Annotated in this window: 106 protein-coding genes and 1 pseudogene (1 of these 107 only partly in view); 56 read left to right on the top strand and 51 right to left on the bottom strand. The window is 71.9% G+C overall.

Features of this window, described 5'->3' with window-relative positions; translation table 11 throughout:
* The 4 genes from ACZ7PG_RS36080 to ACZ7PG_RS36065 all read right to left on the bottom strand — a co-directional run.
* Positions 1-637 carry the start of a glycosyl hydrolase family 18 protein gene (locus ACZ7PG_RS36080; protein WP_470243635.1) on the bottom strand. Its footprint begins 1,058 nt before the window's first position, so the window shows 637 of its 1,695 coding nt (coding positions 1-637); the start codon lies at positions 635-637; the stop codon falls past the left edge of the window.
* Between the two features lie 205 nt (positions 638-842).
* Positions 843-2,105, bottom strand: coding sequence for an alginate lyase family protein (locus ACZ7PG_RS36075; protein WP_470243634.1), 1,263 nt, complete (start codon positions 2,103-2,105; stop codon positions 843-845).
* A 91-nt stretch (positions 2,106-2,196) separates the two neighbouring features.
* Positions 2,197-2,904: an aspartate/glutamate racemase family protein gene (locus ACZ7PG_RS36070; RefSeq protein ID WP_372665596.1), complete on the bottom strand. Its 708-nt coding sequence runs from the start codon at positions 2,902-2,904 to the stop codon at positions 2,197-2,199.
* Complete coding sequence (locus ACZ7PG_RS36065) at positions 2,901-4,322, bottom strand: NCS1 family nucleobase:cation symporter-1 (protein ID WP_470243633.1); 1,422 nt, start codon at positions 4,320-4,322, stop codon at positions 2,901-2,903. The genes ACZ7PG_RS36070 and ACZ7PG_RS36065 overlap by 4 nt, the downstream gene beginning before the upstream one ends.
* 139 nt (positions 4,323-4,461) lie before the next feature.
* Between ACZ7PG_RS36065 and ACZ7PG_RS36060 the strand changes: the two genes are divergently transcribed.
* Positions 4,462-5,151: a GntR family transcriptional regulator gene (locus ACZ7PG_RS36060; protein WP_470243632.1), complete on the top strand. Its 690-nt coding sequence runs from the start codon at positions 4,462-4,464 to the stop codon at positions 5,149-5,151.
* Here the strand turns inward: ACZ7PG_RS36060 and ACZ7PG_RS36055 are convergent.
* Positions 5,121-5,735 carry a DJ-1/PfpI family protein gene (locus ACZ7PG_RS36055; RefSeq protein ID WP_470243631.1) on the bottom strand — a complete coding sequence of 205 codons (615 nt, stop codon included), beginning with the start codon at positions 5,733-5,735 and terminating at the stop codon, positions 5,121-5,123. The genes ACZ7PG_RS36060 and ACZ7PG_RS36055 overlap by 31 nt on opposite strands.
* A 62-nt stretch (positions 5,736-5,797) precedes the next feature.
* Between ACZ7PG_RS36055 and ACZ7PG_RS36050 the strand changes: the two genes are divergently transcribed.
* From ACZ7PG_RS36050 to ACZ7PG_RS36035, 4 genes are all read left to right on the top strand, one after another.
* Positions 5,798-7,129 carry an aminotransferase-like domain-containing protein gene (locus ACZ7PG_RS36050; RefSeq protein ID WP_470243630.1) on the top strand — a complete coding sequence of 444 codons (1,332 nt, stop codon included), beginning with the start codon at positions 5,798-5,800 and terminating at the stop codon, positions 7,127-7,129.
* A 216-nt stretch (positions 7,130-7,345) separates the two neighbouring features.
* On the top strand, positions 7,346-8,506 hold the full coding sequence (locus tag ACZ7PG_RS36045) for an acyltransferase (RefSeq protein ID WP_470243629.1): 1,161 nt from the start codon (positions 7,346-7,348) through the stop codon (positions 8,504-8,506).
* An 89-nt stretch (positions 8,507-8,595) separates the two neighbouring features.
* A complete protein-coding gene (locus ACZ7PG_RS36040) occupies positions 8,596-10,296 on the top strand; it encodes a CTP synthase (RefSeq protein WP_470243628.1) in 1,701 nt (566 codons plus the stop codon).
* Complete coding sequence (locus ACZ7PG_RS36035) at positions 10,293-10,922, top strand: NUDIX domain-containing protein (protein WP_470243627.1); 630 nt, start codon at positions 10,293-10,295, stop codon at positions 10,920-10,922. The genes ACZ7PG_RS36040 and ACZ7PG_RS36035 overlap by 4 nt, the downstream gene beginning before the upstream one ends.
* A 21-nt stretch (positions 10,923-10,943) precedes the next feature.
* On the opposite strand, the gene ACZ7PG_RS36030 is transcribed toward ACZ7PG_RS36035, so the two are convergent.
* Complete coding sequence (locus tag ACZ7PG_RS36030) at positions 10,944-11,450, bottom strand: DUF1707 domain-containing protein (protein ID WP_470243626.1); 507 nt, start codon at positions 11,448-11,450, stop codon at positions 10,944-10,946.
* A gap of 109 nt (positions 11,451-11,559) precedes the next feature.
* Here ACZ7PG_RS36030 and xerD point away from each other — a divergent pair, with 109 nt between their 5' ends.
* From xerD to ACZ7PG_RS35995, 7 genes are all read left to right on the top strand, one after another.
* Positions 11,560-12,462, top strand: coding sequence for a site-specific tyrosine recombinase XerD (gene xerD / locus ACZ7PG_RS36025; RefSeq protein ID WP_470243669.1), 903 nt, complete (start codon positions 11,560-11,562; stop codon positions 12,460-12,462).
* Positions 12,463-12,608: 146 nt separating this feature from the next.
* Positions 12,609-13,580 (top strand): ParA family protein, encoded by a 972-nt coding sequence (locus ACZ7PG_RS36020; RefSeq protein ID WP_470243625.1) that lies wholly within the window; start codon positions 12,609-12,611, stop codon positions 13,578-13,580.
* Entirely contained in the window at positions 13,577-13,987 is a 411-nt protein-coding gene (locus ACZ7PG_RS36015; protein WP_470243624.1) for a cobyrinic acid a,c-diamide synthase, read from the top strand. The genes ACZ7PG_RS36020 and ACZ7PG_RS36015 overlap by 4 nt, the downstream gene beginning before the upstream one ends.
* On the top strand, positions 13,987-14,901 hold the full coding sequence (locus ACZ7PG_RS36010; RefSeq protein WP_470243623.1) for a segregation and condensation protein A: 915 nt from the start codon (positions 13,987-13,989) through the stop codon (positions 14,899-14,901). Before ACZ7PG_RS36015 ends, ACZ7PG_RS36010 begins: the two co-directional genes overlap by 1 nt.
* Positions 14,902-15,218: 317 nt before the next feature.
* Complete coding sequence (gene scpB, locus ACZ7PG_RS36005; protein WP_470243668.1) at positions 15,219-16,025, top strand: SMC-Scp complex subunit ScpB; 807 nt, start codon at positions 15,219-15,221, stop codon at positions 16,023-16,025.
* Positions 16,012-16,764, top strand: a complete 753-nt coding sequence (locus tag ACZ7PG_RS36000; protein WP_470243622.1) for a pseudouridine synthase — start codon at positions 16,012-16,014, stop codon at positions 16,762-16,764. The genes scpB and ACZ7PG_RS36000 overlap by 14 nt, the downstream gene beginning before the upstream one ends.
* A 75-nt stretch (positions 16,765-16,839) precedes the next feature.
* Positions 16,840-18,681 carry a Xaa-Pro dipeptidyl-peptidase gene (locus tag ACZ7PG_RS35995; protein WP_470243621.1) on the top strand — a complete coding sequence of 614 codons (1,842 nt, stop codon included), beginning with the start codon at positions 16,840-16,842 and terminating at the stop codon, positions 18,679-18,681.
* Here ACZ7PG_RS35995 and ACZ7PG_RS35990 read toward each other — a convergent pair.
* Genes ACZ7PG_RS35990 through ACZ7PG_RS35975 form a run of 4 tightly spaced genes read right to left on the bottom strand, consistent with a single transcriptional unit; the run spans position 18,678 to position 21,499 of the window.
* A complete protein-coding gene (locus tag ACZ7PG_RS35990; protein ID WP_470243620.1) occupies positions 18,678-19,406 on the bottom strand; it encodes a hypothetical protein in 729 nt (242 codons plus the stop codon). The two genes, ACZ7PG_RS35995 and ACZ7PG_RS35990, sit on opposite strands and share 4 nt — an antisense overlap.
* Before the next feature lie 4 nt (positions 19,407-19,410).
* Complete coding sequence (locus tag ACZ7PG_RS35985) at positions 19,411-20,604, bottom strand: cation:proton antiporter (RefSeq protein WP_470243619.1); 1,194 nt, start codon at positions 20,602-20,604, stop codon at positions 19,411-19,413.
* A 7-nt stretch (positions 20,605-20,611) separates the two neighbouring features.
* Positions 20,612-21,094: a cation:proton antiporter regulatory subunit gene (locus ACZ7PG_RS35980; RefSeq protein ID WP_364464715.1), complete on the bottom strand. Its 483-nt coding sequence runs from the start codon at positions 21,092-21,094 to the stop codon at positions 20,612-20,614.
* Between the two features lie 36 nt (positions 21,095-21,130).
* Positions 21,131-21,499, bottom strand: a complete 369-nt coding sequence (locus ACZ7PG_RS35975) for a DUF4267 domain-containing protein (RefSeq protein ID WP_470243618.1) — start codon at positions 21,497-21,499, stop codon at positions 21,131-21,133.
* A 90-nt stretch (positions 21,500-21,589) separates the two neighbouring features.
* Here ACZ7PG_RS35975 and ACZ7PG_RS35970 point away from each other — a divergent pair, with 90 nt between their 5' ends.
* From ACZ7PG_RS35970 to ACZ7PG_RS35945, 6 genes are all read left to right on the top strand, one after another.
* A complete protein-coding gene (locus tag ACZ7PG_RS35970) occupies positions 21,590-22,156 on the top strand; it encodes a TetR/AcrR family transcriptional regulator (RefSeq protein WP_470243617.1) in 567 nt (188 codons plus the stop codon).
* A gap of 91 nt (positions 22,157-22,247) precedes the next feature.
* Entirely contained in the window at positions 22,248-22,952 is a 705-nt protein-coding gene (cmk, locus tag ACZ7PG_RS35965; protein WP_470243667.1) for a (d)CMP kinase, read from the top strand.
* Positions 22,949-23,617 carry a lysophospholipid acyltransferase family protein gene (locus tag ACZ7PG_RS35960; RefSeq protein ID WP_470243616.1) on the top strand — a complete coding sequence of 223 codons (669 nt, stop codon included), beginning with the start codon at positions 22,949-22,951 and terminating at the stop codon, positions 23,615-23,617. Before cmk ends, ACZ7PG_RS35960 begins: the two co-directional genes overlap by 4 nt.
* 16 nt (positions 23,618-23,633) lie before the next feature.
* On the top strand, positions 23,634-25,103 hold the full coding sequence (der, locus tag ACZ7PG_RS35955; RefSeq protein WP_470243615.1) for a ribosome biogenesis GTPase Der: 1,470 nt from the start codon (positions 23,634-23,636) through the stop codon (positions 25,101-25,103).
* A gap of 268 nt (positions 25,104-25,371) precedes the next feature.
* The gene (locus tag ACZ7PG_RS35950) at positions 25,372-29,313 is read left to right on the top strand and encodes a Pls/PosA family non-ribosomal peptide synthetase (protein ID WP_470243614.1); all 3,942 of its coding nucleotides are present in this window, start codon (positions 25,372-25,374) and stop codon (positions 29,311-29,313) included.
* 90 nt (positions 29,314-29,403) lie between these two features.
* Complete coding sequence (locus ACZ7PG_RS35945) at positions 29,404-30,819, top strand: M1 family metallopeptidase (protein ID WP_470243613.1); 1,416 nt, start codon at positions 29,404-29,406, stop codon at positions 30,817-30,819.
* Here the strand turns inward: ACZ7PG_RS35945 and ACZ7PG_RS35940 are convergent.
* Entirely contained in the window at positions 30,816-31,658 is an 843-nt protein-coding gene (locus ACZ7PG_RS35940) for a class I SAM-dependent methyltransferase (protein WP_470243612.1), read from the bottom strand. The genes ACZ7PG_RS35945 and ACZ7PG_RS35940 overlap by 4 nt on opposite strands.
* Before the next feature lie 50 nt (positions 31,659-31,708).
* On the opposite strand from ACZ7PG_RS35940, the gene ACZ7PG_RS35935 reads away from it, so the two are divergent.
* From ACZ7PG_RS35935 to ACZ7PG_RS35920, 4 genes are all read left to right on the top strand, one after another.
* On the top strand, positions 31,709-32,335 hold the full coding sequence (locus ACZ7PG_RS35935; protein WP_470243611.1) for a TetR/AcrR family transcriptional regulator: 627 nt from the start codon (positions 31,709-31,711) through the stop codon (positions 32,333-32,335).
* A gap of 150 nt (positions 32,336-32,485) precedes the next feature.
* Positions 32,486-34,777, top strand: a complete 2,292-nt coding sequence (locus ACZ7PG_RS35930; RefSeq protein ID WP_470243610.1) for a glycosyl hydrolase family 95 catalytic domain-containing protein — start codon at positions 32,486-32,488, stop codon at positions 34,775-34,777.
* Between the two features lie 26 nt (positions 34,778-34,803).
* Positions 34,804-37,077, top strand: coding sequence for a glycosyl hydrolase family 95 catalytic domain-containing protein (locus ACZ7PG_RS35925; protein WP_470243609.1), 2,274 nt, complete (start codon positions 34,804-34,806; stop codon positions 37,075-37,077).
* A 235-nt stretch (positions 37,078-37,312) separates the two neighbouring features.
* Positions 37,313-38,365, top strand: a complete 1,053-nt coding sequence (locus ACZ7PG_RS35920; protein ID WP_470243608.1) for a peptidylprolyl isomerase — start codon at positions 37,313-37,315, stop codon at positions 38,363-38,365.
* A gap of 112 nt (positions 38,366-38,477) precedes the next feature.
* Here ACZ7PG_RS35920 and ACZ7PG_RS35915 read toward each other — a convergent pair whose 3' ends face one another.
* The 3 genes from ACZ7PG_RS35915 to ACZ7PG_RS35905 all read right to left on the bottom strand — a co-directional run bounded on the left by ACZ7PG_RS35915 (position 38,478) and on the right by ACZ7PG_RS35905 (position 42,921).
* Entirely contained in the window at positions 38,478-40,220 is a 1,743-nt protein-coding gene (locus tag ACZ7PG_RS35915; RefSeq protein ID WP_470243607.1) for an FAD-dependent oxidoreductase, read from the bottom strand.
* A complete protein-coding gene (locus ACZ7PG_RS35910) occupies positions 40,217-41,968 on the bottom strand; it encodes a maleylacetate reductase and hydroxyquinol 1,2-dioxygenase domain-containing protein (protein ID WP_470243606.1) in 1,752 nt (583 codons plus the stop codon). Before ACZ7PG_RS35910 ends, ACZ7PG_RS35915 begins: the two co-directional genes overlap by 4 nt.
* A 77-nt stretch (positions 41,969-42,045) precedes the next feature.
* Positions 42,046-42,921: a helix-turn-helix domain-containing protein gene (locus ACZ7PG_RS35905; RefSeq protein WP_470243605.1), complete on the bottom strand. Its 876-nt coding sequence runs from the start codon at positions 42,919-42,921 to the stop codon at positions 42,046-42,048.
* 128 nt (positions 42,922-43,049) lie between these two features.
* Here ACZ7PG_RS35905 and ACZ7PG_RS35900 point away from each other — a divergent pair.
* Positions 43,050-43,813: pseudogene (locus ACZ7PG_RS35900) on the top strand (DUF4184 family protein).
* Here ACZ7PG_RS35900 and ACZ7PG_RS35895 read toward each other — a convergent pair.
* Genes ACZ7PG_RS35895 through ACZ7PG_RS35885 form a run of 3 tightly spaced genes read right to left on the bottom strand, consistent with a single transcriptional unit; the run spans position 43,780 to position 46,096 of the window.
* Positions 43,780-44,574: a siderophore-interacting protein gene (locus ACZ7PG_RS35895; protein ID WP_470243604.1), complete on the bottom strand. Its 795-nt coding sequence runs from the start codon at positions 44,572-44,574 to the stop codon at positions 43,780-43,782. The pseudogene ACZ7PG_RS35900 and the gene ACZ7PG_RS35895 overlap by 34 nt on opposite strands.
* Positions 44,571-45,455: a PDR/VanB family oxidoreductase gene (locus tag ACZ7PG_RS35890; RefSeq protein ID WP_470243603.1), complete on the bottom strand. Its 885-nt coding sequence runs from the start codon at positions 45,453-45,455 to the stop codon at positions 44,571-44,573. Before ACZ7PG_RS35890 ends, ACZ7PG_RS35895 begins: the two co-directional genes overlap by 4 nt.
* Positions 45,456-45,457: 2 nt before the next feature.
* Positions 45,458-46,096, bottom strand: a complete 639-nt coding sequence (locus ACZ7PG_RS35885) for an MSMEG_1061 family FMN-dependent PPOX-type flavoprotein (RefSeq protein WP_470243602.1) — start codon at positions 46,094-46,096, stop codon at positions 45,458-45,460.
* 68 nt (positions 46,097-46,164) lie between these two features.
* On the opposite strand from ACZ7PG_RS35885, the gene ACZ7PG_RS35880 reads away from it, so the two are divergent.
* The gene (locus ACZ7PG_RS35880; RefSeq protein WP_470243601.1) at positions 46,165-46,782 is read left to right on the top strand and encodes a TetR/AcrR family transcriptional regulator; all 618 of its coding nucleotides are present in this window, start codon (positions 46,165-46,167) and stop codon (positions 46,780-46,782) included.
* Here ACZ7PG_RS35880 and ACZ7PG_RS35875 read toward each other — a convergent pair.
* Both ACZ7PG_RS35875 and ACZ7PG_RS35870 read right to left on the bottom strand, forming a co-directional pair.
* Positions 46,772-48,037, bottom strand: coding sequence for a right-handed parallel beta-helix repeat-containing protein (locus ACZ7PG_RS35875; RefSeq protein WP_470243600.1), 1,266 nt, complete (start codon positions 48,035-48,037; stop codon positions 46,772-46,774). The genes ACZ7PG_RS35880 and ACZ7PG_RS35875 overlap by 11 nt on opposite strands.
* A gap of 170 nt (positions 48,038-48,207) precedes the next feature.
* Positions 48,208-48,786, bottom strand: coding sequence for a LuxR C-terminal-related transcriptional regulator (locus ACZ7PG_RS35870; RefSeq protein WP_470243599.1), 579 nt, complete (start codon positions 48,784-48,786; stop codon positions 48,208-48,210).
* A gap of 113 nt (positions 48,787-48,899) precedes the next feature.
* On the opposite strand from ACZ7PG_RS35870, the gene ACZ7PG_RS35865 reads away from it, so the two are divergent.
* Positions 48,900-49,889, top strand: a complete 990-nt coding sequence (locus ACZ7PG_RS35865; protein WP_470243598.1) for a histidine kinase — start codon at positions 48,900-48,902, stop codon at positions 49,887-49,889.
* On the opposite strand, the gene ACZ7PG_RS35860 is transcribed toward ACZ7PG_RS35865, so the two are convergent.
* From ACZ7PG_RS35860 to ACZ7PG_RS35850, 3 genes are all read right to left on the bottom strand, one after another.
* The gene (locus tag ACZ7PG_RS35860) at positions 49,831-50,562 is read right to left on the bottom strand and encodes a polysaccharide deacetylase family protein (RefSeq protein ID WP_470243597.1); all 732 of its coding nucleotides are present in this window, start codon (positions 50,560-50,562) and stop codon (positions 49,831-49,833) included. The two genes, ACZ7PG_RS35865 and ACZ7PG_RS35860, sit on opposite strands and share 59 nt — an antisense overlap.
* A 76-nt stretch (positions 50,563-50,638) precedes the next feature.
* Entirely contained in the window at positions 50,639-51,445 is an 807-nt protein-coding gene (locus tag ACZ7PG_RS35855; protein ID WP_470243596.1) for an NAD-dependent epimerase/dehydratase family protein, read from the bottom strand.
* Positions 51,446-51,471: 26 nt separating this feature from the next.
* Complete coding sequence (locus ACZ7PG_RS35850) at positions 51,472-52,284, bottom strand: IclR family transcriptional regulator (protein ID WP_470243595.1); 813 nt, start codon at positions 52,282-52,284, stop codon at positions 51,472-51,474.
* Positions 52,285-52,443: 159 nt separating this feature from the next.
* On the opposite strand from ACZ7PG_RS35850, the gene ACZ7PG_RS35845 reads away from it, so the two are divergent.
* The 7 genes from ACZ7PG_RS35845 (at position 52,444) to ACZ7PG_RS35815 (ending at position 62,868) form a co-directional block, all read left to right on the top strand.
* Positions 52,444-53,949, top strand: coding sequence for a sodium:solute symporter family protein (locus ACZ7PG_RS35845; protein WP_470243594.1), 1,506 nt, complete (start codon positions 52,444-52,446; stop codon positions 53,947-53,949).
* 51 nt (positions 53,950-54,000) lie between these two features.
* The gene (locus ACZ7PG_RS35840) at positions 54,001-54,936 is read left to right on the top strand and encodes a 5-dehydro-4-deoxyglucarate dehydratase (protein ID WP_470243593.1); all 936 of its coding nucleotides are present in this window, start codon (positions 54,001-54,003) and stop codon (positions 54,934-54,936) included.
* Positions 54,936-56,192, top strand: coding sequence for a glucarate dehydratase family protein (locus tag ACZ7PG_RS35835; protein ID WP_470243592.1), 1,257 nt, complete (start codon positions 54,936-54,938; stop codon positions 56,190-56,192). The genes ACZ7PG_RS35840 and ACZ7PG_RS35835 overlap by 1 nt, the downstream gene beginning before the upstream one ends.
* A gap of 4 nt (positions 56,193-56,196) precedes the next feature.
* The gene (locus ACZ7PG_RS35830; RefSeq protein ID WP_470243591.1) at positions 56,197-57,333 is read left to right on the top strand and encodes a hypothetical protein; all 1,137 of its coding nucleotides are present in this window, start codon (positions 56,197-56,199) and stop codon (positions 57,331-57,333) included.
* 15 nt (positions 57,334-57,348) lie between these two features.
* Complete coding sequence (locus tag ACZ7PG_RS35825; RefSeq protein ID WP_470243590.1) at positions 57,349-58,803, top strand: aldehyde dehydrogenase (NADP(+)); 1,455 nt, start codon at positions 57,349-57,351, stop codon at positions 58,801-58,803.
* A gap of 155 nt (positions 58,804-58,958) precedes the next feature.
* Positions 58,959-61,316, top strand: coding sequence for a polysaccharide lyase 8 family protein (locus tag ACZ7PG_RS35820; RefSeq protein WP_470243589.1), 2,358 nt, complete (start codon positions 58,959-58,961; stop codon positions 61,314-61,316).
* Positions 61,317-61,386: 70 nt separating this feature from the next.
* The gene (locus tag ACZ7PG_RS35815) at positions 61,387-62,868 is read left to right on the top strand and encodes a flavin-containing monooxygenase (RefSeq protein ID WP_470243588.1); all 1,482 of its coding nucleotides are present in this window, start codon (positions 61,387-61,389) and stop codon (positions 62,866-62,868) included.
* On the opposite strand, the gene rpmJ is transcribed toward ACZ7PG_RS35815, so the two are convergent.
* The 6 genes from rpmJ to ACZ7PG_RS35785 form a co-directional block, all read right to left on the bottom strand.
* The gene (rpmJ, locus tag ACZ7PG_RS35810; protein ID WP_470243666.1) at positions 62,859-62,981 is read right to left on the bottom strand and encodes a 50S ribosomal protein L36; all 123 of its coding nucleotides are present in this window, start codon (positions 62,979-62,981) and stop codon (positions 62,859-62,861) included. The genes ACZ7PG_RS35815 and rpmJ overlap by 10 nt on opposite strands.
* Before the next feature lie 76 nt (positions 62,982-63,057).
* On the bottom strand, positions 63,058-64,227 hold the full coding sequence (locus tag ACZ7PG_RS35805) for a VWA domain-containing protein (protein WP_470243587.1): 1,170 nt from the start codon (positions 64,225-64,227) through the stop codon (positions 63,058-63,060).
* Positions 64,224-66,407, bottom strand: a complete 2,184-nt coding sequence (locus ACZ7PG_RS35800; RefSeq protein ID WP_470243586.1) for a DUF5682 family protein — start codon at positions 66,405-66,407, stop codon at positions 64,224-64,226. The genes ACZ7PG_RS35805 and ACZ7PG_RS35800 overlap by 4 nt, the downstream gene beginning before the upstream one ends.
* Positions 66,404-67,489, bottom strand: coding sequence for an ATP-binding protein (locus ACZ7PG_RS35795; protein ID WP_470243585.1), 1,086 nt, complete (start codon positions 67,487-67,489; stop codon positions 66,404-66,406). The genes ACZ7PG_RS35800 and ACZ7PG_RS35795 overlap by 4 nt, the downstream gene beginning before the upstream one ends.
* Complete coding sequence (locus ACZ7PG_RS35790; RefSeq protein ID WP_470243584.1) at positions 67,486-68,871, bottom strand: DUF5691 domain-containing protein; 1,386 nt, start codon at positions 68,869-68,871, stop codon at positions 67,486-67,488. Before ACZ7PG_RS35790 ends, ACZ7PG_RS35795 begins: the two co-directional genes overlap by 4 nt.
* Positions 68,872-68,911: 40 nt before the next feature.
* Complete coding sequence (locus tag ACZ7PG_RS35785) at positions 68,912-70,231, bottom strand: SWIM zinc finger family protein (protein ID WP_470243583.1); 1,320 nt, start codon at positions 70,229-70,231, stop codon at positions 68,912-68,914.
* Between the two features lie 125 nt (positions 70,232-70,356).
* Here ACZ7PG_RS35785 and ACZ7PG_RS35780 point away from each other — a divergent pair, with 125 nt between their 5' ends.
* Both ACZ7PG_RS35780 and ACZ7PG_RS35775 read left to right on the top strand, forming a co-directional pair.
* Positions 70,357-70,860: a PadR family transcriptional regulator gene (locus ACZ7PG_RS35780; protein ID WP_470243582.1), complete on the top strand. Its 504-nt coding sequence runs from the start codon at positions 70,357-70,359 to the stop codon at positions 70,858-70,860.
* Complete coding sequence (locus tag ACZ7PG_RS35775) at positions 70,860-71,459, top strand: GyrI-like domain-containing protein (protein WP_470243581.1); 600 nt, start codon at positions 70,860-70,862, stop codon at positions 71,457-71,459. The genes ACZ7PG_RS35780 and ACZ7PG_RS35775 overlap by 1 nt, the downstream gene beginning before the upstream one ends.
* Here the strand turns inward: ACZ7PG_RS35775 and ACZ7PG_RS35770 are convergent.
* The 3 genes from ACZ7PG_RS35770 to ACZ7PG_RS35760 all read right to left on the bottom strand — a co-directional run bounded on the left by ACZ7PG_RS35770 (position 71,444) and on the right by ACZ7PG_RS35760 (position 75,037).
* Positions 71,444-71,707, bottom strand: a complete 264-nt coding sequence (locus ACZ7PG_RS35770) for a hypothetical protein (protein WP_470243580.1) — start codon at positions 71,705-71,707, stop codon at positions 71,444-71,446. The two genes, ACZ7PG_RS35775 and ACZ7PG_RS35770, sit on opposite strands and share 16 nt — an antisense overlap.
* A complete protein-coding gene (locus ACZ7PG_RS35765; RefSeq protein ID WP_470243579.1) occupies positions 71,707-73,773 on the bottom strand; it encodes an AMP-binding protein in 2,067 nt (688 codons plus the stop codon). The genes ACZ7PG_RS35770 and ACZ7PG_RS35765 overlap by 1 nt, the downstream gene beginning before the upstream one ends.
* Positions 73,774-74,086: 313 nt before the next feature.
* On the bottom strand, positions 74,087-75,037 hold the full coding sequence (locus ACZ7PG_RS35760) for a helix-turn-helix transcriptional regulator (protein WP_470243578.1): 951 nt from the start codon (positions 75,035-75,037) through the stop codon (positions 74,087-74,089).
* An 86-nt stretch (positions 75,038-75,123) separates the two neighbouring features.
* Between ACZ7PG_RS35760 and ACZ7PG_RS35755 the strand changes: the two genes are divergently transcribed.
* From ACZ7PG_RS35755 to ACZ7PG_RS35740, 4 genes are all read left to right on the top strand, one after another.
* The gene (locus tag ACZ7PG_RS35755) at positions 75,124-75,519 is read left to right on the top strand and encodes a VOC family protein (protein WP_470243577.1); all 396 of its coding nucleotides are present in this window, start codon (positions 75,124-75,126) and stop codon (positions 75,517-75,519) included.
* 73 nt (positions 75,520-75,592) lie between these two features.
* Positions 75,593-76,342, top strand: a complete 750-nt coding sequence (locus ACZ7PG_RS35750; RefSeq protein WP_470243576.1) for a 3-hydroxybutyrate dehydrogenase — start codon at positions 75,593-75,595, stop codon at positions 76,340-76,342.
* Between the two features lie 42 nt (positions 76,343-76,384).
* Complete coding sequence (locus ACZ7PG_RS35745; RefSeq protein ID WP_470243575.1) at positions 76,385-77,713, top strand: MFS transporter; 1,329 nt, start codon at positions 76,385-76,387, stop codon at positions 77,711-77,713.
* A gap of 1 nt (position 77,714) precedes the next feature.
* On the top strand, positions 77,715-79,583 hold the full coding sequence (locus ACZ7PG_RS35740) for a helix-turn-helix domain-containing protein (protein ID WP_470243574.1): 1,869 nt from the start codon (positions 77,715-77,717) through the stop codon (positions 79,581-79,583).
* Positions 79,584-79,629: 46 nt separating this feature from the next.
* On the opposite strand, the gene ACZ7PG_RS35735 is transcribed toward ACZ7PG_RS35740, so the two are convergent.
* The gene (locus ACZ7PG_RS35735; RefSeq protein WP_470243573.1) at positions 79,630-80,529 is read right to left on the bottom strand and encodes an NADP-dependent oxidoreductase; all 900 of its coding nucleotides are present in this window, start codon (positions 80,527-80,529) and stop codon (positions 79,630-79,632) included.
* Between the two features lie 79 nt (positions 80,530-80,608).
* Here ACZ7PG_RS35735 and ACZ7PG_RS35730 point away from each other — a divergent pair, with 79 nt between their 5' ends.
* On the top strand, positions 80,609-81,145 hold the full coding sequence (locus ACZ7PG_RS35730; RefSeq protein ID WP_470243572.1) for a TetR/AcrR family transcriptional regulator: 537 nt from the start codon (positions 80,609-80,611) through the stop codon (positions 81,143-81,145).
* Positions 81,146-81,173: 28 nt separating this feature from the next.
* Here ACZ7PG_RS35730 and ACZ7PG_RS35725 read toward each other — a convergent pair whose 3' ends face one another.
* Positions 81,174-82,379, bottom strand: coding sequence for an extracellular catalytic domain type 1 short-chain-length polyhydroxyalkanoate depolymerase (locus ACZ7PG_RS35725; RefSeq protein WP_470243571.1), 1,206 nt, complete (start codon positions 82,377-82,379; stop codon positions 81,174-81,176).
* Between the two features lie 187 nt (positions 82,380-82,566).
* On the opposite strand from ACZ7PG_RS35725, the gene ACZ7PG_RS35720 reads away from it, so the two are divergent.
* Entirely contained in the window at positions 82,567-83,895 is a 1,329-nt protein-coding gene (locus ACZ7PG_RS35720) for a 3-hydroxybutyrate oligomer hydrolase family protein (protein WP_470243665.1), read from the top strand.
* A gap of 22 nt (positions 83,896-83,917) precedes the next feature.
* Here ACZ7PG_RS35720 and ACZ7PG_RS35715 read toward each other — a convergent pair whose 3' ends face one another.
* On the bottom strand, positions 83,918-84,868 hold the full coding sequence (locus tag ACZ7PG_RS35715; RefSeq protein ID WP_470243570.1) for a glycoside hydrolase family 6 protein: 951 nt from the start codon (positions 84,866-84,868) through the stop codon (positions 83,918-83,920).
* A gap of 245 nt (positions 84,869-85,113) precedes the next feature.
* On the opposite strand from ACZ7PG_RS35715, the gene ACZ7PG_RS35710 reads away from it, so the two are divergent.
* Positions 85,114-85,587 carry a hypothetical protein gene (locus ACZ7PG_RS35710; protein WP_470243569.1) on the top strand — a complete coding sequence of 158 codons (474 nt, stop codon included), beginning with the start codon at positions 85,114-85,116 and terminating at the stop codon, positions 85,585-85,587.
* A 70-nt stretch (positions 85,588-85,657) separates the two neighbouring features.
* On the top strand, positions 85,658-86,242 hold the full coding sequence (locus ACZ7PG_RS35705) for a dihydrofolate reductase family protein (protein WP_470243568.1): 585 nt from the start codon (positions 85,658-85,660) through the stop codon (positions 86,240-86,242).
* On the opposite strand, the gene ACZ7PG_RS35700 is transcribed toward ACZ7PG_RS35705, so the two are convergent.
* Genes ACZ7PG_RS35700 through ACZ7PG_RS35690 form a run of 3 tightly spaced genes read right to left on the bottom strand, consistent with a single transcriptional unit; the run spans position 86,217 to position 89,331 of the window.
* Positions 86,217-87,212, bottom strand: coding sequence for a hypothetical protein (locus ACZ7PG_RS35700; protein ID WP_470243567.1), 996 nt, complete (start codon positions 87,210-87,212; stop codon positions 86,217-86,219). The genes ACZ7PG_RS35705 and ACZ7PG_RS35700 overlap by 26 nt on opposite strands.
* Complete coding sequence (locus tag ACZ7PG_RS35695; protein ID WP_470243566.1) at positions 87,209-88,453, bottom strand: MFS transporter; 1,245 nt, start codon at positions 88,451-88,453, stop codon at positions 87,209-87,211. Before ACZ7PG_RS35695 ends, ACZ7PG_RS35700 begins: the two co-directional genes overlap by 4 nt.
* 5 nt (positions 88,454-88,458) lie before the next feature.
* Positions 88,459-89,331, bottom strand: coding sequence for an alkaline phosphatase family protein (locus tag ACZ7PG_RS35690; protein ID WP_470243565.1), 873 nt, complete (start codon positions 89,329-89,331; stop codon positions 88,459-88,461).
* Between the two features lie 236 nt (positions 89,332-89,567).
* Here ACZ7PG_RS35690 and ACZ7PG_RS35685 point away from each other — a divergent pair, with 236 nt between their 5' ends.
* Genes ACZ7PG_RS35685 through ACZ7PG_RS35650 form a run of 8 tightly spaced genes read left to right on the top strand, consistent with a single transcriptional unit; the run spans position 89,568 to position 94,543 of the window.
* The gene (locus ACZ7PG_RS35685; protein WP_470243564.1) at positions 89,568-89,846 is read left to right on the top strand and encodes a hypothetical protein; all 279 of its coding nucleotides are present in this window, start codon (positions 89,568-89,570) and stop codon (positions 89,844-89,846) included.
* The gene (locus tag ACZ7PG_RS35680; protein WP_470243563.1) at positions 89,843-90,820 is read left to right on the top strand and encodes an FAD:protein FMN transferase; all 978 of its coding nucleotides are present in this window, start codon (positions 89,843-89,845) and stop codon (positions 90,818-90,820) included. The genes ACZ7PG_RS35685 and ACZ7PG_RS35680 overlap by 4 nt, the downstream gene beginning before the upstream one ends.
* A complete protein-coding gene (locus ACZ7PG_RS35675) occupies positions 90,817-91,386 on the top strand; it encodes a ferric reductase-like transmembrane domain-containing protein (protein ID WP_470243562.1) in 570 nt (189 codons plus the stop codon). Before ACZ7PG_RS35680 ends, ACZ7PG_RS35675 begins: the two co-directional genes overlap by 4 nt.
* A complete protein-coding gene (locus ACZ7PG_RS35670; RefSeq protein ID WP_470243561.1) occupies positions 91,383-92,513 on the top strand; it encodes an NADH-ubiquinone oxidoreductase-F iron-sulfur binding region domain-containing protein in 1,131 nt (376 codons plus the stop codon). The genes ACZ7PG_RS35675 and ACZ7PG_RS35670 overlap by 4 nt, the downstream gene beginning before the upstream one ends.
* A complete protein-coding gene (locus ACZ7PG_RS35665) occupies positions 92,510-92,704 on the top strand; it encodes a ferredoxin (RefSeq protein ID WP_470243560.1) in 195 nt (64 codons plus the stop codon). The genes ACZ7PG_RS35670 and ACZ7PG_RS35665 overlap by 4 nt, the downstream gene beginning before the upstream one ends.
* 43 nt (positions 92,705-92,747) lie before the next feature.
* Complete coding sequence (locus tag ACZ7PG_RS35660; protein WP_470243559.1) at positions 92,748-93,485, top strand: SIR2 family NAD-dependent protein deacylase; 738 nt, start codon at positions 92,748-92,750, stop codon at positions 93,483-93,485.
* Entirely contained in the window at positions 93,482-93,967 is a 486-nt protein-coding gene (locus ACZ7PG_RS35655) for a GNAT family N-acetyltransferase (RefSeq protein ID WP_470243558.1), read from the top strand. Before ACZ7PG_RS35660 ends, ACZ7PG_RS35655 begins: the two co-directional genes overlap by 4 nt.
* Positions 93,968-94,000: 33 nt before the next feature.
* Entirely contained in the window at positions 94,001-94,543 is a 543-nt protein-coding gene (locus ACZ7PG_RS35650; RefSeq protein ID WP_470243557.1) for a hypothetical protein, read from the top strand.
* Here ACZ7PG_RS35650 and ACZ7PG_RS35645 read toward each other — a convergent pair.
* Entirely contained in the window at positions 94,536-94,916 is a 381-nt protein-coding gene (locus tag ACZ7PG_RS35645) for a MerR family transcriptional regulator (protein WP_470243556.1), read from the bottom strand. The genes ACZ7PG_RS35650 and ACZ7PG_RS35645 overlap by 8 nt on opposite strands.
* A gap of 74 nt (positions 94,917-94,990) precedes the next feature.
* Here ACZ7PG_RS35645 and ACZ7PG_RS35640 point away from each other — a divergent pair, with 74 nt between their 5' ends.
* A complete protein-coding gene (locus tag ACZ7PG_RS35640) occupies positions 94,991-95,320 on the top strand; it encodes a hypothetical protein (protein ID WP_470243555.1) in 330 nt (109 codons plus the stop codon).
* On the opposite strand, the gene ACZ7PG_RS35635 is transcribed toward ACZ7PG_RS35640, so the two are convergent.
* On the bottom strand, positions 95,321-95,890 hold the full coding sequence (locus tag ACZ7PG_RS35635; protein ID WP_470243554.1) for a TetR/AcrR family transcriptional regulator: 570 nt from the start codon (positions 95,888-95,890) through the stop codon (positions 95,321-95,323).
* Positions 95,891-95,967: 77 nt separating this feature from the next.
* On the opposite strand from ACZ7PG_RS35635, the gene ACZ7PG_RS35630 reads away from it, so the two are divergent.
* A complete protein-coding gene (locus ACZ7PG_RS35630) occupies positions 95,968-96,801 on the top strand; it encodes an SDR family oxidoreductase (protein ID WP_470243553.1) in 834 nt (277 codons plus the stop codon).
* Position 96,802: 1 nt separating this feature from the next.
* Here ACZ7PG_RS35630 and ACZ7PG_RS35625 read toward each other — a convergent pair whose 3' ends face one another.
* Positions 96,803-98,014, bottom strand: a complete 1,212-nt coding sequence (locus ACZ7PG_RS35625) for a glycosyltransferase (RefSeq protein WP_470243552.1) — start codon at positions 98,012-98,014, stop codon at positions 96,803-96,805.
* Positions 98,015-98,118: 104 nt separating this feature from the next.
* Complete coding sequence (locus ACZ7PG_RS35620; RefSeq protein WP_470243551.1) at positions 98,119-99,591, bottom strand: aldehyde dehydrogenase; 1,473 nt, start codon at positions 99,589-99,591, stop codon at positions 98,119-98,121.
* A gap of 87 nt (positions 99,592-99,678) precedes the next feature.
* Between ACZ7PG_RS35620 and ACZ7PG_RS35615 the strand changes: the two genes are divergently transcribed.
* On the top strand, positions 99,679-100,002 hold the full coding sequence (locus ACZ7PG_RS35615; RefSeq protein WP_470243550.1) for an STAS domain-containing protein: 324 nt from the start codon (positions 99,679-99,681) through the stop codon (positions 100,000-100,002).
* Here the strand turns inward: ACZ7PG_RS35615 and ACZ7PG_RS35610 are convergent.
* The 6 genes from ACZ7PG_RS35610 to ACZ7PG_RS35585 all read right to left on the bottom strand — a co-directional run bounded on the left by ACZ7PG_RS35610 (position 99,999) and on the right by ACZ7PG_RS35585 (position 105,041).
* The gene (locus ACZ7PG_RS35610; RefSeq protein WP_470243549.1) at positions 99,999-100,307 is read right to left on the bottom strand and encodes a protease inhibitor I42 family protein; all 309 of its coding nucleotides are present in this window, start codon (positions 100,305-100,307) and stop codon (positions 99,999-100,001) included. The two genes, ACZ7PG_RS35615 and ACZ7PG_RS35610, sit on opposite strands and share 4 nt — an antisense overlap.
* Positions 100,304-100,717, bottom strand: a complete 414-nt coding sequence (locus ACZ7PG_RS35605) for a hypothetical protein (protein ID WP_470243548.1) — start codon at positions 100,715-100,717, stop codon at positions 100,304-100,306. The genes ACZ7PG_RS35610 and ACZ7PG_RS35605 overlap by 4 nt, the downstream gene beginning before the upstream one ends.
* A gap of 10 nt (positions 100,718-100,727) precedes the next feature.
* Positions 100,728-101,858, bottom strand: a complete 1,131-nt coding sequence (locus ACZ7PG_RS35600; protein WP_470243547.1) for a C1 family peptidase — start codon at positions 101,856-101,858, stop codon at positions 100,728-100,730.
* Positions 101,859-101,989: 131 nt separating this feature from the next.
* Positions 101,990-102,184, bottom strand: coding sequence for a hypothetical protein (locus ACZ7PG_RS35595; RefSeq protein ID WP_470243546.1), 195 nt, complete (start codon positions 102,182-102,184; stop codon positions 101,990-101,992).
* 335 nt (positions 102,185-102,519) lie between these two features.
* On the bottom strand, positions 102,520-104,070 hold the full coding sequence (locus tag ACZ7PG_RS35590) for a serine/threonine-protein kinase (protein ID WP_470243545.1): 1,551 nt from the start codon (positions 104,068-104,070) through the stop codon (positions 102,520-102,522).
* 11 nt (positions 104,071-104,081) lie between these two features.
* Positions 104,082-105,041 (bottom strand): SDR family NAD(P)-dependent oxidoreductase, encoded by a 960-nt coding sequence (locus ACZ7PG_RS35585; protein WP_470243544.1) that lies wholly within the window; start codon positions 105,039-105,041, stop codon positions 104,082-104,084.
* Between the two features lie 107 nt (positions 105,042-105,148).
* Between ACZ7PG_RS35585 and ACZ7PG_RS35580 the strand changes: the two genes are divergently transcribed.
* From ACZ7PG_RS35580 to ACZ7PG_RS35570, 3 genes are all read left to right on the top strand, one after another.
* Positions 105,149-105,673 (top strand): DUF6069 family protein, encoded by a 525-nt coding sequence (locus tag ACZ7PG_RS35580; RefSeq protein ID WP_470243543.1) that lies wholly within the window; start codon positions 105,149-105,151, stop codon positions 105,671-105,673.
* Complete coding sequence (locus ACZ7PG_RS35575) at positions 105,670-106,101, top strand: nitroreductase/quinone reductase family protein (RefSeq protein WP_470243542.1); 432 nt, start codon at positions 105,670-105,672, stop codon at positions 106,099-106,101. The genes ACZ7PG_RS35580 and ACZ7PG_RS35575 overlap by 4 nt, the downstream gene beginning before the upstream one ends.
* A gap of 319 nt (positions 106,102-106,420) precedes the next feature.
* Positions 106,421-107,515 (top strand): hypothetical protein, encoded by a 1,095-nt coding sequence (locus ACZ7PG_RS35570; RefSeq protein WP_470243541.1) that lies wholly within the window; start codon positions 106,421-106,423, stop codon positions 107,513-107,515.
* A gap of 11 nt (positions 107,516-107,526) precedes the next feature.
* On the opposite strand, the gene ACZ7PG_RS35565 is transcribed toward ACZ7PG_RS35570, so the two are convergent.
* The 4 genes from ACZ7PG_RS35565 to ACZ7PG_RS35550 all read right to left on the bottom strand — a co-directional run bounded on the left by ACZ7PG_RS35565 (position 107,527) and on the right by ACZ7PG_RS35550 (position 112,262).
* Positions 107,527-108,330 (bottom strand): ABC transporter permease, encoded by an 804-nt coding sequence (locus ACZ7PG_RS35565; RefSeq protein ID WP_470243540.1) that lies wholly within the window; start codon positions 108,328-108,330, stop codon positions 107,527-107,529.
* Entirely contained in the window at positions 108,327-109,295 is a 969-nt protein-coding gene (locus tag ACZ7PG_RS35560) for an ATP-binding cassette domain-containing protein (protein WP_470243539.1), read from the bottom strand. Before ACZ7PG_RS35560 ends, ACZ7PG_RS35565 begins: the two co-directional genes overlap by 4 nt.
* Before the next feature lie 77 nt (positions 109,296-109,372).
* Positions 109,373-109,882 carry an OsmC family protein gene (locus ACZ7PG_RS35555; protein WP_470243538.1) on the bottom strand — a complete coding sequence of 170 codons (510 nt, stop codon included), beginning with the start codon at positions 109,880-109,882 and terminating at the stop codon, positions 109,373-109,375.
* 94 nt (positions 109,883-109,976) lie between these two features.
* Entirely contained in the window at positions 109,977-112,262 is a 2,286-nt protein-coding gene (locus ACZ7PG_RS35550) for a M4 family metallopeptidase (RefSeq protein WP_470243537.1), read from the bottom strand.
* Positions 112,263-112,295 lie beyond the last annotated feature (33 nt).

The following is a 112,295-nucleotide window of genomic DNA, read 5'->3' as shown; positions in this document are numbered from 1 at the left end:
CGATGTCGATGCCGTCGAAGATCCCCGCCGCGGTACCCGGGCCGCCGTAACCGCCGGATGCCGGGATGTTGCCCTTGATGAACATGTCGAGGCACGAGCTGACGAGCTTCTTGCGCGACGCGTCGGTCGCGGCGGCGTCGGAGAAGTACTTCGAGTACGTCCAGCCGCCGATCGACAGCAGCACCTTGAGGTTCGGGTGCCGCGCCTTGAGCTCCTGCAGCTGGTGGAAGTTGCCGGCGACCGGCTGGTTCCAGACGTCGGCGGTGCCGTCGACGCTGATGTCGGAGCCGAACGACTTCTGGTAGTCGGCGAACTGGTCCCCGCCGCCGTCGCCGGCGTTCGGGTCGGTTTCGCCGCCCGGGTCCGGGGTCGTCGCCTTCGTGGCTTCGAAGCAGGTGAGGTTGTTCGGGTCGATGTTCTCGAAGTCGTAGAGCAGGTAGTCGAGGTTGCCGGCGATGGCGTCGACGTTCTTGAGGTAGTAGGCGTTCTGGTAGATGGACCACTGGTCGAAGTAGGCGATCCGGACCCCGCCGGAGGTCGCGGCGGCCGCGTTCGGGGTCGCCGGGCCGGCGACGGTCAGCGCGCCGACCACGACGGCGGCCGCGGCTGCGGCGACCAGGGCGAATCTTCGCTGCATGGGCGTCTCCTCGCGCAGGCGGACGGCCCTCTCCCGGCCGCGACGGCGCGGGAGAGGGCGTACGCGATGGCTGCTTCACGAGCGGGTCCGGCCCCGGTCATGAATGTGCGCGCGGAGACACCGAGAGTCAATACTTTGGACTAGACCAATCATGGACAGCGTGCGCTATGGGACGTGGTGTCCGGATTTCCCGGCGTTCGTAGGGTTATTTGAGCGGCGGGTCGAGCGGGAAGCACGACACGCGCACCGGCCACGTGTCACCGCCGGCCGGCAGCGGCATCTTCTTCAACGCCGCCGCGGCGTCGGAGTCGTGCGCCTCTTCGGCCGCGGCGTGGAAGATGTCCGCCGCGATCGACTGGTCGAACACGCCGATCTGCTGGTGCGGCCAGCCCGCCGCGCCCTGCAGCGCACCCGGGATCAGCTGGTCGACGACCTTCCGCAGCGTCACGCCGTTCGGCGCGCGGTACTTCCAGACGTCGATGCCGAGGTTCTTCCCGACCTCCGCCATCCGGCCCCACGCGGTGAGGTTGAAGTTGACGTAGTGCCACGACATCGTCCGCGACAGCTCGAGCGGCTGGCTGCCGTCGGCGGCGAACTGCACCGGGAACCGCTTCTGCTCCGCGTCGAGCACGATCTTCCGTGCCGCGTCCCGCTGGCCCAGGTACGCCGCGATCGTCGCGTTCTGCATGTCGAGGAACGTGCCGTGGTTGTTGGTGGCGGCCAGTTCCAGCTTCGCCTGCGGGCTGGTCTGCATCCAGTTCAGGTACTGCGTCAGCCACGCCTTGATGCCCGAGCGGTCCTTGCCGGTCCAGCCCGGCGCGCCGGTGTCGAGGAGGGCGAACACGTCGAGCACCTGGCTGAACGACTGGGTCGAGTCGATGATCCCGGTGCCGCTGATCGTGGTCTTGCACGGGATGATCTGCGAGTAGGTCATGTTCGGGTTCATCTTGGTGGCCGGGTCGAGGAACCACGTCCGGATGTCCAGCGCCGCGCGTTTCGCGTACTTCGCGTCGCCGGTGTAGTACCAGGCGAGCGAGAGGTAGTACATCGCGTCCCAGGCCACCATCCGGTAGGTGTGGTCGGTGATCGCGTCGGCCTCCGGGTTGCGCTGGCCGTCCCGGTTGACGTACGGGCAGCCCTGCGGGTTCTCGGGGGTCTTCTCGCTCGCCCACCAGTAGGGCGCCTGGCTCATGTAGTCGTGCTTGTCGCCGCTCGGCGGCGCGGCCGGCTTGTCCATGACCGACCACGGCCCGGCGGTCAGCGCCGTGTTCGCCTTGGCCAGCACGGCTTTCAGCGCGTCCCGCTGGGCCTTGGACGCGTGCCCGCCGCGCAGTGCCTGCTTGGTCCCGGCCAGCTTCGCCCCGTCGGTGACGACGGTGTGCGGTGGCGACGCGGCCACCGCCGTCCCGCTGACCGGGACCAGGATCATGCTCGCGGAAACCGCGAGCGCGCCTAGGACTTTTCGCACGTCGACCGCCTTCCGGGGACGGCAAAATCCCCACGTCGTCACCGGGCGGCGGTACGGCTGCAGGGATTCTGACCGGGCGACGCGGCCGGTGTCAATCGGGCCAGGTGCGCCGCTTGTCCAACGGGCGCGCGTACGACCCCGCGCGGCTCGTCTTCAGTCCCAGCGCCACCAGCGACTCGGCGAGCCGGACCGCCGCCGCGACGCCGTCGATGACCGGGATGTCCAGCATCGTCGCGATCTTCCGGTCGAGTCCGGTCATCCCGGCGCAGCCGAGCACCAGGACCTCCGCGCCGGCGTCCCGCGCGCGACGGCCCGCGGTGAGCAACGCCGACTCCGTGCGACGCTCGTCCGTCAGCTCCAGCACGCCGAGCCCGGCGCCGGTGACCGTGACGCAGTTCTGCGCCACTCCGGCCGCGTGGAGGCTGTCCTCGATCAGCCCGCACGTCCGGTCCAATGTGGTCACCACGCCGTAGCGGCGGCCGAGCAGGCAGGCCAGGTGCGCGGCCGCTTCGGTGATGTCGACGACCGGGACGTCCAGCAGCTCGCGCGCGCCCTCCCGGCCGTGCTCGCCGAAGCCGGCGAGCACGACCGCGTCGAACGGTTCTTCGAGGCCCCGCAACAGATCCAGCACCGCCGCGGCGGACAGGAAGCTGTCCAACCAGCCTTCCGCGGATTCCGGTCCCCAGCGAGGGGTCCTCGCCAGGATCTCGGTGCCGGGACTCGCGGCCGCGCGGGCCCCGGCTTCGATCTCCTTCGTCATCGCCTCGGTGGTGTTGCAGTTGGTGACGACGATCCTCATCGGTGCTTCCTCGAAACCGCGAAGTACAGCAGCGCCGACGATCCCGTGCCGATGAACCAGGAGTACGGCGCGGCCGGGGCGAAGAACGGCACCAGCGCGATCACCGCGGCGAGGGCGGCGGTCGGGAAGAACGTCACCAGCGCACGCGGGTTCACCCGCGGGTAGATCCCGCCGTCGACGAACAGCTGCGCGACGTCGACCTTGCCGCGCCGGATCAGGTAGTAGTCGACGATCATGATCCCGAACAGCGGCCCGAGGAACGCGCCGAGCCCGCCGAGGAAGTAGTTGACCACGGTCGGCGAGGAGTACAGCTTCCACGGCAGCACGCACAGCGCGGCGACCGCGCTGATCAGCCCGCCGACGGTGAACGAGATCCGCTTCGGCCAGATGTTGGCGAGGTCGTAGGCGGGGGAGACGAAGTTCGCGACGATGTTGACGCCCATGGTGGCGACGGCGAACGTCAGCGCGCCGATGATCAGCACCGGTGTGTTGTGCACCTTGGCCAGCAGCTCGGCCGGGTCGGTGATCGCCTCGCCGAACACCTGCATGCTGCCCGCGGTGACGATCACCGACAGCAGCGCGAACGCCGTCGAGTTGATCGGCAGGCCCCAGAAGTTGCCGCGGCGCACGGTCTTCTGGTCCGGGGCGTTGCGGGAGAAGTCGCAGAAGTTCAGCATCAGCGTGCCGTAGGTGGCCAGGATCAGCCCGGCCGCGCCGAACCACTGGCGGATCTGTTCGCCGGTCGACAGCTGCTTCGGGCTGCTGGTGAACGAGATGTTCCAGTGCCCGGCGGCGAGGATCCACACCGCGAGCGCGATCATCACGACCCAGATCGCCGGGCCGCACCAGTCCTGGAACTTGCGGATCGACTCCATGCCGCGGGTGAGGATGAGCGCCTGGACCGCCCACAGCGCGATGAAGCAGATCCAGCCGAGCGCGTGCAGGCCGAGGAAACCGTGTTCGGTCAACGGTTTCAGGCCCGGGTCGATGGTGAGCACGAGCAGCGTGATGGCCACGCTCGCGAGGTAGGTCTGGATGCCGTACCAGAAGATCGCGATGATCGCGCGGATCAGCGCGGGCAGGTTGGCGCCGAACGTGCCGAAGCTGATCCGCGCCACGACCGGGAACGGGACGCCGGTGCGCTGGCCGATCCGGCCCATCAGGTTCATGCCGAAGTAGATGATCACGAAGCCGAACAGCAGGGCGGTGAAGACCTGCCAGGCGGACAGGCCGAGCACGAACAGCCCGGCCGCGAAGGTGTAGTTGCCGAGGTTGTGCACGTCCGACATCCACAACGCGAAGATGTCGTAGACCTTCCAGCGGCGGTCTTTCGCCGGGGCGAGGTCTTCGTTCCAGAGCCGGGGGTCGGGCGGCGCGGTCGTCTCTTGCTGGGACTCGGTGAGCGGGGCGGCGGTCAAGGCGGGCCTCCGATCGACGTGCAGCGACGGCGATTTGGGATACCAAAATTTGGCATCCCAAATATCACCCCCAAGTCCGCCGCCGTCAACCCTCCGGTCCGTAAACTCGTGTTACGAGCGTGTTGAAGAGAGGGGACCGGTGACGACGGCGAGCGAGCGGCAGCCCCTCGCGGCCACCCGGCAGCGGGTGCGCGACGAGCTGCGCGAACGGATCTTGACCGGCCGTCTCCGCCCCGGCGACCGGCTGGTCGAGCGCGAGCTGGCCGAGGACCTCGGCGTGTCCAGGGTGCCCGTGCGCGAGGCCATCCGCAGCCTCGAGGCCGAAGGCTTCCTCGTCGAGCAGTCGGCCCGGCGGATCGTCGTCCGGCAGCTCGCCCGCGTCGACGTCGAGGAGCTGTTCGACGTCCGTGAGGCGCTGGAAGGGCTCGCGGCCGGGCGGGCCGCCGAGCGGGCGGGCGCGCCGGAGCTGAAGCGGCTCGAGCGGATGCTCGCCGACGCCGCCCGCGCGACGGCCCGCGACGACGCGGCCCGGATCACCGTGCTCAACTCGCAGTTCCACGACGAGATCGTGGCCATCGCGGGCAACACCCTGCTCACCACGATGCTGCAGCCCCTGCAGGGCCGGCTCCGCTGGCTCACGAGCCAGAACGAGCACTGGGCCGAGCTGCTCGACGAGCACCGCCGGCTCTACGAGGCGATCGCGTCGGGGGACGCGGGCCGGGCGCACGCCGAAGCCGTCGAGCACGTGCGGGTCAACCGCGAGGTGACGCTGAAGTCCCTCTTCGGCACCGAGCCGGATCAGGCGGAGATCGCGGCCGGCTCGAGGTAGGGCGTCACGTTCCGCAGTGCCCGCTCGACGTACTCGTCCTTCTCGCCGACGGGCGCGACGTAGTGCATCGCGTGCTCGGCGGCTTCGAGGCCGTGCAGCCGGGCGAGGACCCAGGTGGCGAGGTAGGTCGAGGCCAGGCAGCCGCCCGCGGTGGCGAGCGTGCCGCGGGCGAAGAACGGCTGGTTCAGCACCTCGACGCCGGCCGCGAGGACCCACGGCTTCGTCGTCAGGTCGGTGCAGGCGGGTACGTCGGCGAGCAGCCCGAGCTTCGCCAGGACGAGCGTGCCGGAGCACTGGGCGCCCAGGAGCTGCCGGCCGGGGTCGAGGCCGCGCAGCACGCTCGTGATCGCCGGGTCCTCGACGACCTCACGGGTCTTCACGCCGCTGCCGACGATCACGGCGTCGGCCGTGCAGGCCTCCTCGAGCCCGATCGCCGCGTCGATCGTGACGCCGTTCATCGACGTCACCCGCGGCGTGGGGCTCGCGATGGACACCCGCGAACCGGGCGTCCGGTTCAGGACGCCGAGGGCGATGAGCGAGTCGAGTTCGTTGTAGCCGTCGAAGGTCAGGATCGCGGTGTGCATGACCGCACGCTAGGACGGCCGATCCAGGACAGTCCACAAATTGTCCTGCCTACAATCGCGGCGTGCGGGTGCCGAAGTACAAGGGCGTCGTGGACGCGTTCGCGGCGAGGATCCGGGGCGGGCAGTGGCCGGCCGGGACGCGGCTGCCCACCCACCGCCGGCTGGCCGCCGACGAGGGCATCGCCGTCGTGACGGCGTCCCGCGTCTACTCCGAGCTCGAAGCGATGGGGCTGGTCAGCTGCGAGCAGGGCCGGGGCACGTTCGTCCGGGACCAGGCCGCGGGCGACGGCGTCGACGAGCGGTCGGTCGCCGCGGACGCGGTCGACCTCAGCTTCAACTCGCCGTCGATCCCCGGGCAGGCCGGCCTGCTGCGCGAGGCGCTGCGGGACCTCGCCACGGCCGGCGACCTCGACGCGCTGCTGCGCTACCAGCCGCACCGCGGGCGCGCCGAGGACCGGGCCGCCGTCGCCCGCCACCTGCGCCGGCGCGGGCTGGACGCCGGCCGCGAACGCGTGCTGATCGTCGACGGCGCGCAGCATGGCCTGGCCGTGACGGCGATGGCGCTGCTGCGGGCCGGGGACGTCGTAGCGGTGGACGCGCTCACGTATCCGGGCTTCCGGGTGCTCGCGCGCACGCTCGGACTCGACCTCGCGCCGCTGCCGGTGACCGCCGACGGCCCCGACCTCGAGGCCTTCGACCGGCTCTGCCGCCGGCGCCGGGTCCGCGCGGTCTACGCGATGCCGACCCTGCACAACCCGCTGGGCTGGGTGCTCTCCGCCGGGCAGCGCGCGCGGCTCGTCGAGGTCGCCCGGCAGCACGGCGTGACGATCATCGAGGACGCGTCATACGCCTACCTCGTCGAGGACGCGCCGCCGCCGCTGGCGATGCTCGCGCCGGAAGCCACCGTCTACGTGTCAGGGCTGTCCAAGAGCGTCGCGACCGGGTTGCGGGTCGGGTTCGCCGTCGCGCCCCTCGAGTCGGTGCCGGCGCTCGAGAGCGCGATCCGGGCTACGACGTGGAACACACCCGCCCTGACGGCGGCCATCGCGCGCCGCTGGCTCGAGGACGGTACCGTCGAACGCTTGGAGGCCCGCAAGCGCGAAGACGCGCGAGGGCGCCAGGCGCTCGCTTCGGAGGTGCTGGCCGGGCTTCCGTGGATCGGGCACCCGTCGTCGTACTTCCGGTGGCTGCCGCTCGCCCGCGACTCCCGGCCGGACCGCGTCGTGGCGGCGCTCGCCCGGCGGCGGGTGGCGGTCGCCACCGCGGAGCCGTTCGCGACGACGCCGGCGGTGCCGCAGGCGCTCCGGCTGGCGCTGGGCTCGGTGGGACACGCCGAACTCCGCGAAGCGCTCGCGGCGGTCCGTGACGAGGTCGAGCGGGATGTTTTCCGCTGATCACGGCTTGATGACGAAGGTCACGCTCGGTACCGGAGAGCTTACGTATTAACATGATCCACGGGTCCCCGCTCCGTGAGCGGAAGTGGCATATCCAACAGCCCCAGGGACCTCTGCCAACAGGCGCTTCCCAGTGCCTTCATGGGAAATTCACAGAATGGGTGGCAAGTCTGACAACGTGAACCACGCCGACGACGGTGCCGGAACGGCGGCACGATGACGACTGCCCAGGCCACTCTCGAAGCGCCCTCCCGGATCGCGAGACCGGGTGGGAAAGCGCCGTACCTGCACCAGATCGACCTGTTCCGGTTGGTCACCTTCGCGTGCGTGATCCTCATCCACGTGGTCGGCGCCACGAACTTCGCGCAGGACGTCGGCGCCAACGCCGTCGAGACGCCGCTGCACTTCACGCGGGAGGCGTTCTTCGCGCTCACCGGGTTCGTGCTGGTGTTCCAGAACCGCGGCCGCGAGATCACGCCGTCCGGCTTCTGGCGCAAGCGGCTCCCGCTGGTCGCGACGCCGTACCTGGCGTGGTCGATGTTCTTCTGGGCGTTTTCGCTGGTCACCGGCACGCAGCAGCCGGACTCGCTCGAGGCGTCGATGCGCCTGCTGCTCAAGGACCTCGTCACCGGCGGCGCCTGGTACCACCTGTACTTCCTGCTCGTGACGATGCAGGTGTACCTGCTGTTCCCGTGGATCATGAAGCTGCTGCGGGCGACCGAGGGCAAGCACAAGTGGCTGCTGCTGGGCAGCGGCGCGCTGCAGGTCGGCGTGACGCTGTTCATGACCTACCAGCCGTTCGGCGTCGGCTACGAGACGATCACCCACCTGTACGCCACGCTGCTGCCGTACCAGTTCTACACACTGTTCGGCGCCGTGGTGGCCATGCACTTCGAGGCCGTGCACGCGTGGGTCGGCCGGCACCGGCTGCTGCTCGGCGGCGCCCTCGTGGCGGTGCTGGCCGGCACCGAGTGGTACTACCTCCGGACTGTCCACAGTGGAACGTTCCCGCAGGTGGCCAGCGACCCGTTCCAGCCGTACCTGATCCCGTGGTTCCTCGCGGTCATCGCGGCGATCTACGCGTTCAGCACGTGGTGGTCGGGTCGCCGTCGCGAAGGCAGTGGCGGGGCCCGGCTCGTCTCCTGGGCGGCGAACCGGTCGTTCAGCATCTTCCTGGTCCACCCGCTCGCGCTGGCGTTCCTCGGGCCGCTGATCCCGCACGTGGCCGAGCGCTTCGGGGCGCCCTGGCTGAGCGTGATCATCTACTTCGCCACGATCGCGCTGACGATCGTGATGGTCGAGGTGCTGCGGCGGCTGCCGGGCAGCCAGGCGCTCACCGGACGGCCGCGGCTGCGGCTCGCGAAGGCCGCCGCGTAGGTCACCCCGTCGGGTGGTCAACGGCACAAAAGAGAGTTCGGGCATGTCCCGGCGCGCGGATCCGCGGTCTTCGGATATGCTGGCGGCCCGTGGGACTTCAGTCACGGGCTACCAAGTACGTTTTTGTCACCGGAGGCGTCGCCTCCTCTCTGGGTAAAGGACTCACGGCTTCCAGCCTGGGACAACTCCTTACCGCGCGCGGGCTTCGCGTCACGATGCAGAAGCTCGATCCGTACCTCAACGTCGACCCCGGGACGATGAACCCGTTCCAGCACGGTGAGGTGTTCGTCACCGACGACGGTGCGGAGACCGACCTCGACATCGGGCACTACGAGCGCTTCCTCGACCGCGACCTCGACGGCAAGGCCAACGTCACGACCGGCCAGGTCTACTCCGAGGTGATCGCCAAGGAGCGCCGCGGCGAGTACCTCGGCGACACCGTCCAGGTCATTCCGCACATCACCGACGAGATCAAGTCCCGGATCACCGCGGCCGGCCAGCCGGACGAGGCCGGCCAGACGCCGGACGTCGTCATCACCGAGGTCGGCGGCACGGTCGGCGACATCGAGTCGCTGCCGTTCCTGGAGGCCTGCCGCCAGGTCCGCCACGACGTCGGCCGCGACCACTGCTTCTTCCTGCACGTCTCGCTGGTGCCGTACCTGGCGCCGTCGGGCGAGCTCAAGACGAAGCCGACCCAGCACTCGGTGGCCGCGCTGCGCAACATCGGCATCCAGCCCGACGCGCTGGTCTGCCGGGCCGACCGGGAGATCCCGGAGGACCTCAAGCGCAAGATCGGCTTGATGTGCGACGTCGACAACGAGGCCGTCATCGCCTGCCCGGACGCGCGGTCCATCTACGACATCCCGAAGGTGCTGCACCGCGAGGCGCTCGACGCCTACGTCGTCCGCCGCCTCGGGCTGCCGTTCCGCGACGTCGACTGGACGGTGTGGGGCGACCTGCTGGACCGCGTGCACAACCCGAGCGAGGTCGTGCGGATCGCGGTCGTCGGGAAGTACATCGACCTGCCCGACGCCTACCTGTCGGTCACCGAGGCCCTGCGTGCGGGCGGGTTCGCCCACCGCGCCAAGGTCGAGATCGTCTGGGTCGCCTCCGACGACGCGCAGACCGCGTCCGGCGCGGCGTCGGTGCTGTCCGATGTGGACGGTGTGCTGATCCCGGGCGGGTTCGGCATCCGCGGCATCGAGGGCAAGGTCGGCGCGATCGAGTACGCCCGCACCCGCGGTGTCCCGCTGCTCGGGCTGTGCCTCGGCCTGCAGTGCATGGTCATCGAGGGCGCCCGGCACCTGGCCGGCATCGCCGACGCCGGGTCGTCGGAGTTCGACGAGAACACCAAGCACCCGGTGATCTCGACGATGGCCGACCAGCGCGACGTCGTCGCGGGGGAGCGGGACATGGGCGGCACCATGCGCCTGGGCGCCTACCCGGCGAAGCTCAAGCCGGGTTCGCAGGTCGCGAAGGCGTACGGCACCACGGAGGTGTCCGAACGGCACCGGCACCGCTACGAGGTGAACAACGCCTACCGCAAGCAGCTCTCGGACGCGGGCCTGGTGTTCTCCGGCACGTCGCCGGACGACCGCCTGGTCGAGTTCGTGGAGCTGCCGGCCGACAAGCACCCGTTCTTCGTCGGCACGCAGGCGCACCCGGAGCTCAAGAGCCGCCCGACCCGGCCGCACCCGCTGTTCAGCGCGTTCGTCAAGGCCGTGGTGGACCGCAAGGTCGCCGAGCGGCTGCCGGTCGAGCTGCCCGAGGCCCCCGTGGCGGCCCGGTGACCGCGCCGGGCGAGCACGAGTTCAGCGTCGCGTCCAGCCGGGACGTCCACATCGGACGCGTCGTCGGCCTGCGGATCGACGACGTCGTGATGCCGGGCGGCGACACCGCGGTCCGCGAGGTCATCGAGCACCTCGGCGCGGTGGCGATCGTCGCGCTGGACGAAGACCAGCAGGTCACGCTGATCCACCAGTACCGGCACCCGATCGGGCACCGGCTGTGGGAGCTGCCGGCGGGGCTGATCGACCACCTCGGCGAGGACCCGGTCGGCACGGCCGAGCGGGAGCTCGTCGAAGAGGTCGGCCTGGCGGCGTCGGACTGGGTGACGCTGGTCGACGTCGCGGCGTCGCCCGGCTTCACCGACGAGGTCGTGCGGATCTTCCTGGCCCGCGGACTGTCCGATGTGGAGCGTGACGTGCTCGGCGAGGAGGAGGCGGACCTGGTCATCCGCAAGTTCCCGCTCGCCGAGGCGGTGCGGATGGCCCTGGCGGGCGAGCTGATCAACGGCGCCACGGTGTCCGGCGTCCTGGCCACGCACGCGGTGGTCACGGGCGCGGCGTCGGCCCGCCCGGCGGACGCCCCGTGGGAGGACCGTCCCACGGCGTTCGCCAAGCGCAAGGAAGCCTGAGGAGGTCCGCTGCGCCTCGGTTCAGGGGCGCAGCGGGCGGCCTTCGGCGTCCAGGCCGCCGTTGGCGAGCAGCAGGATGCCGTCGACCAACGGCCAGATCGCGCCGACGCCGAACGTGATCAGGCAGACGAACAGCTGCAGCAGGCCGAGCCCGACCTGGCCGGTGTAGAACCGCCCCACGCCGAACGGCAGCACGATCTGCAGCACGCCGGCCACCGTCTTCGACCGGTAGGAGTACGGCACCGGCTGCGCGTACGGCATGGGCTGCGGATACGGCATCGGCTGCGGGGTCGTCGGGGGCGCGTACAGCGGCATCGGCGCCTGCGGCGGCCCGAAGAACCCCGGGTGCGGCTGCGGCAGGTCGCGGAACAGCGGCCGCAGGTTGCCCACCGTCGCCGCCGCGTACGCGTCCGTCACGCGGGTCTCGTACTCGTCGGGCGTGATGCGGCCCATGCCGAAGTGGTCGGCGAGCAGCCTCGCCGCTTCCTCCCGCTCGGCCGTGCCGATGCGGAGCTCGTCCGACTCCATGGAATCCAAGGTAACCGCGTCCGGCTGGGAACGGGGTTTCTGCCGGGTCACGGACCCCGGGCGGCCTAAGGTGTCCCGCGTGGCCTCCAGCCCGCACAGCACGGCCGACGTGATCGCCGCGTACCTCGACCACCTGGTCGTCGAACGCGGGACCGCGCGCAACACCCTGGACAGCTACGCCCGTGACCTGCGCCGGTACGCCGCGCACCTGGACCTCGCGGGCATCGGCAAGATCGCCGACGTCGTCTCCGCGCACGTCACGTCCTTCGGCGCCGCTCTCCGGGAAGGCGACGACGAGCACCGGCCGCTCGCCGCGTCTTCGGCCGCGCGGGCGCTGGTCGCCGTGCGGGGCTTGCACAAGTTCGCCAACGCCGAGGGCCTCACCGAGCACAACCCGGCCCGCGAGGTCCGGCCGCCGACCCCGGCGAAGCGGCTGCCCAAGGCGTTGCCGGTCGACGACGTCCTGCGGCTGCTCGAGACCCCGCCGCCGGACGGCGAACGCCCGCTGCGCGACCGGGCCCTGCTGGAGGTGCTCTACTCGACCGGCGCCCGGATCTCCGAGGCGGTCGGGCTGGACGTCGACGACGTCGACGACACCGAACGCACCGTCCTGCTCGACGGCAAGGGCGGCAAGCAGCGGATCGTCCCGATCGGGCGGCCCGCGCTCGCCGCACTGCACGCCTACACCGTCCGCGCCCGGCCCGCGCTCGCCGCCCACGGCCGCGGCACCGCCGCGCTGTTCCTCAACGCCCGCGGCAGCAGGCTTTCGCGCCAGAGCGCGTGGCAGGTCCTCAAGGACACCGCCGAACGGGCGGGGATCACCGCCGTCGTCTCGCCGCACACGCTCCGCCACTCCTTCGCCACGCACCTGCTCGAAGGCGGCGCGGACGTCCGGGTGGTGCAGGAACTGCTCGGCCACGCCTCGGTGACGACGACCCAGGTGTACACGCTGGTCACGGTCAACACCCTGCGCGAGGTGTACGCGACGGCGCACCCCCGGGCACTGGGCTAGACGGCCGAACGGGGCGCCTACAGCCTTCGTACGCTGGACTGACGGTCGAGTGACATTGCCCCCTCGGGTCCGGCGCGTTGCTTTGCCGGGGCTCCGACTCCGCGCATAGGCTGCGGCGGACGCGACGAACAAGGAGCTTTCCCGCCATGTCGACACCGAACCAGCCGGCCCACCCGGCCGAGTCCGCCGGGTCGGCGGCGGCGAACCTCAACGACGTCAAGATCGCGACCCCGGCGGTCCACGACGGCGACGAACCGCAGGAGCGCAACGGCAAGAAGGTCAAGCTCGAGGGCATCGGGCCGACCGGCCGCCCGATCCGCGAGCACGCCGATCCGGCGCCACTGGACCGCCACGGCCCGGCCAAGATCATGGCCATGTGCAACCAGAAGGGCGGCGTCGGCAAGACGACGTCGACCATCAACCTGGGTGCCGCCCTCGCCGAGTACGGCCGCAAGGTGCTGCTCGTCGACTTCGACCCGCAGGGCGCGCTCGCCGTCGGTCTCGGCATCCAGCCGCACGAACTGGACCAGACGGTCTACAACGCCATCATGGAGCGGTCGGTCAGTGCCACCGACGTGCTGATGAAAACCCGCGTCGACGGCGTTGACCTGCTGCCGAGCAACATCGACCTGTCCGCGGCGGAGGTCCAGCTCGTCGCTGAGGTAGGGCGCGAGCACACGTTGTTACGGGTCCTTCGTCCGGTCATGAACGACTACGACTATGTTCTTGTCGACTGCCAGCCCTCACTCGGCTTGCTCACGGTGAACGCGCTGACCGCCGCGGACGGCGTGATCATCCCGCTCGAGTGCGAGTTCTTCAGTCTGCGAGGCGTCGCGCTCCTGATCGACACGATCGAGAAGGTGCAGGAACGCCTCAACCCCAAACTGGACATAGTCGGGATTCTCGCCACCATGTACGACCCGAGAACCCTGCACTCGAAGGAGGTCATGGCTCGCGTGGTGGAGGCATTCGGCGAGACCGTGTTCGACACGGTCATCAACCGCACGGTGCGGTTCCCCGAGACGACGGTCGCGGGTGAGCCGATCACGACCTGGGCGCCCAAGTCCGCCGGCGCGGCGGCGTACCGTCAGCTGGCCCGCGAGGTGATCGCTCGGTGAGCAGGCGCGCCTCCCTGCCCGGAGCGTCGGAACTCTTCCGCCTCACCTCCAGTCCCCAGCTCGACCGCCCGCCCCAGGCGCCGCCCGCGCCCGTCGAGCCCGTCGAGCCGAAGCCCTCGGGCAACGGCCGGTCGGAACAGCTCGCCCGCGGCGTGGCCCCGCACGGCTCCGGCCGGACCAAGCACGACGCGAAGATCACCGTGTACGTCTCCGGCGACGAGCTCGTCGCCATGGAGCAGGCCCGGCTGACGTTGCGCGCGAAGCACGACCTGGTCGTCGACCGCGGCCGGCTGGTCCGTGAGGCGGTCGCCGTGCTGCTGGCCGACTTCGACCTGAACGGCGAGGAGTCGGTGCTGGTGCAGCGGCTGCGGGTGGTCGGCTCAGACGGCGGCGAAACCGAGGGCTGATGGACGAGCCGGAACCGGCCCCGGCATCGGCTCCGGAGGAACAGGTCCCCGAAGAGCACCAGACGGTGCACGGCGGGATGATCCCCGAAGGCGTCAACACCGAAGAGCTGAGCACGTCGAAGTTCAAGGTGCGGCTGGCCAACTTCGAGGGGCCGTTCGACCTGCTGCTGCAGCTGATTTCGCAGCACCAGCTCGACGTCACCGAGGTGGCGCTGCACCGGGTCACCGACGACTTCATCGCGTACACGCGCGCGCTGGGCACCGAGTGGAACCTCGACGAGACCACGGAGTTCCTGGTCATCGCGGCGACGCTCCTGGACTTGAAGGCGGCGCGGCTGCTGCCGTCGGCCGAGGTGGAGAACGAGGACGACCTCGCCCTGCTCGAAGCCCGTGACCTGCTGTTCGCGCGGATCCTGCAGTACCGCGCGTACAAGCAGGTGGCGGCGCTGTTCGGTGAGCTGGAGCAGAACGCGCTACGGCGGTACCCGCGATCGGTGGCGCTGGAGGAGCGGTTCATCGGGCTGCTGCCCGAGGTGATGCTGGGCGTGACCCCGGCGAAGTTCGCGGACATCGCGGTGGCGGTGTTCCGGCCGAAGCCGCCGCCGACGGTGTCGATCGCCCACATCCACATGGGCCGCGTGTCGGTCCGCGAGCACGCGGCGCTGCTGCGCATCAAACTGGCCGCGGCGGGCGAGGCGACGTTCGGCGAGCTGGTCGACGACTGCGAGCACACAGTCGAGATCGTGGCGCGCTTCCTGGCCCTGCTGGAGCTCTACCGCGAGGCGACGGTCCAGTTCGAGCAGACGGAGGCACTGGCCGAGCTGCACGTCCGCTGGACGGGCGGCTCGATGGTCGAGGCCTCCGCGGCGGCCGAGCTGGACCGGTCCGCCGGAGACGAAGAGGAGTACGGGTGAGCCCCGAAGACAACGAGCGCACCGAGGCGCCGGCGGTGCCCCCGGCGAGCGAGGTCGAGGGCGCGGCGGAGCTGGCGCTGGACGAGGCGCTCTCCGGCGAGCCGGTGACGGACGATGGCGAGCCGGTGGAGCCGCTGGTTGCGGAGACGGTTGCCGAGGAGCCTCCTGCCGAGGAGCCTGCTGCCGAGGCGGCCGAAGTCGCGCCCGACGAAGCTCCGGTCGAGGAGGCCGCTGCGGCGGACGAGCCGGCCGAGGTCGCTGCCGCGGAGCCCGAGGCCGAGGTTGAAGCCGCTGAGCCCGAGCCCGCTGCTGCCAAGCTGGCTGAAGGTGCTGCCGAGCCTGAGGCTGCCGCGGAGCCCGAGCCCGTCGCCGAGCCCGCCGCCGCCGAGCTGGCTGAAGGCGCCGCCGAGCCCGAGCCCGTCGCCGAGCCGACCGAGGCCGCCGCCGAGCCCGAGGCTGATGCCGAGCCGGCCGAAGCCGCCGCCGAGGCCGATGCCGCCGCCGAGCCGGCCGACCTCGACCCCGAAGCTCCCGAGTCCGACCTCGTCGCCGCCGGTGACGTCGACGCCCTCCCTGACGTCACCTCCGACGAGACCCTCGAGGCCGCCCTCGAAGCCCTCCTCCTCGTCGTCGACTCGCCCGCCAGTGAGGAATCGCTCGCCGAAACCGTCGGCCAACCCAAGGCGCGGATCGTCGTCGCGCTGCGGACCATGGCGCAGAAGTTCACCGACCGGGCCTCCGGGATCGACCTGCGGCGCGTCGGTGATGGGTGGCGGTTCTACACTAGAGACGTCTATGCCCCGTTCGTGGAGAAGCTCCTGCTGGACGGCCAGCGGTCGAAGCTGACCCGGGCCGCGCTGGAGAGCCTCGCCGTGATCGCGTACCGGCAACCGGTGACCCGTTCCAGGGTCGCCGCGGTGCGCGGCGTGAACGTGGACGGCGTGATCCGGACGCTGCTCGCGCGCGGCCTCATCGAAGAGATGGGGACCGACCCCGAGACGACCGGCACGCTGTACGTGACGACCGAGCTGTTCCTGGAGCGACTGGGGCTGTCGTCACTGAACGACCTGCCTGCCATCGCTCCGTTGCTACCCGAAGTGGACACCATCGATGACATCCAGTGAACACCCCGACGGCATCCGGCTGCAGAAGGTGCTGTCGCAGGCCGGGGTCGCCTCCCGGCGGGCGGCGGAAGACCTGATCGCCGCCGGCCGGGTCGAGGTGGACGGCCAGGTCGTCACCGAGCTGGGCCGCCGGGTGCACCCGGACGAGGCCATCATCCACGTCGACGGCACCCGCGTGAACCTGCGCGACGACCTGATCTACCTCGCCCTGAACAAGCCCAAGGGCGTCCACTCGACGATGTCGGACGACCGCGGCCGCCCGTGCGTCGGCGAGTACCTGATGGGCCGCTACGAGGAGACCCCCGGCGTCGTGCACGTCGGCCGGCTCGACGAGAACACCGAGGGCCTGCTGCTGCTGACCAACGACGGCGACCTCGGGCACCGGCTGATGCACCCCTCCTACCAGGTGCTCAAGACCTACCTCGCCGAGGTCGACGGCCTCGTGCCGCGCGGGCTCGGCAAGGAGCTCCGCAACGGCTGGGAGCTGCCGGACGGCATCATCAAGGTCGACCAGTTCCGGGTCAAGGACATGCACTCCGGCAAGTCGCTGGTGGAGCTGGTCATCCACGAGGGCAAGAAGCACATCGTGCGCCGCCTGCTCAAGGACACCGGGCACCCGGTGCTCAAGCTGGTCCGGACCGCGATCGGCGACGTCCAGCTCGGCAACCAGCGCGTCGGCTCGATCCGGCGGCTGACCAAGGGCGAGGTCGGCTCGCTCTACCGCGCCGTCGAGCTCTGACGCGCTTTTCGGGGGTTGTCACAGTCCCGACTTTCCGCCGTGGCGCGAGTGCGCCGCCACTGCCAGCGTGGAGCCATGCGATCCGGTCTGGCACTGCTCGCGCTCATCCTCTTCACGACGTTCCTCCCCGGGGTGGCGCACGCGGCGCCCCGGGCGAGTGAACCGGTCTACGACTACACGAAGGCGATCCGCGAGACCGTCTGGGTCGACATCGGCCACGACGGCGACGGCGACGGCAAGCCCGACCGCGTCGCCGCCGACATCGTCCGCCCGAGTGAGGCGACGTCACCCGTTCCGGTGATCATGGACGCCAGCCCGTACTACTCGTGCTGCGGGCGCGGCAACGAGAGCGAGCTCAAGTCCTACGACAGCGCCGGGAAACCGGTGAAGTTCCCGCTGTTCTACGACAACTACTTCGTGCCGCGCGGGTACGCCGTGGTGCTCGTCGACCTGGCCGGGACGAACCGCTCGGCCGGCTGCGCGGACGTCGGCGGCACCTCGGACGTCGACTCGGCGCGCAAGGTCGTCGACTGGCTGAACGGGCGCGTGACGGGGTACAGCGCGAAGACCGGCGGCAGCGCGGTGACCGCGGGCTGGAGCACCGGGAACGTCGGGATGATCGGCAAGTCCTACGACGGCACGATCGCCAACGGCGTCGCCGCGACCGGTGTCGCCGGCCTGAAGACGATCGTGCCGATCTCGGCGATCAGCTCCTGGTACGACTACTACCGCTCCGACGGCGCGACCTTCGGCTTCAACCCGGCGGGGCTCGCGCAGACCGTCGAGGCCCGCAACAGCGGCCAGAACTGCTCGGCGCAGAACCAGGTCCTGACGCAGGGTGCCACGGCCAACGGCGACTACGGGCCGCTGTGGGCGGACCGCGACTACGTCACCCATGCGGGCAACGTGCGGGCGAGCGTGCTGCTCTCCCACGGCGTCAACGACTTGAACGTCAAGACGATCCACTTCGGACAGTGGTGGAGCGGGCTGAACGTCGAGAAGAAGATCTGGCTGTCGCAGACCGGGCACGTCGACCCGTTCGACTACCGGCGCGACGGCTGGGTCGACCTGCTGCACCGGTGGTTCGACCACTACCTGCTGGGCGTCGACAACGGCGTCCAGAACGGGCCGCAGGCGAGCGTCGAGCGGCAGCCGGACCAGTGGGTCGACCAGAGCGCCTACCCGGCGGCGAACGCGGTGCCGACGACGTTGCGGCCGCACCCGGGCGGCTCGCTCGGGACCGCGACGGCGCCGGGGACGGCGTCGTTCACGGACAACCCGAACCTCGGCGAGGACACCTGGGTGACGAGCCCGGGCAGCGCGGCGCTGACCTACTCGACCGGGACGCTGGCGTCGGACCTGCAGGTTTCGGGGACGACGTCGGTGACCGTGACGGCGACCCCGAGCACGGCGTCGGCCCGGCTCTCGGCGCTGCTGGTGGACCTCGGCCCGGCGACGATCCGCAACTTCGCCGGCAGCGGTGAGGGGATCAAGACGGGGACGACGGAGAACTGCTGGGGCTCGTCCACCACGGGCGACGACGCTTGCTACAAGATCGCCACGGCGGACGTGAAGAAGGTGAACTACACGATCCTGAGCCGCGGCTGGGCGGACCTGGCGAACTACGCTTCGCTTTCGCAGGAACGAGTCCTGACGCCGGGGACGGCGTACACGATGACGTTCCGGCTGGCGTCGACCGACCACATCGTGCCGAAGGGCCACGCGCTGGCGCTGATCATCGGCGGCACGGACGGCAGCTTCATCCGCGGGCCGGCCCAGCCGGGCCGGGTGACGCTGGACCTGGGGCGCACGTCGGCGTCGGTCCCGCTGGTGGGCATCCCGCCGAAGGTGACGACCCACCCGGCCGCGGGCGGCGGCGAGTTCGTGCCGTCCCGGGGCCGGGCGGACCTGCGCTAGTCGTACTCGCGGGAGAGGACGTCGACGCGGCCGGTGGCGGGGTCGGCCCGGACGGTGTCCAGGCCCATCCCGGCCAGCTCGGTGATCGTGGCCGCGTGCGTCGTCGTGTTGAGCGCGAGCATGCCCACCTGGGGGCGGTCCGCGCCCCCACCGAGCATGGCCTCCATCAGCTGCCCCGCCGACTCCGACGGCAGCTCTTCGTCGACGGCCATGTGCACCATCAGGTGCTCCACCCCGGTGTCGAGCCACCGCGCCTGCGAGACCCACACCGTGTGGACGGCCGGGAACTCCCGGATCCGCTGCACCGCGGCGTCCCGCATCGCGACTGCCGCGGGGTGCTGCGACCAGCTGAGCTTCATCGGCTGACCTTCGCCTCGCACGCCACGCTCGGCCAGCGTCCGCTTCAGCAGCGGCGCCGGCACCCGCGCCCAGCCGCCGGGGGAGAACACCACGATGTCCGCCACCCCGGTCTGCTCGGCGATGTCGAGCAGCCGCAGCACGTCGCAGTGCACGGCGCCCCCGGCCGAAGGCAGATGTTGTGCGCAAAACTCTTCGCTGACGTAGCCCGGCAGCGCGGGGCTGCCGTCCTCGGCCTTGATGAACACGACGTTGCCGTCCGCGGTGACCGGGACGTACGCGCCGTGGTCGGCCAAGGCGGCGAGCACTTCGTGCCCTTCGCGTTCGGGACGGTCGAGGACGGCGGCCAGGGCGGTGGTGACGGTCATCGCGTCAGTTCGCCTCGGCCGGTGCGGTCTTCGACGCCGTTTTCCGTTGGAGCGCACGGGCGATCGGCTCCACCACGCGGGCCGCCGTCGGGCCGAGGATCGCCATCAGCAGCACGTACGCCGTCGCCAGCGCGGCCAGTTCGCCGTCGACCGCGCCGGCCGTCACCGCCAGGCCCGCGATGACGATCGAGAACTCGCCCCGGGCCACCAGCGCCGCTCCGGCGCGGGCGCGGCCCATCTTCCCGATGCCCTGCCGGCGCGCCGCCCACCAGCCGGTGCCGACCTTCGTCAGCGTCGTCACCACCGCCAGCACGACCGCCCAGCCGAGCACCGGCGGGATCGACGCCGGGTTCGTGTTGAGCCCGAACACCACGAAGAACACCGCCGCGAACAGGTCTCGCAGGGGCTCGAGCAGGTGCGTCGCGTTCTCCGCCGTCGAGCCCGAGATCGCGATGCCGAGCAGGAACGCGCCGACCGCGGCCGACACCTGCATCGCGGACGCGATCCCCGCCACCAGCAGCGCCGCGCCGAGGACCTTGAGCAGGAACACCTCGCGGTCCGGGCTGTCGACCGCGGCCGAGACGTACCGGCCGAACTTCAGCGCGATCACCAGCACCACGGTGATCACCATGAGCGAGATCCCGACGGCCTCCAGGCCGCCGAGGAAGCTGACGCCGCCCAGCACCGCCGTGAGGATCGGCAGGTAAAGCGCCATCACGAGGTCCTCGAACACGAGGATCGACAGCACCACCGGCGTCTCGCGGTTGCCGAGCCGGCCGAGGTCGCCGAGGACCTTCGCGACGATCCCGGACGACGAGATGTACGTGACGCCCGCCATCACCATCGCGCCGACCGGGCCCCAGCCCAGCAGTAGCGCGACCGCCGCGCCGGGGGCGGCGTTGAGGACGATGTCGAGCAGGCCCGCCGTCCACGAGCGGCGCAGCCCGGTGAACAGCTCGGCCGCGGAGTATTCGAGGCCCAGCAGCAGGAGCAGCAGCACGACGCCGATCTCGCTGGCCAGGTGTGTGAAGCCGCCGATGTCGGTCAGCGGGATCAGCCCGCCGGAGCCGAAGCAGAGGCCGCCGAGCAGGTAGAGCGGGATGGGGGAGAGGCCGATCTTGCCGGCCAGGCGCCCGAGCGCGCCCAGCACGAAGAAGACCGCCCCCAGTTCGATCAGGGACAGCGCGGTGTGGTCCATCGAGCGCTCAGCCGTACTTCAGGATCTTGGCGGCGGCTTCGAGGCCCTCGCTCGTGCCGACCGCGACCAGCAGGTCGCCGCCGGTGAGGGTGAAGTCGGGCGTGGGCGAGGGGTGCACCTGGCCCGCCCGCGCCACCGCGACCACCGAGACGCCCGTGCGCGTGCGCATGGCCGTGTCGCCGAGCGTCCGGCCGTCGAACGGGCCGGACGGCTTGATCGGCAGCTGCCGGGTGCTGATCCCCGGGAGGTCCCGGTGCTCCTCGGTGAGCTGGGCGACCAGCTGCGGCGCGCCGAGCAGGTTGGCCAGCGTGCCCGCCTCGTCCGCGGTCAGCGGGATCGAGGCGGCGCAGGCGTCGGCGTCGTCCGCCTTGGACACGATGAGCTCGGTGTGGCCGTCCCGCTGGGTCACGACGCCGATGCGGCGGCCCGTACGGGTGCTGAAGTCCTTGCGGACCCCGATGCCGGGCAGGGGAGTTACTTCGACGTTCACCCAACCACCGTAACCCACGTGTCCGATTCGCGACGTTCAGCCGAGCAGCAGCAGGGCCGCCGCGACGACCATGACGAGGGCGGTGACGCCGTGGACGCTGTACGCGATGACCTTCTTCCCGCGGTGGCGCAGGACGATCAGCATGTCGAAGAGGGGCCAGACGGCCGCGACGAGGATGACCCAGCCCAGCGCGTGCGGGTCGCCGTAGATCATCAGGGTCAGCGGGACCAGGCCGGCCCCGATGTCGCGGCCGCCCTTGACGTTGAGGAACGCCTCGGCGTTTTCGGGGACTTCGGTGAAGCCGAAGCCCGGTGCGATCTTCGCCGGTGCGAAGAGGTAGTTGAGCCCGACGTAGATGATCCCCAGCGAGACGATCGCGACGAGGACGTAGCCGGCGATGAGCATGGTGTTCCCTCCGGTTTCTAGCGTTGCTAGCGATACTAGCAACGCTAACCTAGCGGCGCTAGTTTGTCTAGCAGTGCTAGTATCAGTGGCATGACCCAGCGACAACGGCGTGTGCGCGACCGGACCGAGCGCGGGCAGCGGATCGTCTCCGCGGCCAGGGAGCTGGCCGAGGCGGAGGGCTGGGACGCCGTCACGACCCGGCGGCTCGCCGCGCTGATCGAGTACAGCCAGCCCGTGCTGTACAGCCATTTCCCGGGCGGCAAGGACGCGATCATGGCGGCGGCCGCGCTGGAGGGCTTCGCCGAGCTGGCCTCGGTGCTGGCCGTCGCCCGCGACGGCGGTATCGCGGGGGTCGCGCGGGCGTACGTCGAGTTCGCCGACGTCAAGCCCGCGCTCTACGACGCGATGTTCACGCTGGCCTCGGAGCTGCCGTTCGCCCAGGACGACACGCCCGCGGTGATGCAGGAGGCGTTCGCCGGGCTGTTCGCCGTGGTCGAGCCCGTGGCGGGGGACGAGGAGGCCGGGATCCTCACCGAGGTCTTCTGGGGCGCGCTGCACGGCTTGATCACCCTGGATCGCGGGCACCGCCTGTCCGCGGAAAACCGTGACGAGCGCCTCGCCTTGGTCGTCGGCCGCTTCCGCGCGCGGGCCGACTGATCTCCTCCGCACCCCGACCGGCAGAATGGACACCAAAGCCGAACGAGACGAGAACGCGAGGAGAGTGCCGGTGACGGGAGCCCTACGTGGTGTGGTCGCGCTGGACGGCCCGTCGGGGACCGGGAAGACCACCGTCGCGCGCAAGCTCGCCCAGCGCCTCGGCGCCGGCTACCTCGACACCGGTGCGATGTACCGGATGGTCACCCTCGCCGTGCTGCGGGCCGGCGTCGACCCGGCCGACGCGCCCGCCGTCGCCGCGCTGGCCGACAAGACCGACTTCGGCATCGGCACCAGCCCGGACCGGCTCGAGATCCGGCTGGCCGGCGAGGACGTCGCCGCCGACATCCGCGGTCCCGAGGTCACCAAGGCCGTCTCGCCCGTCTCGGCCGTGCCGCACGTCCGCGAGCTGCTGGTCGCCCGGCAGCGGCAGATCATCGACGGCGTGGTCGAGCACCGCGGCGGCATCGTCGTCGAAGGCCGGGACATCGGCACCGTCGTCGCGCCGGACTCGCCGCTGAAGGTCTACCTGACCGCTTCGGCCGACGTCCGCGCGTCCCGGCGCAGCACCCAGGACTCCGCGGCCGGCCGGAAGTCGTCGGTCTCCGACGCGCTGGCGAGCGTCGAGCGCCGCGACCACCTCGACTCGACCCGCGCGACCTCACCGCTGCGCGCGGCCGACGACGCCGTGCACGTCGACACCTCGGAACTGTCGATCGACCAGGTGATCGTCGCCCTCAGCGAACTGGCCAGCCACCGCGGGCTGCTGGCGGGGTGCAACGCCGAGGTCGCTCGATGAAAGCTGACGGACTGCCGGAAGGCTCCGTCGGCTGGCTCCACGAAGCCGGGCGAGTCTTCGGCCGGTACCATCTGCGTTCGGCCTTCCGCATCCGCGTGCACGGCCGCGAGCGGATGCCCGCCACCGGACCGGTGGTGGTGATCGCCAACCACAGTTCGATGATCGAGCCGCAGCTGATCTTCGGAATGCTGCCGCGGCGTTCGGCGTTCCTGGTCAAGGCCGAGCTGTTCGACCTGCTGGGCGGACTCGCCGGGAAGTTCCTGGTGGCCATCGGGCAGATCCCGGTCAAGCGCGGCGAGATCGACCGCAAGCCGCTGATGACCGCGGTCGGCGTGCTCAAGGGCGGCGGCGTCGTCGGGATCTTCCCCGAAGGCACCCGCGGTGCCGGGGACGTCGGCGCGGCCGAACGCGGCGCGGCCTGGCTGGTCCGGGCCTCCGGCGCGACCGTGCTCCCGGTCGCGACACGGGGCACGCTAAAGCCGGCGAACGGCAGGCGGCGCTGGCGGCCACGCGTGGACATCCTCGTGGGGGAGCCGTTCACGCCGAAGGTCGGACCCGGGAAGACCGGGCTCGACCAGGGCACCGAAGAGCTCCGCGGCGAGCTCGCGGCGCTCGTCAAGACTTTGGACGATTGGCGTACCGAAAACGGATTCGTTACGCCATAAGGGAAATTGGGTTCTGATGGAAGAGTACGACGGCGTCGGCGAAGTCGACGGCACCTGGTCCGACGAGACCGAGTTCGCCCGGATCGACGCGCAGATCGACGCGGCGGAAGCGGCCGAGGAGGCGGCGCTCGCGCAGCCGGTGCTCGCCGTGGTCGGCCGGCCGAACGTGGGCAAGTCCACGCTGGTCAACCGCATCATCGGCCGCCGCGAAGCCGTCGTGCAGGACGTGCCGGGCGTGACCCGCGACCGCGTCGCCTACGACGCCTACTGGGGCGGGCGCAAGTTCACCCTGGTCGACACGGGCGGCTGGGAGCCGGACGCGACCGGGCTGCAGGCCTCCGTCGCCGCGCAGGCCGAGCTGGCCATGCAGACGGCCGACGCGGTCCTGCTGGTGATCGACGCCTCGGTCGGCGCCACGGCCACCGACGAAGCCGCCTCCAAGGTGCTGCGCCGCTCGAAGAAGCCGGTGCTGCTCGTGGCGAACAAGGTCGACGACGACCGGCTGCTCGCGGACACCGCGTCGCTGTGGTCGCTCGGCCTCGGTGAGCCGCACCCGGTCAGCGCGCTGCACGGCCGCAGCTCCGGCGACCTGCTCGACGCCATCCTCAAGACCCTGCCCGAGGCGCCGCGCGAGGGCGTCGCCCCGACGTCGGGCCCGCGGCGCGTCGCGCTGGTCGGGAAGCCGAACGTCGGCAAGTCGAGCCTGCTGAACAAGCTGTCCGGCGAGCAGCGCTCGGTCGTCGACTCGGTCGCGGGCACCACCGTCGACCCGGTCGACTCGCTGGTCGAGCTGGACGGCGAGACCTGGCGGTTCGTCGACACGGCGGGCCTGCGCAAGCGCGTCAACTTCGCCGCGGGCGCCGAGTACTACGCGTCGCTGCGCACCAAGACCGCGATCGACGCGGCCGAGGTCGCGGTCGTGCTGCTGGACGCCGGCGAGCCCATCTCGGAGCAGGACCTGCGGGTGCTGACCATGGTCGTCGAGGCCGGGCGCGCCTGCGTGCTCGTGTTCAACAAGTGGGACCTGGTCGACGAGGACCGCCGGCACGCGATGGTCCGCGAGCTGGAGCGCGGCCTGGTCCGCGTGCCGTGGGCGGAGATGGTCAACGTCTCGGCGCTGACCGGCCGTTCGGTGCGCAAGATCGCCCCGGCGCTGCGGACGGCGCTCGCGTCGTGGGACAAGCGGGTACCGACCGGTCAGCTCAACGCCTGGCTGTCCGACCTGATCGCGGCCACCCCGCCGCCGGTCCGCGGCGGCAAGCAGCCGAAGGTGCTGTTCGCGACGCAGGCCGGCATCCGGCCGCCGACGCTGGTGCTGTTCACCACCGGTTTCCTCGAGGCGGGCTACCGCCGGTTCATCGAGCGCAAGTTCCGCGAGCAGTTCGGCTTCGAAGGCAGCCCCGTTCGGGTGAATGTGCGCATCCGCGAAAAGAACGCGAAACCGAAGGTCGGCGGAAAAGCGGCCAGGCCCGCCAAATCCCGGTGACTTTTTGACGTCCCAGCCTGACGCCCGGGCCGGCGTGCTCCGCCAATTGCGACGTGGATCACGCTGGTCAGGGCGGCTTTTCGTGAGGTCCGACACTCCGTCGTGACCTTGGAGATATCTTTCCTTCACCTGCGGGTATGGTGAAGGGTCGTTGCGGGCGCCTCATTCAGGAGTGCAAGCCCGGTGAGGCTCGCGGAAGGTGAGTGATGGGCTTGCGCGCCCATAGTTCGTCCCGGCACGTCTTCGACACGGTCGAGGTGCGCGTCCGATGACCGTCACGATCGAACCCGCCGAATCGGTCCCGGAGATCGACGCGGAGATCACCGCGCCGCTCCCGTGCGTCGCCGAGGTGACGCACGCGCCGTCGGCCACGCCGGTCGCCGACCGGGCCCTGTTCTGGTCCGGGCTCGGCGCCAGCGAGCGCACCCTGCTCGACATCCTGGCCGCCACGGCCGAGCGCCACCCCAACGCCGCCGCGATCGACGACGGCACCACCACCCTGACCTACCGCCGGCTCCTCGAAGAGATCGACGTCTACGGCCGCCGGCTGCGCGGCTACGGCGTCGGCCTCGGCGACCGCGTCGGCATCCGGATCTCCTCCGGCACCGCCGAGCTGTACGTCGCGATCCTCGCCACCCTGTCCGTCGGCGCCGCCTACGTGCCGGTCGACGCGGACGACCCGGACGAGCGCGCCGAGCTGGTCTTCGAAGAGGCCCAGGTGGCCGCCGTCGCCACCGACGGCAAGATCAACGTCCACTCCACGCCGGGCGGGCGGGCCGGTGTCCCCGGCCCCGCCGACGACGCGTGGATCATCTTCACCTCCGGCTCCACCGGCAAGCCCAAGGGCGTCGCCGTGAGCCACGCGAGTGCCGCCGCCTTCGTCGACGCCGAAGCCGAGCTGTTCCTCACCGACGAGCCGGTCGGCCCGGGCGACCGCGTCCTGGCCGGGCTGAGCGTCGCCTTCGACGCCTCCTGCGAAGAGATATGGCTGGCCTGGCGCCACGGCGCCTGCCTGGTGCCGGCGCCCCGCGCGCTGGTCCGCACCGGCGTCGACCTCGGCCCGTGGCTGGTCGCGCAGCGGATCACCGTCGTCTCGACCGTGCCGACGCTGGCCGCGCTGTGGCCCGCCGACGCGCTCGAAGACGTCCGCCTGCTCATCTTCGGCGGCGAAGCCTGCCCGCCGGAGCTGGCCGAGCGCGTCGCCGTCGAAGGCCGCGAAGTCTGGAACACCTACGGTCCGACCGAGGCCACCGTCGTCGCCTGCGCCGCGCAGCTGACCGGCGAGGGCCCGGTGCGGATCGGCCTGCCGCTGTCCGGCTGGCAGCTCGCCGTCGTCAACGACGAGGGGCAGCCGGTCGCCATGGGCGAGACCGGCGAGCTCGTCATCGGCGGCGCTGGCCTGGCCCGCTACCTCGACGCCGAGAAGGACGCCGAGAAGTTCGCGGCGCTGCCGTCGCTGGGCTGGCAGCGTGCCTACCGCTCGGGCGACATGGTCCGCGCCGAAGCCGAGGGCCTGCTGTTCCTCGGCCGGCTCGACGAGCAGGTCAAGCTCGGCGGCCGCCGCATCGAGCTGGGCGAGGTCGACGCCGCGCTGCAGGCCCTGCCGGGCGTGCAGGGCGCGGCCGCCGCGATCCGCCGCACCAAGGCAGGCAACCAGGTCCTGGTCGGGTACGTCGTGCCCGCCGCCGGAGTGCCCTTCGACCACGAGCAGTCCGCGACCCGGCTGCGCGAGCACCTGCCCGCCGCGCTGGTGCCGCTGTTGGCCGTCGTCGAGGACCTGCCGACCCGCACGTCCGGCAAGGTCGACCGCAACGCGCTGCCGTGGCCGCTGTCCACTGTGGACGCCACCGGGCTGTCGCCGACCGAGACGTGGCTCGCCGAAGGCTGGGCCGAGATCCTCGGCGTGTCGGTCGACGACCCGAAGGCCGACTTCTTCACCCACGGCGGCGGCAGCCTCACCGCCGCGCAGGTCGTCGCGCGCATCCGCACCCGCCACCCGCAGGTGTCGGTCGCCGACATCTACGCCCACCCCCGGCTCGGCGCGCTGGCCGCGATGCTGGACGCGCTCAGCGGCCAGGCCACCGAACGCCGCGACATCGCCCCGACCCCGCGCCGCGCCGGCGTGATCCAGACGCTGCTGACGGTCCCGCTGATGGGGCTCGTCGGGCTCCGCTGGGCGACGCTGGCCGCCGCGCTGTCGAACATCATGGCGCTGCTCGGGTTCGCCTGGGCGCCGACGCTGAACTGGGCGTGGGTCGCCCTGGCCTGGGTCGCGCTGTTCAGCCCGGCGGGCCGCATCGCGATCGCGGCCGGCGGTGCCCGCGTGCTGCTGTCCGGCGTGCGCCCCGGTACCTACCCGCGCGGTGGCAGTGTCCACTTGCGACTGTGGACGGCCGAGAAGCTCGCGGAGTTCAGCGGCGCGGACAGCGTCGCCGGCGCGTCCTGGATGACGACGTACGCCAAGGCGCTCGGCGCGCGGATCGGCAAGGACGTCGACCTGCACTCGCCGCCGCCGGTCACCGGCTTCCTGAAGCTGGGCCGCGGTGCCGCGATCGAGCCCGAGGTCGACCTGACCGGCCACTGGGTCGACGGCGACCGGGTGCACATCGGCAAGGTCCACGTCGGTGCGGAGGCCCGCGTCGGTGCGCGCAGCACGCTGTTCCCCGGCGTCCGGATCGGCAAGGGCGCGGAGATCGCGGCCGGGTCGACCGTCCGCGGCGCCGTCCCGGCCGGGCAGCGCTGGGCCGGTTCGCCGGCGGCGCGCGTGGCCAAGGACGAGCGCGACGCGCTGAAGTGGCCGTCGAGCCGGCCGCCGCGGTCGCACTTCTGGGCCACCGTCTACGGCGCGACCTCGCTGCTGCTCGGGTTCCTGCCCGGCATCGCCGCGCTGGCCGGCGTCGCCGTGCTCGGCTACGCGATCACCGGCGCGCCGACGCTGCCGGCCGCCTTCACCCGCGCGATGATCTTCGTGCCGGTCGCGACGGCCGCGTACTTCCTGGCGTACATGCTGCTCGTGCTCGTCGGCGTCCGGTCGCTGAGCATCGGCATGGTCGAGGGCTACCACCCGGTGCACGGCCGCGTCGCGTGGCAGGTCTGGGCCACCGAACGCCTGATGAGCATGGCCCGCGAAGGCCTGTTCCCGTTGTACGCCAGCCTGTTCACGCCGGTCTGGCTGCGGCTGCTCGGCGCGAAGGTGGGCCGCAACGTCGAGGCGTCGACCGTCCTGGCGCTGCCGAAGATGACCAAGGTCGACAGCGGCGCGTTCCTGGCCGACGACACCATGGTCGCCACCTACGAGCTCGGCCACGGATGGCTGCACGTCGCCCCGGCCCGGATCGGCAAGCAGGCGTTCCTCGGCAACTCGGGGATGACCGCGCCCGGCCGTTCGGTGCCGAAGCGCGGACTCGTGGGGGTGCTGTCCTCGACGCCGCTGAAGGCGAAGAAGGGCTCGTCGTACCTCGGGATGCCGCCGCTGCCGGTGCGCCGCGCGATCGGCGACGCCGACACGAGCCGCACCTACACCCCGGCGCTGCACCTCAAGGCGGCACGGGCGCTGGTCGAACTGTGCCGGATCATCCCGGTCATGTGCGGGGTCGCGCTGACCGTCTCGGTCGCCTTCGGGCTGCTGTGGGCGGCGACGGCGTTCGGCTTCGCGGTGGCCGCGCTGCTGGCCGGGCCCGCCCTGCTGGCCGCCGGCGTCGTCGCGGCGCTGACCGCGACCGTGATGAAGTGGCTGCTCGTCGGGAAGTTCCGCGAGATCGACCACCCGCTGTGGAGCTCCTTCGTCTGGCGCAACGAGCTGGCCGACACCTTCGTCGAGGCCCTCGCGGTGCCGTGGCTGATCGGCTCGATCGGCGGCACCCCGCTGCTGAGCGCGTGGCTGCGCACGATGGGCGTCAAGATCGGCCGCGGCGTGTGGCTCGAGACGTACTGGCTGCCCGAGGCCGACCTCGTCGAGCTCGGCGACGGCGCGACCATCAACCGCGGCTGCGTCGTGCAGACGCACCTGTTCCACGACCGGATCATGAGCATGTCGCGGGTGGTGCTGGGCGAAGGTGCGACGCTCGGCCCGCACGGCATCGTGCTGCCGGGCGCCGGTATCGGCGCGCGCACCACGGTCGGCCCGGGGTCGCTGGTGACCCGCGGCGACGAGGTGCCGGCCGACACCCGCTGGCTCGGCAACCCGATCTCCGCGTGGACGGGTAAGTAGAAGGTCACGAAGTACCCGCCTGGCTCGCCGGACTCACCCGTCCGTGCGAGCCTGGTTTGGTACGTCGGTACGAGGAAAGGTTCGACACGGGTGATTGCGAAGGCTCCCGCCCCGGCTCCCGGCGCGGACACCTCCGGTGATCCCTACCTTCCCGCCCACGGCAACGGCGGCTACCGGGTCCGCCACTACGACCTGAACCTCGACTACAAGGTCGCGCCGAACCGGCTTTCCGCGTCGGCGGCGATCACCGCGGAGGCGACGCAGGCGCTTTCCCGCGTCAGCCTGGACTTCGGCGAGTTCCGGATCAACCGCGTGCTGGTCGACGGGAAGCCCGCGAAGTACCTGAAGCGCGGGGTGAAGCTGCACGTCCGGCCGGCGAGGTCGATCGCGGCGGGTGCCGCGTTCACCATCGAGGTGCACTACGTCGGCAACCCGCGCCCGGTGCACAGCCGCTGGGGCGACGTCGGCTGGGACGAGCTGACCGACGGTTCGCTCGTGGCGAGCCAGCCGGTCGGCGCGCCGTCGTGGTTCCCGTGCAACGACCACCCGGCGGACAAGGCGACCTACCGCGTGACCGTGACGACGGCGTCGCCGTACCTGGTCGCGGTCACCGGCAACCTGGTCGACCGCTACACCTCGGCGAGCACCACGAGGTGGGTGTACGAGCGTCCCGAGCCGACCGCGACGTACCTGATGAGCGTGCAGATCGGCCGCTACGACGAGCTCGAGCTGTCCGGCCGCGGCTGGTTCCCGCACACGGGCGTGAGCGCGCGCCGGCTGATGGTCGGCTTCGGCCACGGTCGCATCGATTCGGTCCTCGAGTCGGTACCGCAGCGGGCCGCCGTGCCCCCGCGGCTGCGTCGCCTCTTCGAACGCGACTTCGGCCGGCAGGGCCGGATGCTGGAGATGCTGCAGCGGCTGTTCGGCCCGTACCCGTTCGGCGAGTACGTCATCGTCATCACCGACGACGACCTCGACGACCCGATCGAGGCGCAGGGCATGGCGATCTTCGGCGCCAACCACGTCGACGGCCGCCGCACCCACGAGCGGCTCGTGGTGCACGAGCTGGCCCACCAGTGGTTCGGCAACAGCCTGACGGTGGCCGACTGGCGTCACATCTGGCTGAACGAGGGCTTCGCGACCTACGCCGAGTGGCTGTGGTCGGAGGAGTCGGGCGGGCAGTCCGCGCGGGAGCTGGCCCGCGCCTGGCACGCGCGGATCAAGGCCAAGCCGGCGGACGTCCGGATCGCCGACCCGGGCGTGGCCCGCATGTTCGACGAGCGCGTCTACAAGCGCGGGGCGCTGACGTTGCACGCGCTCCGGGCGGAGATCGGCGACCCGGCGTTCTTCGCGCTGCTGAAGGCGTGGACGGGCGACCACCGCCACGGCCTGGTGACGACCGAGGGGTTCGTGGCCATGGCGGAGGCGTACGCGGCCCGGTCGCTGGACGCGTTCTTCGACCGCTGGCTGTGGACGCCGGCGCTGCCGCCCCTGCCGGGCGCCTAGGACCCGCCGCGGGCGGCCTCGACCAGCCAGACCGCGCCCGAGATGCGAACCCCTTCGGGCGTCTCGAACGCTTCGAGCCCCGCCCGCAGGTGGTCCCGCGTCCGCGCCACGACCTCCGGGTCGAGTCCGGCCAGGTTGGTGCGGACCGGCCCCTGGCCGAGGATGAACTCGGCCGCGTCGGCGGCGTCACGGCCGTAGTCCATCGGCGCGGTGACCGGCTCGATCCGGATGCCGGTGAACCCGGCCGCTTCGAGCACTTCGCGGATGCGGGCCGGGTCGACCAGTGAGCCCATGCCGCGCGAAGCGGGCGACGGGGCGCGCAGCAGGGGCTTGAGCGCGCTGGTGGCGCGGGCGTAGTCGCTGTCGGGCCCGCCGCCCTGCGGGCCGATGAACACCAGCCGCCCGCCCGGCCGCAGCCCGCGAAGGATGTTGGCGAACGCGGCCACCGCGTCCTCGAAGAACATCACCCCGCCCCGGCTGATCGCGACGTCGAAGCCGGCGTCGGGGAAGGGGTGGACCTGGGCGTCACCCTGCTCGAACCGCACGTTGGCGAGGCCTTGGGCGGCCGCGTCGGCGCGGGCGCGTTCCAGCATCGGGGCCGAGAGGTCGACGCCGACGACGGTCCCGCGGCCGGCCTGCCGCGCCGCCAGCAGCGTGACGTGGCCCGTCCCGCAGCCGACGTCGAGGACCCGGTCGGCCGGAGCGATCGCGGCGGTGTGGAAGAGGGCGTCGTTGAAGGCGCCGACGATCGCGTTGTAGCGGGCGCGGTTCTGCGCCCAGTGCGCGCCCTCCCAGCCGTTCCAGGCTTCGGCTTGCCGGGCGTTGGCGATGACGGTCATGTGGACCTCCGGTGCTTACTAGAGCGACACTCTAGATGTACACTCCAGTAATGGTGGAGCGCAAGAAGCGGGTCCGCGACGCCCCTCGGACCCGCCGGCGGATGCTGGAGGCGGCTCGCGACCTGTTCCTGAGCAACGGCTACGGCGCGACGACCCTCAAGGAGATCGCCGACCGGGCCGACGTCGCCGTGCAGACGATCTACTTCACCTTCGGCAACAAGCGGGTGCTGCTCAAGGAACTGGTCGACGTCGCCATCGCGGGTGACCTCGAACCGGTCGCGACGATGGACCGGCCGTGGTTCCAGGAGGCTCTCGCGGCCCCGACCGCCGAAGCGCACCTGCGACTGCACGTCCGCGGCACGCGCGGGATCCTGGAGCGCGTCGCCCCGATCGTCGAGATGCTGCGCGCGGCCACCGCGGCCGACCCGGCGCTCGCCGGGCAGTGGGACGCCGACGTCGACCCGCGGTTCGCCGTCCACCTCGAAGCGGCGCGGTCCTTGCTGGCCAAACCGCGGGCCCGCGCCGGGATGAGCGCCGAGCACGCCGCCGACCTGCTGTTCGGCGTGCTCAGCCCGGAGCTCTACCAGGTGTTCGTCCGTGACCGCGGCTGGTCGCCGGAGCGGTGGGAGACCTGGGCGGCCGACACCCTGGCCGCCCAGCTCTGCGCAGTCGCCTGACTCCCTGACTCCCTGTCACGCTGGATACATCGGATGTATCTGCGGCTTTCTGGGTGAACAACCCTGGCCTTTTGGGACTCTGTCTGCAAACATGGCCGCACGCCGCCTGTGGATCTCGTGAAACGTAGTATGAATCCGAAAGGATGCTTCATGGACGCAGTGTCGCGGCGAACCGTGCTCCGCTCTGCCTCGGTCGTGGCGGGGGCCGCCGCGTTCGGGGGACTCTGGGCTCGTGCGGCCCCGCCCGCGCTGGCCGCCGGGAACCCGCACCGCGACGTCGCCACGGACGCGCGCATGGTCTGGAAGCGGCTCCCGAAGAACTGGCAGGAGGGCCCGTTCCTCGCCAACGGCTACCTCGGCGCGCAGGTCTACGCCGGGAAGACGCCGCAGGTCCTCAAGGTGATGCTGAGCCACACCCAGGTGCAGGACCAGCGCGTCCAGTGGGAGGCCGGGATCGGGCTGTCCCGGCTGCCGATCGGCTACCTCACGCTCACCCTCGCCGGCGCGGTCACCGCCGTCGACTGGACGCTCGACCTCTACAACGCCGAGCTCGGCGGCACGATCACCACCACCCAGGGCTCGGTCGCGTTCTCCGCCGTCGTGCACAACGACCTCGGCGTGCTGCTCGTCTCGCTGACGCCGAGCGCGGGAGAGGCCGGCGCGGCGTGGGCGTTCCAGCCGCTGGAGTCGGCGACCACCCGGACCGTCCGCAAGCCGCCCGAGTACGTCGCCAACCCGGCGCCCGGGCTCGGTGACGGCTACTGCGCGCAGCCGATGCTCGCCGGCGGCGGCTACACGACCGCGTGGCAAGAACGCACGATCGGGGGACGACGGCTGCTCGCCGCGACCGTCGCCTACAGCTTCCCGGGCACGACGCACACCGCGGACGCCCTCGCGGGCGTCCGGAAAGCGCTTGCCGCGAACCCCGACGCCCTGCTCGCCCGGCACCGCCGCTGGTGGAACGACTTCCACCGGCGCAGCTTCGTTTCGGTGCCCGACAAGCAGGTCCAGCGGTTCTACTGGATCCAGCTCTACAAGATCGCGGCCGCCACCCGCGCGGGCGGGCCGGTCGTGTCCGAGTGGGGCCCGTGGTTCCCCGAGGTCGGCAACAGCTGGACCGCGGTCTGGTGGAACCTCAACGTCCAGGTCACCTACCCGATCGTCAACAGCAGCAACCACCCCGAGCTCGACGCCGTCACCGAGACCTTCCGGCGCGACCACGCGAACCTCGAGACGTCCGTGCCGCCGGCCTACCGCGACGGCGACACCTATGCGCTCTCGCACCCGGGCGACTGGCGGCTGCGGCCCGGCGGCACGCGCTCGGTCGGCGTCCCCGGCACGACGTCCAAAACGGACCAGACCGGGAACCTGTTGTGGGGCCTGCACAACGTCTGGCTCGCCTACCGCCACCACCTGGACCGGCGCGTGCTGCGCGACGTCCTGTACCCGACGCTGGCGAAGGCGCTGAACTTCTACCGCCACTTCCTCTTCACCGGCCCGGACGGGTCCCTGCACCTGCCGCTGACCCGGTCGCCGGAGTACGCCGACGCGCCCGACTGCACCTACGACCTGTCGCTGATCCGGTGGGCCGCCCGCACGCTCGTCGACACCGCGCGGATCTTGTGCCTCGACGAACCGCGCGTCCCGATCTGGCAGGAGATCGGCGCGAAACTGGTGCCCTACCACGAAGACCCCGCGAACGGCGTCCTGATCGGCGACGGGGTTCCCCTGGCGGAGTCGCACCGGCACTTCTCGCACCTGCTGTGGCTGTACCCGTTGCGGGAGAAGGTCTGGGACCGTCCCGGTGATCGCGACGTCATGACCCGGACGTTCAACCACTGGACGGCCGACCAGAAGGCCTGGCACGGCTACAGCTACGCGGCCGCGTCGTCGATGTCCTCGGTGATGGACGCGCCCGAGGAAGCGTTGCGCTACCTGAAGTTCTTCCTCGACCGGAACATCGTCGCCGAGACCGAGCTGACCGCGAACACGATGTACCGCGAGGGCTCCAACTTCGCGATCGAAAGCCCGATCACCGCCGCTCAGTCCGTTGTGGACATGCTGATGCAGGGGTCCGGCGGGGTGCTCAAGGTCTTCCCGTCGGTGTCGGCGACCTGGCGCGACGCGTCGATCGCGGGCCTGCGCGCGGAGGGCGCGTTCCTCGTGGACGCCTCGCGTCGCGACGGCAAGACGGAGTTCGTCCGCGTGCACAGCGAAGCCGGCGAGCCGCTGGTGCTGCAGCACGGCGTCCCCGGCGACGTCGACGTCCGCGACGAGCACGGCCGGCGGCTGCCGTGGCGCCCGGCCGGGCCCGGGCGGATCGCGATCGGGCTGCGGCGCGGCGGCACCGCCGTCGTCACCCCGCGCGGCGGGCGGCCGGACCTCGCGCCCCGGGACGTCCCCGCTCTCGGCCCCGCACCGGCGTGGGGCCTGCCGAGCTGAAATCCGCTTTCGACAAGGAGGTCGGAATGGACATCACCCGAAGGACCGTGCTCGGCGGCGCGCTCGCCGGGCTGGCCGCGGCCGGCTTGACGCCCGGACTCGCCGAAGCCGCGCCCGGCGGCGACGACTTCGGCTGGGCCGGGTTCCTCGGCACCGCGGACCTGTACTGGCGGCGGCTGCCGAAGACCTGGTACGAGGGCCCGTTCCTGGGCAACGGGTTCCTCGGCTCGGGCATCTACGCCGAACCCGGGCGGAACGCGATCCGCTTCAACGTCCAGCACAGCCAGGTCCAGGACCACCGCCCGGAGTTCGGCTCGCTGTTCGGCCTGGCGCGGCTGCCGATCGGGTACTTCACCCTCGAACCCGTCGGCGCGATCACCGCGATCGACTGGCGGATGGACCTGTGGAACGCCGAGCTCACCGGCACGATCACGACCGCGGCGGGCAGCCTGAGCCTGCGCGCGATCGTCCACACCGGACAGTCGCTGCTGGCCGTCGAGGTCCGGCCGTCCGAAGGGGAACGCGGGTTCCAGTGGGTGTTCCACCCGGCGGCCGCGGTCAGCCCGCGCGCCGACCCGGTGTGGAACAAGCCGCCGCCCGCGGGCTACACCGCGAACCCGCCGGTGCAGCTGAGCGGCAGCGGCGACGCGCGGCTGGCCGTCCAGCCGCTGCTGGCCGGCGGTGAGCACGTGACGGCCTGGCGGGAGGTGACCCGCGGCGGCGCGCGCACGCTGTACACGTCGGTGGCCTGGTCGCACCCGGCGAAGACGTCGGCGGCGCGGGCGCTCTCGGTGGTGCGCCGGGTTTCTTCCTTCGGTGCGCTGACCCAGGACCACCGGCGCTGGTGGCACGACTACTACCGGCACAGTTTCCTGTCCATTCCGGACACCCGGCTGCAGAGCTTCTACTGGATCCAGCTGTACAAGATCGCTTCGGCGGCCCGGCGGGAGGCGCCGGTGATGGCGACGTCGGGGCCGTGGCTGGAGAACACGCCGTGGCCGGCGACGTGGTGGAACCTGAACGTCCAGCTCGAATACTGGCTGATCCACGGTTCCAACCACCTGGAGCTCGACGCCGTCAGCTGCGCCCTCGACAAGTACCGCGCGAATCTCAGCAGCCAGGTGGCGACGCCGTACCAGGCCGACTCCGCGGGCATCCCGCGCACGACCGACATGACGCTGCTCAACGGCGTCTCGAACGCCACGAGCGGGTTCCCGGTCGGGGTGCCGGGGCAGGACCCGCCGACCCCGGAGGTCGGCAACCTGACGTGGGCGCTGCACAACGTGTGGCTGTCCTACCGCCACACGATGGACTCCGCGCTGCTGCGGGACACGCTGTTCCCGTTGCTGCGCAAGGCGATCAACTACTACCTGCACTTCCTCGCGCCGGGCCCGGACGGGAAGCTGCACCTGCCGCCGACGTTCTCGCCCGAGTACGGCGTCGATGCCCCGGACTGCAACTACGACCTTTCGCTGATTCGCTGGGGCTGTCGCACGCTCCTGCGGACCGCGCCCGGCGATCCGCTGGCGGCTCGGTGGCGGGACGTCCTGGCGTCGCTGGTGGACTACCCGGCGGACGCGAACGGATACATGATCGGCGCCGGCGTGCCGTTCGCGAAGTCGCACCGGCACTACTCGCACATGCTGCAGATCTACCCGCTCTACGACGTCACGTGGGAGCAGCCGGAGCACCGCCAGATCATCGAGACGTCGCTGAACCACTGGGTCGGCTTCGAGGGGGCGCTGCAGGGGTACACGTTCACCGGCGCGGCGTCGATCTCGGCCCAGATGCTGCGCGGCGAGCAGGCGGCGTTCTACCTGGGCGAGCTGCAGCGCCGGTACATCCAGCCGAACACGATGTACAAGGAGTCGGGCCCGGTCATCGAGACACCGTTGTCGGCGGCGAAGTCGATGCAGGACATGCTGGTCCAGAGCTGGGGCGGCGTGGTCCGGCTGTTCCCGGCGGTGCCGGAGGCCTGGGGCGACATCGCGCTGCGGGACTTCCGGACGGAGGGGGCGTTCCTGCTCAGCGCGTCGCGCTCGGGTGGGAAGACGCGCTGGCTGAAGGTCCACAGCGAGGCGGGAGCGCCGTGCGTGCTGCGGCCGGGCATCGAGGGAGAGCTGACGGTGACGGACGCGCGAGGTCGTGCCCGACACTGGCGGCGGCTGCCCACCGGCGACGTCCAGGTCGAGCTGGGGAGGGGCGAGGAGGCGTTCGTCTACCGGAAGGGGGACCGGCCGGACTTCGGGGTGCGGCCGGTCGCGCCGGGCGGGGCGAGCGAGCCGTGGGGGTTGCCGTGAGGGAGTGATCGGGCCGGCTTTCCGCGTTCGTGCCCGGGAGGCCGGCCCGCGCGGCAGAATGGGCCCCCTGACGAGGGGAGCGGGGATGAGCGAGCCGGGGCCACCGGGGGAGCGGCCGGGCGGGGACGGATCGAACGGGCCGGACGGTCCGCAGCCGTCCGTTCCGGGAGATGCGGTGGGCGGGTCGCAGCCACCTGCCGCCGGGAATGCCGCGGGTGGGCCACAGTCGCCTGCCGTGGGTGAGCCGCAGTCGCCCGCCGCGGGGTATGCCCAGGGCAGGCCGCAGCCGTCCGCTCCGGGAGCCCCCGCGGGTGGGCCACCGCCGCCCGCCGCGGGATATGCCGCAAGCCAGCCGCAGCCGCACGCTCCGGGGTATGCCGCGCGTGGGCCGCAGCCGCCCTACCAGCAGTTCTCCCAATACCCGCAGTGGCAGCCGCCCGTGCCGCCGAAGAAGACCTCGCCTGCTGCCGTTGTGCTGATCGTCGGGTCGATCTTCGTTGTCATCCTGATGGCGCTGGCCTTTCTGGCCTGGGGATACCCCGGCTTCCTGCGCGAACCGGACGGCAAGAGCGCCGTCGGGAGCGCGCCCACGTCGTCGCCGGGGTTCAGCTCCTCGCCGCCGACTTCCGTTACCCCGAGCGCCGCGTACACGGTGCCCAGCATCGGCTCGGCCCGGCTGCCGAAGCGCGCCAAACCCCTGGCCGATCCGGTGACCTGCGCCTTCACCCCGGACTCCACGTCACCCGCGCCGAAGAAGGTCGCGCCGCCGCCCGACGGTCCGGCCTCCTCGATCGGCTCCGTCCCCGTGCGGCTGAGCACCAGTGCCGGCGAGATCGGCCTCACGCTCGACCGGGCGCTCGCGCCCTGCACCGTGGTCAACTTCGTGAGCCTGGTGAAGCAGGGCTTCTACGACGGCACGTCGTGCCACCGCCTGTCCGTGACGTCCGGGCTGCAGATGCTCCAGTGCGGCGACCCGGTGGGCGACGGCACCGGCGGCCCCGGCTACTCGATCCGTGACGAGCTGTTCCCCGAGCTGACGTACGGCCGTGGCGTCCTCGCCATGGCGAAGACGGCCCAGCCCGACTCGGGTGGTTCCCAGTTCTTCCTCGTCTTCGGCGACGTCGAGATCTCACCGGAGTACACGGTCTTCGGCAGCATCGACGACGCGGGCCTCGGCGTCCTGGACCACGTCGCCCGCGGCGGCATCGACACCTCCCGCCCCGGCATCGGCGACGGCAGCGGACCGCCGAAGATCCCGGTCACCTTCACCCGGGTCACCACCCCGTGACGAAAGAGGCATCACACGTGATTGCAGGGGCATCACGCGTGATTGGAGGGGCATCACGTGCGATGCCCCTCCAGACACAGGTGATGCCCGCTCAAGCACGCGTGATGCCCCCTCAGTCACGGTCCAGGAGTGACTTCAGGGCCGTGAGGAGGTCGCCAGCGGCCTCCGGCGAGCCTGAGTGGTGGAGCCAGGCGACGTAGCCGTCGGGGCGGATCAGGAGGCAGCCGTCCTCGTCGATGCCGCTCAGCCGGGACCAGTCGCCGTACGCGTCGCGGCCTTCGGGGTCGCCGACGCGCACCGCGCGCACGTCGAGGCCCAGCTCGGCGCCCACCTTGGCCGCCGCGTCGCGCCACGGCGTGCCGGTCAGGCCGGTCAGGACCGTCCAGCGGCCGCCGCCCACGAGGTCCAAAGTGGACACCCGGCGCCCGTGCGGGCCGACCAGCCACGCGTGCGGCAGCTTCGCCCCCGGCTCGGTGCTCGGCCGGTGGAACAGCTCGGGATCGCGCTCGGCAAGCGCCACGACCCCGTCGGGCAGCACCGCGCCCGAGGCGTACCGCTGATCCATCTCGACGCCGTGCGCGTTGAACTCGTAGTGCTTCAGCTCGATGGCCTTCTCCAGCTCACGCCGCTTCAGAGCGCCCTCGGCCGTCGGCGCGAGGCAGGTCTCGAGCCCGGCCGTGATGCCCTCGGCGTCGGTGCCGCCGGTGATGCCCAGCGCCGCGAAGATCGGCCCGAACTGGTCGCGGCTGAGGTTCGCGCGGTCGACGATCTGCTTGCCGACCGGCGCCCGTTCGGCGCTGTAGCTGTCCAGCAGCCCTTCGCCCGCTTCGCCGCGAAGCACCATCGCGAGCTTCCACGCGAGGTTGTAGGAGTCCTGGATCGACGTGTTCGAGCCGAGCCCGTTGGACGGCGGGTGCCGGTGCACGGCGTCCCCGGCGCAGAACACCCGGCCGGCGCGGTACTCGGTCGCGTAGTTGTGGTTGACCGTCCACAGCGACGTCGAGGTGATCTCGACATCCAACGAAGGGTCGCCGACGAGGTCGCGCACCAGCCGCGTCGCTTCCTCGGCGTCGATCTCGGGCGGTTCCTGGGCGATGTCGTAACCCCAGGTCAGCAGCCATTCGTTCCACGGCCGCACCATCCGGACCAGACCCATCCCGATCCCGCCGAGGTGCGCGCCGGGCCGCATCACCCAGTACAGGACGCTCGGCCGGTGCGCGACGTACGGCGCGAGGTCGGCGGTGAACGTGATGTTCATGCTGCCCGCCTTGCCGGTCTGCCCGGCGATCGGCAGGCCGGCCTGCTCGGCGACCCGGCTGCGCGCGCCGTCCGCACCGATCAGGTACTTGGCGCGCAACGTGAACTCGTCGCCGCGCACGCGGTCGCGGAACCGCGCGGTGACGCCCTCGGCGTCCTGCGTGAAGTCCAGGAACTCCGTGTCCAGGCGGAGTTTCGCGCCGCGGGCGGCGGCTTCGCTGACCAGGATCGGTTCGAGGTAGGTCTGCGGCAGGTCGATCATGTGGCACGGGCTGGCCGCGGCGTACTCGGCTGCGGAGGAGTCGCCGGTGCCCCAGCTGCGGATGCGGCCGATCTCCGGTCCGGTCAGGGACGTGCAGAGCACGGTGTCGCCCATCAGCTCGGGCGGCGTGCCGACGGCGAGGGCCTTGTCTTCGACGCCGAGGTCGCGCAGCACCTCCATGGTGCGCTGGTTGGTGATGTGCGCGCGGGGCGTGTTGGCCGTCCAGCCGTACTTGGTGGCCAGCACGGTCGGTACGCCGTAGGTGGCGAGCAGCAGCGCGGCGGAACCGCCGGCCGGGCCGCTGCCGACCACGATGACGTCGGTGTCGTAGCTCATTCGCTGCTCCCTGAGATCCGGAAGGTGAACTCGAGCCGCTGCTCGGCGAAGTCGACGATCAGCCCGTCCTTGACGCCGAACACGGTGTCGGAGTCGAGGTAGTCGCCGCCGGCGACGAACAACTGCGTGATCAGCGTCCGGTAGCCGGGCTTGGCGATCATGAAGTGGACGTGCGGCGCGCGGTAGGGGTGCCGGCCGACGGCCTGCAGCATCTCGCCGACCGGGCCATCGGCGGGGATCGGGTACGCACTCGGCACGATGGTCCGGAAGCGCAGCCTGCCCTCGGCGTCGGTGCGGAAGCGGGCGCGCAGCACCGGGCCGTCGACCTCGGGCAGCTGGACGTCGTAGAAACCGTCCTCATTGGACTGCCAGACGTCGACGATCGCGTCCGGGACCGGCCGGTCGTCGGTGTCGGTGACCCGGATGTCCGTCCACAAGGGAGTCCCCGGCAGTCCTTCGGCCAGGTCGGCGCCCTGCGGGGTCTCCGGCGGACCGTCCACGTAGAACGGCCCGAGCACGGCCGACGGCGTCGTGTCCGGCGTCCGCGAGTTGGTCAGGACGTCGACGACGCTCGACACGCCGAGGGTGTCCGACAGCAGGATGAACTCCTGCCGTGTGTCGGTGGTGATGTGGCCGGCGCGGGTCAGGAAGCCGATCGCGTACTCCCACTCGTCCTGCGTGAGGTCGGTGCGGATCGCGTAGCCGTGCAGGGTCTCGACGAGGTCCGTGAGGAGGGTGCGGACGCGGTCCGGGGCGGCGGCGAAGCTGTCGACGACCTGCTGCGTGAGCGCCTTGAGACTCGGGGGTGCGGCCGGGCGGGTGCCGTTCAGGGCCTGGCGGAGCAGGTCCGCCTCCGGCTCGCCGGCGATGTCGGCTTCGGTGAGCCCGAGCTCGGCCAGCGAGTGCGGGATCGGGAGGGCGCTCGCGAGCTCGAAGACGTCGCTCGCGTCGTCGAGGCCCTTGTGCGCCATGACGTACGGGAGCAGGACGGCGTGCGTCTCCGCGTGCGGCAGGCCGAACTTGCCGCCGAGGAGGTGGCAGAGCTGGTGGTGCAGGCCCATCGAGACGGCGTCGAGGCAGGTACCGGCCAGCCAGGCGCCGCGCAGGGCGTCGGCGCGGGCGTCCACATCGGACGGATCTTTCGCTATGCGCGGCAACGCTTTCGTGAGCAGCCTCGTCGCCTCGGCGGCGAGCAGGTCGGTCATCGGATTGGCGTCGGGGGCGTAGCGGGCCTCGACGGCGTGGGCGAGCGCGTTGAGCCCGCTGGCCGCCGAGACCGCCGCCGGCAGGGAAAGCGTCAGCTCGACGTCGTAGAGCACGGTCTCGGGCCGGACCTTCGGGGTCCGCTGGGTGGTCTTGCGGCCGTCTTCGGTCTGGCCGAGGACCGACGTCAGCTCGGAACCCGCGTACGTCGTCGGGACGATCAGCTGCGGCAGGTCGGTCCGCAGCGCGATCGCCTTGGCGAGCCCGGTGGCCGAGCCGCCGCCGATCGCGACCACGCCGTCGACGTCGTACTCCGCGACGACCTTGAGCGCGCGCTCGGTGACGTCGACCGGCGTGTGCATCGCGGCGTCTTCGAAGCGCGCGGCCAGCCGCGGGCCGAGCGCCTCGGCGGCACGGTCGGCGTACCGCGGGCGGCCGATCAGCAGGACCCGCCGGAGGCCGAGCAGGTCGGCTTCGGCACCGACGGCGTCGAGCGAACCGAAGACCACCCGGACGGGGTTCGCGGCGTGGGTGAACGAGGTCATGCGGGGGAGTATCCGGTGCGCACCGGGGCGGGGTCCTGCACGAACGCGGCGCGGGACGGCACGAAACGCGCGTCCGCTCAGCCCGCCCTGCGCAGGGCCGCCGGGGTCGTGCCGAGCTGGGCGCGCAGCACCCGCGTCAGGTGCTCCTGGTGGGAGAAGCCGCAGCGGGCCGCGATGTCGGCGATGGGGTCGTCGCCCGTGCGCAGCAGCAGCCCAGCCTGTTCCACGCGCAGCCGCAGCAGGAACCGGTGCGGGGGCAGGCCGGTGCGGGCCTTGAACTGCCGCGAGAACTGGCTGACGCTCAGCCCGGCGAGCGCGGCCAGCTCCGCCAGGGGCACCGGCTCGGCCAGGCGTTCCGCCATCAGCTCGCGGACCCGCGTGAACTTCCGGTCGGACAGACCGCGCGCCGGGGCGGGCACCCGGACGGGCCCGGCGTGGTGGCGGCGGACGAGCTGCGCCGCGACGAGCGCGCCCAGCTGGTCGGCGTAGGTGCGGGCGCTCGGCTCCCAGTCGCGGACGACGCCGTCGAGGCTGAGGACCAGCTGTTCGAGCAGGGGGTCGGAGCTGCCGAGCTCCTCGGCGAGCCGGACGGGCGCGTGGTCGCCGGCGGCCTCCTGCACGGCGTCGTCGGCGACGTAGACGTGCACGGTTTCGAGCTCCCCGCCGAGCTCGACCGACAGATCGGCGTGCGAAGGCTGCAGGAACAGGCCACCGGCGGGCATCCGGCGGCTGCGCTCGTGCGGGGTGCCGACGCCGCGCCGGACCGTCACGGGGCCGTCGAGGTGCAGGATCAGCTGGTGGCTGCGGGCGGGCGCGAAGGCGGCGCGGTAGGGACGTTCCCGCTGCCGGGAGACGTAGACGCGGTCCCAGCCGAGCCCGGCGCTGGTGCGTTCGGGCCGGACCCAGGGCAGCGCGAGGATGCCGTTGGTGTCGGTCAGCCCGAGTTCGCCCACGCCTGCCTCCTCGACGTCGAGGCTGTCCGCGATGGTACGCGAACCTCGGCCGTGGGCCGGACGTCTTCCCCGCAGTCCGTCCGACCGCTGGAGGTTCTTTGCCGTTCACCTTCGCCCACCCGGCCGCCGTGGTGCCGCTGGCCCGCCGGCTGTGGCTGCCGGGCCTCGTCGCGGGCTCGGTGGCGCCCGACGTCGCCTACTACGTGCCGGTGCCGGGTGGTGAGCTCACCCACGAGCGCTCGGGCTCGTGACGCTGGACCTGCTTCTGGGGCTCGTCCTGGTCGCGACCGGTTACGCCGTGCTCGGCCCGGTCCTGGCGCTCGGCCCGGCGGGCCTGCGGGACCGCGTGCCGCGGCCGGCCGTGCGCGTGCGGTGGCCCGGAGCGGTGGTGGCGATCGTGGTGGGAGCGGCCACCCATCTGCTCTGGGACGCCTTCACGCACACGGCCGGCTTCATGGTCCGGCACTGGCCGCTGCTGCGGGTGCCGGTGACCGGGCCGCACCGGTTGTACAACGTCGTCGGCTACGTCTCCTCGGTGCTGGGCCTGCTCCTGCTCGGGGTCGTGGCGACGCGATGGTACCGCCGGACATCGCGGGCCGACCGCGCCTGGCCGGCGCTCCCGCGAGCCACCCGGACGGTGGTGCTCGCCGGGCTCGGCGTGGGCCTGCTGGTCGGCGCGCTGCTCGGCCTGACCGACCCGGTGAGCCGGGTGAGCGGCTACGACTGGGTCCGGTGCCTCCTGCTCGGCGCGGTGCGCGGGTTCACCCTCGCGGCGGCGGCGTACGTGCTCGCCTGGATGGTCGGCTCGCGTGCCCGGAGGGTCGACTCCCCAGGTACGCAAGGCGACCCTGCCGGTGCTCAGCCCGGGGATGCCCGGCCGTGGCGCCAGTAGCCCAGGAACGCGATGTCGGACTTCGCCCAGCCGCGGTCCCGGACCAGGTGCCGGCGCACCCCCGTCGCCAACGCCGACTCGCCGGCGACCCACGCGTACGCCCGGTCACCCGGCAGGTCGGCGGCGAGGACCGTCGCCAGGGCCAGCGTGCCGGGCCGGCCGGGCCCGGACCTCGGCAGCCAGTGCACCCGCACCCCGGCCGGCGCCGAAACCGGCCGGACGTCGTCGGCCGACGGCACCTCCAGGAACGCCTCGGCCACCAGGTCGGCCGGAGCGTTCTCGAGGATCGACAGGATCGCCGGCACCGCGCTCTCGTCGCCGGCCAGCAGCTGCCACGACACTCCGGACGGCGGCAGGTAGCTGACACCCATGTCGAACACGCCCGCCGGATCGCCGGGACGGGCCCGCCGGGCCCACGAGGCCGCCGGGGCGTCGCCATCATGGAGGGCGAACTCGATGTCGATCTCGCCGGGACGCGCTCGCCGGATCGTGTAGTTGCGCACCCACGGGCGGCGGCTCTTCGGCATGACCAGCACCTCGGCCATCCAGCCCTCGTTGTCCAGGGTCGGCATCCGCAGCCCGTCCTGGCCGACGCGGGGGAAGAACAGGCGCACGGCCTGGTCGTCGCCCGCCACCTCGAGGTCCGCCACCGCCGGGCCGCCGAGGGTGATCGTCCGGAACGCCGGGCTGGGCGCGGTGTTCGCCAGGACTTCGAGGGTGATCATCCGCCGGGTACCGGGGCGACGCACTTTCGGGATCATCGGATGTCCAGCACGAGCCGCGACGACGCCCGCGACACGCACGCGTACATCCGCCCCGGCGGCGCGCCGATGTCGTCGCGGTGCTCGGGTTCGCCCTCGAGGACCGTCAGCTCGCAGCTCCCGCAGACGCCTTCGCGGCACCCGGAGGGCACCTGCCGCCCGGCGTGGTTCAAGGCGTCGAGCAGCGACTCGTCGGCCGGGACCTGGATCGTCGTCCCGGACCGCGCGCACACCACCTCGAACGGCTCGTCCGGCCCGAAGACGCGCCGGGTCGGCTCGAAGCGTTCCGCGTGCAGCCGCGGGAACACCGCTTCGGCCGCGGCGAGCATCGACGCCGGCCCGCAGCAGTAGACCTCGCCCGTGAAGTCCCCGAAGGAGGCGAGATCCGGCCGGCCGCCGGCGAACAGCCGCACGCGGTCGCCATACGTGTCGGCCAGTTCCGACGCGAACGGCATGCTCGAAGCCGACCGCCCGACGTACACCAGCGAAGCGGCGGCCCTGGACGAGACGGCCGCCCGCAGCATCGGCACGATCGGCGTGATCCCGATGCCGCCCGCCAGGAACAGGTACTCCGCGGCGGGAACGAGCGGGAAGTGGTTGCGCGGCAGGGAGACTTCGAGTGTCCGGCCGGGACTCAGGTAAAGGTGCACGTACTCCGAGCCGCCGCGGCTCAACCGGTCGTGGCGGACCGCGATCCGGTACGCCGAGAGGTCGCCGGGATCACCGCACAGCGAGTACTGCCGGGTCAGCCAGTTCGGCAGCGCGAGGTCGATGTGCGCGCCCGGCTCCCACGGCGCCAGCGGGCCTTCGTCCCCGCGCAGCACGAGGGAGACGACGTCGTCGGCGACGCGCTCGACGCGGTCGAGAATGGTTTTCTGCATGGTCAGTACAACTTCCGGTAGCTGTCTTCGAGGACCTGCTCGAACACCGCCGGGTCGACGGCCACGCCCAGCTGGTCGGTGACGATCTCCCCGGCCGACGGCATCTCCGCCGCGAGCGCCTGGCTGGCCGGGTCCCACAGCCGCGACCGCAGCAGCGCCCGGCCGCAGTGGAAGAACGCCTCGGCGACCTCGACGATGATGGCGAGCATCGGTGCCTTGGCTTCGGTGCGCATCCGGGCGAGCACGTCCGGGTCGTCGGTGATGTAGGCGTTCCCGTTGACGCGCAGGACTTCCCGCATGCCGGGGATGAGGAACAGCAGGCCGACACCGCCGTTCTCGGCGATGTTGCGGAACGAGTCGGCGATCTTGTTGCCGGGCCGGTCGGGGAGCGCGAGCGTGTGCTCGTCGAGGACCTTCACGAAGCCGGGGTAGTCGCCGCGGGGCGAGCAGTCCCCGCGGCCCGCGGCGTCGGACGTCGCGAGCGCGAGGAACGGCGCGTGCGCGATGAACCGGCGGGCGTGCTTGTCGACGTGGTCGAGCTTCTTGCCCTCGATCATCTCCTCGGGAGCGCCCAGCCGGCTCCTCACTTCGGCCATGGAGACCCGCCGGTAGCGGGTGCTCAGCGTATTTGTGCTGGTCATGGCACAATTATGAGCAAACATTCAGGTCTTGCGCTACTCGCTTTCGGAGCCGCGCGGAAGGGAGCGCCGTGTCGCCGGGCCAGCGCCGCATCCAGCCACGTAAACAGCCCAGGCAGGTCCGCGCCGAGCTGACCCGCCAGCGGATCCTGAGCGCCGCTGCTCACGTTTTCGGCGAGCACGGCTACGCCGCGGGCACCACCAACCGCATCGCCGAGCGGGCCGGGATCTCCATCGGTTCGCTGTACCAGTACTTCCCGAACAAGGACGCGATCCTCGCCGAGCTGCTGGTCCGCCACCTCGACGACGGCATGGCCATCGTCGAGCGGGTCCGGCGGGAGCAGCTGCCGGGCCCGATCGACGAGGTCTTCCGCGTCTTCGTCCGCGGGGCGATCGAATCGCACCTCGGCGAGCCCCGCCTGCTGCGGATGCTGCGGGAGCAGGCGCCGCAGACGAACGAGCTGCTGGAGAAGGCCGAACGGATGAAGCGGTCCCTGACCGCCTACGTGCGGGAGCTGCTGGAGGGCCACCCCGAGGTCCGGGTCGCCGACACGGAGACGGCGGCCCGGCTGATCGTCACGACGGTCGAGCTGGTGATCCACCAGCTCGTGGCCGACCACGAGCCGGTGGACACCGGGAAGCTGGAGAACGAGCTGGTCGCGATGCTGACGCGCTACGTCACGGGGTGAACTGGTAGGCGCCGGCGTCGACCCGGGTGCCGACCGGGTTGCCGTCGACGTCGATGCCGGAATACCGCACCGTGCCGAGGCCGATGGCCGGGCTGCCCGCGGTGAGGACCAGGTTCGTGGCCGAGGTGAACTTCGGGTCGGCGACCTTGTCCGTGGCACCCGGCGTGAACTGGCGCTGACCGCCGAAGAAGACGTTGTGGTCGGTGGCGGTCCAGCCGTCGTCGGCGTACCCGACCTTCATGGCGGACTGGATGACGTTCTGGGTCAGCGTCAAGGTCTGGTTCGTGCAGCCGCCGTAGCAGACGAAGCCCTCGGACTCGGCGTTGCTCAACCGCACCGAGTTGTTGCGGAAGACGGTGCCGGTCACCGGGCCGTTGCCGTCCTCGGCGCCGCGCGTCACGATGCCGCCGCGGGTCTTGGCGCCGAAGACCGCGTTGTACTCGTAGAAGTTGTCGCGGGACACGCCGTCCGGGTCGTCGGCGTCGGTGCCGAGCTCGGTGAAGGACTCGTTGTCCTCGGCGATGTTGTGGTGGATGACGTTGCCCGAGCCGTAGAAGATCTCCACGGCGGCGCCGTCGAGGCCGCCGAAGTCGTCGCTCACCGCGATCGAGCCGCTGATCCGGTTCCAGCCGATGTCGGACCCGTTGCCCTGCACCAGGATCGCGAACGCGCCGGAGTCGTCGTTGCCGCCCGGCGTCACGACGGTCATGTGGTTGTTGTCGACGAGGTCGTTCTGCGTGACCTCGGTGCCGTCGGCGGACGGCGCGATGTAGACGCCCGCGCCGGCGCCGGTGACGAGGTTCGACAGCACCTTGTCGTGGTCCCCGCCGACCTCGACCCCGGCCCAGGAGCAGCGGCCCGCGTCGGCCGCGACGCCCACCTGCAGGTCCTGGACGGTGACGTAGTCGCCGGGCAGGTTCACGCAGGCTTCCTCGTTGCCCTGGACGATCGGGCGCGCCCCGTCGCCGTATGCGCCGATGGTCACCGGGGCCGACGCGCTGCCGGAGCCGCGCACGGCCAGCCCGCCGCTCCAGGTCCGGCCGCGGCGCAGCAGCACGGTGTCACCCGGGTTCAGCGTCGTCGCGGCGACCTTGGCGAGGGACTTCCACGGCGCGGACTGCGTCCCGGCCGCGGCGTCGCTGCCGAGGGTCTGGTCGACGTAGTAGGTCTTGGTGGCCGCGGCGGCGTCGGTCGCGGTGAGGGCACTGGCCGCGAGGGCGGCGAACACGCCCAGCGTGAGCAGGTTCTTCGACATGGCGCGCGACGGTAAGCCGGGCTCGTACACGGGCCGTACAAGCTCGGGGCGCCGGCCGTCGGGGAAAGCACCTCGCCCGGGCCCAGGAGGTCGACGCGCTGCCGGACATGGTCATGGCGCCTGCGGGCGCCGTTGGCCAGCCGCTTCGAAGTCCGCGTGGCCGAGCCAGGTCACCGGTCCCGGGCCACCAGCGCGGCCTGCGTGCGGCTCGTGACGCCCAGCTTGGCCAGCACGTTCCCGACGTGGGCCTTCACCGTCCGCTCGGCCAGCCGCAGCCGGGTCGCGATGTCCCGATTGGACAGTCCTTCGCCGAGCAGCTCCAGCACGTCCCGTTCGCGCGGGGTCAACGTGCCGCCGCCGCTCAACGCCGACGCCACCGCCGGGCTCAGCGCGGTCAGGCCCTGGTGCGCCGCGCGGACGGCGGCCGCCAGCTCGTCGCCGGAAGAGTCCTTCAGCACGAACCCGGCCGCGCCCGCCGTGATCGCTTCGCGGATCTCGCGGGGACGGCCGACCGTCGTCAGCATCAGCACCCGGGGCGCCGGAGACTCCAGCCGGCGCAGGACTTCGAGGCCGTCCATGCCGGGCAGGTAGAGGTCGAGCAGGACGACGTCGGCTTCGACGGCCGAGGCGAGCAGCTCCGGGCCGCTCGCGTACCGCGCGACGACGTCGAGGTCCGGCCGCGCCCCCAGGATCAGGGCGATGCCCTCGCGCACGAGCGCGTGGTCGTCGACGACCTGGACCCGGATCATGCCGACATTGAACCTCATTCAGCCGTCGGTCGGCGCGAGAGTCACCGCAGGCCGCGACTTACAGTTCGTAGCGCCGACCTAGCCAGAATAAGGTTCACTCTACTGTCGGGCGCATGCGCCAGTCTCTCGTCACGACGGCCGCGACCGCGGCGGTGTTCTTCGCCAGCGGCGCCTGGACCCCGCACCAGGGCTGGTTCGCGGCGCTGCTCAGCGCGGCCCAGCTGGTCCCGCTGCTGTGGTCGCGCCGCGCGCCCGCCGTCGTGCTGGTGGTCGTCACCCTCGCGACGGCCGGGCACCTGGTGCTCGACCACCCGCGCAACACGATGTACGTGCCGGTGCTGCTCGCGCTCTACAGCACACCGCAGCGGTGGCTAGCGGCCGCGGCGGCCCTCGCCGTGGGAGCGGCGGTGTTCCCGGCGAAGGGCCCGCTCGACGGCACGCTCCTGGCCCTCACGATCTGCGCGGTCGCCTGGCTGCTCGGCGCCGAACGCCGGCGCGCGCTGGCCGACCGGGCCGAGCGCGCGGCCCGGCGGCTGCACGACACCCTCGCCCAGACCACGGCCGTGATGCTCGTGCAGGCCGAGACGCTGCGCGCGGTCGGGGACCTGACCGACGCCGACCGCGACCGCCTCGACACCCTCCTGGCCGCCGGCCGGGGCGCGCTCACGCTCGTCCGCCGCACGCTCGACGACCTGCACGACGACGCCGAACGTCCGCCCGATCTCGCCGAGGTGCTGGCCCGGCTGCGCACGGCGGGTCTCGTCCTCGACCGCGACCCGGTGCTGCCGGCGTTGCCGCGTCCGGTGCGGGAGCTGGCCGAGCGGTTCGTCGCGGAGACGGCCGTGAACGCGTTGCGGCACAACGGCCCTGGCGTCCGGCTGCGGCTGGACGTCGAGGTGGGGGACGGCGTCACGATCACCGCGCGCAACCCGCTCAAGGGAAGTCCGCGCGCGGGCGGGGGTTACGGCCTGGCCGGGCTCGCGGAGCAGGCCGCGGCGGCCGGGGGAACGCTGACGCACGGGCCGCGGGACGGCGAGTGGATCGTCAGCGTCGCACTGCCAGCAGCTGCGACACGGTCACGAACCGGTAGCCGCGCTGCTTGAGCCGGTCGACGACCGGCCCGATCGCCTGCCGGGTCTGCTCTCGCGAGGCGTACATGGCGTGCAGCAGCACGATCGAGCCGGGGCGGACCTGGTCGAGCGTGGTCTTCTCCACGGTGGCGGCGTCCGGGGTGCCTTCGGAGTCCGGTTCGACGTCCCAGGTGATCGTCGTCCGGTTGTGCGACGCGAGGTAGTGCGGCAGCGCGAAGAGCTTCTTGCCGTTCGGCGGCCGGAAGAGGATCTCGCCGGGGTAGCCGGCGGTGCGGATGAGCGCGTCGGTGGCCTCGACCTCGTCGGCGACCCAGGCCGGCGTCACGCCGATCATGCGCTCATGGCTGAAGCTGTGGTTGCCGAGTTCGTGCCCCGCCGCGGCGATGTCGCGCGCGAGGTCCGGGTGCGCGGCGATGTCCCGCCCGATGAGGAAGAAGGTCGCGGGCACCTCGCGCTCGCGAAGCGTGTCCAGGATCGCCTGGGTCCCGGCCGGATCGGGGCCGTCGTCGAAGGTGAGGGCGACGACCTTCTCGACGGTGTCGACGCGGTTCACGAGGGTGCCGAAGAACTGGAAGGTCCGCGACTTCGACACCTCGAACAGCGTGAACGCGGCGGCGATGACGACGACCAGCACGCACGCCACGACGATGGCCCACTTCCGCGCGCGGCGGGATTTCACGATCATGGCGTCACTCTGGCTTCACCCGATGAGACGAGGAAGCCGCGAAGGTACTAGTACCTCCGCGGCTTCCGTAAGACCGTCACAGCGGGTTGAAGACGCCCAGGGGAGCGGTGCAGAACGGGCCGCCGACGTACTCGGCCGCGGCCCCGGTCGGTGCGGGGTGGGAAGCCAGCTGCTCCGCGTACACCTCGGCGTCGTCGAGGGACTTGTAGCCCAGCGCCTCCGCCTCTTCCAGGGAGTAGATCCGGCGCGTGTTGTCCGAGACGCCCCAGATCAGCCGGTACCCCGGCGACGGCGCGGACAGGCAGGCCTCGAACAGCCGCGCGCCGTCGTCCGGCGACAGCCACGTCGTCAGGCCGCGCGGGCCCAGCGGCAACGGCGTCTCGAAGCACGAGCCGATCCGGATCACGATGACGTCCATGCCGAACCGCGAGTGGTACAGGCTGCCCAGCGCCTCGATCGCCGCCTTGGAGACGCCGTAGTACGTGTCCGGGCGCGGCGAGGAGTCCGCCGGCAGGTCGGAGTCGTTGCGGCGGAAGCCGACCGCGTGGTTGCTGGACGCCAGGATGACGCGCGAAATCCCCGCCGCGCGGGCCGCCTCCAGGACCGTCTGCGTGCCGTTGATGTTGACGTCGAGCGTCGCTTCCCACGTGTTCTCGCGGCTGTGCCCGCCGAGGTGGATCAGCGCGTCGACGCCTTCGCACGCCGACGCCATCGCCTCGGCGTCGGTGACCGAAGCCGTCACGACCTCTTCGGAGGCGTCCGACGCCGTCTGCGGCGCCAGGTCGAGCAGGCGCAGCACGCGGCCGTCGCGCTTCAAGCGGGGCCGCATCAGGGTGCCGACGACACCCGCCGACCCGGTGATGAGCACACGCTGGTCCGTCATTGTGTTCCTTCCGGTAATGGCGGCGGCTAGCGGATGCCGGCCCGGCGCAGCTGCTGCCCGAGCTCGGCGGTGGTTTCGGCGAGCAGCTCGCCGACGCGCTGCGCGTCGGCGTCGGTCACCTGGGAGATCGGCATCGAGCAGCTGATCGCGTCGGTGCCCGGGATCCGGTAGGGGATCACCGCGGCGACGCAGCGGACGCCGAGGGTGCCTTCCTCGATCTCGGCGGCGTAGCCGCGCTCGCGGGTCGCGGCGCACTCGGCGTGCAGGGCTTCGAGCGAGGTGATGGTGTTCGGGGTCAGCGGCGGCAGCGTCGCGGGCATCAACGCCTCGATCTCGTCGTGCGTCAGCTCGGCCAGCAGCGCCTTGCCCAGCGCCGTCGCGTGCGTGGGCAGCGTGCGCCCGACGCGGGAGACGAGGTGCGTGGAGCGTTGCGACTCGCGCGTCTCCAGGTAGACGACCTCGGTGCCGTTGCGCCGCGCGAAGTGCGCGGTGAAGCCGGTCTTCTCCCGGATGCGCTCCAGTGCCTCCGTGGCGAACGGGACGACGGCGTCGCGGTCCAGGTACGCCGTGCCGCAGATCAGCGCGCGGACGCCGAGGCGGTAGCGGGCGGTGTTGGCGTCCGCCTCCAGCCAGCCGGCCTCCAGCAGCGTCCGCAGCAGGCCGTGCAGCGACGAGCGCGGGAAGCCCGTGCGCGCGTGCAGGTCCGAAAGGGACAGCCAGACGTCGTTCGCCGCGAAGGTCTCGATGAGGTCGACCGCGCGCCGCGCGGACTTCACCCCCGAGGATTCGGCGGGGGCACCGTCCGCTCGGGCGTCCGGATTGTCCACCTTCTGCGGCATTTGTGTGCCTCCGTCCGGCCGTTGACTTGTGACTCCGGCCATATTAGCGTCCCGAACAACGTTCTTATGGATGAACATAATCACTATAACAGACTCCGTTCATGGATGTGAACATCTCCTTCGAGACCGCATCGACGTGGACGCGGAAAGGAGCCTGCGGTGCACGCACTCGACTGGACGATGGTCTGCGCGTACTTCGCGCTGATGATCGTCATCGGCTGGTGGTCGCACAAACGGGTCAGCGACGTGAAGGACTTCTTCACGGCCGGCGGCAAGATGCCGTGGTGGCTGGCCGGCATCTCGCACCACATGTCCGGCTACAGCGCGGTGCTCTTCGTCGCGTACGCGGGGGTCGCGTACACCAGCGGCGTCACCGTGTACTTCTGGGGCTTCGCCAGCATCGGCATCGGCGTCGGGATCGGCAGCTGGCTGTTCGCCGCCCGGTGGAACCGGTTGCGCTCGAAGCTCGGCGTCGCCTCGCCGCTGGAGTACCTGGCCAAGCGGTACAACGTGCCGACGCAGCAGGCGCTCGCCTGGAGCGGCAGCCTGCTGAAGATCTTCGACATCGCGGCCAAGTGGTTCGCCGTCGCGACCCTGCTGCACGTCTTCGCCGGCCTGGACTACAACCTCGGCATCCTCATCACCGGCGCCGTCACCCTCGTCTACTGCACCATCGGCGGGCTGTGGGCCGACGCGCTCACCGACTTCGGCCAGTTCGTCATCCAGGGCATCGCCGCGATCGTGATGATCGTGGTCGTGCTGGGCAAGCTCGGCGGGATCTCCGCGCTCTGGACGATGTGGGACAAGCTGCCCGAGAACCACCTCGACCCGGTGACGTCCAAGTACACCACCATCTTCTTGCTCGTTTACGTGCTCGTGAAGACGCTGGAGTACAACGGAGGCATGTGGAACCTGGCGCAGCGCTACATGGCGGCGCCGAACACCCACGAAGCCCGGCGCGGCGCGCGGCTTTCGTCCGCGCTGTACCTCTTGTGGCCACTGGTGCTGATGTTCCCGATGTTCGCGGCGCCGCTGCTCATCCCGGGCGTCAAGGACCCCACGCAGTCGTACGCGATCATGACGACCACGTTCCTGCCGCCGGGCCTGATCGGCCTGGTGCTGGCCGGGATCTTCTCGCACACCATGGCGATGGTGTCCTCCGACGCCAACGCGATCTCCGCGGTGATCACCCGCGACATGATCCCGGCGATGTTCCGCCGCACCCGGCAGTGGACCGACACCCAGGGCCTCAAGGCGGCCCGGATCACCACGGTGATCTTCGTCGCGCTGACGATGCTCGTCGCCACCCAGGCGCAGAACCTCGGCGGCGTACTGCAGATCGTCGTCAACTGGGTCGCGGCGCTGATGGGCCCGATCTCGATCCCGCTGCTGCTGGGCATGCTGCCGTGGTTCCGCAAGTGCGGCCCGCGCGCGGCGCTGATCTCCTGGGCGGGCGGCCTGATCGACTACGCGCTCGTCTACTACGTCTTCAACGCGAACCAGACGGTGCTCGTCGCGACCCCGATCCTGGTCTCGCTCGCCCTCTACGTCGGCCTCGGCCTGATCGCGCCCGAGCGGAGCGCGGCGGCCGATGAGATCGTCGACACCGTGAACACCGACGACGACGTCGATCGCAAGAAGGCAGGCACAACAGTGCCTGCCTGACGTTGGCCACACCCGGCCGAACCCGATAAAGGACGAGAGAGCAGAAGACTGATGGCACAGAACGAGATCGAGCTGGACGGCCTGCTGGCGTTCCCCCTCACCCCGTTCACCGAGAACCTCGAGGTCAACCTCGACGCGCTCGCGGAGAACGTGGAGAGCCACATCGCGGCGGGCGCCGGTGCGCTGTTCGTCGCGTGCGGCACCGGCGAGTTCAGCTCGCTCTCGCCCGCCGAGCACGCCTCGGTGCTCACCCGGTCGCGTGAGGTGGCCGCCGGCCGCGTCCCGGTCTGGGTGGGCGCCGGTGGCGGCGCGGCGTCGGCTCGGGCCGGCGTCGCGGCGGCCCAGGCCGGGGGTGCGGACGGCGTCCTGCTGCTGCCGCCGTACCTCGTCTCCGGGCCGCAGGCGGGTCTGGTCGACTTCGTCCGCTACGCCGTCGGCGACTCTTCGGTGCCGGTGATCGTCTACCACCGCGGCACCGGCGTGTTCGGCGCGCCGGCCGCGGCGTCGCTGCTCGACATTCCCTCGATCGTGGGCCTCAAGGACGGCTACGGCGACGTCGAGGTGATGACCCGGATCGTCACCACGATCCGGTCGCTGGACACCGAGCGGTCGCGGAACTTCCTGTTCTTCAACGGGTTGCCGACCGCGGAGGTCTCCGCCAAGGCGTACGCCTCGATCGGCGTCGCCCGCTACTCCTCGGCCGTGCACTGCTTCGCGCCGGAGATCGCGCACCGCTTCCACCGCGCGCTCGGCGAGGGCGACACCCGCGTCATGGACGCGCTGCTGACCGGTTTCTACCTGCCGCTGGTGGCGTTGCGGGACGAGACGCCCGGCTTCGCCGTGTCCCTGGTGAAGGCCGCCGCGCGGTTGCGTGGTGACAAGGTCGGCCCGGTCCGGCCGCCGCTGGTCGAGCCGACGCCGGAGCAGATCCACCGGCTGGAGAAGATCGTGGAGGACGGCTTCGGCACGCTGAAGGCGCTGGGCTGATGAAAATCCTCGATGTGGTGCTGACGCCGGTCGCGTTCGCCGACCCGCCGCTGCTCAACGTCATGGGCGTGCACGAGCCGTTCGCGTTGCGCAGCATCGTGCAGGTCAAGTGCGAAGACGGCATCGTCGGGCTCGGCGAGTCCTACGGCGACAACGCGTTCCTCGGCGAGGTGCGCAAGGTGCTGCCGCAGCTGCGCGGCCACGACGTCTTCGACCTGCCCGGCCTGCAGCGGCTGGTCGCGCAAGCGCTTTCGGGCACTGTGCTGACCGACGCCCACGGGCTGATCGGCGGGTTCTCGATCCGCAAGACAGTCGCGAGCGTGTATTCGCTGTTCGAGGTCGCCTGCATGGACGCGCAGGGGCAGTACCTCGGCCGCCCGATCACCGACCTGCTCGGCGGCAAGGCGCGGGACGCCGTCGAGTTCTCCGCGTACCTGTTCTACAAGTACGGCAAGCACGTCGACGGCCGCGAAGACTCCTGGGGCGAGATCACCACGCCCGAGACGCTGGTCGGGTCGGCGAAGCGGATGATCGACGAGTACGGCTTCCGCTCGATCAAGCTCAAGGGCGGGGTCTTCGAGCCCGGCCAGGAGGTCGACGGGATCCGTGCGCTGGCCGAGGCGTTCCCCGGGCACCCGCTGCGGATCGACCCGAACGGCGCGTGGACGGTCGAGACCGGCATCCGGGTGGCGTCGGAGCTCGACGGCGTCCTGGAGTACCTCGAAGACCCGACGCCGGGCATCGAGGGGATGGCGAGGGTCGCTGCCGAAGCGTCGATGCCGCTGGCCACCAACATGTGCGTGGTGAACTTCGGCGACATCGACCCGGGCTTCCGGGCGCGCGCGATCGGCGTCCTGCTCTCGGACCACCACTTCTGGGGCGGCCTGCGCGCGACGCAGTCGCTGTCGACGACCTGCGAGAGCTTCGGTGTCGGCCTGTCGATGCACTCCAACAGCCACCTCGGGATCAGCCTGGCCGCGATGGTGCAGGTCGCCGCGGCGACCCCGCACCTCACCTACGCCTGCGACACGCACTGGCCGTGGAAGGTCGAGGACGTCATCGAGCCGGGCGTGCTGGAGTTCCGCGAAGGTGCCGTGGCGGTGCCTTCTACGCCGGGCCTCGGCGTGCAATTGGACGAGGACGCGCTGGCCCGCCTGCACGAGAACTACGTCCGATGTGGACTGACCAAACGGGACGACGTGACCTACATGCGCAAGTACGTGCCCGGGTTCGAACCCAACACGGCGAGGTGGTGACCCGGTGAAGGTGACGGGATACGCCTACCCCTGGGACGTCCTGGAGCCCGGGTTCGCCGCGCGGGCCCGGGACCTGGGCGTCGACGAGGTGGCCGTGGCGCTGTCGTACCACAGCGCCCGCGCCGCGACGCCGTGGTCGGCTTCCGGGACCGCTGTCGTCGCGCGGCACGCGGCCTTCTACCGGCCCGTGCGGGCGGAAGCCTGGGAAGGCAAACGCTTGCGTCCGTCCACTCCGGACTGGGTAGCTGCTCAGGACAGCGGTCGGGACGCCGTCAAGCTGCTCAGCGACGCCGGGATTCCGGCGGCTGCCTGGATCGTGCTGACCCACAACTCGCAGCTCGGCTACGAGCACCCGGACGTCGTGGTCCGCAACTGCTTCGGGGAGGGCTATCCCTGGGCGCTGTGCCCGTCGCAGCCCGCGGTGCGCGAGTACGCCGCGACGCTGACCGCCGAGGCTGTCGCCGGCCTGGAGCTGTCGTCGGTGATCCTCGAGGCCTGCGGCCCGCTCGGCGCGGTGCACCAGCACCAGCACGAGAAGACCGACGGCGTCTGGGCGCCCGCGGTGGCCCGGCTGCTGTCGATCTGCTGCTGCGACGCGTGTGCTTCGGCGTGGGACGTCGATGCGGACACCGTCCGGGCGCAGCTCGTCGAGGAGGTCCGGCGGCTGATCGCGTCCGGCGACCTCGGGGTCACGGCCGATGGCTTGCCGCCCGCGTTGACCTCGATGCTGCTGCGAGTCCGGCAGGAAGCGACCGACGCGTTGCGGGCCGCGGTGCTGGCGACGGTGCCCGAGGGCGTCCGAGTCGTGCTGCACGGTGCTCTCGACCCGTGGGTCACCGGCGCGCTGCCCGGGCTGACGCCGTCCGCTGCGGACGACGCCGACGCGGTCGTAGTCTTCGGGTGGGCGCCCGCCACCGGCGCCGACGCCGTCGCCGCGATCCGGGAGGCCCTGCCCGAGCGGGTCGCGATCGGCAGCTACATCACCGCGGTCGCCGCCGCGCCGGTGCCGGACATCGCCGCGTACGTGGGCGAGCTGGCCAAGGCGGGCGCCGCGGAGCTGCACCTGTACCACCTCGGACTGGCCGGACCGGGTCGCTGGGGCGACCTCGGCACGGCCACCGCCGCCGCCCATGAGAACTGAGGAGCTGTTCCACCCATGAGCCAGGCCACCGACGCCGCCACGCTCGAGAAGATCCTGACGGCCGCCGCCGAAGCCGCCCGTCCCGCCGCCGCGGCCACCCCGGCCGAACGCGCCCGCTGGCTGGTCGCGGCCGCCGACGCCCTCGACGCCGCCGCGGACGAGCTCGTCCCGCTCGCGCACAGCGAGACCCACCTGCCCGCCACCCCGCGGCTGGCCGGCGAGCTGAAGCGCACGACGTTCCAGCTCCGCCTGTTCGGCGAGGTGCTCACCGACGGCGAGTACCTCGGCGCCACCGTCGACCACGCCGACCCGGACTGGCCGATGGGCCCGCGGCCGGACATCCGCCGCGTCAAGACCGCGATCGGCCCGGTGCTGGTGTTCGCGGCCAGCAACTTCCCGTTCGCGTTCAGCGTCGCCGGCGGCGACACGGCGTCCGCGCTCGCCGCGGGCTGCCCGGTGATCCTCAAGGCCCACCCCGGCCACCCGGAGCTGTCCGCGCTGACCGGCCGGATCGTGCGCGAAGCCCTGGTCGGCGCGGGTGCGCCCGAAGGCATCTTCGACGTGATCTTCGGCCAGGAGGAGGGCGTCACCGCGCTGAAGGACCCGCGGATCGCGGCGGCGTCGTTCACCGGGTCCATCCCCGGCGGGCGGGCGCTGTTCGACATCGCGAACGCGCGGCCGCGGCCGATCCCGTTCTACGGCGAGCTCGGCAGCGTCAACCCGGTCGTCGTCACCGAGGCCGCCATCGCCGCGCGCGGGGAAGCCGTCGCGAAGGGTTACGCCGGGTCGTTCACCCTGGGCGCCGGGCAGTTCTGCACCAAGCCGGGCCTGCTGTTCCTGCCCGAGGACCACAACCTGACCTCGACGTTGAAGGATGCGTTGGACGGTGCCGCGGCCCAGCCGATGCTCAACGACCGCATCGCCGCCGGGTACGCCGACAAGCTGGCGCAGCTGCGGGAGGTGCCGGGCGTCGAGGTGGTGTCTTCGTCGGCTTCTTCCTCGCCGGCGTTCACCCCGACGCTGCTGGCGACCACCGGCAAGCAGTTCCTCGAAGGCGGCGACGCGGTGCACGAAGAGTGCTTCGGGCCGGCGTCGCTGATCGTCACCTACGCCGACCAGGCCGAACTGCTGAGCCTGCTCGACATCATCGAACCGGGGCTCACCGCCACGATCCACGGCGAAGAGTCCGATGTGGACTGGATCCGGCCGGTGCTGCCGGCACTGGGCCGCATCGCCGGCCGGCTGCTGTGGAACGACTGGCCCACCGGCGTGACGGTGAGCTGGGCCCAGCAGCACGGCGGCCCGTACCCGGCCACGACGGCCCCGACCACGACATCGGTCGGCACCGCCGCGATCGAGCGTTTCCTGCGCCCGATCGCGTGGCAGGGCTTCCCCGACGCCCTGCTGCCCGAACCCCTCCAGGAGGCCAACCCCTGGCAGCTGCCCCGCCGCACCGACGGCTCCCGCTGACCCCGGCGGGGCGCCTCCCGCGGGGGCGCCCCCCGTTTCCAGTCTATCGCCCGGCACCGACAGTTTCCGGTGCCGACAACTGAATCCGCCGCCGCACCACCGAATCCGTTCCCCATTCCCCGCAAGCCGAGGATGTCTTCCTGGGAGGCATTGCCATGCCCGTGAACCGGAGAAACGCTCTGCGCGGCGGCGCGCTGGCGGCCGCTTCGACCGTGTTGCTCACCCGTCCGGCCTTCGCGTCGGCGGCCAGCGCGCCGGTGGCCGCGGCCGCGACCGGGGCGCCCGCCGCGACCGCGCCGATCGTCGCCGCCTATCGGCAGCTGCAGACCGGCATCAACCGGCCGTCGCCGGAACGCACCGAGGCGCTGGCCAACCTGGGCCGTGTCGCCAAGGCCTACAACGCCAGCCTGTCCGTCGCCGGCGGTGGTGCTCCACTGTGGACTGACCTGCCGCTCGGCCCGGGCAGCGACTACACGACGTCGATGTACGCCCGGCTGCGCGCGATCGCCGTCGACTGGGGCACGCCGGGTGGTGCGCTGGCCGGTGACCCGGTGGTGCTCGACCGGATCAAGGCGGCGCTCGAGCTGATCTACGCGAGCCAGTACAACCCGCAGGTCGGCGAGATCGGCAACTGGTACACCTACGAGATCGGCGTCCCGTACTACGTGCTGCACACGCTTTCGGTGGTGGCCGACCACCTGACCGCCGACGAGCTGGCACGGTACGTCAGCCCGATCAAGCGGTTCGTCGGCAACCCGAACGTCCGCGCGAACAACACGGCACTCGTCGAGACCGGCGCCAACCGCGCGGACAAGGGCCTGATCTCGATCGTCGCCGGCGCGCTGATCGGCGACACCGCGTGGATCAAGACCGGCATCGACGCGCTCACCGACGTCGCCGGCGGCGGCGCGGCGAGCGTCGTCGCCAAGCTGGACCGCGCGGCGGGCGACGGCTTCCACGTCGACGGCTCGTTCATCCAGCACGACACCATCCCGTACCCCGGGCACTACGGCATCGTCCTGCTCACCGCGCTCGCCGGCGCCATCCACGTCACCGCGGGCACCGAGTACGCGCTGCCGCAGCCGCTCAAGGACAAGATCTACGCGCTCGTCGCGGACAGCTTCGCGCCGTTCGTCTACGCGGGCGCGCTGATGGAACCGGTGCGCGGCCGGATGCTTTCACGCCAAGGCGAGACCGGGCACGACATCGGCCACCAGCTGACGGTCGCGACGCTCGTCCTGGCCCGCACGGCGTCCGGCAAGACGAAGACCGACCTCAACGCCCTCGCCGCGAAGTGGATCAAGGAAGGCACGTACGCGCCGTTCCTCAAGATCCCCGACCCGGAGCGGTTCGCGCCCGGCCCGGACCTCGTGGCGACGCCGGGCATCGAGTTCGCGCAGGACATGCTCGCCTCGGGCGCGCGCCCGGCGCGGGTGGTCGCGACGCACCGGGACTTCGGCCAGCAGGACCGGCTCGTGCACGTCACCGACGACTGGTCGGCGTCGCTGGGCGTCAGCTCGACGCGGATCTCGCGCTACGAGTCCATCAACGGCCAGAACCTCAAGGGCTACTACGTCGGCGACGGCGTGCTCTACACGTTCCTGCCGAACGCCAAGGGCCACTACACCGACGCCTACTGGCCGACGGTCGACCCGCTGCTGCTGCCGGGCACGACCGAGAACGACGGCCCGGTCGACCCCAAGTTCGGCAACGTGCCGGTCGGCCCCAACACCCACACGGGTGGCGTCCGCTGGGACGACAGGCACGGCGCCTTCGCGATGGACTTCAAGTCCTGGGACGGTTCGCTGGTCGCCAAGAAGTCGTGGTTCTTCACGCCGAACGGGGTCGTCTGCCTCGGCGCCGGGATCACCTCCACCTCGGACCACGCGGTGCGCACGACGATCGAGAACCGCAACCTCGGCGAGGTCGGCCGCGGTGCGCTGCTGGTCGACGGCCGGCGCGTCCCCACCGATCTCGGCAAGGCGGCCGCGCTGCGGCGGCCGCACTGGGCGCACCTCGAGAACGTCGGCGGGTACGTGCTCCTGGACGACGCGTCGGTGACGGCGTTGCGCGAGGACCGGACCGGTGCGTGGCGCGACATCGACACGGGCGCCAACACCAAGGGCACGACGACGCCGAACACGCGCCGGTACCAGAAGCTGGTGCTGGAGCACGGTGCGAAGCCGGTCGACGCGAGCTATGCGTACGCGGTGCTGCCGGGCGCGTCGGTGGTCGGGACGCTCACCGCGTCCTGGGCGTGGCGGGTGCGGGCCAACACCGCGACGGTCCAGGCCGTCCAGGCCGGGGACACGCTGCTGGCGAACTTCTTCGCGGCCGGTTCGGTCGGCGACGTGCGCGTCTCCGGGCCCGCGTCGGTCGCGTTCGGGCGGCGTCAGCTGGCGGTGTCGGATCCGACGCAGACGCAGGACAGCGTCACGGTGACCGTGCACGGCAAGGCCGTGGTGGTCCCGTTGAAGGGCAGCTTCGGCGCGACGAAGGTCGTGCGCCTGTAGTGGTCTTCCCCGCCGGATCGGTGCCCCGACCCGGTCCGGCGGGGTCCCCACCTCGGTTAGGCTGGAATTCATGACCACCGCCGAGCACGTGGACGTCCTGATCGTGGGCGCCGGCCTGTCCGGCGTCGGCGCGGCCTGCCGGCTCCAGGAGCGGCTGCCGGGCAAGACGTACGCCGTGCTCGAGGCGCGGGACACCATCGGCGGCACGTGGGACCTGTTCCGCTATCCGGGCATCCGGTCCGATTCGGACATGTTCACCCTCGGCTACCCGTTCCGGCCGTGGAAGGACCCGAAGGCGATCGCCGACGGCCCGTCGATCCTGGCGTACATCCGCTCGACCGCCGAGGCGTTCGGGGTGACCGCCCGGATCCGTTTCGGCCACCGGGTGGTGCGGGCGTCGTGGTCGTCGTCCGACGCGCTGTGGACGGTCTCGACCGAGCATGGGGCGACGTTCACCTGCCGGTTCCTCTACCTGTGCAGTGGCTACTACTCGTACGAGAACGGGCACGTCGTCGACTTCCCGGGCCGCGCGGAGTTCGCGGGCGAGATCGTGCACCCGCAGCAGTGGCCCGCGTCGCTCGACTACACCGGCAAGCGGGTCGTGGTGATCGGCAGCGGCGCGACGGCGGTGACGCTGGTCCCGGCGATGGCGCTGGCCGCCGCGAGCGTGACGATGCTGCAGCGGTCGCCGTCGTACATCGTGGCGCGGCCGGGGAAGGACGCGCTCGCCGACCGGATCCGCGCGCTGCTGCCGGAGAAGCTCGCGCACCGGGTGGTGCGGGGCAAGAACGTGGTCATGGGGACGCTGTTCTTCCAGCTGATGCGGCGACTGCCCCGCCGGGCGGCCCAGGTGCTGCGGGACGGGGTGGCGGCGCAGCTGCCGGCGTCGATCCCGGTGGACCCGCACTTCGTGCCGTCGTACGACCCGTGGGACCAGCGGCTGTGCCTGGTGCCGGACGCGGACCTGTTCCGGGCGCTGCGCTCGGGCAAGGCGGACATCGTGACGGACGAGATCGCGCGGTTCACCGAGTCCGGCGTCCAGCTGGAGTCGGGGCGCTCACTCGACGCCGACGTCATCGTGACGGCGACGGGCCTGCGCCTGGTGGCGTTCGGCGGGATCGCGCTGACGGTCGACGGGCAGCCGATTTCTCCCGGCGACCAGCGCGCGTACAAGGGCATGATGTTCGGCGGCATCCCGAACCTGGCGTGGTGCGTGGGCTACACGAACAACTCGTGGACGCTGCGGGCCGATCTGACGTCGCAGTACGTCTGCCGGCTGCTGGCGTACCTGGATCGGCGCGGGTACGCGTACTGCGCCCCGGACGCGGCATCGGCTGCTTCGGCGGGCCGGCCGCGGCCGATCGTGGACCTGGCGTCCGGGTACATCAAAAGGGCCGCCTCCGGCCTGCCGAAGCAGGGGGAGAGGCGGCCCTGGATGATGCGCCAGAACTACTTGCTGGACTTAGCGGACATGCGTTTCAACCGCGTGGACGACGGAGTGATGCGCTTCGGCCGCGCCGAGGACCGGGCGGCCGCCGCGAGTCAGCCCTGACGAGCCTTGGAACGCGGGTTGTCCTTGTTGATCACGAACACGCGCGTGCCGCGGCGGATGACCTGGGCGCCCGGCTGACGAGCCATCGAGCGGATCGAGCTGCGGACCTTCATGGCGAGCCGTCCTTCCTGCGGGAGCTGCTGTCCCACACCCCCTTCAACCGCTCGGTGAAGAGTTTCATTCCGCAACTCAGCTGGTCTCCCGCGCCACCCAGGCCTGCAGGTCGTCGCCTCGGATGGCCGCCGCCATCAGTTCCGGGAACTGGTCCGGGGTGCACGCGAACGCCGGGACGCCCAGCTCCGCCAGTGCCGCCGCGTTCTCGTGGTCGTAGGACGGCGCGCCCGAGTCGGACAGCGCCAGCAGCGTCACCACCTGGACGCCCGCGCCGACCAGCTCGGCGATCCGGTGCAGGAGCTCGTCCTCGTCGCCGCCCTCGTACAGGTCGCTGATCAGCACCAGCAGCGTCTGCTCGGGGCGGCCGACCAGGCCCTGGCAGTACGCGATCGCCCGGTTGATGTCCGTGCCGCCGCCCAGCTGGGTGCCGAACAGCACGTCGACCGGGTCGGCGAGGTGCTCGGTCAGGTCCGCGACCTCCGTGTCGAACGCGACGAACGACGTCCGCAACGCCCGCATCGACGCCAGGACCGCGCCGAACAGCCCCGAGTACACCACCGACTCCGCCATCGAGCCCGACTGGTCCACCGCCAGGATGACGTCGCGCTGCACCGCCTGCTGGCGCCGGCCGAAGCCGATCAGCTGCTCCGGCACGATCGTGCCCAGCTCGGGGGAGTAGTGCTTGAGGTTCCGGTGGATCGTGCGTGCCCAGTCGATGTCGCCGGGCCGCGGCCGGTGCGTGCGCGACGCCTTGTCCAGCGCCCCCTTGATCGCCGCGCGCGTGCGCTCGGCCAGCCGCTCCTCCAGCTCCTCGACCACCTTGCGGACGACCTCGCGCGCGGTCTCCTTGGTCTCCTCCGGCAGCACGCCGTTCAGCGACAGCAGGGTCCCGACCAGGTGCACGTCCGGCTCGACGGCCGAGAGCAGCTCCTTCTCCAGCAGCATCCGGGTCAGGCCCAGGCGGTCGACGGCGTCGCGCTGCATCACCTGCACGACGGTGCTGGGGAAGTAGCGCCGGATGTCGCCCAGCCAGCGTGCGACCCGCGGCGCCGACGCGCCCAGGTTCGCGCTGCGCGGACCGCCCGCCGCCTCTTCGTCCGGCTTGTCGTAGAGGGCGGCCAGCACCGCGTCGACCCCACTGTCCTCATCGGACAGCTCGGCGTCGGCCAGCCCCGACCCGGGACCCGCGCCCTCGGCACCCAGCACCAGCCGCCAGCGCCGCGCCCGCTCGACGTCCACGCTCACACCCCCACCCCCAGCAAGGTCGCCAGGACGGGCAGCACGCCCTCCGCCCGGTCCTCGTCCAGTTCTTCGGCCGTCAACGCCACGGCCGCCGCGGTGCCGGCGAGCCCGGCCGCACGCTGCCCGATCGCCCGCTTCTCGGGCCCGCTGAACGCGCCGAACGTGCGGCGCAGCAACGGAAGCACCTCGGTGAAGACGTCGTCGTGGATCGCCGCGAGCCACGCGTCGATCACCCGCAGCAGACCTTCGTCGTGCACCAGCAGCAGCGCGCCGCCATCGAAGAAGCCCTCGACGTACGCCGCGCCCGCCGACGGCGCGATACCCGGCGTGAGCGCCCGGCCCAGCCGCAGTTCGATGTCGAGGGCGTCGAGCAGCCCGGCGTCGTGCAGGATCCGGGTGAGCCGCCCGGCCAGCAGCGGCGGCAGCGACGGCCGTTCGGCCAGCCGCGCCAGCGCCGCGAGCCAGCGCTCCTTCGAGTCGTCGCCCAGCAGCGACGTCGCGTCGTGCACCCCGTCGACGAGCTGGGCCATCCGGGCCGCGGCGTCGTCGTCGATCCCGTGCGTCGCCGGTGGCAGCCCGGCGCAGATCCGGTCGAGCATGCGGTCGGCGACCGCGCGCAGCGCACCGGTGTCGGTGCCGCGCACGTTCCCGTACCGGGTCGCCCGGGCCAGCGCGGGCAGCGCCGACATGAGCCGGGCGACGTCCGCGTCCGCCGCCGCCCGCGCGTCCAGCGCCGCCAGCGCTTCGGGCAGCGCCTCCGGCAGGTCGGCGAGCAGGCAGTTCTCGACGGCCGTGGTCACCTCGTCCAGCGGGGGCGTGCCCTCGACGGTGTCGCGGACCGCGGCCGTCGCCGCCGACGGCACGGTGGTGCCGTGCACCGCGGCCGCGACCAGGTCGACCTCGAACGCCGGCTCCCAGCACAGCGCCCAGGTCTCCCGGAACGTGCCCTTGTTCCGCCGCGCCGACGCCTCCCGGCTGCCCCACTCGATGCCGAGGATCCGCAGCCGGTGCAGCAGCTTCGAGCGGTCGAGCCCGCCGGGGGTGCGCAGGTCGAGGTCGAGCTCCTTGACGATCGGGTCCTTCTTGAGCCGCAGGCGTTTCGCCGTCGCGGTCAGGTCCGCGGCCAGCGGCGGCTGCGGTACCCGGTCGGGGACCTCGCCGAGCCGTTCGCCGACCACCAGCCGCCGCGTGACGAGCTCGACCTGCACCTCGTTCCCGCCGCAGAGCACGGACCGGGTGGCCTCGGTGACCTCGGCCAGCCCGGCCGACGACCGCCCGCGCAGCGTGGCGAGGGTTTCCGACAGCCGGACCGCTTCGATGACGTGCGCGGTCGAGACGGGCAGATCCTCCTCCCGCAGCACCGCCGCGACGCCGGTCAGCCAGCGCGCCGTGACGTCCTCGGCCGTGGTGAACAGGTGGTGGTACCAGCCCGGCGACCGCACGCCCGCGCCGTAGCCGCTGGCCGTCGCGAGCCTGCCGTGGGTCCACGGCACCCAGGTGCAGGCGACCTTCCGCTTCGGCAGTCCTTTGAGGACGGTCTGGTCGTGTGACGCCGGCGGCAGCGGGTCGGCCAGCGCGGGCACGTGCCAGGCCCCGCAGACGACGGCGATGTTCTCGAAGCCGTCCTTGCGGGTGCGACGCAGCACCGAGCGCATGTAGGCCTCACGCCGGGCTTCGTTGCCCTGGGGCGGTTCTTCGTCCTCGCGCACGGCGGTCATCGCGTCCGCGATCACGTCGAACGGGTTTTCGTTGTCCCGCCGCGACTCGACGACGTCGTCCCACCAGCGTTCCGGGTCGTCGTAGCCGCCGGCCGAGGCCAGCAGCGCCAGCGGGTCGACCGGCGGGCCGGCGTGCTCGTCCGGCCCCGCGGCGAACGTGTTCGCGGCCGGGAGGTCGCAGAACCGCACCGGGATCCCGGCTTCGCGCGCGTAGGCGAGCGCCTGCCACTCCGGGCTGAAGACGGCGAACGGCCAGAACGCGGCGCGCGAGACGTCGTCGGTCGCGTACGCCAGCAGCGCGACCGGCGGCGCCATCGCCGGGTCTTCGGTCAGCTCGACCAGGACGTCGGCCTCGGGCGGGCCTTCGATGAGCACGACGTCGGGTTCGAGCTGCGCGAGCCGCGTCGCCACGGCCCGGGCCGACCCCGGGCCGTGGTGGCGGATGCCGAGCAGGTGCGTCGTCACGAAAGTTCCTGGCCCGCCCGGTAGAAGTCGGCCCAGCCGTCGCGCTCGCGGACGACCGTCTCGAGGTACTCGATCCAGATCGCGCGGTCGGCCACCGGATCCTTGACCACCGCGCCGTGGATGCCGGCCGCGACGTCGTGCGGGCGCAGCACGCCGTCGCCGAAGTGCGTGGCCAGCGCGAGCCCGCCGGTCAGCACACTGATCGCCTCGGCTGTCGAAAGCGTGCCGGACGGCGACTTCACCGCCGTGCGGCCGTCTTCGGTGCGGCCCGAGCGCAGCTCGCGGAACACCGTGACCACCCGGCGGATCTCCGACAGCTCGGCGGCTTCCGTGGGCAGCTGCAGCGAAGTGCCCAGCTCGGCGACCCGCCTGCTGACGATTTCGACCTCCGCGTCGGCGCTGTCCGGCAGCGGCAGCACGACGGTGTTGAACCGCCGCCGCAGCGCGCTCGACAGCTCGTTGACGCCCTTGTCGCGGTTGTTCGCCGTCGCGATCAGGTTGAAGCCCGGCCGCGCCTGGATCTCGGTGCCCAGCTCCGGGATGGGCAGGGTCTTCTCGGACAGGATCGTGATCAGCGAGTCCTGGACGTCGGCCGGGATGCGCGTCAGCTCCTCGAGCCGGGCCAGCTTGCCGTCCCGCATCGCGTGCAGGAGCGGGCTTTCGACCAGCGCGGCGGGGCTCGGGCCCTCGGCGATCAGCCGGGCGTAGTTCCAGCCGTAGCGGATGGACTCCTCCGACGTGCCCGCGGTGCCCTGCACCAGCAGGGTCGAGTCCCCGCTGATCGCGGCGGAGAGGTGCTCCGACACCCACGTCTTCGCCGTGCCGGGCACACCGAGCAGCAGCAGCGCGCGGTCGGTGGCCAGCGTCGCGACGGCGACCTCGATCAGCCGCCGCGGGCCGACGTACTTCGGCGTGATCACGGTGCCGTCGGGCAGGGTGCCGCCGAGCAGGTACTCGACGACGGCCCACGGGGACAGGTTCCAGTTGGGCGGCTTGGCCCGCTCGTCGGCGGCGGCCAGCGCGGCCAGCTCGGCGGCGTGGTCCTGTTCGGCGTGCGGCCGGAGGACGGTGGGGGCGGTCATGCGAGCTCCTCGTACATTTCGCGGCGGAAGTTCAGCGTTTCGGTGAGCGCCCGGCGCCACGGCCCGGCGTCCATGGTCAGGCGGGTGGTGGCCAGCGGGTGCCGCAGGCACGCCGCGGGGACCGCGCGGGCGATCACGACGGCGGCGTGCGAGACCAGGCGGTGATCGTCCTGGCGGGCGATCCAGTCGAGCAGGGCGATGCCGAGCTCCTTGGTCCACGGCCGGGGCAGCTCGTGCACCAGCCGCGCGAACGACTCGACGGGCAGCCGGCTGACCAGGTGCCCCACGGTGGCGGCCTGGCTCGCCGGGCTCAGCACGCCGAGCAGCGGTGGGGTGGTGCGGCCGCCGGGGTCGGCGCCGATCAGCGCCTGCGCCCAGGTCTCGTCGCGCTGGCGCAGGGCCGCGGTGGCCCAGGAGTCGCGCAGCACGCCGGCCGGACAGCCCTCGACGGTCATCCGGACGACCTCGGCGGGTGGGCCGAACTCGGTCCAGAACGCCAGCGGAGCGGCGGCGGCGAGGGTGCGCAGCCGGACGGTGCCTTCGCCCCGTTCGCCTTGCGGCACGGAGACTTCGAGCACCCGGCCGGTCCGGCGGACGAGCGGCCGCAGCCGGTCGGCCATGGTCTCGCCGTAGCGCGTGCCCGGCAGCCGGCCGAGCAGTTCGGCGGCCCGTTCGCGGACGGCGGCCGCGCGATCGGTGAGGGCGGCTTCGAGGAAGCCTTCGTCCTCGGCGTTCACGTGGCCGGCGAGCACGCCGAGGAAGTCCGACCGGATGTCGGCGGGCTCGGACTTCCAGGATCCGGCGAGGGCTTCGCGGGCGGTGCCGGGATCGTCGGCCAGCTTGGCCGCGAGCCAGCGCCGGCGCTGGGCGAGGCTGCCGTACTGCCAGACGTCGCCGGACTCCTCGGGCGGCGCGGCGAGGAAGGCCCAGTCGGGGTTTCGCTGCCCGAGCCACGCCCCGACCGGCCCGGCGACCGCGACGAGCGGCCCGCGCAGGGCGGCCTTGCTGCGCGCGGCTTCGGCGAGCAGGGGGAGGGTTTCGGGCGGGACGCGGTAGTCCGTGCCGGCGACGACGCCGAGCCACTCCAGGAGGAGGTCGGGATGGCTGGCGGCGAGCAGCCGGGCCAGCCGTTCCCGCGCGAGGGGAGGGACGAAGGGCCGCTCGTCGGGCGCGGCGACGGGCAGGGGCCGGACGTCGTGCAGCGGTTGCCGCCCGGCTCGCCGGTAGGTGGTGAGGACGGCCGCCGCGGAGAGGAGCTGCTCGGCGGGGTCGGCGCGGTCCGCGACGAGGTCCCGGACCGCGGGCGGCTGGGTGGCGGGGTCGAGGGTGCGCCGGCGGGTGCCGAGGAGCGCGGTGCCGACGAGGTCTTCCCAGGCTTTCACGGTCGCACCTCCGGTTCGTGGTCCAGGTTCACGGAAAAGCTCACAGCCGCACCGCCCGGTCCTCGTGCCAGCACAGCAGCGGCCGCAGGCCCGACCGGCTCCACTCGCCCGCGACCGTCAGCGGTTTGCCCGCGGACATCGCCAGCAACGACCACGGGAACGCGTACGGCACCAGCGGCAGCGCCGTCCCGTCCTTTTCGGACAGACACCACCCGCCGGCGTGTTCGGCCGGGGTCACGCCGGAAAGCAGCACCGGCCACCGTTCCAGCCACGGGTCGGCCGCCATCGCCCGCGCGTAGGCCGCCAGCGCGTCCGAGATCGAGCCGCCCTCGGCGGCCGGGGCCGGCAGCGGGATGCCGCGCTCGACCACCAGGGCCCGCACCGGCGCCGCGCCGGGGTAGAACGCCAGCTCCGCCGCGAGGATGTGCCCGGGTGGCAACGACGCGTCCAGCGGACGGCCCGGTGGCGCGAACGACAGCACCAGCGCGTCCCGGCCGGTGAGCCTCCCGCGCAGCCACGTGCGCCGCGTGAGCAGCCGGTCGTTCTCCTCGTCGGCCGCGCCCGTGATCAGCCACTCGTCCGACACGCGCTCGCCCTGCTCCAGGACCCGGGCCGTCTCCACCGAAAAACCGAGCCGCGTGCGGACGGTCTCCGCCAGCGGGGCCGGCAGCGAATCCAGCCGGGTCGCCGCGTCCGCCAGCAGGAACAGCAGCGACAGCTCGCCGAGCAGCGCCTCCGGCCAGTCGCGGCGGCCGACGATCCCCGCCGCCCGCCGGAGGCCGCCCGCCAAGCCGCCTGCCTGGGCGTCGACCATCCGCGCGGCCACCGTGCGCAGCTCTTCACCGCCGCTGCGCTCGAAACCGGCGAAGCCCGCGCCGATCCGGTCGGTCAGCCAGACTTTCAGCTCCGCGACGCCGCCTTCGACCCGCGCAGCGCGTTCACCGGCCCGGCGGGCGGCCGCCTCCTCGTCCTTCGGCCCGGCCGCCTCCGCGCGTTTCTCCGCCCGCTGGGCGCGATCGGCGCGTTCGGCGAGCCACGTGTGCACCCACTCGGGCGGCTCGGCCGTGTCGAGCTGCTTCGCGGCCCACAACATCAACAGCCCGAGCGCGTGCTTGCACGGGAACTTCCGGCTGGGACAGGAACACCGGAACGCGGGCTCGGCGAGCTCGACGCACGTCTGGTACGGCTTCTTGCCGCTGCCCTGGCAGAAGCCCCACACGGCGTCTTCGGACGCACCCGCGCCCGACCACTTCGCCGGCGCGGCCAGCGCCCGGCCCGCCTTCTCCGAAGCGGGATCCGGCGCGAGCCCGGCCACGCGTTCCGCGGTCCACGGCACCGCCGTCACCACCTGTCCCCCCACTGGTTTCCCTTGCCGTCCGGTCGGATTCCCCAGGCTAGTGGCCCAGGGAGGCTTACCCGGTGAAGCATGCCAGCACCCACCGACAATTTCCGGAACCTCGACTATTCCAGTGCTAGAATAGTCCCGTGCTGACCGATGCGGAGCTGACCGTGCTCGGCCTGGTGGTGGAGCGGCCGAGGCACGGCTACGAACTGGACGAGGTGATCGCGGAGCGCGGCATGCGCGACTGGACCGCCCTCGGCTTCAGTTCGATCTATTACGTGCTCGGCAAACTCCGCGACCGGGGCCTGGTCGCCGAGGTGGCGGGGGAGCGGGCGCACGCGAAGGCCCGCCGGACGTTCACGGCCACCGAAGCCGGCCGCCGGGCCTGCGCGACGGCGGCGGAGGCGGCCATCGCCGAACTGCGTCCCGTGCACCCGCCGGTGCTGGCCGGGCTGGCGAACAGCCCGGCGATCCCGCCCGAACGGCTCAAAGCGGCGTTGGCCGGACGCGCCGAAGCGGTGGCGGAGCGGCTGGCCGAGGTCCGCCGCGCGGCGGAGGTCGAGGCACCGCCGTTCGTCCGGGCGATTTTCGACTACTCGATCAAGCAGCTCGAAGCGGAAGCCGAGTGGCTGGAAGGACTGACCTGATGCCCTACGACGTCAAGAAAGACCTGAAGCAGCTTTACGCGCCCAAGAACACCGACTGGGCCCTGCTCGACGTCCCCGAGCAGCAGTTCCTCGCGATCGACGGCCGCGGCAACCCGAACACCGCGGACAGCTACCGGAAAGCCGTCGAAGCCCTCTACGCCTTCGCCTACACGATCAAGATGACGGCCAAACGCACCGGCGAGGACTTCGTCGTCGGCCCGCTGGAAGGCCTGTGGTGGGCCGAGGACTACGCCGCGTTCACCGTGCGCGCCAAGGACTCCTGGCAGTGGACCATGCTGATCTCACTGCCGGGAACGATCGGCGAGGACGCCGTCGAAGCAGCGCGGGAATCCGTGCGGCGCAAGAAGAAGATCGACCCGCCCGTCCGGCTCGAGAAGCTGCACGAGGGCCGGTGCGCGCAGGTGCTCCACGTCGGCTCCTACGACGACGAAGGCCCGCTGCTCGCCCGCCTGCACGACGAGTTCCTCGCGCGGGAAGGGCTCAAGGAAACCGGCCTGCACCACGAGGTCTACCTCGGCGACCCGCGGAAGACCGAGCCCGCGAGACTCAGGACCGTGCTGCGTCAGCCGGTGGGCTGATCGAGCTCGGCGAGGCCGCTTTCCCAGCGCTCACGCCGTTGCGCGGACGTCTGCTCCCACCACGGCTCGCCGCGTTCGCCCAAAGCCACCTTCGCCAGCTGTGTACGTTCGCGATCCTGGACCCGCCGCGCCGCCATCAGGTGTTTCTGCAGGCGGTCGCGGACGTCGTCCGGGATCTCCGGATCGGTGGCCCGCCAACGACGGCCGTTCACGACGATGTAGCGGCCGTCGGGCGTGTGCTCGGGCATCAGTAGTCGCTGCTGACCGGCCAGGTGTCGTCGTGCAGCAGGCGCTTGAGGATCTTGCCCGTCGCGTTGCGGGGCAGGTCCGGCACGAAGTACACGTCGCGCGGGACGGCGAACCGGGCCAGCCGCTGGTGGATGTAGGCCCGGATGTCCTCGGCGTGCAGCGAGGCGCCGCGCCGCGGGACGACGTACGCCGCGAGGCGCTGACCGTACTCCGCGTCCGCCACGCCGACCACCGCCGCGTCGTGCACGCCGGGCAGCGCCACCAGCGCTTCTTCGACCGGGCGGGGGAACACGTTCTCGCCGCCGGACACGATCATCTCGTCGGCGCGGCCGGTGACGAACAGGCGGCCCGCCGCGTCGAGGTAGCCGACGTCGCCGGTGGCCATCAGGTCCGCCGCCCGCGCCGGGTCCTTGCCGTTCGTGTAGCCGTCGAACAGCATGTCGTTGCCGACGAAGATCTGGCCTTCGCCGCCCGGCGGGACGGGCTTGCGTTCCTCGTCGAGGATCGCGACGCGCGTGCCGAGCGGGCAGCGCCCGGCCGTGCCCGGCGCCGCGCGCAGGTCGCCCGGGTCGGCGATGCTCGCCCAGGACACCTCGGTCGAGCCGTAGAAGTTGTAGAGGACGTCGCCGAAGGTGTCCATGAACTGCGTGACGAACGTGCCGGACATGGCCGACCCGCTGCTCGCGACGATCCGCAGCGACGACAGGTCGTAGCGCGCCCGCACCCGCTCGGGCAGGTCCATGATCCGCTGCAGCATGATCGGCACGGCGAACACCGCGTCGCACTTCTGCTCCGCGATCGCCCGCAGCGTCTCCTCGGCGTCGAACTTGCGGATCAGCGCGAGCGACGCCCGCAGCGCCATGCCGAGCTGCATCGCGGCCAGGCCCCAGCTGTGGAACAGCGGTGCGGCGACGAGGATCCGGTCGCCGGCGCGCAGCGGGATCCGGTCGAGGATCGCCGCGGCCGTCCCCATGCCCTTGGGCGTGGGACGCCGCGCGCCCTTCGGCGTCCCGGAGGTCCCGGACGTCAGCACGACCACGCGGCCCGGCCGGTCGACCGGCTTCGGCGGGTCGGCGGGCGCGGCGTGGATGAGCTCGTCGACGGTCGGGTAGCCGGTTTCGGCGTCCGGCCAGGTGCTGATCCGGGCGAACTCGCCCGGCACGTTCGCGATGGTCTGCGCGAACTCGTCGTCGGCCAGCACGGCCGCCGGCTGGTGCTCGGCGAGGACGTCCTTGACCGAGGCCGCGGACAGGCCGGTGTTGAGCAGGATCAGGTCGGCGCCGAGCTTGCTGGCGGCGACGAACGACTCGACCATCGCGGAGTGGTTGCGGCACATCAGCGCGATCCGGTCGCGTTCGCCGACGCCGAGCTCGCTCAGCCCGTTCGCGAGCCGGTCGCTGCGCTCCTGGACCTGCTTGAAGGTGCGGAGGCTGCGCTCGTCGTGCAGCGCGGGCTCGTCGGGGACGCGGGCCGCGGCGGCCTGGTAGCCGCCGGCGATGGTGGCGCCCCACTGCGCGAGGGAGCTGAGCTGGCGGGCGATCTTGTCCGGCCGGCCCGCGCTGAGGACCCCGGCGCGCAGCAGGATGCTCGTGGTGCGCAGCTTGGTGGCCTTGTTGCCGTCGCGGTCGCCTTCGGGGTCGGACTGCCCGGCCAGGTGCAGGTCGAGGCGCCGGGCGAGGGTGCGGACGTCCTTCTTCACCGACGACACCAGATCCAGGTGCGACGGCGGCAGCATCATCCGGACGAACAGTTCCGTCTTGCCGCCGGCCAGCGGTCTCAGCTCGAGGGAGACCCACGTGCCCTCGTCCGGGACGCCGCACCACACCACGTGCTCGCCCGGCCGGTACACGACGGCCTGGACCTGTGCCTCCATCATCCGCCCGCGCTCGGGCACGATCCGGATCACGGCCTTGGGTCCCCGGCCGCGCGCGGCGTGCTCCTGCACCTCGCACCCGGCGATCTCGGGCACGAACCGCGAATACCATTCCGGCGATCCGACGATCTGCCACACCACGTCCGGCGTGTGCCCGACCACTGCACTCGCCTCGACCACATCGTCACGCATCTCTGCCCTCACCGCAGGCTTTCGGGGGACCGGTGGCAGAGCCCCCGGCCCGGAGCGAAGCTCCGGTTGTTAAAGCAGTGTCACCGAACACACGTTCAGGTCACGGAGGCGTCACAGTAACAGCAAACGGGTGATCCCGGATACTCCGAACGGCCAGATACCGGAGGGTAACGGACACTCGCAGTGGGTCCTCCTAATGTCCACTGTGGAGTGATTAACGCCGTTCACCGAGGATACCGGCCACGGGGCGTGTCCGCGGCCCTCTGAGGGCGTCTTGACCGACTCAGTCGCGACGAGAGAAAGCCGGAATGAGTCATTCGAGACATTCGACTTCATAGCGGGCAACCAGCTCGGATCCCAGGCGCGCCAGCTCGGCCCGCACGGACTCCGGGCCCTCCACCTCGACGAGCGCGCCCCAGCCCGCCAGCTCCTGCGCGATCATGATCGGCGCGGGTGCCGCGACCCGCGCCCGCACCCGGTCGTCCGGCAGCTCCGCGACCAGCTCGCAGTGCCGGCCGAACCGGTCGCGCAGCACGCCGAAGTGGCGGCGGCCGAGCACCACGTCCGCGGTGAGGAGCGACCGCCGCTTCTCGATCTCCTCGACGACCTCTTCCCAGACCTTCGCCAGCTCGAGGTCGGCCGGGCGGTCCGCAGTCTCGTCGGTGGCGGCCGCCTCGACGATCCGGTCGACCCGGAACGTCCGGCGGCCCCGGTCCGTCCCCGCGACCAGGTACCAGACGTCGTCCTTGTCGACGAGGCCCCAGGGATCCACGAGACGTTCCGTCTTCTCGCGTCCGGCGTAGGTGAGCCGCACGCGGCGGCGGGCGATGACGGCGTCCCGCAGCAGCGAGACCATCGGCGGCCGCTCCCTCACGCGCTCGCCCCAGCCCGCCTGGTCGACGAGGACGGCGTCGGCGGCCGCCGACGCCTCCGCGCGGAACGTGCCCGGCAGCGCGCCCATCAGCTTCCGCAGGGCCGACTTGACCTCGGGGGCGGCCGCCGCGGCCGGGCCGGCCAGGAGGAACAGGGCCTGCGCCTCGCGCGCGGTCAGGCCGGACAGGTCCGTGCGCGCACCCCCGACGAGCCGCCAGCCACCGCCGCGGCCCGGCTGCGGGTAGACGGGCACCCCCGCCGTCGAGAGCGCTTCGAGGTCACGGCGAGCCGTCGCGACGGAGATTTCGAGCTCGGCCGCGAGTTCGGCGGCCGTGACGCGGCCGCGCGTCTGCATCAGCAGGAGGGTGGCCACGAGGCGGTCGGCGCGCATGGGAGGAGTCTCGCAAACAAAGTGCTCATTCGGTGCGCACTTTCACTCCGCATGATGGCTCCACACCATTCGGAAGGGAGCAAGACATGCTGCGAGGAATGGCCACCGTCTCCTACTTCGCCGACGACCACGCGGCCGCGCAGGCCTGGTACACCGAGTTCCTGGGGATCGAGCCGTACTTCCACCGGCCCGGGTACGCCGAGTTCCGGATCGGCGACTTCCAGCACGAGCTCGGCCTGATCGACCGCAAGTACGTCCCGGCGAGCAGGGGCGGGGCGAGCGGCGAGATCGTCTACTGGCACGTCGACGACCTCGAGGCCACCGTCGCGCGCCTGCACGAGCTGGGCGCGAAGGAGCTTGAGCCGATCACCGAGCGCGGGCCGGGGTTCGTGACGGCCTCGGTCGTCGACCCGTTCGGCAACGTCCTCGGCGTCATGACGAACGCGCACTACCTGGCGGTGGTCGGCGAGTGTCGGTCGTGACCACAGGATCTTGACGAGTTGTGGCTCCCGCGCACATGGTCCGCGCCGGGGGTCACGCTTACCGTTCCCGTCCATGACCAGCGATCTGGACGGGCGCACCGCCCTCGTCACCGGCGGGGCCGGCGGTATCGGCCTGGCCTGCGTCCGCGCTCTCGCGGCGGCCGGGGCCAAGGTGCACGTCGTCGACATCGACGCCGGGCGCACCGAGGCCGTCGCCGCCGAGGTCGGGGGCTGGGCGCACGTCGCCGACCTGACCGATCCCGGCACGATCACCGCCCTCCCCGCCGAGGTCGACGTCCTGGTCAACAACGCCGGGATCCAGCACGTCGCGCCCCTCGAAGACTTCCCGCCGGACGTGTTCACCCGCATCCAGGCGCTGATGGTCACCGCTCCCTTCCTGCTCATCCGCCACACGCTCCCGGCCATGTACGCCCGGGGGTGGGGGCGGATCGTCAACATGTCGAGCGTCCACGGGCTGCGCGCCTCCGCCTTCAAGTCCGCCTACGTCGCCGCCAAGCACGGGCTCGAAGGCCTCTCGAAGGTCGCCGCCCTCGAAGGCGCCGAACACGGCGTCACGAGCAACTGCGTCAACCCCGGTTACGTCCGCACGCCGCTGGTCGACGGGCAGATCGACGCGCAGGCCGCCGAGCACGGCATCCCGCGCGAGGACGTCGTCGCCGAGGTCCTCCTCCGGCGCGCCGCCATCAAGAAGCTCATCGAAGCCGACGACGTCGCTTCCCTGGTGACGTGGCTGTGCTCACCGCACGCCGGCCACGTCACCGGGGCGTCCATCCCGCTCGACGGTGGCTGGACCGCCGCGTAACGCCGCCTGAAACCCCGTCACCACAAGGAAGTGGAGCCCGCAGTGAGTCAACCGAACCGGTCGGCGATCGCCAAGATCGTCGGCGCGAGCCTGATCGGCACCACCATCGAGTGGTACGACTTCTTCCTCTACACCTCGGCCGCCGCACTGGTGTTCAACAAGCTGTTCTTCCCGACGGCGAACCCCTTGACCGGCACGCTGCTGGCGTTCCTGACCTACGCGGTCGGGTTCCTCGCCCGCCCGATCGGCGGCCTGGTCTTCGGCCACTACGGCGACCGGCTCGGCCGCAAGAAGCTCCTGATCGTCAGCCTGGTGCTGATGGGCGGCTCGACCTGCCTGATGGGCGTGCTGCCGACGTACGCGAGCGCGGGTGTCGCGGCGCCGATCCTGCTGACGCTGCTTCGCCTCGTGCAGGGCTTCGCGCTGGGCGGTGAGTGGGGCGGGGCCGTCCTGATCGTCTCCGAACACGGCGACGACCGCCGCCGCGGGTTCTGGGCGAGCTGGCCGCAGTGCGGCGCGCCCGGCGGCAACCTCCTCGCGACCGCCGTCCTGGCGATCCTCTCGGCGACGCAGTCCGACGCGACGTTCATGGCGTGGGGCTGGCGCGTCCCGTTCCTGCTCTCCGGCGTGCTGCTGCTGATCGGGCTGTGGATCCGGCTGGCCGTCGGCGAGTCGCCGGTGTTCCTGGCCGCCCAGAAGCAGGCCGAGGCGCACACCGACAAGCACGTGCCGGTCGTGGAGGTCTTCCGCAACAGCTGGCGTCAGGTGCTGATCACGATCGGCGCCCGGATGGCCGAGAACGTCTCGTACTACGTGATCACCGCGTTCATCCTCGTGTACGTCACGACCGGGCTGCACCTGCCCAAGGGCGTCGGCCTGAGCGCCGTGCTCATCGGCTCGGCCGTGCACTTCGTGACGATCCCGCTGTGGGGCGCGCTGTCCGACCGCGTCGGCCGCCGTCCGGTGTACCTGTTCGGGGCGATCGGGATGGCGCTGTGGAGCTTCGCGTTCTTCGCGCTGCTGGACACGAAGTCGTCGGCGGTGATCGTGCTGGCCGCGACCGTCGGGCTGGTGCTGCACGGCGCGATGTACGGCCCGCAGGCCGCGTTCTTCGCCGAGCAGTTCCCGACGCGGGTGCGCTACACCGGGCTGTCGGTCGGCGGCCAGCTGTCGTCGATCGCCGCGGGCGCCGTCGCCCCGCTGATCGCCGTCGCGCTGTTCTCCGCCTGGGGCAGCACCGTGCCGGTCTCGCTGTACGTCGCGGCGATGTGCCTGATCACCGTGATCGCCCTGCTCGCGGCCCGCGAGACACGCGGCGAGTCCCTGCATGACGAGGGCGTCGAGGCGGAACCGGCGGCCGTTTCGCCCTAGCATGACGGCCGTGACCGCACCCACGGACGCGTTGCGCCGGCTGCTCGACCTGCTCGCCTCCGGGGCGAGCAGCGAGCAGCTGGCGCACGTCGTCGTGGCCGCCCGCGCCGAAGGAGCCCTCGGCCCGGCCGACCTGACCGCGCTGGCCAGCGCGGGCGAGCTGGCCCTGCGCATCCGCGAGACCCTCGCGGAGCACCGGCGGCGCGAGGCCCAGCTCGGCGCGCTGTTCGACACCGCGAGCGAGCTCGCCGCACTGTCCGATCCGGACACCGTGCTGCGCTCGATCGTCCGGCGGGCGCGGGCGCTGCTCAACGTCGACGTCTCCTACCTCTCGCTCAACGACGAGGCCGAGAACAAGACCTACGTCCGGGTCAGCGACGGGTCGGTGTCGGCGGAGTTCCAGCAGATCGTGCTCGGCATGGGGGAGGGCCTCGGCGGGCTGGTGGCGCAGACCGCGCGGCCGTACTCGACCGCGGACTACTTCCACGACGACCGGTTCAAGCACACCCGCCACATCGACTCCGGCGTCCACGACGAGGGACTGACCGCGATCCTCGGCGTCCCCCTGGCCATCGGCCCGAAGGTGCTCGGCGTCCTCTTCGCGTCCGATCGCGGCACGCGGGAGTTCTCCGCGGACGAGGTGGCGCTGCTGTCGTCGCTCGCCGACCACGCGGCGATCGCGCTCGACAGCGCGAACCTGCTCGACCAGACCCGGCGCGCCGTCGCCGAGCTCAACGAGGCCAACGCGACGATCCGCGCGCACACCGAAGCGATGGAACGCGCCCAGGACGCGCACGACCGGCTCACCGACCTGGTGCTGCGCGGCGGCGACCTGCCGGACGTCGCGGCGGCCGTCGCCGGGGTCCTGCACGGCGACCTCACGGTCTACGACGCCGACCGCACGGTGCTCGCCAGCTCGGCTTCGCCGGCCCCGCTGGACCCGGACGCGCTGTTCGCGGCCCGCACCGCCGGCCGGGCGGTGTCCACAAAGGACGCTTGGGTGTGCGCGGTGCAGGCCGGCCCGGAGGCGCTCGGCAGCCTGGTGCTGACCGGCCGCGCCGGGCTCTCCGACCCGGATAGGCGGCTGTTCGAGCGCGCGGGCGTCGTGACGGCGTTGCTGCTGATGCTGCGGCGGTCGGTGGTGCGGGCCGAGGACGAGGTCCGCGGCGAGCTGCTGACCGACCTGCTGAGCGCGCCCGACCGCAACCCGCGGGCGCTGCTGGCCCGCGGCCGCCGCCTGGGGATCGACCTGTCGGCGCCGCACGCGGTGCTGGTCGCGCACGCGGACGGCGGCTCCCGGCGGCGCGTGGCGAGCGCGGCCGCCCGCCACGCGACGCTGGTCGGGGTGCACGCGGAGGAGGTCGTGCTGCTCGGCGCGGGCGACCCGGACGAGCTCGCACGGCGCGTGGCGGCCGACCTCGGCGCGGCGACGGGCCGCCCGGTGACGGTGGGCGCGGCGGGCCCGGCGAGCGGCCCGTCGTCGATCGCCGCGGCCCACGGCGAAGCGGCACGGTGCGTCCGCGCGCTGCTGGCGCTGGGCCGAACCGGCGAGGGCGCGGCGATGGCGGGGCTGGGGTTTCTGGGGCAGCTGCTGGGAGACCACGCGGATCTGGACGGGTTCGTCCGGCAGACGCTGGGACCGGTCCTGGACTACGACGCGCGCCGGGGGACGGAGCTGGTCGCGACGCTGCGGGCGTACTTCGCGAGTGGCTCGCAGCTGGCGCGGACGAAGGACGTGCTGCACGTCCACGTGAACACGGTGGTGCAGCGGCTGGAGCGGGTGGCGTCGCTGCTGGGGGAGGAGTGGCAGGCGCCGGACCGGGCGTTGGAGATCCAGCTGGCCCTGCGGGTGCACCGGCTCGGCGGGTGAGGGTTACCGGCTGAGTCGGAAGTGGTGCCCTGGCTGGGCGGGGTGGCTACCGGCCTCCCGCGATAGTCACCACCAGCTTTCCCCGCCGCGGCCCGCGCTCGGCGGCGGTGTGCGCGTCGGCCGCGTCCGTGAACACCTCCTCGACCGGCACCCGGAACCGGCCCTCCTCGAACAGCGCCGCGGCCGCCGCGAGACCGTGCCGTCCGTCTGGCTCGCCCGCGAACGCGCCGACCGACACGCGGACCCCGTGGGACGGCCCGCTGAAGTCGGCCAGCGTCACCACCGACGACGGCGTCCCGGTCAGCGCGACCAGTTCCGGCAGCGAGCCCTTGCCCGCGACGTCGAGGGCCGCGTCGATCAGGCCGGTGACCCGTGTGGCCAGACCTGGGCCGTGCGGGACCGCCGTCGCGCCCAGGCTTTCGACGAACTCGAGGTCGCCGGCCGTTCCGATCACCCGGGCGCCGCGGGCGAGCGCCAGGCCCACCGCGAGGCTGCCGACTCCTCCGGACGCGCCGTCGACCAGCAGGGTCATGCCCTCCCGGACGTCCAGGAGGTCGAGCGCGCGGGTGGCCGTCTCGATCCCGGACCCCGCCGCGCCCGCCTGCTCCCATGGCATCGACGCCGGCTTGGGTGCCCAGAACGCCAACACCGCGAACTCGGCCGTCGCCCCGCCGAGCCGGGTGATGTCGACCGCGCCGAACACCTCGTCGCCGAGGGCGGCTCCGGGACCGGCCTCGTCCACGATGCCCGCGGCGTCGACGCCGGGGATGTGCGGCAGGGTGATCGGCGAGCGCGACTTCCCCGCACGGATCGCCAGGTCCACCGGCGACACGCCGGCCGCCCGCACGCGGATCCGCACCTCGCCCGGCCCGGCGTGCGGCTCCGGGAGCTCCCCCGTGGACAGGACCTCGGGCGGGCCGAACCGTTCGAACCTGGTTGCGAACACGATCACTCCTCCACGGGGGACTCCCTGACCGCGCCTACGCTAGGAGTGATCACCGGCGACGAGCGGGGAAGTGAGAGCCGTGCGGGACGAACTGACTCGGAAACGCCGTGCGGACGCCGAGGACAACCGCCGTCGGCTCGTCGCGGTCGCGCACACGGCCTTCGCGCGGCACGGCCCGGACCTGCCGGTGCGGGAGATCGCACGGCGCGCGGGCCTCGCGCCCGCGACCGTCCACCGGCACTTCCCGTCCCGCGACGACCTCCTCGCGGCCGTCCTCGCCGGCCAGGTCGACCGGTGCGAGGAGCAGCTGCGGGCCGCGCTCGCCGACCCGGACAGCCGCCGCGCGCTGACCCGCACGTTCCACCGCTTCGGCGAATGGCGCGTCGAGGAACCCGGGCTGACGGGCGTCCTCGAAGGACCGGAGTTCGCCGACCGGCGCCGTGAGCACGCCGAGGCGTTCGGGCGGCTGGTCGAGCGGGCCCGCGCCGACGGCGTCCTGCGGCCCCGGGTGTCCCTCGACGACGTCCGGCTCGCCCTGACGGCGACGACGTCGGCGCGGACGGGCCCGGAAGCCCGCCGGCTGACCGCCGTGCTGCTCACCGGCTTGCTGCGCTGAGTCCACGACCAGGCGCGGCAGACCGGCGCTAGCACTGCCCGTCGGCGAGGATCCAGTAGCCCGTGGACGTCTCGCGCAGCGCGTGGCTCGTGAACGTGTTCCACAGGCCCATTGCCTGGTTGGAGCCGTTCGCGTACGTCTGGCCGGCGCTCTGGTGCGCGCGGCCGGCCTGTGTGTGGGCGTAGTTGCTGGCGTTCACGCACGCGCCCGCCGGTGGGGTGGACGTCGTCGTGGTCGGGGGCGGCGGGGTGGTGGTCGTCGTGCCGCCGGTGGATCCCTTGTCCAGCCCCCAGAACACGCCCGTGTAGTAGCTGGAGCAGATGCCGGCGAGGAAGTACGCGCCGGTGCTGCCGCACTGGGTCGCGCCGGTGCCCGGGTCGACCGCGGTGCCGTGGCCCATCCCGGCGATCGAGTACAGCTGGACCTTGTCGCCGTACGTCGTCAACGTCGTGCCGCCGGGCAGGGACTGCGTGCTCGTCGGCGTCTGCGAGATGCCGTGCACCGCGGTCCACTGGTCACGCAGCTCGGTGCCGTTGACCGGGTAAACCGTGTAGTCGCCGGTGCCCTGCCAGATCGCGACGCGCGGCCACGGCCCGCCGTAGCCGGGGTACTGCGCCTTGACCTTCGACGCCCACTGCGCCGGCGTCAGGTTCTGGTTGTTCTGCTGGCAGCCCGACGCCTGCGTGATGCTGGTGGCGCACTGCGCGGGCAGCCCGGCGTCGATGCCACCGCCGGCGAAGACGTCCGGGTACGCGGCGAGCAGGTCCGCGGTCATCCCGCCGCCGGCCGAGAGCCCGGTGACGAACACCCGCGCGCGGTCCGAGCCGTGGTCGCCGACCGCCTTGTCCACCATGGCCTTGATCGACGCGGCCTCGCCCTTGCCGCGCGTGTCGTCGGCGGGGTCGAACCACGTGAAGCACTTCAGCGAGTTGTTCGCGGTGGACGTCTGCGGGAACACCACCTCGAAGCGCCACTTGTCGGCCAGCTGGGGCCAGCCGGAGTGGGCGTAGTAGTCGGCGGCGCTCTGCGTGCAGCCGTGCAGGGCGACGACCACCGGGCGGCCGGTCTCGAGCCCGGCGGGGGTGTAGGTGTACATGGCCAGTGCGCCGGGGTTGGCGCCGAAGTCGGTGACCTGCACGAGGGACGAGGGCGGCGGATCGGCGCTCGCCACCCCGACGGTGGTGAGCACGGCGGCGGTGATCGCGGCGAGTCCGGCGAGGGCGAGCTTGCGCATGGGGAGTCCTTCTCGTCGTTGAGAGGGTTTCCAGCGACGCTAAATCGGCCCGCTGGTTCGGACCATGTGGCCGTCCACCACATCCCCGCGGCGATTCATGGTGACCGGCGGGGTGGCTCTCGCCCGGCCCACGCGCTTGGGTTCTGTCCATCGAGACCGGAGGTGGACCGTGCGGAGATGGCTGGTTGTGGTTCTGGCGGGGACGCTCGCGGCGGCGCTGCCCGCCCCGGCGTCGGCTTCGGCCGGGGGCTGCCGGGTGGAGGTGCCCGGCGCCGAGAAGTCCGTGACGGTCTGCCTGGACGACCTGACGACGATCGGCACGCTCGCGTCCGGGCACACCGTCGAGGCCGACTGGGCCGGGCTGACGTCGGCCGGGTTGCCGACCTACGGCCGCGTCCCCGGCGTCCAGGTCGACGGGTACTTCCCGGACACGTCGACCGCCAACACCAACAACGGCTGGAACCACGACGCGCAGTTCGTGCTGCGCCTGCCGTCGCACTGGAACGGCGGCTTAGTCGTCGCTGGTTCGCCGGGCGTGCGGCGGCAGTACGCGAACGATCGCGCGGTCGGCGACCAGGCACTGGCCGAGGGCTACGCGTTCGCCGCCACTGACAAGGGCAACACCGGCGCCGCGTTCTACGACGACGGCGTCCGGCCGGGCGACGCGCTGGCCGAGTGGAACACGCGCGTCACGCAGCTGACGCTGGCCGCTCGCGCCGCGGCGACGCGGTACTACCACCGTCCGGTGACGCGGACGCTGGCCGCCGGGCTGTCCAACGGCGGGTACCTCGTGCGGTGGCAGCTGGAGAACCGGCCGTGGCTCTACGACGGGGGCGTCGACTGGGAGGGGACGCTGTGGCGTGCCGATGGGCCGAACCTGCTGACATTCCTGCCGCCGGCGCTGCGTGCGTATCCCGCCTACGCGGCCGGGTCGGCGTCGGCACACCAGTCCATTGTGGACGCCGGGTTCGCGCCGGGGTCGGAGTTCTTGTGGGACTACCACTACCGCGTCTACTGGGACCTGACCCAGCGGATCTACCGGGAAGAGGTGGATCCGTCGTTCGACGGCGCGCTGTCGGCCGGAACTCCGTTCTGTGCCTCGGGAACGCCGTCGTGTGACGCGGACTACGCGTACTCGTCGCGGCCGGCGTCGGTGACGCGGGCGGTGGAGCGGATCTCGCTGACCGGGCGGATCGGCAAGCCGCTGCTCACGCTGCACGGAACCCTCGACACGCTGCTGCCGATCACCAAGGACTCCGACGTCTACGACCGGATGATCACGTCGGCAGGACGCGGGTCGCTGCACCGGTACTACCGGGTGGTCGACGGCAACCACGTCGACGGGCTCGTCGACCAGTTCCCGGACCGGCTGCGGCCGCTGGGCCCGTGCTTCCGGACGGCGTTCGACGCGCTGGGCGGCTGGCTGCGCGGGGTGCGCCCGCCGGCTTCGGGGACCATCGAACGCCCGGCCGGCGCGACTCCGGCGGACCTGGCCCGCAGCTGCTCGCTGGGCTGAGCCGTGCACGGCCCGGCGCCGGTCAGTCGCCCTTGATGAGGTGGGTGGCCAGTGCCGGGCTGAACGTGCCCGCCGGAATTCCCGTGCCGTAGCCGCAGCTGCCGTCCGAATCGCCCGGGACCTTGATCCACAGCTGCATCTCCGGGCCGCCGCCGAGCTGGGACGGCGAGCCCAGCTTGCGCTTCGGCGGGTTGCACCACTCGGAGTCCGTGCCGTGGCCGGTGCCGTTGCGGCTGGTGTCCACGACGAAGGGTGCCGCGTAGCCCAGGGCCGCGTCGACCGCCTTGCCGTACGTCGTCGAGTCCGCCGTGGTGTAGAAGTTCGACACGTTCAGCACGAACCCGTGGATCGACCGCACGCCCGCCGACCGCAGGCGCGTCGCCATCGTCGCCGCCGGGATCCAGGTCGCGTTGCCGCCGTCCAGGTACGCCCAGGTGTTGGGCGCCTTCTGCGCGAACTGCGTCGCGGCGTAGCTCAGCAGGTCGAGCCGCGTCTGGCGGGCGTCGCCGGGGAGGCAGTCGAGCTGGGCGAGCGCGTCCGGCTCGATGATCACCACCGCCGGCTTGCCGCCGATGCCGTCGGCGAACGCGGTGATCCAGTCGCGGTAGGCCTGCGGGCTGCCCGCGCCGCCGGTCGACTCGCCGCCGCAGTCGCGGCCCGGGATGTTGTAGGCGACCAGCACCGGCAGCTTGTCGGCGACGTCGGCGGCGTAGGTGAACCCGTCGACCGCCGCGCGGACGTCACCGCTCCAGCTGCCGAACCAGCGCGCGCCCGGCTTGGTCGCGATGGACGTCCTGATCGGGCCGGCGAGGCTGTCGCCGGGGTGGTCCCGGACCCACACCGCCGGGTTCGAGTCCGGGTCGACGTAGAAGCCGTTCGTCTTCTCGAGCGGGTTGCCGTCGGCCGCCAGCGCCGGGGACGCGAGCCCGGTGAGCGCCAGCGCCGCGGCCACGAGGAGGGTCGGAATACGCATTCGGCGAGTTTGCCGCGACGGCGTACACGAGGCGTACAAGAAGAAAACTGAACCGGACGCCGCCGGCGGCCGTACTACTGGATGAGGGGCTCGTCGCGGCTACCCGAAAACCGGTCTCGACCTGCGGTTTCACCACCCGGATGGGCCACCCCGTTCGGCCGCTTGCGGGAGCGATGCCCGTCGTTCATGATGGGGCTCCGGGGTCCGCGAACCATTCGTTCACGTCGAATATCCAGGTGTCGGCCATGCTTCGGAAGAACCGCAAGTCCGGAAGTGAACGCCATGCTGCTACCCGTCGCCGGGGCCTCCTGATGGCCGCGGACCTGTCCGGTTTCGCCATCATCGCCGGCCTGCTGCTCCCGGCGCTCGCCGCCGCGGCGTGGGCCATCTCGCTCGAACGCCGTCCACGCGGGGCGACCGCCGCGGCGGAGCCCGACCCCGAGCCGGACTGGACGGTGGCCGGCATCCAGGCCCGCCTCCGCTTCGAGCAGGCGGCGCGACGGCTGGCCGAAGCGGGCACGATCGCGCTGCCGACCCTGCCGATCCCGGAGCAGGTCGGCCGTGACGCGTCGCCGGACCAGCTGCCGCGGCGGGTGCCGCGCACGAGCCCGCCGGTCCGCTCGTCCGCGGGCCGCTTCCTGCTGCCGCGGCTGGCGTTCGCGGCCCCGGACAACGAGCTGATGCGGCGCATCCTCGACGGCTTGCGCAAGATGGACTGACCCGCTGTCGATCCGCGGTGCCGCCGTTCGTACAGGAGGTGAAAGCCACCTGGACGAAAAGGATCACCCGATGCGTTCGATCAGCGTCACCATGAGCGTCACCCTCGACGGCGTCGTGCAGGGCCTCGGCCGGCCCGACGAGGACACCCGCGGCGGCTTCGCGCACGGCGGCTGGGGCAACCGGTACCAGGACGACGTCCTGGCCCGGGAGATGGGCCAGGGCATGAGCCGCGCCGGTGACATGCTCTTCGGGCGGCGGACCTGGGAAGACTTCATCGGCGCCTGGGCCGGGCGCGAGGACGGCAACCCCTTCACCGCCCACATGGACGCCGCCACCAAGTACGTCGCCTCGACCACCCTCGACGACGCCGCGGCCTGGCAGAACTCCGTGCTGCTCGCCGGCGACGCCGAGAAGACGGTCGCCGAGCTGAAGGCGCGGCCCGGGAACGACCTGTCCGTCATCGGCAGCGCCTCGCTCGTGCACTCCCTGCACGCCGCGGGCCTGGTCGACCGCTACACGCTGCTGATCCACCCGCTGACGCTCGGCGGCGGCCTCCGCCTGTTCGAGGGGCCGGCGCCGCTCACCGAGTTCACGCTCACCAGCAGCGTCCCGACGACCAAGGGCGTGATCATCGCCCGGTACGAGCGTCGCTGAGGGCCGACGGCGACTCCGCCTCCGGGATCAGCAGCCGGGCCGCGCCCGAGCCGTCGGCCGGGACCGACCAGACGTCCGCGTGGCCCGGCCCGCGGGGCACGCCGTAGCCGATCGTGTGGTCGTCGAGCCACGCCGGCTGGTCGTCGACGCTGCGGGTCTCGGCCAGCGGCGTCACCTCCGACGTCGTCAGGTCCACGACGGACAGCCGCCAGCCCTTCGCCGGGTCGTCGTCCACAGCGGACTTGAACGCCACGCGCGTCCCGTCCGGGGAAAGGGACGGGCACTCGACGTTCTCCCGCAGCGTCCGGACCGTGTGCGCGGCGAAGTCGCCCGCGACGAGGTAGCGGTGCCCGGCCGTCGCCATCGTCGCGTAGAAGCGGCGGTCGTCGCGGGTGAACGTGACGCCCCAGAAGTTGAGGTCCGCGGCCTGGTACGACTTCCCGTCGAGCGTCACCGCGTAGTCCTCGAGGGTGCCGGCCAGGTCGCCGGTCGCCGTGTCGAGGATGCCGGCCCGGGTGGAGAACATGCCGCCGTTGTAGGAGTCGCCGGTGACGAACACCGTCCACGCGAGCATCCGGCCGCTCGCCGACACCCGGGCCCGGTTCGGCAGCCCGACCAGCGGGATCTCCCGGGTCACCGCGAGGCCCGCGTCGAGCACCGCCAGCTGGTAGGTGGTCAGGTCGCCGTCCTGGCGCAGGCAGAGCCCGGTGCCGCCGGCGGCGTACACCCGCGCGCACGAGAGCGGGGACACCGTCCGCGCTCCGCCGGGGTCGGCGGCGGACACCGTGGCGACGTGCCCGCGGTCGGCGTCGGCCGTGCTGCGGAACAGCAGCCGCGGGCCGGGGGACAGGCTCACCGCGCCGGTCGCGGTGACGTCGTGGCCGCGCGCGCTCGCGAACCCGACGTACGCGACGGCGGCCCCGGCCAGCACAAGGATGCCGGCGACCGCGATCAGGATCCGCGTCTTCACGAGACCGCCTTCCGGGGCGAGAGCACCACGAACGTCACGCCGATCGCGACCACCGCCGCACCCGCCGCGACGCCGATCGCGAGCTCCGCGCCCCAGAACTGCCAGGCGAGTCCGAAGAGGACGGACGAGGCGAAGTACGCCAGCGCCTGCGCCGTCTGCACCAGCGAAATCCCCGTGGTGCGCAACGACTCCGGCAGCAGCGGACCGGCCAGGGCCATCAGGACGCCGTCGGTCGCCGCGTAGAACGCGCCGTAGAGCGCCAGTGCCAGCGCGAACAGCGGCCAGCCGGACACCGGCCCGGCCAGCAGCAGGTAGACGACCGCGAGCGCGCCGTAGCCGCCGAGCACCACCGGCAGCCGCCCGACCCGGTCGGCCAGCACGCCCAGCGGCGCGGCCAGCAGCAGGTAGCTGAGGTTGGTGCCGACCGCGAGCAGCGGGAACCAGCCGGTCGCGATGTCCTCCTTGTGCTGCAGCAGCAGGTAGACGAAGCCGTCGCCGACCGTGGCCAGGCCGAGCACGCACGCCGCCACCAGCAGGCGCCGCACGCCGCTGCCGCGCAGCAGGGCCGCCGCGGCGCGGGGCGAGACCGTCCCGGCGGCCGCTTTCGGCGTCCGGTGGTCGCGGACGAACAGGACCAGCAGGAGCACCCCGATCGCGGCGACGCAGAAGCTGACGACGAACACCGCGTCGAACGCCTCGGGGTCCGCCGTGCCGACCGCGGCCAGCACGGCGAGCGCGACCAGCGGCCCGGCGAACGCACCCATGCTGTCCATCGCCCGGTGCACGCCGAAGGCGCGGCCGAGCAGCGGTTCCGGCGCCGACAGGGTGATCAGCGCGTCCCGCGGCGCCGTCCGCAGGCCCTTGCCGGTGCGGTCGAGGGTGATCACCGCGCCGATCGCGGCCGCCGACGACCCGGCGGCGAGCAGGCCGAGCTTCATCACCGCGGACAGCGCGTAGCCCGCGCCGGCCACGACCTTGCGGCGGCGGACCCGGTCCGCGACGTACCCGCCGACGACCCGCAGCAACGCCGTCGCGCCGGTGTAGAGGCCGTCGACCAGGCCGTACGCGGCCGGGCTGAGGTGCAGCCCGAGCACGAGGTACACCGGCAGGACCGCGGTGACCATCTCCGAGGAGACGTCGGTGACCAGGCTGACGGCGCCGAGCGCGAAGACGTTCGCGCCGACCGCCGAGAGCTTGCCCTTCGCGGCGTGCTCTCGGCGGCCGATGGTGGAGAGGTACACGCGGGCTACTGCCAGACGTCGAGGATCGGCGACTTGCTCGCGGCGCCGCCGATGCCCGGCAGGCCGTAGGACGCCTCGATCGTGCGCAGCACGGTGTAGTGGTTGATCGACTCGCTGTAGCTGCCGACCTTGACGTGCGCGCCGGTGAAGCTGGTGAAGATCTGGTTGACCGACGTGCCGCTGTCCTCGTCGAAGGTGGTGATCAGCAGGCTGTTGTGCGTCTTGGCCCACTGCGCGTAGGCGTCGAGGTGGTTCTTGAGCCAGGTGTCGCCGGTGCCGACCGAGCAGTCGTGCATGTCGGAGCACATGTTCGGCGTCACGAAGGAGACCGTCGGCAGCTGGGTGAAGTCGGTGGGGAAGCTCGTGTAGCGGAGGTTGCTCGCGGCCGGGACGTTCGAGAAGTCCACCCAGCTGTTGTGCTTGCGCATGTAGGTGCCGCTGGAGCAACCGGTGTAGCCGTCGGAGGGCATCGACTCGGAGTAGCCCTTGAACGTCTTGCCGGCGCCGATCAGCTGCGCGCCGAGGTTGTCCTTGGCGCCGAGGTTGGCCGGGCAGCTGTCGCTGGTCACGCCCTGCGTCGCGCCCGAGAAGAGGGCGACGTAGTTGGGCTGGCTCGGGTGGGTGATCGCGAAGGAGTTCGTGAACTTCGCGCTCTGCGACGCGAGGGTGTTGAAGTAAGGGGCGCTGGAGCTGCCGTTGATCGAGGAGTACTTCTTGTTCTCGAACATCACGAGGACGACGTGGTCGAACGCCGGCACGGTCGAGGCCGTGGGCTGCACCGCCGGCTCGTCCGTTCCGGTGACGGCGACCGCCGCGACGACACCGGCTGTGACCAGGGTGGCGGCGGCGAACGCGGCGAAGATCCGCTTGCGGATCATGGGTCCTCCAACGGTGGCGGGTGAGGGCGCCTCATGATGCCCACTCCACGCGGCCGGAACGTGCGCGTGTCGCGGTCCGGTTCGTGAACACCAGGAAACCTCCGGCGGACAACGGAAAGAGTGGGTTAATGCCTTTCCGGTGTCAACCTCCTAAGGTAGGTGTCCTTTGTGGACGGCCAGGGACTTGACAGGTCGCTCCCAGGTCGTTCAAAGGAACGGCGCCGAGACTCGGTCCCATGGAACCCACCCCGACCGGCGGCCCGGCCCGCCGAGAGCACGGCAGGCGCAAGGCCGCCCTGGTCACCGCGACGGTGGCGGTGCTGGCCGCGGCCACCGCCGGCGCGATCGGCTTCGGCCTTTCGACGGCTTCGGCCGACGACACCAGCACCTCGACCACCACCTCGACCGACTCCGGCAGCTCCAGCGGCTCCGGCTCCCATGACCAGCTCCAGTCCTCCGACAGCGGCGTGAGCTCCGGCTCGGGCAGCGCGCACACGGGCTCGGGCGCGTCGTGACCACGGCGGCGAGGGCGTTCCCTGCTCTGGGCACGACGGCGTCGGTGCTGGTCACCGACCCCGGACGGCTCTCGGAGGCGGCTTCGCTCCTGCGAGCGGAGGTCGACGCGATCGACGTCGCGTGCAGCCGCTTCCGGGCGGACTCGGAGATCTCGCGGCTGCACGAGCGGGCCGGCCGGCAGGTCCGGGTCGGGCCGCTGCTGGCCGAGGCGCTGGGCGCCGCGCTGCGGGCGGCCCGGCTGACCGGCGGGCTGGTCGACCCGACGGTCGGGGCCGCGGTACGGGCGCTCGGGTACGACCGCGACTTCGCACTGGTCGCCGCCGAGCGCGGTGCGGGGGTCGTGAGTGAGAAACAGTGTTCTAACCCTGTTTCCCACTCACGACCCGCCGCGGCAGACCCGGCTCCCGCGCCCGGCTGGCACCGGGTGCTCTTCGACCCCGCCCTCCGCCTGGTCGTCCTCCCTCGTGGGGTCCACCTCGACCTCGGCGCCACCGCGAAGGCCCTCGCCGCCGACCGCGCCGCGCGGCGGATCCACCGTGCGCTCGGGTGCGGTGTCCTCGTCAACCTCGGCGGTGACCTCCGCGTCGCCGGCCCGGAACCCGCCGGCGGCTGGCAGGTCGCGCTCGGCGACGACCACGCCGACGCCGTCGCCCGGCCGGACGCGAGCGTCGCCGTGAACAGCGGCGGTCTCGCCACTTCCGGGACCACCCGCCGGCGCTGGCACCACGCCGGGCGGACCGTGCACCACATCGTCGACCCGCGCACCGGCGACGTCGCGCACCCGCGCTGGCGCACCGTGACCGTCGCCGCCAAGTCCACTGTGGACGCCAACACCGCGAGCACCGCGGCGATCGTCCTCGGCGCCGAAGCACCGCGCTGGCTCGAGGAAAGACGGCTGCCCGCGCGGCTCACCTCCGACGCCGGCGACGTCGTCACGACGCCGGGCTGGCCCGCCGAAAGGAGAGCCGCATGAGCTCCGCCGTCTGGTACTTCAGCCGCGCGACCGGCCTCGTCTCGCTCGTGCTCTTCACCGGCGTCGTCGTCCTCGGCGCGCTCGGCGCCGGCCGGTTCGCGACTCCGGCGTGGCCGCGGTTCACCGTCGCCGCCCTGCACCGGAACCTCGCGCTGACCAGCCTCGCGTTCCTCGTCGCGCACATCGCGTCGGCGATCCTCGACGGGTACGTCTCGCTGAGCTGGCTCGACGTCGTCGTCCCGTTCGGCTCCGAGTACCAGCCGCTCTGGGTCGGCTTCGGCGCCGTCGCGATCGACCTGCTGCTCGCGATCGTCGTCACCAGCCTGCTGCGCACGCGCATCCCGCCGCGCGCCTGGCGCGCCGTCCACTGGCTGGCCTACCTCTGCTGGCCGGTCGCGCTGGTGCACGGCTTCGGCATGGCCGAGGACGACGCCGCGTACGGCTGGATCGTCGCCCTCGACGCGCTGTGCGTGCTGGCCGTGCTCGGCGGCGTCGCCTTCCGGGCGACCCGCCGGGACGCCGACACCGCGACCCGCAAGCTCTCGCCGCTCGGAGGCACCCGATGACCATCCTGCCGACCCACCGCCTCGGCCTGGCCGGTCACCGGCGCCGCACCGGCGTCGTGCCCTGGGTCGCCTACCACGGCGACGACGGCCGCGACCGGCTGATCGAAGCCGTCGCCGTCGCGGACCTGCGCGGCCGCGGCGGCGCGGGCTTCCCGACCGCGGTGAAGCTGCGCTCGGCCCGCGCGCCACGCTCGATCGTCGTCGCGAACGGCTGCGAAGGTGACCCGCTCAGCCACAAGGACGCCGCGCTGCTGACGCTGTCCCCGCACCTGGTGCTGGACGGCCTGCAGCTCGCCGCGCACGCCATCGGCGCCGGCGAAGCCGTGCTCTGCGTGCACGCGGGCAGCCCGGTGCTGCCGAGCGTCTTCGCGGCGCTCGCCGAACGCGACGACCGCGTGCCGGTGCGCGTCGAGGAGATCCCGCGGCGGTACGTCGCCAGCGAGGAGACGGCGCTCGTCCACCACCTGACGTCGGGGGACGCGCGGCCGCTCGGCAAGTCGCCGCGGCCCGACGAGCGCGGGGTGCGCGGCCGGCCGACGCTCGTGGACAACGTCGAAACGTTGGCACAGCTGGCTTTGGTGATCCTCCTCGGCCCGCTGCACTACCGCTCGGCGCGCGCCGAGCTGGTCACGGTGACCGGCGCGGTCCGGCGGCCCGGGGTCGTGGAGACGGCGCCAGGCGTGTCCTTGGCCGCGGTGCTGGCCGCGGCGGGTGGCGAAACCGAGCCGGTGCAAGCGGTGCTGACCGGCGGCTACGGCGGGACCTGGACCTCGGATCTCGCAGCCGGCGTCTCCGGGATTCCGGCGGTGTACGCGCTGCCGGCCCGGGCGTGCGGGCTCGAGTACACCGCGAAGGTGCTGGCGTTCCTGGCGGCCGAGTCGGCCCGGCAGTGCGGGCCGTGCATGTTCGGGCTGCCGGCGGTCGCGGCGGACTTCGCGGAGCTGCTCCGCGGTGGCCCGTCGACGGCCCGGCTGGCCCGCCGCCTTCCGCTGCTCACCGGCCGCGGGGCGTGCGCGCACCCGGACGGCGCGGCGCGGCTCGCGGCCAGCGCGTTGCAGGTGTTCGGTGCCGACGTGGCAGCGCACTCGGCCGGTGGCCGGTGCCGGGTTCTGGAGAGTGTGGCGTGAAGGTGACGGTGGACCCGATCGGGTGCCGGGGGCACGGGTTGTGCGCGGACCTGCTGCCGGAGCGGGTGCGGCTGGACGAGTGGGGTTATCCCGTGGTGGAGCCGGGTCCGGTACCGCCGGGGCTGCTGCCGGAGGCGCGTCGCGCGGCGGCCGCGTGCCCGGCGTTGGCGTTGCGGCTGCGGAAGGACTGAAATCCGGTCGTCCCGCCGCGGGCGGGTCGTTAACCTCCGGGACATGAAGCTCAACGACCGGATCCGCGGTGCCCGGCTGATCGGCGTGCTGACCGGCGCGGGCATCTCGACCGCCTCCGGCATCCCCGACTACCGCGGGCCCGACGGCGTCTGGACGCGCACGCCGAGTGCCGTGAACGCCTTCACGCTGAAGAACTTCATGGCCGACGCCGGGGTGCGCCGGGAGTTCTGGCGCAGCTACACCGGCCACGCGGCTTGGCGCGCCGAGCCGAACGCCGCCCACCGGGCGCTCGCCGAGCTGGACGGCTCGGGGGCCGCCGTCCGCGTGCTCACCCAGAACGTCGACGGCCTGCACCGGAAAGCCGGCCTCGCCGCGCGCAAGGTCCTCGAACTGCACGGCACCATGCACACCACGCGGTGCACGTCCTGCCCGGTCCGGCTCCCGACCACCGAAGTGCTGGAGCGCGGCGAGGAAGACCCGCGGTGCCCGGAGTGCGGCGGGATCCTCCAGCTCGACGTCGTCCTCTTCGGACAGACGCTGGACGGCGAAGTCCTCGCCCGCGCACGCAACGTCGCCGCGTCGAGCGAGGTCTTCCTGGCCATCGGCAGCTCGCTGCAGGTGGAGCCGGCGGCGTCGCTGTGCGCGATTGCCGCGCAGGCCCGTGCGACGCTGGTGATCGTCAACCGCGACCCGACGCCGTACGACGAGGAAGCCGATTTCGTGCTGCGCGAAGACATCGAGAAGGTGGTCCCGGAACTCTGCGCCGCGGTGCGCGCGTGATCCGGGAGGCCCGCGACGACGACTGGCCGCGGATCTGGCCGATCGTCCACGACGTCGTCACCGAGCGGCGGACGTTCCCGTACGACCCCGCGATGACCGAACCCGAGGCCCGGCGGAGCTGGCTGCTGGCCCCGCCGGCCCGGGTGGTGGTCGCCGTCGAGGGGGAGCGGGTGACCGGAACCGCGAACATGTACGCCAACCGGCCCGGGCCCGGCAGCCACGTCGCCTCCGGCAGCCTGATGGTCGCGAGGGAGGCCCGCGGCTCGGGGGTCGGCCGCGCCCTCGCCACGGATCTCGTGGACTGGGCCCGGCGCGGCGGGTTCGCGGCGGTCCAGTTCAACGCGGTCGTCGAGGTGAACACGGCGGCGCTCCGGCTGTACGAGAGCCTCGGGTTCGTCACACTCGGCACGGCGCCGGGCGCGTTCCGCCACCCCGACCACGGCGACGTCGGCCTCCGGATTTTGTGGCTGGACTTGCGATGACCGCCCGCCTTAGCATCGGCTCGGGAGGGAACCATGCGCGGTCGCTGGTGGTTGCTGCTGTTCTACGCTCCGCTCGCGGCCGGGCTCTGCGTCGCGACCAGGAACCGGTGGTGGCTCCTGTGGGCCTTCCTGATCGCGCTCGTCCCCACCGGGCTGGTGGTGACGTCCGGCCTAGGCCGCGAGTGGACGGCTCGCCGCCGGTTCCGCGAGTTCTCGGAACTCGCCGACCGGATCGGCGCCCGCGACGGTGAAGTGATCAGGGAAACGCGCCGACGGTACAACGTCATCGCCTTCGACCCCGGCTTGTCCGTCGCGACGCTGTGGCCGGGAACCGAAGAGGAGGTGCGGGCGGTACTCCGCGCCAAGGTCGCCGAAGCCGGTTTCCGGGGCTGGGGCAACGGGAGCCTGCACAGCGACGACTATCGGTGGGCCGTCCACATCGCGTTCCGCATCGCGGCCCGCGACGAGTACCACACAGGCGCCCGCTGGGAGCCCGTCCCCGATGGCCACGTCGTGACGGAAATCCAGATCGAGAAATGGAAAGGCGGGCGGCCCGGGGTCGAGCCGGTCAGGTGAGCCCGTTCTCGCCGACCAGGCGGCAGCAGCCGGCCCGGCAGTCCGCGAGGCAGTCCGCCGCGTTCTGTCGAACCCGCTGCAGCTGCGCGATCCGGTCGTCCAGCCGGGCCACCACCGCCTCCAGGCGCCAGCGCTCCGAGGCGCAGGTCGCGTCGCCCGTGTCGTGGGCGTGGAGGGCGTCGACCACCTCGTCCAGGGTGAAACCCAAGTCCTGCAACGCCTTCGCCGAGCGGATCCGGTCGGCCGCCGACGGCGGGAACACCCGATAGCCCGACGGACGGCGCTCCGCCGCCGGGAGGACGCCGCGCCGCTCGTAGAAGCGGACCGTGTCCACGCTGACCTCCGCCGCGCGGGCCACCTCGCCGATCTTCATGCCGCTTCTCCCTTGACTCTGGAGTCAGGTCCAGACTCTAGGCTCGGATTTCCCGAGGGACAAGGAGCCCGAAAATGGAGATCCCGCCGGCCTCGACCCCGATCGCCTGCGACATGTCGACCGCTCGCGACACCCCCGACGAGCGGCTGGCCGAGTACCGCCGGCTGTTCGCGCAGGCACTCGTCGAGCGGGAACGGACCGACATCGGCATCCGGTTCCGCTTCCGCGCCGAGCCCGGCGTCGAGGACTGGGTCCGTGACCTCGCCGCCCGCGAGAAGGCGTGCTGTCCGTTCTTCGGATTCGACATCGCCGTCGAGGCCGGTCAAGTCCGCTGGGACGCGGCGGTTCCCGGGACCGACGAGGCCCGCGCCGTGCTCGAGGAGTTCTACGCGCTCGCCGGGTGATCAGCGGGAGCGGATCGCGTCGACCAGCATGCGCACGACCTGGTCGCCGTCGACCGTCCACTTCTCCTTCGCCAGGTGGCCGCTCAGCTCCAGCCCCGCGATCCCGTGCGCGCTCGACATCAGCAGCGCGCCGTACCGCCGGGCGTCCGGTTCGCCGACGACGCCGGCGACCAGCGTCAGGAACTCGTTCTCCACCCGGGTCGCGGCCGCGGCGGCCACCGGGTCGTCGCCCACCGGGGTGCTGAACATCAGCGCGTACAGGTGCGGCTGCCGGCGGCCGACCCCGATGAGCGTCAGCAGTCCGCGCTCGAGCCGCGCGCTCGGGGTGACGTCCAGGGCGCGCAGCCGCTCGACCCTGTCGGCCACCGAGTTCCAGGCGTCGACGGCGAGCGCGGTCAGCAGGTGCTGCTTGTGTTCGAAGTGCCCGTAGGGTGCGCCGCGCGAGACGCCGGCCCGGGCCCCGACCGCGCGCAGCGTCACGGCGTCGGGCCCGCCCTCGTCGAGCAGTTCGGACGCGGCCCGCACGAGGGCGGCCCGGGTCGCGGCGGCGGTTTCGGCTCGCGTCACCATGGCGCCGATCATAGTTGACAGTGTCACACGAGTTGCGCATAGTGGTTCATATGACAGTGTCACATCAGAATGAGATCATGGTCGTCACCGGCGCGTCGACCGGCATGGGCGCCGCCACCGCCCGCGAGCTCGCCGCCCGCGGCTACCACGTCCTCGCCGGCGTCCGGCGCGAAACCGACGGCGACGCGATCCGCGCCGACGGTGTCGAGCCGGTGATCCTCGACATCACGCGACCCGAGCACGTCCAGGCGCTCGCCGATCGCATCGCCGCGGACCCGGACCGGCGCCCGCTGCGTGCCCTCGTCAACAACGCGGGCATTTCGGTCAACGCCCCCGTGGAAGCGCTTCCCCTGGACGAGTGGCGGCGGCTGTTCGACGTCAACCTGTTCGGGCACATCGCCGTCACGCAGGCGTTGCTGCCCTTCCTGCACCGCAGCCGCGGCCGGATCGTGAACATCAGCTCGGTCGGCGGGAAGGTTGCGATGGCCACCTACGGGCCGTACGCGGGGACGAAGTTCGCGCTCGAAGCGGTCAGCGACTCGCTCCGGCGCGAACTCGCCCCGCACGGCGTGCAGGTCGTGGTCGTCGAGCCCGGCGCCGTGCGGACCGAGATGGGTGACCGCGGCGCCGCCACCGCCACCGGCCTCGCCGAGAAGATGACTCCCGACCACCAGCGGCGGTACGGCGGGCTCGTCCAAGCCGTCGTCGCGCATTCGCAGCGGTTCACCCGGGCGGGGCTGCCCGCGGACAAGGCCGGAGCCGTCATCGCCGAGGCCGCCACCGCGCGGCGGCCGCGTACGCGCTACACGATCGGGCGAGACGCGGCCCTGCTGACCCGCCTCACGCGCGTCCTGCCCGACCGGCTCCTCGACCGGGTGACCGCGGCGACGCTCCGGCCTTACCTGCCGTAGCTCAGTTCGGAGCGGAGGCGAGCGGCACCGTCGCCAGCAGGTGGTGCGCCGCGACGCTCGCACCGTCCCCGCGGACCTTGCCCGAGAACTCCCGCGCCCGCGTCGCCACTTCGGGGCGCAGAGCGGCTTCGAGCGCCGAGGTCAGCGCTTCGGCCGTCGGCACGCCCGGCTCGGTCGCCGCGCCCAGGCCCAGATCGCGGACCCGGCCGGCGAAGTAGTGCTGGTCGTACATCTGCGGCACGACCACCTGCGGAGCGCCCGCGCGGGCCGCCGTCGTCGTCGTGCCCGCGCCGCCGTGGTGGACGACGGCCGCGACGCGCCTGAACAGGGCCTGCTGGTTGACCTCGCCGATGCCGAGGCAGTCCGGCGCGGTGTCGGCGACGAGGTCCGCCCACCCGCGGGCGATGACCGCCCGGCGGCCGTGGGCCCGCGCCGCCGCGAGCGCGGTCCCGGCGACCTCGCGCGGCGCGCGCATGCTGCCGAACCCGAAGTACACCGGCGGCTCGCCCGCGTCGAGGAACTCGAGCACGTCGGCCGGCAGCGGCCGCTCGTCCGGCCAGATCCAGGCCCCCGTCTGGACGATCCGCGGGTCGCCCGGCTCGGGCCACGGCGCCAGCGCGGCGTCGGCCGCGAGCCACGGCCGGTCACTGAAGACGTGGCTCGGCAGGTCGTCGACGGGGGCCTGCCCGGCCGCCGCCCGGTATTCGTTGACCTTGCCGCCGAAAAAGGCGTTCCAGCGTTGCGCGTCCTCGTTCCAAAGGGCGCGGTTTTCCGCCTTTCCGGGCGTCCGCCACGGCATCGGCGGCGGCGCGTGCAGATCGGACGGCAAGGTGATGGGACAGAAACTCGCGTAGACGTAGAAGGCACCCGAACGTTCGGCGATCGAGCGGGTGGCGAACTGCAGTGCACCGCCGGCGACCAGGACGTCACACCCCTCGGCGGCCACGGCGATCGTCTCGAACTGCGTCGTGACGGTGTCCTCCGTGGACTTCCGGATCTGTTCGGGCGTCGGCTTGCCCTGGTGCGCCGTCGCGGTCCCGCGCAGCACCGGCCCGATCGGCACGACGTCGAAGCCCAGTTCTTCGAGCCGGTCCCGGAAGTCGGGCGGCACGCACAGCCGGACGTCCTGCCCGAGCGCTCTCAGCTCCGAAGCCAGCGCCAGCACCGGCTGCACTTCGCCCCGCGAACCGATCGTGGACAGCAGCACACGCATGAAGGAATCCCCTCGCCGAAAAAGGTGAGCCCGAATTGTGGACCCGCACCGGGGTCTTGCCACAAGCCCCGGGGTCGGCTATATCTTTGAATGGGGAGAGGGAATCATCCCAAGGTGAACGGATCCCGCGTGCCGCCGGTCAGCTCGACCCAGACGGCCTTCTCGACCAGGTACTCGTCCATCGCGTGGACGCCGTTTTCCCGGCCCAGTCCGGAGTTCTTCACCCCGCCGAACGGCACCGACGGCGCCACGACCCGGTACGCGTTGATCCACACCGTCCCGGCCTTGAGCTTCGCCGCGACGCGGTGGGCGCGGTGCACGTCCTTCGTCCACACCGCACCGGCCAGGCCGTACGGCGTGTCGTTGGCCAGGCGGATCGCCACGGCCTCGTCGGTGAACGTCAGCGCCGCCAGCACCGGGCCGAAGACCTCCTCGCGCACGACCGTCGACTCCGGCGTCACCCCGGTCAGCACCGTGGGCCGCACGAACAGCCCGCCCAGCGCCGGGTCCGCCTCGCCACCGCAGACGACCGTCGCACCTTCGGCCTTCGCCGTCTCCAGGTAGTGCAGCACTTTTTCGTACTGCGGCGCGTTCGCGACCGGGCCCATCTCGGTGTCCGGCTCGTTCGGGTCGCCGAGCCGGATCGCGGCGGCGCGCTCGGCGACCCGGCGGACCAGCTCGTCATGGACGTCGGCGTGCACGATCAGCCGGGACCCGGCCATGCACGTCTGGCCGGTCGCGGCGAACACGCCCGCGATGACGCCGTTGGCCGCCGCCGCGAGGTCGGCGTCGGGGAACACCACCTGCGGCGACTTGCCGCCCAGCTCCAGCGTCACCTTGTTCAGGTTCTCCGCGGCGGCCACCGCGACCGCGCGGCCGGTGGCGGTCGACCCGGTGAACGCGACCTTGTCGACGCCCGGGTGCCCGGCCAGTGCGGCGCCCGTCTCGCGGGAGAGCCCGGTGACGACGTTGACGACGCCGGGCGGGAACCCCGCTTCGGTGATCAGCTCGGCCAGCCCGAGCGTCGAGACGGGGGAGTGTTCGGACGGCTTGATCACGACCGTGCACCCGGCGGCCAGCGCGGGCGCGAGCTTCCAGGTGAGCAGCAGCAGCGGCGAGTTCCACGGCGTGATGGCCGCGACGACGCCGACCGGCTCGCGGCGGGTGTAGACGAGGTAGTCCGGGTTCGGCGCCGGGATCTGGCGGCCCTCGATCTTGTCGGCGAGGCCGGCGAAGTAGTGGTACCAGCCGCCGAGCCCGGTGAGCTGGCCGATCATCTCGCGGTAGAGCTTGCCGGAGTCGTTCACCTCCAGCCGGGCGAGGCGCTCGGCGTGCTCGCCGATGAGGTCGCCGAGCCGCCGCAGCAGGGCGGCGCGCGCGAAGCCGGTGGTCGAGCCCCACTCGCCGTCGAGGGCCGCGCGGGCCGCCGCGACCGCGTCGTCGACGTCCTCGGGGCCGCCGTCGGGCACGACCGCCCAGGGCCGCCCGGTGTACGGGTTCTGGGACTCGAACGTCCGGCCCGAACGGGCGGCGACGGCCTTTCCGTTGATCAACAGGGAAAAGCGCTGCTCATCCATGGTGCGGCCTCCTCGACCTCCGGCTGTGGTGGTTTCAGCCTGCACCCGTCCGGGTACTTGAGGTAATCCGTTCGGCAGGAGGTCAGGATGACCCTTCGCAGCGTTCTCCTGGAAGACGAGATCATCCTTTCCGTCGACGGAGTCTTCGACGGCGGTCTGGCCCCCGCGTACCACCAAGCGGTCGAAGACGCGTATGCCGCCGGAGTCCGCCGGCTGGTGGTGGACCTGACGATGACCACGGCGGTCGACGGCGGCGGAGCGGCGGTCCTGGCCGCGACGGCGTCCGGCTGCGCGGCCCGCGACACCCACCTGATCATCGCGATGCCCCGCGGCGTCGAGGCGGAGATCCGGGACCCGGCGCAGGTCAGGCTGCTGTTGCGCAGCTTCGAACCCTGGCAGGACGCCGGCTAGCGCACCCGGACCGTCAGCCGGAACCGCCGCAGTTCGGCGTCCGGCTCCCACGGCCGGGCGTGGCGCGCCACCAGCGTCGTCTCGCCCGGGGCGTCCGCGTGCAGGACGAACCGGTGCTCGCCGGTACCGCCGGCCCGGTCCGTCGCCGGGTGGAGGGTCTCCTCGACCACCCGCAGCGGCGGCTCCGGACCGTCCAGCACCCACTGGTAGCCGGTGCCCGCGTTCTCGGGCAACCGCAGCTCCAGCCGCTCGCCGGGCGCGACGTCCGCCGCCGCGCCGTCGGCTTCGAGCGTGAGCACCTTCACCAGAGGTAGATCTCGTGGATCAGCCCGTCGGTGGCCTCCGGATACGTGATCGACCCGGCCAGCCGTCCCGACGAGGCGAGGGCCAGCAGCGCCTCGTGCACGCTGTCGCTGTTCGTCGCGAGACGCTTCCAGCCGATGCCGTCGACGTAGGCGTACCCGTTGCGGTCGGCGTTGTTCGTCCAGAGCGCGAGCACCTTCTTGGCCGACTGCCAGGCCGCGGCGGTCGTGGCCTGGGCGACGGCCTGCGGCGCGCCCGGCGGGCTGAGCACCGGGGCGACGCTCGGCTCGGCGGTCACGGTCGTCGTCGCGGCGTTCAGCTGCTCGAGGCTGAGGGGCTGGGGAGCGTTGTCCGGGCTGGCGGTGGGTGCCACCGCCACGGGCGCGCTGGACGGGCTCTTCGATGCGGCCATCTCACGGCTCCTAGAAGACGTAGGTCTCGATGATCGTGCCGTTGTTGTTGAACGCGTTGACCGGACGGCCACCCTGCTTCGCGGCGACGAGCTCGGTGAGCATCGCCTTGTTGATCACTTCGTCGTCCGAGGCGAGGTGGAGCCAGCCCAGGTCCTTGAGGTACGCCCAGGTGTTGCGGTCCTGGTCGTTGCTCCACAGGCCCAGCACCGACGTCGAGCCGGTCCACGACCGCAGGTTCACCGCGGCGACCTGCTCGACCTGCCAGGTCTCGATGCCGCATTCGCCGTAGGCGATCCGGAAGAAGCCGCCGTCGCCCCAGCTGGTGTTCCAGCTGTTCTTCGCGATCCAGCAGCCCTGGGCGTCGTCGTAGCCCACCAGCGTGACGCAGTGGCCGCCGGCGAGCGCGCCGGTGACGTGGCGGTACACGCCCGTCTTGTAGGAGAAGAAGTCCTGGTACACCAGGAAGCACGCGATCAGCGCACCGCAGGCGGCGAGCTTCTCCTTCATCGCCGCGGGGTCGCCGGTCAGCGCGGCGTAGGACGGCGTGGTCGCGAGCCGGTTCGGCCAGTCGGCGTTCAGCTTCGCGCCGGAGCGGTTGCGGGCGCTGTACGGGAAGTAGTCCTCGTAGGTGATGCCGACGTCGTGGCAGGCCTTCAGCGCCCGGTCGGGCATCCAGCCGGTGTCGCAGGTCGCGTTGTCGTTCGCGCCGTGGGTGTAGAACAAGTGCGCTTCGGAGAGGTCGAGCTTGAGTCCCGGCTGCCCGCGGGTGAACGCGGCGACCGTCTCGACCGCGGCCACCGTCCCGAACGCGACGCACGAGCCGCAGTCGCCCTGGTCCTTGACCGGTGTGACGTAGTTCGCGCCACCCGCGTTGCGGCTGTCGAACTGCGTGGGGGCGCCGGCCCCGGAGACGGCGGTGGCGCGGGCGGCTTCACCGGCGGCGAGGGACTTCGCCCGCGATTCGAGGTCGCGCCGGTCGCTCTCCGGCGGGAGGGGCACACCCAGCCGGTGCCGCCGCTGGTCCTCTTCGAGAATGGTCATGGAGTTCTCGCCCATGACCCAGGGATGGCCTTGTGCGGCCAGTTCGGTGCGGACCCGGTCGAGCTCGACCGGAGGTGCGGGGGTACCGGGATCGGCCATGATGACTCCCCATGTCGGACGCCTCATGCGGCGCTTCGGTGACCGTGCCCGACCGTTGTACTCTCGGGCCGGTCGAGGTCACCAGGGGAGTCATCCCTTTGCCGAGGAGCAGTTTTGTGGCCGATCTTCTGTCAGGAGATCTCGACGCCGACACCGTTTTCGGCAGGCATTTCCCGCGTCAGTTCTTCGGCGAAGATGGAATCGATCTTCCGGGACGCGGTCCGCAGTTTCACCGCGCCGGCGACGAGCAGCACGAGCGCGGCGGCGGGCACGACGAGCAGCACCGGCGGCCACCCGGCCCCGACGACGGCGACGACGGAGATCACCGCGCACAAGAGGAAGAGCGTCCTGACGGCAACACGCGGCCACGCGGAGCGGGGCTTGGCGTGCCGCCCGCGCGGTGTTCCGAAAACCGGCCGCGCGAGGGCAGCGTGGACACTCATCAAAACCTCCGGAAAGTCGGCGAACCGGCCGGGACGGGGATTCCCGGCGGTGGTGCCCGTGGACACGTGGTGTGAGTCGGGACCGAGCGGGTTCCGGTTACCGGTCGTTATTGCTTCGAGTCCGGATTCACGGAAACAATTCGAGCCGGGTTCCGGTCTATTCGGAATGGGTTTCGGGCACTAGGGCCGTTGGGCCCGGATCGGGCCCGCCGGTGGTCCTAGTCGTGGCCCGGGCCCTTGCCTTTGCCCTTGCCGTGGGTCTCGGGCTTGGCCGGCTTGCCGGGGTTCGCGGCCTTGGAGGTAGTGGCGGGACGCTCGTGGGTGACGGCGGCGGGTTCGAGCTCGGCGGACTCGGTGACACCGGGGCGTGCCGGGTCCGGAGTCCCGGATGCGGCGAGCGGAGCCTGGGTGGTCGCGGGGGAGCTGGGCACGGCCGGAGTTTGGGTCCCGGGTTCTTGCGCGGAGAGCAGCATGGCGGAGACGGCGGCAACGGCGGCAGCGGTCACCCCGGCGGCGGCGGTGAACCGGCGGCGTTGAGCTGGGGCGCTGGCGGCGGAGAGGCCGACGGCGGCGAGGATCTTGCGTGGGCCGGTGGGGCCGGGCGAGTGGGGGAGGCCGATGTCGCGCACGGTCGGGTCGAGCGGGCTGCGGTGGCCTGAGTCGGGGCCGCGGTTGCCCGACCTGGGGCCACGCGGGCTGGGGTTGCTTGCCGTGGCATCGAGCGGGCCAACCCCCTCAACGGCCGCGCCGTTCGCCGTGCCGCCCCGGCCGGGGTTGCTTGCCGCCGGCGCCGCGCGATGCCACTTCCGCAGCACCCCCGCCGCGGTGAAACGGCCGGCCATCCACGGCGCCGTCGGCGGCGGCGTGTGCAACATCCGCCGGACCTCCACCGCCGTCGGGCGGTCGGCCGGCTCGCGTCGGGTCATCCGTCGCACCGTGTGGGCCAACGACGGCGGCAGCCCCTCCGGGATGCGCGGTGGCCTCGTCAACCGGGCCATCGCCGCCTCGATCATCGTGCCCGGGTACTCGCGGTGGCCCGTTACGCACTCCAGCAAGATCAGCCCCAGCGCGTACACGTCCGCCGGTGGGCCCGCCGGCTCGCCGCCCACCTGCTCCGGTGCCAGGTACGCCGCCGTGCCCGGGACCACTCCCGTGCCCGTTATGTGCGTTGTGTCGAGGGCGTGGGCGATGCCGAAGTCGCCGATCAGCGGGCCCGCCGCGGACAGGAACACGTTGGCGGGCTTGAGATCCCGGTGGACGATCCGGCGCGCGTGCACGTGGGCCAGTGCCTCGGCGAGCCCGTCGGCCAGTGCCGTCACCTCCGCCGCCGGCAGCGGGCCGCTCAGCAGCCGCTCCGCCAGGTTCTCGCCCTCGACCAGCTGCATCACCAGGAACGTCCGGCCGTGCGCGCTGCCGCTGTCGAGCAGCGCCACCACGCCCGGGTGGGCGATGCTGCCCTGGATGCTCATCTCGCGCAGCCGGCGGCGCTGGTCCAGCGCGACCACGTCCCGGTCGTAGATCTTGACCGCGACCTCGCGCTCGAGCCGCTGGTCGTAGGCCCGGTACACGCGGGCCGTGCCGCCGCTGCCGATCAGGCGGCCGACCTCGTACCGGCCGGCCAGGAGCTGCGGCGGGTCGTCGTGGAGGGCGCGCGGGTGGACGGCGAACTCGCCGAGAGCGAAACGAGCGCACGTGTCCTCGTGCGCGTTTCCCGGTTCACCGGCGTCGTCGGCCACGGCCGCGATGTACCCCGATCGCGTGACTCGCAAACGTCAGAAGATCACGCGAAAGCGTCCACACCGGTCAGCTCCGCCGACAGCGTCCACAGTCGACGGGCCTCCTCGCGGTCCACGGCGTACCGCCGGACCCCCGACGCCGTCATGCCTTCGGCGTCCGCGGGGGACAGCTCCGCGACGTCGCAGTCCTCGAGGTACAGCCCGCCGAGCCCGGCCAGCTGCGGTGACGTCGCGGCCCAGACCGTGGTCGCCGCGCCCTGCTCCGGGGTCTTGAACTCCATCAGGAGGGTGCCGGCTTCGTCGATCCAGCCGCGCTCGATCATCTCCGCCTTCGGCAGGTGCCGCTGCAGGGGCGTCATGATGCCGCCGGGGTGCAGCGCGAACGCGTGCACGCCCCGGGCGGCGGCCAGCTCGTCGAGCCGGACGGCGAAGAGCACGTTGGCCGTCTTGGCCTGCCCGTAGGCCGCCCACTTGTCGTAGCCGCGGGTGAACTGGACGTCGTCCCAGCGAATGGGCGAGTTGTGGTGGCCGCGCGAGGACAGCGAGACGACGCGGGCGCCGTCGGCGACGGCCGGCCACCGCCGGTTGACCAGCGCGAAGTGCCCGAGGTGGTTGGTGGCGAACTGGGCTTCCCAGCCCGGGCCGACGCGGGTCTCCGGGCAGGCCATGATGCCCGCGTTCGCGATGAGGAGGTCGATCCGCCGTCCGGTCGCCAGGAAGCGCTCGGCGAAGGCGCGGACGCTGTCGAGATCGCCCAGGTCCAGCTCGTCGACCTCGACGTTCTCCACGCCGGAAAGGGCTTCCTCGGCCGTCGCGCGGCGGCGGGCCGGGACGACGACGTGCGCGCCGGCGCCCACCAGCGCGCGGGTGGTTTCGAGGCCGATCCCGGAGTACCCGCCGGTGACGACGGCGAGCTTGCCGGTGAGGTCGACACCCGCGACGGCTTCGGCGGCCGTGGTGCCGGCGCCGAAGCCCGATCCGATCTTGTGCTGTGCGGTGCTCATGTCCCCGACCGTACGAGCTGGAGCGCACTCCAGCGCAAATCGCGCGGCCGGGGCCGAAACAGGGGACAATCGACCCCGAGAGGCGCAGCCGACCCAGGAAGGCTCTGATGGCCGACTACTACGGGAACCAGCCCCAGGACGTCCGCCCGGGGATCGACGCTCGCAGGTTGTGGGCGGGCGGCGTCGCGACGGCGGTGATCGCGGCCCTGCTCGCGGTCGTCGGGCTGCTGATCGCGCGCGGGGTGTTCGAGGTCGAAGTGCTGGCCCCAAAAGGAGAGGGCGTCTGGGGCAACGCGAGCACCACGACGTACGCGCTGGTCGCCGCCCTGGTGGCCCTGCTCGCCACCGGGCTGATGCACCTGCTCAGCGTCGCCACGCCCGCGCCGTCGCAGTTCTTCGGCTGGATCATGGTGCTGGTGACGCTGATCGCGGTGGTCCTGCCGCTGACGCTGACCGTCGCGCCGAGCGCGAAGATCGCGACCGCCGCGATCAACCTCGTCATCGGGCTGGTGATCGCCGCGGTGGTCAACAGCATGGCGGCGAGCGCCCGGACGCTGCACCGGCGGCGCAGCCAGCAGAGTCCCGCGCCGACCCGGCAGGAGCCCCCGCCGACCCGCTACTACGACCGGTGACCGTGGACACCGTCGACGTCCAGGAGACGAACCGCCGCGTGATCGAGCAGTTCCGGGCGGGCGGCGAGGTCGAGGGCATGCACCGCGAGCGGCTGGTGCTGCTGACCACGACGGGCCGCCGCACGGGCGAGCCGCGCACGGTCCCGATGATGGTCCACCGCGACGGCGACCGGCTGCTGGTGGTGGCGTCGAACATCGGGGCGCCGCGGCACCCGGACTGGTACCTGAACCTGATCGCCGACTCCCGGGTGAAGGTGGAGGTCGACGGCGCGACGTTCACCGGCGAGGCGCTGCCGCTACTGGGGGCCGACTACGTGCGGACGTGGACGGACCTGGAGCGGCACTACCCGTTCCTGGCCGACCACCAGGCGAAGGCCAGGGCGGCGAAGCGGGTGATCCCGGTCGTGGAACTGTCCGAAGAGGACTGACCGGAGCCGTCGAAGTGTGCGTCGACGGCGGGTGCTCGGTTGCTCTCCGAAGCCCTCGCCGTCACGGCCTCGGCATGGTAGTCCTGAGCCGGTGCACATTCGTGGTGTTCTTCTGGTGCTCCTGGCTCCGCCGGCTACCGCGATCATCTCCTTCGTGATTCTGGCTTCCTGTGTTCTGGCGCTGTACGGCTTGTCGGACGTGCAGAGAAGCCGCACTTTGTCGGAAGGGGTGACCGCGCGGATCGTACCGAGATGGTCGGCGCGTGCGTGGTGGTCTGCCTGGCGGTGGGGACGTCGGCGAAAAAGTTCTGTCATATCGATGTTCGATGCTTTCATGCGAATTGGTGCTGCCGCATTCACCTGGTTGATCGGGACGTTTTTCCTCGTCGAGATGGGCCGCGAGGTCGGCAGGCTCAACGGCGAGCAAATTCCCCCGATGAGTGCCGCCGGACCACTTTTCCTGGCCTTTCTGGGGGTGTGTGCGGCTTGGGGTGGGGCGTTCCTCGTTCATGCGGTCCGGTACGTGACCAGCGGAAGATCTCAGAGGTTCTGGACATCTCCGGAGTTCCTGTTCTTGGTCGACGAGGTCGGTGTGGTGAACAGGCTCGGGTTCCTGCGCCGGGTCTGGCTCTACACTTGGCTTCGGTGGAGTGCGAAAGCCGGAATGTACCTCGGTCCGGTCATCACCTTGTCGCACCTGCCAGGTTCTTCGGCTCCCGTTCCTGTGCCTCAGCCGGAGTCGGTCAGGTTCGCGCCGGAATACGGCTATGCCGGATTGCTTCTCGTAAGCCTGGTCGTCACATTCGTGGTGAGCAATGCGCTGAGACAGGCGATAGCCATCGCGCTGCCGACCGTGCACGCTGCCGTGGCTGTCCAACGATGTCTTGCCGCGGAAAACGAAGACCGGAGACCTGAGCATACGAAGCGCCGAGCCGGGCTGATCGACCTCCTCGGGCAACGGCGGGTGCTGCTCGCCCGAGCCGCCCGGGCTTTGAACACGGCGGCCAACCGGATAGACCTGGCTTTCGGTCAGCATCCGGTCGCGTCGATCCTGCGTGCCGGTAGCCACCGGATCCATGCGTTTCTCGCCGGAGCGAAGTCACTGAGCGGTGTTTGCCCCGATCAGGTGTCTCTGGTGCTCCGGAACGTCGTCGCCGTCTTGGCGGGGCCGGCCGACCCCCGTTTTCCTGCGGTCGTCGCGCAGGCTGTCGAGGCTTTCGGCGAGGACGGTGTACCTGTGCAGCAGGCAGCGCCGAAGCGACGCTGGAGTTCACTCGTCGCCCGCGCTGCCGACGCCGTCGACAGGTATTCCCGGCTGGCCGCTGCCCTGTGGGGAATCTTCACTCTGGTGGCCGTGATCTTCTTCCTCTTGCGTGGAGGCATCGACTTGTCGAAGATTCAGCTGCAAAAGTAGGCGCCAACAGCCTACTTGCTCGCCACCCGCCGGTACTTCGCCGTCGCCAGGGGGGCGAACACCGCGATGATCGCCACGCAGCACAGGATCGTGTACAGCGCCGCGTTCTCCGCCGGCCACCCCGTCGGTGCCGGCCCGAACCGGTTGCCGAACAGATCCCTCGTAGCGTTGATCACCGCCGTGAACGGGTTCCAGTCCGCGATCGCCTTCAGGAATGCCGGGAGCGTCTGCGTCGGGACGAACGCCGACGAGATGAAGCTCAGCGGGAACATCCAGACCAGACCGAGGCTCTGCGCCACCTCGACGCTGCGCGCCGCCAGGCCGATCAGCGCGCCCACCCAGGACAGGGCCCACGCGAACATCAGCATCACCAGGTAGCCCAGCAGCGCGTCCCAGAAGCTGCCGCGGATCCGCCAGCCCACGATCAGGCCGCACGCCGACATCACGACCAGCGCCACCACGCTGACCACCAGGTCGGACGTCGTCCGGCCGAGGACCACCGCGATGCGGGACATCGGCAGCGAGCGGAACCGGTCGATGATGCCCTTCTGCAGGTCGTTGGCGAAGCCGATCACCGTGAACGCCGAGTTGAACGCGACCGTCTGGGCGAAGATCCCCGCGATGAGGAACTCCCGGTAGGACGCGCCGCCCGACTCGCCGCCGATCGCGTTGCCGAAGACGTAGGCGAACAGCAGCACGAACATGATCGGCTGCAGCGTCGCGGCCATCAGCCAGTCGGGGTTGCGGCGGACGTTCATCAGGTTGCGCCACGTGATGATGCCGCCGTCCGAGACGCCCTTCGTGAACGCGTTCACTTCGCGGCCTCCTCGGCTTCGGCACCGTGGCCGGTCAGGGACAGGAACACGTCGTCGAGCGTCGGCCGGTGCAGGGCGACGTCCTGGACGGCGATGCCCTGGGCGTCGAGCTGCCGCAGCGCCTCGATGAGCGCCTTCGGCCCGGTGTCGACGAAGATCTCCGCGCGCCGCGTGTGGTCGTCGCCGGACGGCTCGCCGGTGCCCACCGCGCGCAGCACCTCCAGGGTGGCCGGCAGGTCCGCGGCCGAGGCGACGACGAGCTCCAGCCGTTCGCCGCCGATCTGCGCCTTGAGCTCGTCGGCCGTGCCACGCGCGATCACCCGGCCGTGGTCGATCACCACGATCGAGTCGGCGAGCTGGTCGGCCTCTTCGAGGTACTGGGTGGTCAGCAGGACGGTCGTGCCGTCCGCGACCAGCTCCTTGATGACGCCCCACGTGTCGAGCCGCCCGCCCGGGTCCAGGCCGGTGGTCGGCTCGTCGAGGACCACGACGGTCGGCTCGGCGACCAGCGCGCCGGCCAGGTCGAGCCGCCGTCGCATGCCGCCCGAATAGCCCTTCGCCGGCCGGTCCGCGGCCTCTTCGAGCGCGAACCTCGCCAGCAGCTCCCGGGCGCGCGACCGGGCGGCGGTCTTCCGCCTGCCGTAGAGCCGCCCGACCATGTACAGGTTCTCGAACCCGGTGAGGTTCTCGTCGACGGCCGCGTACTGACCGGACAGGCCGATCCGCTGCCGCACCTCGTCGGGCTGGTCCAGGACGTCGTACCCGGCCACGCGCGCCGACCCCGAGTCCGGCCGCAGCAGCGTCGTCAGGATGCGGACCATGGTGGTCTTCCCGGCGCCGTTCGGGCCGAGCAGGCCGAGCACGCGCCCGGCCGGGACGTCCAGGTCGACGCCGTCGAGCGCGCGGGTCGAGCCGTAGGTCTTGACGAGCCCGCGCACCTGGACGGCGGTGTCCGGTTCCGGCATGACGGTTCCCCTCTCGATACCCCGTCAAGCTAGGCCACACTGTCCGCTTTGTCCTCCGGGTTTCTCCCTGAGCCGAGTCAGTTCGCCGAAAGCGTGACAGCGAGCTCCGGCGGCGTCCGCAGGGTCTGGAACACGACGCAGTAGCGCTCGGTCAGCTTTTCGAGCGTGGCGAGCTGCTCTTCGGAAGCGTCGGAGTCCAGCTCGAACGACAACCGGATCGCGCGGAAGCCCACCGGCGCGTCCTTCGCGACGGCGAGGGTGCCGCGGAAGTCCAGCTCGCCTTCGGCGCGGACGCGGCCGCCGCGCACCTCGAGGCCCAGCGACGTCGCCACCGCCCGCAGCGTCACCCCGGCGCACGCGACGAGCGCCTCGAGCAGCATGTCGCCGGAGCAGGCGAGGGTGCCGTCGCCGCCGGTCGCCGGGTGCAGCCCCGCTTCGACGACCGCGCGGCCCGTCTCGACCTTGCAGGAGATGCCGAGGCCGTCGAGCTGGGCGTCGGCGTGCAGCGTGACGAGCGCGCTTTCCGGCGTCTCGCGGTACTTGTCCTTCAGCGGGGCCTGGGTCGCGCGCAGCTCTTCGGTGTCCATGCGTCCGATTGTGCCCGCGTTTCCCGGGAAAGCGAAAAGGCGGGGAACCCGGATTTCCCGGATTCCCCGCCTTTTCAGTGCGGATTCAGCGGTTTCAGCTCAGCGTCACCGCGACGTCGTCGATGACGAACGACGTCTGCAGCGAGCTGTCCTCGGTGCCGGTGAACTTCAGCGCCAGGGTGCCGCCGGCGGCCGACGAAACGTCGATCGTCTTGAGCGCGTACCCGGACGCCTTGTTCAGGTTGGAGTAGCTGCCCAGCGTCGCGCTGCCGTTGGTGACGGTCAGCTTGTCGTAGGCGGTGGTGGTGGTCGTTTCCGCGGTGTCGATGTGCACGTAGAACGTCAGGCTGGCGTGGCAGCCCGCCGGGATGCTGACCGACTGCGCGACCGACTCCGTGTGCGTGGAGCCGTAGCCGTCGAGCCAAGCGCTGTACGTGCCGCCGTGCGCGGCTTCACCCGAGGACGCCCACTGGCCGATGGCACCGGTGGTGCCGGTCCAGCTGCCGCTGCCCGATTCGAAGCCGCCGTTGACGATCTTCTGGCCGGTGCAGTTGCCGGTGGTGCCGACGGTCCAGCTGAACGACGCCGTCCCGGTCTTGTTGGCCGCGTCCTTCGCCGTCACCGTGACGGTCGAGGTGCCCGCGGTGGTCGCGGTGCCCGAGATCGTGCCGGTGGAGGCGTTGATCGACAGGCCGGCCGGGAGGCCGGTGGCGGTCCAGGAGTACGGCGAGGTGCCGCCCGAAGCCGACAGCGGCAGGTTCACCGCGGTGCCGGTGACGGTCGACTGGTTGCCCGGGTTCGAAACCGTGACGGTGCCGGTCGCCGAGCAGGTCGGGTCGGCCGACTGCGCCGGGACGGAGATCGCGTCCCACGCCGCCTTGACGGTGTTGAACTCGGTGCAGCTACCCGGGAACAGGTTCTTCGCCGCGGTCAGCGTCCAGGTGCGGTACTTCAGGTACGAGCTGCTGGTGGTCTTGAGCAGCATCGCGTTGTAGAAGATCTTCACCGCGGTCTGGACACCGAGGCCGGTGACCGTGGAGCTGTTGCAGGTCGAGCTGGTCGGCTGCCCGTTGGTCGGGTTGGTGCCTTCGGCCAGCAGGTAGAACCAGTGGTTGCCGGGGCCGGCGGCCGCGTGCACCTCACCGTTGGGGACGGAGCTGTCGTAGCAGTTCTTGTCGCCCAGCGCCGACGGGTTGTACATGTTGCGGATCGGGCCGGAGCCGACGAGGTTGACCTGCTCGCCGACGAGGAAGTCCGGCTGGTCGTAGGGAGCGGGCTCGTTCGCGAACCACTCGGTCGAGGCGCCGAAGACGTCCGCGACGAACTCCTGCGTGCCCGCGCCGGAGATGCCACCCGGGGTGTGGTCGTCGATGCCGTGGCCGTGCTCGTGCGCGACGACGTCGATCGAGCCGATCCAGCCGCCGGCGGTGTTCTTGCCGATCTGGACCTGGGTGCCGTCGTAGTAGGCGTTCTGGTCGTTCAGCCCGACGCGGATCGGCCAGCCGCCGCCGCTGCCGTCGAAGCTGTTGCGGCCCAGCCACTGCGAGAGCATCTTGTTCTCGGTCTGGGCGGCGAACAGCGCGTCGACGCAGCCGGTCTCACGGTTGCTGGCGGTGCCGTTGCCCCAGAGGTCGTCCGGCCCGCTGAAGGTGGTGTTGTTGGCCGCGTCCTGGCAGGACGTGTTGGTGATCGTCGGGTCCTTCAGCGAGTACGTGCTGCCCGAGTGCGTGGTGTCGAGGTGCACCGGGTTCGGGCCGTTCCACGCGCTGGTGCCGTCCCCGTTGAGGACGTGCTCCTGCGTCTTGAGCACCTTGCCGGTGGCGGCGTCGACGATGACGTCGAGCCGGCTCGGGCCTTCGGCGTCCCGGCCGACGACGGTGCTCTTCCAGGCCAGCGTCGGCGAGCCGAGCGCGTAGACGACCTGCTGGGCGGGGGTGACGCTGTCCACGGCGGACAGCTGCTGCCGCGCGGTCGCCTCGGCCGCGGCCTTCGTCACCTTGCCGGTGGTCGAGGCGAGGTTGATGGTCTGGTCCTGCGCGACGGACGTGCCGAGCACCTGGCCCGTCGAGTTGGTCGCCACGACGAAGTCGCCGCCGACCACGGGCAGGCCCTTGTAGCTGCGCTCGTAGGGGATGTACTGGAGGCCGTTGGTCGAGGAAATCGCTTTCTGGGCCTGGAAAACGTCGTCCGCACTGGCGTGCAGCGCGGCGGGCCTGCTCGCCACCAGACCGGCGGCCGCGGTCGTGGCCTGGGCCAGGGCGCTCGGAGCCGCGTCCGGGGTGGCGTTCGGGGTGGGTTGCGCCTGTGCGGTACCGGTGATGCAGAGCGCGCCGACGAGTATGCCGGTTGCTGCCAAGACGACTGGACGTCTCAGTTCCATCGAGGGATCTCCTCCGGGCAGGGTGAACCAGAC

This window comes from Amycolatopsis sp. NPDC114504, from assembly GCF_055633595.1.
The sequence above is the reverse complement of the archived record's forward strand: the minus strand, read 5'-3'. Positions and strand labels throughout refer to the sequence as shown.

Coding starts and splice junctions, on each gene's coding strand:
- der (WP_470243615.1), top strand. CDS start 23,634: ATGGAAGAGTACGACGGCGTCGGCGAAGTCGACGGCACCTGGTCCGAC.
- ACZ7PG_RS35895 (WP_470243604.1), bottom strand. CDS start 44,574: ATGATCCCGAAAGTGCGTCGCCCCGGTACCCGGCGGATGATCACCCTC.
- ACZ7PG_RS36010 (WP_470243623.1), top strand. CDS start 13,987: ATGGACGAGCCGGAACCGGCCCCGGCATCGGCTCCGGAGGAACAGGTC.
- ACZ7PG_RS35650 (WP_470243557.1), top strand. CDS start 94,001: ATGCGCGGTCGCTGGTGGTTGCTGCTGTTCTACGCTCCGCTCGCGGCC.
- ACZ7PG_RS35555 (WP_470243538.1), bottom strand. CDS start 109,882: ATGGACACCGAAGAGCTGCGCGCGACCCAGGCCCCGCTGAAGGACAAG.
- ACZ7PG_RS35660 (WP_470243559.1), top strand. CDS start 92,748: ATGAAGCTCAACGACCGGATCCGCGGTGCCCGGCTGATCGGCGTGCTG.
- ACZ7PG_RS35740 (WP_470243574.1), top strand. CDS start 77,715: ATGACGGCCGTGACCGCACCCACGGACGCGTTGCGCCGGCTGCTCGAC.
- ACZ7PG_RS35850 (WP_470243595.1), bottom strand. CDS start 52,284: ATGCCGCAGAAGGTGGACAATCCGGACGCCCGAGCGGACGGTGCCCCC.
- ACZ7PG_RS35975 (WP_470243618.1), bottom strand. CDS start 21,499: ATGCTCATCGCCGGCTACGTCCTCGTCGCGATCGTCTCGCTGGGGATC.
- ACZ7PG_RS36045 (WP_470243629.1), top strand. CDS start 7,346: ATGACGACTGCCCAGGCCACTCTCGAAGCGCCCTCCCGGATCGCGAGA.
- ACZ7PG_RS35855 (WP_470243596.1), bottom strand. CDS start 51,445: ATGACGGACCAGCGTGTGCTCATCACCGGGTCGGCGGGTGTCGTCGGC.
- ACZ7PG_RS35995 (WP_470243621.1), top strand. CDS start 16,840: ATGCGATCCGGTCTGGCACTGCTCGCGCTCATCCTCTTCACGACGTTC.
- ACZ7PG_RS35835 (WP_470243592.1), top strand. CDS start 54,936: ATGAAAATCCTCGATGTGGTGCTGACGCCGGTCGCGTTCGCCGACCCG.
- ACZ7PG_RS35630 (WP_470243553.1), top strand. CDS start 95,968: ATGGTCGTCACCGGCGCGTCGACCGGCATGGGCGCCGCCACCGCCCGC.
- ACZ7PG_RS35820 (WP_470243589.1), top strand. CDS start 58,959: ATGCCCGTGAACCGGAGAAACGCTCTGCGCGGCGGCGCGCTGGCGGCC.
- ACZ7PG_RS35600 (WP_470243547.1), bottom strand. CDS start 101,858: ATGGCCGATCCCGGTACCCCCGCACCTCCGGTCGAGCTCGACCGGGTC.
- ACZ7PG_RS35550 (WP_470243537.1), bottom strand. CDS start 112,262: ATGGAACTGAGACGTCCAGTCGTCTTGGCAGCAACCGGCATACTCGTC.
- ACZ7PG_RS36030 (WP_470243626.1), bottom strand. CDS start 11,450: ATGGAGTCGGACGAGCTCCGCATCGGCACGGCCGAGCGGGAGGAAGCG.
- ACZ7PG_RS35770 (WP_470243580.1), bottom strand. CDS start 71,707: ATGCCCGAGCACACGCCCGACGGCCGCTACATCGTCGTGAACGGCCGT.
- ACZ7PG_RS35705 (WP_470243568.1), top strand. CDS start 85,658: ATGCGTTCGATCAGCGTCACCATGAGCGTCACCCTCGACGGCGTCGTG.
- ACZ7PG_RS35620 (WP_470243551.1), bottom strand. CDS start 99,591: ATGGATGAGCAGCGCTTTTCCCTGTTGATCAACGGAAAGGCCGTCGCC.
- ACZ7PG_RS35685 (WP_470243564.1), top strand. CDS start 89,568: ATGGAACCCACCCCGACCGGCGGCCCGGCCCGCCGAGAGCACGGCAGG.
- ACZ7PG_RS35755 (WP_470243577.1), top strand. CDS start 75,124: ATGCTGCGAGGAATGGCCACCGTCTCCTACTTCGCCGACGACCACGCG.
- ACZ7PG_RS35625 (WP_470243552.1), bottom strand. CDS start 98,014: ATGCGTGTGCTGCTGTCCACGATCGGTTCGCGGGGCGAAGTGCAGCCG.
- ACZ7PG_RS35960 (WP_470243616.1), top strand. CDS start 22,949: ATGAAAGCTGACGGACTGCCGGAAGGCTCCGTCGGCTGGCTCCACGAA.
- ACZ7PG_RS35765 (WP_470243579.1), bottom strand. CDS start 73,773: ATGCGTGACGATGTGGTCGAGGCGAGTGCAGTGGTCGGGCACACGCCG.
- ACZ7PG_RS35560 (WP_470243539.1), bottom strand. CDS start 109,295: ATGCCGGAACCGGACACCGCCGTCCAGGTGCGCGGGCTCGTCAAGACC.
- ACZ7PG_RS35585 (WP_470243544.1), bottom strand. CDS start 105,041: ATGAGCACCGCACAGCACAAGATCGGATCGGGCTTCGGCGCCGGCACC.
- ACZ7PG_RS35950 (WP_470243614.1), top strand. CDS start 25,372: ATGACCGTCACGATCGAACCCGCCGAATCGGTCCCGGAGATCGACGCG.
- ACZ7PG_RS35570 (WP_470243541.1), top strand. CDS start 106,421: ATGTTCGATGCTTTCATGCGAATTGGTGCTGCCGCATTCACCTGGTTG.
- ACZ7PG_RS35725 (WP_470243571.1), bottom strand. CDS start 82,379: ATGCGCAAGCTCGCCCTCGCCGGACTCGCCGCGATCACCGCCGCCGTG.
- ACZ7PG_RS36070 (WP_372665596.1), bottom strand. CDS start 2,904: ATGAGGATCGTCGTCACCAACTGCAACACCACCGAGGCGATGACGAAG.
- rpmJ (WP_470243666.1), bottom strand. CDS start 62,981: ATGAAGGTCCGCAGCTCGATCCGCTCGATGGCTCGTCAGCCGGGCGCC.
- ACZ7PG_RS35760 (WP_470243578.1), bottom strand. CDS start 75,037: ATGCGCGCCGACCGCCTCGTGGCCACCCTCCTGCTGATGCAGACGCGC.
- ACZ7PG_RS35640 (WP_470243555.1), top strand. CDS start 94,991: ATGGAGATCCCGCCGGCCTCGACCCCGATCGCCTGCGACATGTCGACC.
- ACZ7PG_RS35940 (WP_470243612.1), bottom strand. CDS start 31,658: ATGACCGTCATCGCCAACGCCCGGCAAGCCGAAGCCTGGAACGGCTGG.
- ACZ7PG_RS36020 (WP_470243625.1), top strand. CDS start 12,609: ATGTCGACACCGAACCAGCCGGCCCACCCGGCCGAGTCCGCCGGGTCG.
- ACZ7PG_RS35825 (WP_470243590.1), top strand. CDS start 57,349: ATGAGCCAGGCCACCGACGCCGCCACGCTCGAGAAGATCCTGACGGCC.
- ACZ7PG_RS35885 (WP_470243602.1), bottom strand. CDS start 46,096: ATGACCAGCACAAATACGCTGAGCACCCGCTACCGGCGGGTCTCCATG.
- ACZ7PG_RS35915 (WP_470243607.1), bottom strand. CDS start 40,220: ATGAGCTACGACACCGACGTCATCGTGGTCGGCAGCGGCCCGGCCGGC.
- ACZ7PG_RS35675 (WP_470243562.1), top strand. CDS start 90,817: ATGAGCTCCGCCGTCTGGTACTTCAGCCGCGCGACCGGCCTCGTCTCG.
- ACZ7PG_RS35860 (WP_470243597.1), bottom strand. CDS start 50,562: ATGATCGTGAAATCCCGCCGCGCGCGGAAGTGGGCCATCGTCGTGGCG.
- ACZ7PG_RS35645 (WP_470243556.1), bottom strand. CDS start 94,916: ATGAAGATCGGCGAGGTGGCCCGCGCGGCGGAGGTCAGCGTGGACACG.
- ACZ7PG_RS35670 (WP_470243561.1), top strand. CDS start 91,383: ATGACCATCCTGCCGACCCACCGCCTCGGCCTGGCCGGTCACCGGCGC.
- ACZ7PG_RS35890 (WP_470243603.1), bottom strand. CDS start 45,455: ATGCAGAAAACCATTCTCGACCGCGTCGAGCGCGTCGCCGACGACGTC.
- ACZ7PG_RS36000 (WP_470243622.1), top strand. CDS start 16,012: ATGACATCCAGTGAACACCCCGACGGCATCCGGCTGCAGAAGGTGCTG.
- ACZ7PG_RS35605 (WP_470243548.1), bottom strand. CDS start 100,717: ATGGCCGCATCGAAGAGCCCGTCCAGCGCGCCCGTGGCGGTGGCACCC.
- ACZ7PG_RS35930 (WP_470243610.1), top strand. CDS start 32,486: ATGGACGCAGTGTCGCGGCGAACCGTGCTCCGCTCTGCCTCGGTCGTG.
- ACZ7PG_RS35970 (WP_470243617.1), top strand. CDS start 21,590: ATGACCCAGCGACAACGGCGTGTGCGCGACCGGACCGAGCGCGGGCAG.
- ACZ7PG_RS35750 (WP_470243576.1), top strand. CDS start 75,593: ATGACCAGCGATCTGGACGGGCGCACCGCCCTCGTCACCGGCGGGGCC.
- ACZ7PG_RS35990 (WP_470243620.1), bottom strand. CDS start 19,406: ATGACCGTCACCACCGCCCTGGCCGCCGTCCTCGACCGTCCCGAACGC.
- ACZ7PG_RS35615 (WP_470243550.1), top strand. CDS start 99,679: ATGACCCTTCGCAGCGTTCTCCTGGAAGACGAGATCATCCTTTCCGTC.
- ACZ7PG_RS35815 (WP_470243588.1), top strand. CDS start 61,387: ATGACCACCGCCGAGCACGTGGACGTCCTGATCGTGGGCGCCGGCCTG.
- ACZ7PG_RS35580 (WP_470243543.1), top strand. CDS start 105,149: ATGGCCGACTACTACGGGAACCAGCCCCAGGACGTCCGCCCGGGGATC.
- ACZ7PG_RS35710 (WP_470243569.1), top strand. CDS start 85,114: ATGCTTCGGAAGAACCGCAAGTCCGGAAGTGAACGCCATGCTGCTACC.
- ACZ7PG_RS35690 (WP_470243565.1), bottom strand. CDS start 89,331: ATGATCCGCAAGCGGATCTTCGCCGCGTTCGCCGCCGCCACCCTGGTC.
- ACZ7PG_RS35635 (WP_470243554.1), bottom strand. CDS start 95,890: ATGGTGACGCGAGCCGAAACCGCCGCCGCGACCCGGGCCGCCCTCGTG.
- ACZ7PG_RS35715 (WP_470243570.1), bottom strand. CDS start 84,868: ATGCGTATTCCGACCCTCCTCGTGGCCGCGGCGCTGGCGCTCACCGGG.
- ACZ7PG_RS35840 (WP_470243593.1), top strand. CDS start 54,001: ATGGCACAGAACGAGATCGAGCTGGACGGCCTGCTGGCGTTCCCCCTC.
- ACZ7PG_RS35875 (WP_470243600.1), bottom strand. CDS start 48,037: ATGTCGAAGAACCTGCTCACGCTGGGCGTGTTCGCCGCCCTCGCGGCC.
- ACZ7PG_RS35870 (WP_470243599.1), bottom strand. CDS start 48,786: ATGATCCGGGTCCAGGTCGTCGACGACCACGCGCTCGTGCGCGAGGGC.
- ACZ7PG_RS36055 (WP_470243631.1), bottom strand. CDS start 5,735: ATGCACACCGCGATCCTGACCTTCGACGGCTACAACGAACTCGACTCG.
- ACZ7PG_RS35985 (WP_470243619.1), bottom strand. CDS start 20,604: ATGGACCACACCGCGCTGTCCCTGATCGAACTGGGGGCGGTCTTCTTC.
- ACZ7PG_RS35910 (WP_470243606.1), bottom strand. CDS start 41,968: ATGACCTCGTTCACCCACGCCGCGAACCCCGTCCGGGTGGTCTTCGGT.
- ACZ7PG_RS35925 (WP_470243609.1), top strand. CDS start 34,804: ATGGACATCACCCGAAGGACCGTGCTCGGCGGCGCGCTCGCCGGGCTG.
- ACZ7PG_RS35775 (WP_470243581.1), top strand. CDS start 70,860: ATGCCCTACGACGTCAAGAAAGACCTGAAGCAGCTTTACGCGCCCAAG.
- ACZ7PG_RS35865 (WP_470243598.1), top strand. CDS start 48,900: ATGCGCCAGTCTCTCGTCACGACGGCCGCGACCGCGGCGGTGTTCTTC.
- ACZ7PG_RS35935 (WP_470243611.1), top strand. CDS start 31,709: ATGGTGGAGCGCAAGAAGCGGGTCCGCGACGCCCCTCGGACCCGCCGG.
- ACZ7PG_RS35795 (WP_470243585.1), bottom strand. CDS start 67,489: ATGACCGCCCCCACCGTCCTCCGGCCGCACGCCGAACAGGACCACGCC.